We start from the raw sequence: 97,857 nt of genomic DNA on the forward strand, positions 1-97,857 counted from the left end.
TCGAAGTTCTCAGGAGAACCCCGCTGACCCGGCGGCTTATTTGCCGTTGTTCCGTGTCAGTGGTGGCGCATTATAGGGAGTTATTCCGGCCTGACAAGAGGAAATTTAAAATAATTTTCCGAATGCGTGTTTTTTATTCTTTATGCTTATTTCATCATCGGTTTGTTGGTTAAATGGGCGATTTCTCGGGCAAAATTCGCTACCTGTTCCCAATCGGTATAGACAACTTCTTTGCGCGTATCCGTTTCTCCGCCAGACATCTTCATAATCAGCTTGATCATAAAGCGGTCGTACCAACGGTAGCGTGGATAACGCAGCGCCCCAGCGATAACCGCGCAGCGATCGGGACGCCATTGTGAGTTCATCAAAAACTTCCGCGCGTAGCTGTTGGTCTGCACAGTACGCTTCTCCGGTTTGCGCGCCACCAGGTTCACCGAGTAAAAGGCGCTCGGCATGGAGTTCAGGCGTGTGGCATGCGTTTTGACAAACTCCTGGAACGCAGAATGGTAATGACCGTAGCGAATAGATGCACCAATTACCACGCAGTCGTAGTTTTCCCATTCTGGTTCTTCGGTGCGATGCAAGTTGACAACATCCGCCTGGCTCCCCAGTTCTTTCAATTCCGAAGCCAGATACGAGGCAATCTCGCGCGTTTGTCCATCCCTTGTTGAGAAAAGAATTAATGTTTTCACGTATTACTCCATCATTCACGCCAGAAAGTCGGGGTAAAGAGCACCAGCAATGTAAAGACCTCGAGACGACCAAATAGCATATTGGCAATCAGGATCCATTTAGCCACCGGATTCATGCTGGTAAAGTTATCAGCAACCACACCAAGCCCTGGCCCCAGGTTATTCAATGTCGCAACAACCGACGCAAAGGCAGAAAAGTCATCCACGCCAGTGGCGATAATCGCCAGCATACTGACAATAAAAACTAACGCATAAGCAGAGAAGAATCCCCACACGGCTTCAAGGATGCGTTCCGGCAATGCGCGGTTCCCTAGCTTAATGCTATAAACAGCATTCGGATGCACCAGACGTTTCAGCTCACGGTTCCCCTGTTTAAACAACAACAGGATACGGATCACTTTCAGGCCACCGCCCGTTGACCCGGCGCAACCACCGATAAATGCAGAGCACAACAGTAGTACCGGCAAAAAGAGCGGCCAGCGGGCAATGCTGTCGGTCGTAAACCCGGCGGTCGTCGCCATCGACACTACCTGGAAAAATGCCTGGTTAATCGTCATCAGCGCCGAACTGTAGACATTATGAAACCACAGTACGAGTGTACAAATAACCACCAGCGTAAACTGTACGCCGATAAACATGCGAAATTCCGGATCGCGCCAGTAAACCTTCAGACTACGCCCACTTAACAGCGAGAAGTGCAGACCGTAGTTACAGCCGGAGATCAGCAAGAAAATAGCAATAATAGTGTTAATGGTCGGGCTATCGAAATAGCCAACACTAGCATCATGTGTCGAGAAACCACCAATAGCGATTGTCGCAAAGCTATGACCGATGGCATCAAAGGCATCCATTCCAGCAAACCACAGCGCCAGCGCACAGGCGACGGTCAACAGAACATAAATCAACCACAAAGTTTTTGCCGTTTCCGCAATACGCGGGCGCATTTTGTTATCTTTCAGCGGGCCGGGCATTTCCGCGCGATAGAGCTGCATTCCACCTACACCGAGAATAGGCAGTATCGCGACTGCTAACACAATGATCCCCATCCCGCCAAACCATTGCAGCATCTGGCGATAAAAGAGGATGGCATGAGGGAGTGAGTCCAACCCCACCAGCGTCGTTGCGCCTGTGGTGGTCAGACCGGAGAAGGATTCAAAAAACGCATCTGTAATGGTGAGGTTCGGGCTTTCCGAGAAGATAAAAGGGAGCGCACCGACACTACCCAGCACGGTCCAGAACAGCACCACTATCAGAAACCCTTCGCGGGATTTCAGCTCGCCCTTCTCTTTACGGTTCGGCCACCACAGCATGGAGCCAATCGCGAGGGCGACAAAAAAGGTCTGGGTAAATGCGCGGCCCGCCCCATCCCGGTAGATGAGCGCTACCAGCCCAGGGATAATCATGGTCCCTGAAAATAAGATGACCAGTAGTCCAACGATTCGGGTTATGGCGCGAAAATGCATCTCTGCCGCTTCCTTAGTTCTGCAAAATGAAGTGGGGATTATTCTTCAATCGCTAACAATTGCAATGAACCACGGCTAAAATCCGCCAGCTTTGCGGAAAATTCAGCCACTTTCGCCGCCGGAAGCGCCCCCCGCAGCAGAACGAATGCCTGATAATCGCTGGTAATAACTTTGCCGTCACACTGCCCCAGCAACGCTTCAATACCGGTTAACTGACTATATTCACATTGCAAAGTATATTCGGTTAATGGCGTCTTGCGTTGGGTCGTTAGCTGGCGCAGTGCCTGATTCACGCCGCCGCCATAAGCTTTCACTAACCCACCGGTGCCCAGCAATATGCCGCCGTAGTAGCGCACCACCACGGCGGTAATTTCCCCAACGCCGCTGCCCATCAGTTGGGCGAGCATCGGTTTACCTGCCGTTCCCGCCGGTTCACCGTCATCGGAGAAGCCCAGTTGTTGTGAATCGTCAGGCGCCCCCGCCACCCACGCCACGCAATGGTGGCGAGCATCGGGGTGTTCTGCCCATACTGATTCAACAAACGCTTTCGCCGCCTCGACGCCATCGGTATGTGCCAACAGCGTAATGAAGCGGCTTTTTTTGATCTCTTCAACGACCGTGACCGGTGCCGCAGGAATTAACCAGCTTTCCATCACGCCAGCTTCAAATCCCGGGTCATGTTTTCCACGTTATTTTCGTGGATCACCACGTTGTCTTCGATACGAATGCCGCCGAACGGTTTCAGTGCTTCAATTTTCTGCCAGTTGAAGTGTTTGCTGAACTGCCCTTCACGCCACGGAGCCAGCAGCGATTCGATGAAGTAGATACCCGGTTCAATGGTTAACACCATCCCCGGCTGGAGAATACGAGTGCAGCGCAGGTACGGATATTTTGCCGGTGCCGCGAGATGCGTACCACTATCATCCTGCATAAAACCGGCTACGTCATGCACCTGCAGGCCAAGCGGATGCCCGATACCGTGCGGCATAAACGGCCCGGTAAGATCGTTTTCGACCATCGCTTCTTCACTCATATCAGTGATGATTTGGTGTTTACGCAACAGTTTAGCGATGCGCTGATGGAACTGGATGTGGTAATCCACATAGCTGACACCCGCCTTCATGGTGGCGATCAGCGCCAGTTGTTCATCATTAACGTCTTTCACCAGTTGCGCATAGTCATTGTCGCTTTTTGCCGACCAGGTACGAGTCAGGTCAGCCGCATAGCCGTTATATTCGGCCCCGGCGTCCAGCAGGAAGCTGCGCATCTCTTCCGGCGCCTGATGATCCAGTTTGGTGTAATGCAACACCGCAGCATGTTCGTTAAGCGCCACAATGTTGCTGTAAGGTACGTCGGTATCACGATGGCCGGTCGCGGTCAGGTAGGCGATGTTGATATCGAACTCGCTCATACCGGAACGGAAGGCTTCTTCTGCCGCGCGATGACCATTGACCGCCATTTTCTGCGCTTCACGCATACAGGTCAGTTCGTACTCGGTTTTGAAAGAACGGTAGTAATGCAGGTAGTCAATGACCCCTTTCGGGTTGATGTTGCTGGCCTCAATGCCCAGTTGCAGCGCACGTTCCGGCACCGGACCAATATAACCGATATTGCCGCGCGCGGCAGGCAGTTGGCTACCAATACCATCAGCTTTCGGGAGCGCGATCACTTCCACATCTTCAGTCCAGAAGGAGGTCGGCAGCGGTTCGACGTTGTGCCAGTAATCAACCGGCAGATAAAACCACAGTTTCGGTTTGTTCACGCCATCCACCAGCAACCAGCAGTTTGGCACCTGAGTTACCGGCACCCATGCTTTGAATTGCGGGTTCACTTTAAACGGATAGGGATGATCGTCGAGAAAAACGTTGAACAGCTCGCCAGAGTGAATAAGTAATGCATCCAGCTTGAAGCGCGCCAGCGCATCGCGAGTCCGTTCTTGCAAGGTAGCTATATGATTTTTATAAAGCGAGGCCAGTGATTCCATTTTTTACCCTTCTGTTTTTTGACCTTAAGTCTCCGCATCTTAGCACAACGTTCATACAGAGCGTGATTTCTGCCGAGCGTGATCAGAACGGCATTTCTTTAATCTTTTATTTGCATATTTTTAACATAAAACACACACTTCAAGCCATCTGGTACGACCAGATCACCTTGCGGATTCAGGAGACTGACATGCTTTACAAAGGCGACACCCTGTACCTTGACTGGCTGGAAGATGGCATTGCCGAACTGGTGTTCGATGCCCCAGGCTCAGTTAATAAACTCGACACTGCAACCGTCGCCAGCCTCGGTGAGGCCATCGGCGTGCTGGAACAACAATCAGATTTAAAAGGGCTGCTGCTGCGTTCGAACAAAGCAGCCTTTATTGTCGGTGCTGATATCACCGAATTTTTATCGCTGTTTCTCGTTCCGGAAGAACAATTAAGCCAGTGGCTGCATTTTGCCAATAGCGTGTTTAATCGCCTGGAAGATCTGCCGGTGCCGACCATTGCCGCGGTCAACGGCTACGCGCTGGGCGGTGGCTGCGAATGCGTGCTGGCGACCGATTATCGTCTGGCGACGCCGGATCTGCGTATCGGGTTGCCGGAAACCAAACTTGGCATCATGCCGGGCTTTGGCGGCTCCGTGCGTATGCCACGAATGCTGGGCGCTGACAGTGCGCTGGAAATCATTGCCGCCGGTAAAGATGTCGGGGCCGAACAGGCGCTGAAAATCGGTCTGGTTGATGGCGTAGTCAAAGCAGAAAAACTACTTGAAGGCGCGATGGCAATTTTACGCCAGGCCATTAACGGCGACCTCGACTGGAAAGCGAAACGTCAGCCGAAGCTGGAACCGCTGAAACTTAGCAAGATTGAAGCCACCATGAGCTTCACCATCGCTAAAGGGATGGTCGCACAAACAGCGGGGAAACATTACCCGGCCCCCATCACCGCAGTAAAAACCATTGAAGCCGCCGCCCGTTTTGGTCGTGAAGAAGCCTTAAACCTGGAAAACAAAAGCTTTGTTCCGCTGGCGCACACCAACGAAGCCCGCGCACTGGTCGGCATTTTCCTTAACGATCAATATGTAAAAGGCAAAGCGAAAAAGCTTACCCAAGACGTTGAAACACCGAAACAGGCCGCTGTACTGGGCGCGGGCATTATGGGGGGCGGCATTGCTTACCAGTCCGCGTGGAAAGGCGTGCCGGTTGTCATGAAAGATATCAACGACAAGTCGTTAACCCTCGGCATGACCGAAGCCGCGAAACTGCTGAACAAGCAGCTTGAGCGCGGCAAGATCGATGGTCTGAAACTGGCTGGCGTGATCTCCACGATTCACCCAACACTCGACTACGCCGGGTTTGACCGCGTGGATATTGTGGTAGAAGCGGTTGTTGAAAACCCGAAAGTGAAAAAAGCCGTGCTGGCAGAAACTGAGCAGAAAGTACGTCCGGATACCGTGCTGGCTTCTAACACTTCAACCATTCCTATCAGCGAACTGGCCAACGCGCTGGAACGCCCGGAAAATTTCTGCGGGATGCACTTCTTTAACCCGGTGCACCGGATGCCGTTGGTAGAAATTATTCGCGGTGAGAAAAGCTCCGACGAAACCATCGCAAAAGTTGTCGCCTGGGCAAGCAAGATGGGCAAGACGCCGATCGTAGTTAACGACTGCCCGGGCTTCTTCGTTAACCGCGTGCTGTTCCCGTACTTCGCTGGTTTCAGCCAGTTGCTACGTGACGGCGCGGATTTCCGCAAGATCGACAAGGTGATGGAAAAACAGTTTGGCTGGCCGATGGGTCCGGCATACCTGCTGGATGTCGTGGGGATTGATACCGCGCATCACGCCCAGGCAGTGATGGCAGCGGGCTTCCCGCAGCGGATGCAGAAAGATTATCGCGACGCCATCGATTCATTGTTTGATGCCAACCGCTTTGGTCAGAAGAATTGTCTCGGTTTCTGGCGCTATAAAGAAGACAGCAAAGGCAAGCCGAAGAAAGAAGAAGATTCCGCCGTTGACGGCCTGCTGGCAGAAGTCAGCCAGCCAAAGCGTGATTTCAGCGAGGAAGAGATTATCGCCCGCATGATGATCCCGATGGTCAACGAAGTGGTGCGCTGCCTGGAAGAAGGCATTATCGCCACTCCGGCAGAAGCGGATATGGCGCTGGTCTACGGCCTGGGCTTCCCTCCGTTCCACGGCGGCGCGTTCCGCTGGCTGGACACCCTCGGCAGCGCGAAATATCTCGATATGGCGCAGCAATATCAGCACCTCGGCCCACTGTATGAAGTGCCGGAAGGTCTGCGTAATAAAGCGCGCCATAACGAACCATACTATCCCCCGGTTGAGCCAGCCCGTCCGGTTGGCGACCTGAAAACGGCTTAAGGAGTCACAATGGAACAGGTTGTCATTGTCGATGCAATTCGCACCCCGATGGGCCGTTCGAAGGGCGGAGCTTTTCGTCACGTGCGCGCGGAAGACCTCTCCGCTCATTTAATGCGTAGTCTACTGGCGCGTAATCCGGCGCTGGAAGCAGCGGCTCTCGACGATATTTACTGGGGTTGTGTGCAGCAAACGCTGGAGCAGGGTTTCAACATCGCCCGTAACGCGGCGCTGTTGGCAGAAGTGCCGCATTCCGTCCCGGCGGTTACCGTCAATCGCTTGTGTGGTTCATCCATGCAGGCATTGCACGACGCGGCACGAATGATCATGACTGGCGATGCGCAGGCATGTCTGGTCGGCGGTGTGGAACATATGGGTCATGTACCAATGAGCCACGGTGTCGATTTTCACCCGGGTCTTAGCCGCAATGTTGCCAAAGCGGCGGGCCTGATGGGCTTAACGGCAGAAATGCTGGCGCGTATGCACGGTATCAGCCGTGAAATGCAGGATGCCTTTGCCGCACGGTCACACGCTCGTGCCTGGGCCGCCACGCAGTCGGGCGCATTTAAAAATGAAATCATCCCGACAGGTGGTCACGATGCCGACGGTGTACTGAAGCAGTTTAATTACGACGAAGTGATTCGCCCGGAAACCACCGTGGAAGCCCTCGCCACGCTACGTGCGGCGTTCGATCCAGTCAGCGGTACAGTAACGGCGGGCACGTCTTCTGCGCTTTCCGATGGTGCTGCAGCCATGCTGGTGATGAGTGAAAGCCGCGCCCGTGAATTAGGTCTTAAGCCACGCGCCCGCGTGCGTTCGATGGCGGTTGTCGGTTGTGACCCGTCGATTATGGGTTACGGCCCGGTTCCGGCCTCGAAGCTGGCGCTGAAAAAAGCGGGGCTTTCTGCCAGCGATATCGGCGTGTTTGAAATGAATGAAGCCTTTGCCGCGCAGATCCTGCCGTGTATTAAAGATCTGGGGCTGATGGAGCAGATTGACGAGAAGATCAACCTCAACGGTGGCGCGATCGCACTGGGTCATCCGCTGGGCTGTTCCGGTGCGCGTATCAGCACCACGCTGCTGAATCTGATGGAACGCAAAGATGCCCAGTTTGGTCTGGCGACGATGTGTATCGGTCTGGGTCAGGGCATTGCGACGGTGTTTGAGCGGGTTTAAACACTTGCCGGATGCGGCGTGAACGCCTTATCCGGCCTACGGTTCAGGACTCTTTGTAGGCCGGATAAGACGCGACATAGAGTAATGCCACTGAATAAAGCTTTAGTTGCCGTTTTTCCCGCCTGTCAGGGGCGGGTTTTTTTAACCCTTAGATAAACGCAAACGCATCGCCAAACAGGCGATCTTCCCGCGCATTACGCTCATTGCAGAACAGGTCTCGGGCGATTTTCGCCATCTCAAAACGTCCAGCGATATAGATATCATGCTCTGCTAACGTACCGTGATCCTGCAACACCGCCGTTAATACCGTACCGGTACGCCCTCGCCAACCCGCTTCCGGCTGTTCAACCACCGGCACCACTTGTAAACCAGGATGCTTAAGCGAAAGCGCCTCAAGCTCAGAAAGATCGTACAGATGTTGCTGCTCACGCCCGCCCCAGTAAATAGTGATATTACGATTGGGATTACGCGCCAGCGCCGTCAGCAAAATAGAACGGGCATAAGAGAAGCCCGTGCCGCCGGCAATAAGAATCATTGGACGCTCTTCATCATCGCGCAGCCAGGCTTCACCGTGGGGGATATCGACTACGATTTGATGATCTTTAAGGATGCGGTCCATGACAGCTTTCGCGTAAAGATTGATTTCAGAAGCACCGATATGCAACTCGATAAATCCTTTTTCATCAGGCGTTGAGGCCATTGAAAATGGGCGTTTATCGCGCTCGTCCATCACTACCATCAAATACTGACCTGCACGGAATGAAAAGGCCGCATCTGGCACGATTCGAACACGGTATACGGTATCCGTGATAGCTTCTACCGAGGTCACTTTACAGCTTAAGGTTGTCATGCGCTTTCTCTGTCGGATCAATAAATAGGGCAAAACAAACGCGCATCAGGCGCTTTTACCGTTGTTAAAGATGGCCAGTTCATCCCAGATTGCGTCAATATGCGCAACAACATCCGGATCTTTTTTGATAGGACGCCCCCACTCACGCTGGGTTTCCCCTGGCCATTTATTCGTGGCATCCAGCCCCATTTTTGAACCCAGCCCGGAAACAGGCGAGGCAAAGTCCAGATAATCAATAGGCGTATTTTCAACCAGCACCGTATCCCGCGCCGGGTCCATGCGGGTAGTAATCGCCCAAATCACATCGTTCCAGTCGCGTGCGTTGACATCATCATCGCAGACGATCACAAATTTAGTGTACATAAACTGATGTAAGAACGACCAGACGCCCATCATGACGCGCTTTGCGTGTCCAGCGTACTGTTTTTTGATCGTCACTACCGCCAGTCGATAAGAGCAGCCCTCCGGCGGCAGATAAAAATCAACAATTTCCGGGAACTGTTTTTGCAGAATCGGCACGAACACTTCGTTCAGCGCCACGCCCAACACCGCAGGTTCATCTGGCGGACGACCGGTATAGGTGGAGTGGTAAATCGCATCTTCACGCTGGGTAATGTGCGTTACGGTAAAGACAGGGAAGCTATCAACTTCATTATAGTAACCCGTGTGGTCACCATATGGGCCTTCTGCAGCCATCTCACCCGGGTCGATATACCCTTCCAGCACGATTTCTGCACTGGCAGGTACTTCGAGGTCATTAGAAATGCACTTCACCACTTCGGTTTTGGTGCCACGTAACAATCCGGCAAAGGCGTATTCCGACAACGTATCCGGCACTGGCGTCACCGCGCCGAGAATCGTCGCAGGATCAGCCCCCAGAGCAACAGAGATCGGAAAACGTTCACCCGGATGCGCCGCGCACCACTCCTGATAATCCAGCGCACCGCCGCGGTGCGACAGCCAGCGCATAATCAGCTTGTTTTTACCAATCAACTGCTGGCGATAAATGCCAAGATTTTGCCGCTCTTTGTGCGGCCCCCGCGTCACCGTCAACCCCCAGGTAATCAACGGAGCAGCATCTTCCGGCCAGCAGGTCATAATGGGAATGCGGTTGAGATCGACATCATCACCAGAAACAATTTTTTGCTGACAGGGCGCACCACGTAACCGTTTCGTCGGCATGTTCAACACCTGCTTAAACTGCGGCAGCTTATCAAACAGATCGCGAAAGCCTTTTGGCGGCTCCGGTTCTTTCAGAAACGCTAATAATTTACCGACTTCTCGCAACGCCGAAACATCCTCTTGCCCCATACCCATAGCGACACGTTTCGGCGTACCAAACAGGTTGCACAGCACCGGCATTGAATAACCTTTAGGATTTTCAAACAACAGCGCAGGTCCACCGGCACGCAATGTGCGGTCGGCTATTTCAGTCATTTCCAGATGCGGATCCACCGGGAGCGTGATACGTTTTAGCTCACCCTGCTGTTCAAGCAAGGTCAGGAAGTCGCGTAAATCGTTATATTTCATGGCGTCCATTGTAGCCTCTTAATCTGCGCACATTATACGGCGTTCATCTTTACGATGCTGTAAATTTGTTAAATTAGCGTGAACTCAGGCGGTATAACGCAAACCCGGGAATATAATTAACTTAACGCATCGCTTTTGCTATTCTTGCGCCCCGATTAAACGGATAAGAGTCATTATGCAATCCTGGTATTTACTGTACTGCAAGCGCGGGCAACTCCAACGTGCCCAGGAACACCTCGAAAGACAGGCGGTTAATTGCCTGGCGCCGATGATCACCCTGGAAAAAATCGTACGAGGCAAACGTACTGCAGTCAGTGAGCCATTGTTCCCCAACTACCTGTTTGTGGAATTTGATCCAGAAGTGATTCATACCACCACCATCAACGCCACTCGGGGTGTCAGCCACTTTGTCCGTTTTGGCGCATCGCCAGCGATAGTCCCATCGGCGGTGATTCATCAGTTATCGGTGTATAAACCGAAAGACATTGTCGATCCGGCAACGCCATATCCAGGTGATAAGGTGATTATTACCGAAGGTGCTTTCGAAGGTTTTCAGGCCATTTTCACCGAACCCGACGGTGAGGCACGCTCTATGCTCTTGCTTAATCTTATCAATAAAGAGATTAAGCACAGTGTGAAGAACACCGAGTTCCGCAAACTCTAGAACGCAATCCCAAATAACTTTTTGACATTGGCATCCGTGGTGGCAGCCAGCCATGCGGCATCTTCCCCACGCCAGTACGCAATACGTTGCAAAATATGGGGCAAACAGGCTGGCTCGTTGCGCCGGGAGGATGGCTTCGGCGTGAGATCGCGCGGGAGCAAATACGGTGCATCAGTTTCAATCAGTAGTTTATCTGCCGGAATCAACGGCAACAGTTCTCGCAGTTCCAGTCCGCGTCGTTCATCGCAAACCCAACCAGTAATGCCAATATAAATGCCTCGCGCCACACATGCCTGCATCTCTTCGCGTGTGCCAGTAAAACAGTGCAACACCGCGCCAGGTAGTTTATCCAGCCACGGCTCCAGCGATGTAATAAACCGCTCATGGGCATCGCGACAGTGCATAAACACCGGCATGTTTAATTCTGCGGCAATACGCAACTGGGCAACAAAGGCACGTTCCTGTTCTTCTGGCGTAGAAAAGTTGCGGTTAAAGTCGAGGCCACACTCACCCATCGCCACCACTTCTGGCTGCGAGGCCAGCTCCACAAGCACTTCTTCTGTTGCATCTTGCCACTGGCTGCTGTCGTGAGGATGCACGCCTGCCGTTGACCAACAGTGCAGATACTGACGCGCCAGTTTTTGCGCCTGTTGGCTTTCGTGCAGGTTAGTGCCGGTGATGAGTAGCCCATCAACACCCGCAGCAAAAGCGCGTGCCACAACATCATCGCGGTCTTTCGCAAATTGCGAACTGGTCAAATTAACGCCGATATCAAACATCCTGCTCTCCATATGACAACCGCCCTGACGGGCGGTTGAATTTATTCTTCAGTTTTTTCGCTTTCTGCTTCAGCGTCGTTTTCTTCTTCCCGGTTTCGACCTTTACCAACGTAAAAGCGTGAGAAGAAGACACCGATTTCAAACAGGCAGTACATCGGGATCGCCAGCAGCGTTTGCGAGAAGACATCCGGCGGCGTCAGTAGCATCCCGACAACAAATGCGCCAACCAGCACATACGGGCGTTTTTTGCGTAAGTCTTCTGGAGAGGTAATCCCCATCCAGCACAGCAGCACAATTGCCACCGGTACTTCGAAGGAGACGCCAAACGCCATAAACAACGCCATAACGAAGCTTAAGTAGCTGGCGATGTCGGTGGACACCTGTACCCCTTCTGGCGCGGTATTGGCAAGGAAGCCAAATGCCAGCGGGAAGACCACAAAATAGGCAAACGCCATACCGATATAAAACAGCAGAGAGCTGGAAACCAGCAACGGCACCACCAGACGACGTTCGTGCTTATACAGCGCGGGAGCGATAAACGCCCACACCTGATAGAGAATCACCGGCGCTGACAGAATCAGCGACACCATAAAGGTCAACTTGATCGGCGTAAAGAACGGCGAGGCCACGTCGGTGGCGATCATCGTTGAACCTTGCGGCAACTGCTTGATCAACGGCGCGGATACCAGGTGATAGATATCATTGGCGAAATAGACCAGGCACAGAAATATCACGATCACCGCGATAATGCAGTTCAGCAGACGCTTACGCAGCTCAATCAGATGCGTGATAAGCGGTTGAGTATCTTCTACAGACATGTTTACGGTTTATCACTCGATGAAGGGGAAGATGCAGCGGTTTTCGGTTCAGCGTCCGCAGCAGGTTTTACCACCGGCTCTGGCGTGGCTTCTGGCTTCTGTTCCGGCGAACTGGCCTGAGTTTCCGCAGCGGCAGGCGTGACGCCTTCATGCGCAGCCTCATTGTCTTTCACCACCGGGTTATGGATGGTGTGCGCTTCATCACTCACCTTTTCAGGATCGTTTGCGACGTAGGAACGTTTCATCGACTCCGCGGCCTGGCGCAGTTCATCCATCGACGCTTTCAGTTCGGGCGTCAGGTTAGTGAGACTCGCCTTTTCAACCTTTTTCAGGCTGTCCTGAAACTCCTGGAGTTTTAACTCCTGGGTCAGTTCGTTCTGCACCGTTGTCGCCAGTGAACGCAACGCACGAATCCAGCCCGCTACCGTTTTTACCGCCACAGGCAATCGTTGCGGCCCCAGAACGACGAGGCCGATGATGAATACCAATAGCAGTTCGCTAAAACCGATATCAAACACGGATTACACCTGCTCTTTATCGTGGCGCTTCGCGTCTTCTGTTTTAGCCTGTTCCTGGTTCGTATCCGCCTGCTTATCGACGATAGTTTTCGCAGTAAAATCAGCATCCTGACTGGTTTTATCCTGCTTTGGTTCATCATCGCTCATTGCTTTTTTAAAGCCTTTGATCGACGCACCAAGATCGGAACCGATGGAGCCGAGCTTTTTGGTGCCAAAAAGCAGTACAACGATGACGGCAATAATCAATAACTGCCAAATACTGATACCACCCATACATGTTCCTCTGTGGTAGATGATGATTAAACAAGGCCGCATTATACGTTACACGGCCCGCCTTGAGCGATGAAAAAATCAGCGTGTTTTGCGCCAACCGACAAACCAGGCGCTCAGCCCCCCCGCCATTAACCAGGCGGGCATCAACCCAAATTCAGGTCGGCTGACCAACAAGAATGTGCCACTTAATACTAATGTCGCACCAATTCCGAGAAAATAACGGGATTGTCCCTGACGCACATGATTCGACTGTAACTCGCGCGCAATCTTATCAACACTGTGCTGTAAATACTTGCCCTGGCGCAAACTGTCATAAACCAATTCAGGCAGTTCTGGCATTTTTTCGATCCAGAACGGCGCTTTTTCCTTAAAGGCTCTCACCAGCGCAGGAATACCAACCTGATCTTTAATCCACGATTCAAGGAAGGGTTTTGCAGTTTTCCATAAATCGAGCTGTGGATAAAGTTGCCGTCCAACGCCTTCGATATAGAGCAACGTTTTCTGAAGTAACACCAGTTGCGGCTGCACTTCCATGTTGAATCGACGCGCCGTATTAAACAGATTTAACAGCACATGTCCAAACGAAATTTCCGCCAGCGGTTTTTCAAAGATAGGCTCGCACACGGTACGAATGGCAAATTCAAAATCTTCCACGTTGGTATCTGGCGGCACCCAGCCTGAATCAACGTGCAACTCCGCCACTTTGCGATAGTCACGGTTAAAGAAGGCGATAAAGTTTTCCGCCAGATAGCGTTTATCTTCTTTGTTTAGCGAGCCAACAATCCCGCAATCAATACCGATATACTTCGGGTTTTCCGGGTGTTCGAAGCTTACGAAGATGTTGCCTGGGTGCATGTCGGCATGGAAAAAACTGTCACGGAAGACCTGAGTAAAAAACACCTGCACGCCGCGTTCCGCCAGCAATTTCATGTTGGTGCCGTTTTTCTCCAGCGCCGCGACATCAGAAACCGGAATGCCGTAGATGCGCTCCATCACCATCATCCCTTCGCTGCAATAGTCAGGGTAAACTTCCGGAATGTAGAGCATCGGGCTGTTTTCAAAATTGCGCCGCAACTGGATTGCGTTAGCGGATTCCCGCAACAAATTCAGTTCGTCGATCAACGTTTTCTCGTACTCGCGAACCACTTCAGTTGGGCGCAGACGACGTCCATCCGGCAGTAAGCGCGGCACCCAGCGGGCGAGACGATAAATAAGTTTCAGGTCCGCTTTAATAACCGGCAAAATATCCGGGCGGATAACTTTAATCACCACCTCTTTGCCATTCGATTTCAGCCGCGCAGTATGTACCTGCGCAACGGAAGCCGATGCCAGGGGCGTAATGTCAAAATCATCAAACCACGCTTCCACCGGCAAGCCGCCCATCGCCGCTTCAATTTGTGCTTTCGCCAGTTTGCCATCAAACGGTGCGACTTTGTCCTGCAATAACGCCAGTTGGTCGGCAATATTCGGCGGGAAAAGATCGCGGCGGGTCGATAACATCTGCCCAAACTTGATCCATACAGGACCCAGTTCTTGCAGCGCCAGTCGTAGCCGCTCGCCTAATGGTTTATCTTTATGCCGATTCGGCATCCAGAACAATGAGTATCGCCATAACCGCAGCGGCAAAGTGATACGCATTTTAGGAATCAGTTCATCAAGTCCGTAGCTTAAAAAAGTGCGAATGATGAAATACAGGCGCCGTACTTCACCTGGCGTCATTAAACTGCCTCCAGTTTTTCCAGCCGTTTGGTTAGCGCATCAACGGCACGTTCAACGGCGGCTGTCTCTTCCGCAAACCAGGCCACTTCAAGCGGACCTGGCGCCATACGCCACTCTTCGGTAATTGCTTCAGCCACATAACGTTGCTGGCGTTTAATACCGTGATGCAGGAACTTCGCGCCACCACGCAGGGCTTTGCTGATACCTTCGGCAGCGATATCACCAGTATAAGGAGCCAGCAGCTCCGCTGGGTCAAACTCCGCGAGATCTGCCAGTGCAACGAAGTTCTGTACTACCTGAATATCGCCCTGCACTTCCAGCTCGCCGCTGCGGATTAACGCGGCAAGCTGCTGGCGATCGCGGAGTTTCGGTAACACGCTGGCATAAGCAATGACGGTGCAATCAGCATCACCCGCCCATTCTCCCAGAACATCGACCTGACGTTCGCTAAATACCAAAATCAGCGAGGTCGAAAAGCCTTTTACCTCTATGCGCAATACTTTGCCCAACAGACGCGAGCGGGCAGTTTTCAGCGCGGGTGAGCGATACAGGAAGGTGTTGAGCAGACTTTCTATTCCTGCCGTCACTAAAGGTTTAAAAGGCATAGTCGTACTCCTGTCAGAACTTATAACCACGGTGCAGCGCCACAACGCCAGCCGTCAGGTTGTAATAATCGACACTTTCGAATCCGGCATCTTGCATCATGGCTTTCAGGGTATCCTGATCGGGATGCATACGGATGGATTCTGCCAGATAACGGTAGCTGTCGGCGTCATTCGCCACCAGCGAGCCAATACGCGGCAACACATGGAAGGAGTAAGCGTCATAAGCTTTGCTTAGCGGCTCGATAATCGGCTTCGAGAACTCAAGCACCAGCAGACGACCGCCGGGTTTCAGCACGCGATACATCGAACGCAGCGCTTTATCTTTGTCAGTGACGTTACGCAGACCAAACGAAATGGTGATGCAATCAAAGGTGTTATCCGGGAACGGTAGAGCCTCGGCATTTGCCTGAACATACTCAACGTTGCCAATCACGCCGATATTACGCAGCTTCTCGCGCCCCATTTTGAGCATGGATTCATTGATATCAGCGAGGACCACTTTGCCAGTTTCACCGACCAGGCGGGAGAATTTCGCCGTCAGATCGCCAGTGCCGCCAGCCAGATCCAGCACGGTCTGCCCACGGCGTACGCCGCTACAATCGATCGTGAATCGCTTCCACAAACGATGAATACCAAAGGACATCAAATCGTTCATGACATCGTATTTCGATGCCACGGAATGGAAAACGTGGGCGACCATGTCCGCTTTTTGTTCCTTCGCGACGGTCTGAAAACCAAAGTGCGTCGTTTCTTGTGACTTATCCACCATCTCAATGCCTGCTCATCAAAAAATTGTTCCAGAAGTGTAACAGATTGGGCGTCGTTGCCCTAGATTTCTACCCGGCTTAGCTACCCCTAATGGGCTAACGCGATTGCTGATTATATTCATCATCACGTTGATAAGCTTCACCATTCGGCTGCTCCGGAACCGACCGCAATCGGTACTCTTCGTCCTGGCTTACCGCCTGATCGGCCAAATCCGGATTAATCTCGCGTTTAATTTCTACCCCTAAACCACGAAACGCTTCTGCCTGCGCCAGCACATTTCCGCGACCTGAAGAAAGTTTTTTCATCGCCTGGCGATAGTTATCCTGCGCTTTATCCAGACTTTGACCAATCGCAGACATATCATCAACAAACAGGCGCATTTTGTCGTACAGCTTGCTGGCACGATCAGCGATTTGCTGAGCGTTACGGCTTTGATGCTCATAACGCCACAGGTTGGCGATAGTACGCAACGCCACCAGCAGCGTGGTGGGGCTAACCAGCATAATATTGTTTTTCAACGCTTCGGTGATTAGCTCCGGCTGCCTGTCCAGCGCCAGTAAGAATGCCGGTTCGACGGGGATAAACATCAGCACGTAATCCAGGGTTCTTAGCCCCGGAAGCTGCTGATAATCTTTACGCCCCAACAAGCGGATATGGTTACGCACCGACGCGATATGTTCCTGCAATGCGCTTTCGCGGGTGTAGTCGTCTTCCGCATTGAAGTAGCGTTCATACGCGACCAGCGTCATTTTGGCGTCGATAACCACATCTTTCCCCTGTGGTAAGCGCACGATGACATCTGGTTGCATCCGCGAGCGGGCGTCATTTTCGATGCTGACCTGGGTTTCATATTCATACCCCTCACGCAACCCGGAAGCCTCCAGTACTCGCGTTAATACCACTTCGCCCCAGTTACCCTGGGTTTTATTGTCGCCTTTTAGCGCCCGTGTCAGGTTGATTGCTTCCTGGGCCATTTGGGCGTTGAGTTGTTGGAGATTGCGAATTTCGTGGGTCAGGGTATGGCGTTCTTGTGCTTCTTTACCAAAACTGTCCTGAACCTGACGGCGAAAACCATCCAGTTGTTCACGCAGCGGCGACAAAAGGCTGTTCAGACTCTGGCGATTTTGTTCATCAACCCGGCGATTGCTGTGTTCAAAAATACGGTTAGCGAGGTTTTCAAACTGCTCGCTTAAACGCTGTTCGCTGTTGATCATCTGGCGAATTTTATCGTCAGCATGTTGCTGTGCGGCCTCCATCCGCGTGGTCACTTCACGCAGATCGGCCTCCAGCGAGGTGTTAATACTTTGCAGGCTGCGCACTTCGTTATTGAGTAGTTCACACTCTTCACGCCAGTGCTCACTTTGGGTAATTTGTTGTTTTGCCGCACTTAACTCCGCAACCATCTCTTCACGTTCGGCTAGTTGCTCGGCTTTTTGCTGTGCATGTTGATAACTGGCAAACAGCCAGCCGATGGCCACACTGACCAGTGCAATAATGGCATAAACAATGATTGAGAAATCCACAAAGCCTCCTGACGCAACAACTTACCAGCACAAAATAGAATTGTGCTGTACAAACGTCCAGTTGGAAAGGCATTTCCTGCAAGGCGCTACGCAAAAATACAAAAGGCCGAACGTATCGGCCTTCAGACAGGAGAAGAGAATTACAGCAGACGACGCGCCGCTTCCACCACGATTTTCACCGCATGGCTTTCGGTTTGTTTCATCGTCTCAGCATTCGGGATCTCTTGCTGGGTGCGGTTAACAATAACACCAGCTACCATACCGGCACGCAGGCCCTGGCTTGCACACATGGTCAGCAGAGTTGCAGATTCCATCTCATAGTTCATTACGCCCATCGCCTGCCACTCTTCCATAGAGCCTTTAAAGTGACGGACTACACGGCCAGAATAAGTGTCGTAACGTTCCTGGCCCGGGTAGAAAGTGTCAGAAGAGGCAGTCACACCCACGTGAGTGGTTGCACCAATAGACTTCGCTGCTTCAACCAGCGCGGTAGTACATTCGAAATCAGCCACTGCCGGGAATTCCAGCGGTGCGAAATGCAGGCTCGCGCCATCCAGACGAACAGACGCCGTAGTAACCAGTACATCACCAACATTAATATGCGGCTGAATAGCGCCAGTCGTACCGATACGCAGGAAAGTGCGAATGCCAAGCTGTGCCAGTTCTTCAACGGCAATAGAAGTCGACGGACCACCGATACCGGTAGAACAAACGATAACAGGTTTACCATCCAGCTCTGCACGCCAGGTGGTGAATTCGCGGTGAGATGCCAGTTTAACCGGCTTATCCATTAGCGCGGCGATCTTTTCCACACGATCCGGGTCGCCAGGAACGATGGCTAGCGTAGCCCCTTGTAAATCGTTTTTAGTGAGGCCGAGATGAAAAACATCAGACTTGGACATATACAACTCCTCTGTGAATCGGTTTAGTCAGAAGAAGCAAAAAGATACTTTACCGAAGGGATTAACATTTTTTCGTGATAATCATCACTATGATGCAAATGTGTTGCATACATTTACTCATCAAAAGTGACTTAAATCACATAATTTGCTCTTAAGTCAGTAAGGCTGCTTAAAAGATGAGCCATTTGAGGCAATGTGAATTGTTGCACGCTGACTATAGTTAACATTGCGCAAAATTTTCATAAGGGTACGGAGAATCCCATGACAACAACACAACAATCCGGATTTGCACCTGCTGCATCACCCCTCGCCTCAACAATTGTTCATACCCCGGACGATACGATTGTGGCAGGGTTCACCTCTATCCCTTCACAAGGGGATAACATGCCTGCTTATCATGCTCGTCCAAAGCAGAGCGATGGCCCACTACCTGTGGTCATTGTAGTGCAGGAAATTTTTGGTGTGCATGAACATATCCGCGACATTTGTCGCCGTCTGGCGCTGGAGGGGTATCTGGCTATCGCACCAGAACTTTACTTCCGCGAAGGCGATCCGAATGATTTCACCGACATCCCGACGCTGTTAAGTGGTCTGGTAGAAAAAGTACCTGACTCACAGGTGCTTGCCGATCTCGATCACGTCGCCAGTTGGGCGTCACGCAATGGCGGTGATGTGCATCGCTTAATGATCACTGGATTTTGCTGGGGTGGGCGAATCGCCTGGCTGTATGCCGCGCATAACCCGCAACTGAAAGCGGCAGTAGCGTGGTATGGCAAACTGACGGGCGACAAAACATTAAATTCACCGAAACAGCCTGTTGATATCGCGACTGACCTTAATGCCCCGGTTCTCGGGCTGTACGGCGGTCAGGATAACAGCATTCCGCAGGAGAGCGTTGAAACCATGCGCCAGGCGCTGCGGGCAGCGAACGCGAAAGCGGAGATTATCGTTTACCCGGATGCCGGACATGCATTCAACGCCGATTATCGCCCGAGCTATCATGCCGAGTCTGCGCAAGACGGCTGGCAGCGAATGCTGGAATGGTTTACGCAGTATGGTGTTAAAAAGTAACGCCATTGCCGCTAAATCTGATGATTAAGCTCACACAATTTCAACGATTTTTTTAATCTCAAAAACATACAGCATCAAAAAATTTGTTGCTGTATGCCACTATTTGACCCCCTTCACATTCGTCATCACACCACCTGCTGAATGCAAAAATTTCGTTGCTGTGCGGCAAACTTTTTTCCTGTTTTATACCGCTTTTCTCCTGAATACTCGCTCTCAGAACAACCGGATCGTTTAAACATCAGACAGGAGATTTACCATGACGCAATCCATTTTTCAGGCCCAACCCTTTGAATTACCTTTTGATCCGTGTACGACTGCACTGGTCATGATCGACATGCAGCGTGACTTTGTCGAGGCAGGAGGCTTCGGTGAGGCATTGGGTAATGATGTTTCACTGGTTCGCACGGCTATCGCGCCATGTACAGAGGTGCTGGCAGCCGCACGTCAGAAAGGAATTATGGTTATTCATACCCGTGAAGGCCATCGCGCTGACTTAAGCGACTGCCCACCAGCCAAACTGACACGCGGTGGTAAAACCTTTATTGGTGAACCAGGACCGATGGGACGCATTCTGGTCAGAGGTGAAGCAGGTCATGACATCATTCCTGAACTGTACCCGGTAGCAGGCGAACCGGTGATTGATAAACCTGGCAAAGGCGCTTTTTATCAAACCGACTTACATCTGATTTTGCAAAACCACGGTATCAAGACGCTGATTGTTTGTGGTGTGACTACCGAAGTTTGCGTAACCACCACCGTGCGCGAAGCAAATGACCGTGGCTATGAATGCATCATCCCGGAAGATTGTGTTGGCTCCTATTTCCCGGAATTCCAGAAATACGCCCTGGAAATGATCAAAGCACAAGGTGCCATTTTCGGTTGGGTAACTGATTCCAAAGCCATTATTGCAGGTCTGGAAGGCTAACACCGATGGTACAGGTTACGCTTTGCGCATCGTCGTTGGGGTATCTTTTTCCGCGGAATGAAACGCAAAATTTACGTCTGCATAGTGCTTTTAAGCATGCGGTAAATCTGTCTTCAGAAGCGGGAACATTCATCACCCTGCTGTGTGCGCAAACGTATCTGAATCTCCCTGATGCCGCCAGAGTCATCCTGCCTGAGCGTTGGGACTGGCGAAGAGAGATCGCCCGTTCAGATCCTGTTCAGTTAACCCCTGGCTTGCTACAAACACCTCGCTTTTACGTGGTGCTTCATAACACAACACTCTGGCAGCCGCCATTTGTGGGGGGAATGTTGACACTTGAGGCGTTCCCTTTGGTTTTACAGCACTACCCAACAATGGCATCGCAACGGCTTTTATTTTGTCTGGAGCATAACGTTCAAAGCACATTGCACCTGCCGGATAGCCTCATGCACGAGGGATTAGAGATTATGGAACATCCAGATGCGCTGGAACGCCAGGTGCCACAACTGATCGGCTTTGGCAAAGGCTTAACGCCCGATGGTGATGACTATTTGCTGGGCTATCTGGCGGCACTCTGGTTATGGCAACTACCTGCACCACTTGCCGATCATCAATACCGGTTGCGGCAGGCAATTAACCAACATGCACACAACACCACGGATATTAGTCGTCATTATCTGGAGCGTGCGCTTCAGGGACATTTTTCAGAACCGATTTGCCAGTTACTCGCACAACTGGTTGGGGGCGCATCGGCAATGACCATCGCATCTTGTGCTGAACGGGTCATGCAATTTGGCGCAACGTCAGGAGTGGACTGCCTTGCAGGAATGCTGCATGGCTTTCGAACCCTGAACACCATGAATTGATTTCAACCTTTTCTCCCGTAGCCCGTTTATGGCGCTACACGGGGATGCTTTGCCCGAATTTTGCTATCGGGCGGAATGAAACAGGCATAACAGCATGAAAGTTAAATATAAAGTTTTCAGCAATCTTTATCAGGACTCAGTGTCTCTGATGCAGATTTCCGCGCAAATCAGCAAGTTGCCCGGTATTCAACAGGCCTCGGTCGTCATGGGAACGCCCAATAATCTCGAACAATTGCGCGATGCGGGTCTGGGCGACGAAATCAACGCCAGCCCCAATGATTTAGTGATCGCGGTTATGGGTGAAGAAGAGATTTGCAATGAAGCACTGGTGCTGGCCCAACAACGTCTGACCAGCAAGCCTGATGATGAAACGGATAGTGGCATTAAAACACCGGAAAAGGTCAGTCTGGAAATGGCACTGGAAGCCGAACCCGAAGCCAACCTGGCACTCATTTCTGTACCGGGAGACTACGCCGCCGCCGAAGCGATTAAAGCGTTAAACCTCGGAATGAACGTGATGATGTTCAGCGATAACGTCAGTATCGAGCAGGAAAAATCCATCAAAACTCTAGCCCGGGAACGTCAGCGCATCGTAATGGGGCCGGACTGTGGAACCGCCATTGTTAACGGAATTCCGTTAGGCTTCGCCAATGTGGTGAAACGCGGAGCAATTGGTGTTATCGGTGCATCCGGCACCGGGTTACAGGAAGTGACTTGCCGAATCGACCGGCTCGGAGCAGGCATTTCTCAGGCTCTGGGAACAGGTGGGCATGATCTCCGTGAAGAGATTGGTGGAATATCGATGCTCTTTGCTTTAGATGCACTGGCGCAAGATGATGAAACGCGCGTGATTGTGCTGATTTCAAAACCGCCGTCACCCATCGTTGCCCAAAATATTCTGGAGCGTGCCGAGGCTTGTGGAAAACCCGTGGTAGTGAATTTCCTCGGTGCAAATCCGCACGATCTGGCACGCCCCAATATCACCGCTGCCACCACGCTGGCCAGCGCTGCGGATATCGCCGTGGCGTTGCTAAATGCTCAGCCTCTTCCGGCTGTTGAGACAGAGGTTTCCTCTGCCGACCTCGCAATGTTAGAACACGCCAGCCAACATCTGTCAGCCCATCGCCAGGCGATACGCGGAGTTTTCGCCGGAGGAACCTTCTGTTACGAAGCGCAACTTATCTGCCAACAAAAGGGATTCAGCGCAGCCTCCAATACGCCAGTTGCGGGTAATCGCACACTGGCAAATATCTGGCAAAGCGAAGATCACACGCTGATCGATATGGGCGACGATGATTTCACCCGTGGCAAACCGCATCCAATGATCGACCCGACTCTGCGCAATCAACGTCTGCTCAACGAACTCAACGACTCACACACTGCCGTCGTGTTATTCGACCTGGTACTTGGTTATGGCGCTTCCGCTATGCCTGCCAGCGAATTACTGGAGCAACTTTCACACATCAACATGAATAACGCACCGTTGCTGATTGCGCACGTTTGCGGAACAGAAGCTGATCCACAAGTACGCAGCCAACAGATAAGTGCGCTGCAAAACGCAGGCGTCATCATCGCCGGCAGTAATGCACAGGCGGCGCTATGGGCCAGCACCGTTGCGCAGACTCAGTTGCAGAAAAAGGGGCTAAACGCATGAACACCTTATTTAATCAGCCTTTGAAGGTCGTGAACGCGGGACTACACAGTTTTGCTGACAATATTCAACACGCCGGGGGAAGCGCAATTGCCCTCAACTGGCAGCCACCAGCACAAGGCGATATTGACGCTGGATTGGATCTGGCATCGTTGCTACGTCATCCACTGGTAGAAAATGCCAACCAAATCGCCATGACACGTTATCTCGAAGCACAACCCGTGCTGGTGGATGTCATGCTCGCTAAAGAGGCCATTCCAGCAATGGCTGAACAAAAACGTATTTTGCACTCTGGTCCGCCGATTGCCTGGGAAGAGATGTGTGGTCCGGTAAAAGGGGCGATTATTGGTGCCATGCTGTACGAAGGTTGGGCCACCAACCAGCAAGATGCAGAAAACCAGATAACCGCAGGCGATATCGACCTTGCCCCTTGTCATCATTATCACGCGGTTGGCCCAATGGCAGGCATCATCAGCCCGTCAATGCCGTTATGGGTGGTAGAAAACAAAACCAACGGCCACCGTACTTTTAGCAATTTCAATGAAGGTCTGGGTAAGGTTCTCCGTTTTAGTGCCAATAACGACGAAGTTCTCAATCGTCTGGCCTGGATGCGCTATGAGCTGGCTCCGGCAATGAAAGCAGCAATCGCACAACACGGCGAGCTGGAACTCAAGCCATTAATGGCGCAGGCGCTGCATATGGGGGATGAAGTTCATAATCGCAATGCCGCTGCTACCGGTTTGCTGATTAAGCGTCTTCTTCCGGCATTGCTGGCCAGCTCTCTTCCACAAGAACATATCCAGCGCGCCGTGGCATTTATCACCAGTAACGATCACTTCTTCCTTAATCTGTCGATGGCTGCCTGCAAAGCGATGATGGATGCCGCCGCCAATGTACCGTTCAGTTCAATAGTTACGGTAATGGCGCGTAACGGGGTGAATTTTGGTATTCGGCTTTCCGGTACTGGCGATCGCTGGTTCCAGGCTCCCGCCAATGCAGTTGAAGGTCTGTTCTTCCCCGGATTTGGCGTTGACGACGCCGCTGCTGACCTGGGCGATAGCGCAATTACCGAAACCGCAGGTGTGGGTGGCTTCGCGATGGCGTCATCTCCGGCGATCGTCAAATTTGTGGGAGGCACCCCTGCCGATGCCACCAATAACAGCCGCCGGATGCAGGCAATCACCCTCGGCGGCAATCCCGCATTTACACTTCCGGCTCTCAATTTTGCCCCCACCGCAGCAGGGATTGATGCGCGTAAAGTGACCGACCGCGGCATTTTACCGGTCATCAATACGGGTATCGCCCACAAACAAGCGGGGGTCGGGCAAATTGGTGCCGGGATCACCACTGCGCCAATGGCCTGTTTTGTCGCCGCTGTACGTGCACTGGCTGAGATCGTCGCAAAGGAGAATCATCATGGTTAAGCCTCTGGCTGTTGTCGCGGTTGGCGGCAATGCGCTCATCCAAGACGATCAGCACAATAGTATCCCCGATCAATATGTTGCAGTGATGGAAAGCGTGCAGCATATCGTTGATATGGTTGAAGCCGGATGGGATCTGGTGCTAACCCACGGTAATGGGCCGCAGGTGGGCTTTATTCTGCGCCGCTCAGAACTTGCCAGTAACGAAGTTTCTCCGGTTCCGCTTGATTACGCCGTGGGTGATACACAAGGTGCTATTGGCTACATGTTCCAGAAGGCACTGCATAACGAACTGGCTCGCCGTGGCATAAACAAACCGGTAATTGCGCTGGTGACACAAACGCGAGTCAACCCACATGACGATGCTTTCACCAGCCCCAGTAAACCGATTGGCGCATTTCTCGATGAAGTAACGGCTCAACAACGCCAACAACAACTCGGCTGGACTCTGATGGAGGATGCCGGGCGCGGATGGCGGCGTACGGTTCCCTCTCCTGCGCCACTGGAAATTATTGAACATGGCACCATCGCTCATCTGGTGCGCCAGGGATATCTGGTCATTGCCTGCGGCGGTGGTGGTATTCCGGTGGTGCGAGACGGGCAACAACTGAAAGGTGTGGAAGCTGTGATCGATAAAGATCTGGCCTCCGCGCTGCTCGCCAGTCAGTTGGCCGCGGATCTACTGGTGATCCCCACCGGTGTAGAAAAAGTGGCGATTAACTTTGGTACACCACAACAACAGTGGCTCGATGCTATCAGCGTTGCCGAAGCACAAACGCTGTTGCGGGAAGGTCAATTTGGTATCGGCAGTATGCAACCAAAAGTGGAAGCCATTGTTGATTTCATCAATACCAGCCTGCAACAAGGCAAACAGGCCAGCGGCCTGATTACTTCACCGCAAACCATAAAAGCAGCCCTTTCGCATCAGAGCGGCACATGGATAACCCTTTAATTCTCTGGAGAACTCAATGACTACAACACTTTTAGCCGTTAACGGAACGCTGATGCGCGGCCTGGAACTCAACCCAAATATGCAAAAAGCGGGCGGCATTTTTGTCCGTGAAGACCGAACTGACGCCCATTACCGGTTGTGGAGTATTAACGATCGCCATCCGGGAATGATTCGCGTGAATGAAGGGGGAACACACGTCGACGTAGAAATTTGGCAACTGCCACTGGCCAGTTTTGCCGCTCTATTAATGAGCGAACCTGCCGGACTGGCAATTGGCAAAATCAAACTTGCCGATGGTAGCGAAGTGCTGGGCGTACTGGCAGAAAACTGGCTGACGGAAGGCCAACGGGAAATTACAGAACTGGGTAGCTGGCGCAAATACACCGGGCATTTTCATACTGTGTAACGCGCATTTATAAAGGGAACATACTATGCGTAAAAAAGAAGAGAATCTGAATACGGCATCAGGATTGCGTATTGCCATGATTTTGCTGGGTATTGCCGTCACACCTGTGCTGTTGTCATCCTCAAGCCTCGGCAATCAACTTTCCAGCGGCAGTTTAATTAGCGTCGTATTGTTAGGCGGCGTCATTCTGACCTTACTTTCTACCATCACCATTAGCGTTGGAGAAAAAGCCCGCCTGCCAACGTATGGCATTGTGAAATATTCGTTTGGCGAAAAAGGGGCCATTGCCATTAACATGTTGATGGCGATAAGTCTGTTCGGCTGGATTGCCGTTACCGCCAATATGTTTGGTCATTCGGTACATGACTTACTGGCCCAGCATGGGCTGGAAGTTCCACTGGCACTGTTAGTGGCGCTTGGTTGTGTCATTTTTGTCGCCTCTACGGCATTTGGTTTTGCCGTTCTGGGAAAAATTGCCCAGATTGCCGTGCCAGTTATCGCGCTGGTGCTGTGTTACATCCTCTATGTGGCAACCCATACCGAAGTAGCAGCACCAGCAGCGATAGTGGAGATGAATACGGGTGTCGCCGTTTCCACCGTTGTTGGTACGATTATTGTACTGGTTGCCACACTGCCTGATTTCGGTAGCTTTGTGCATAACCGCAAACATGCGCTGATTGCCGCAGGCGTGACGTTTCTGGTTGCCTACCCTCTGCTCTACTGGGCGGGTGCAACGCCGAGCGCCATTAGCGGTCAGGGATCTTTACTGGGTGCAATGGCGGTATTCGGTGCGGTTCTGCCCGCGGCGCTGTTATTGATTTTCGCCTGCGTCACCGGTAACGCGGGCAATATGTTCCAGGGCACGCTGGTGGTTTCCACGCTGCTTACCCGCTTTCCAAAATGGCAGATTACCGTGGCGCTGGGTATCCTTTCCGCCATCGTAGGCAGTCTGGATATTATGGCGTGGTTTATTCCGTTTCTACTGTTCCTCGGTATCGCCACGCCACCCGTTGCCGGAATTTATATCGCTGACTTTTTCCTTTATCGCCGTAATGGCTATCAAGAGTCAGTATTAGCCCAGGAGTCACAGATTAAAGTGCTGACATTCGCAGCCTGGATCATAGGCGCTGCGGTTGGCTTTATGACGGTAAAAGGCTTATTCACCCTGACGACGATCCCTTCGGTGGACTCTATTCTGGTGGCATGCATCGCGTATGCGATTCTCAGTCGGGTAAGTCAACACCGCTAATTCCTGGGTATACTCAAGCAATGATTACGGCTGAATCTGGAGTGATTCAGCCACTTTACCACTGACCAGGGAGCCTTATGTTCATCTCAGACGAAACGCTTTGTGTTATTCATCTGGTCGCCAGACACCAGAGCATTACCACCGCAGCCGAGCAGTTAAATAAAGTTCCTTCCGCCATCAGCTACACCATTAAGAAAGCAGAAGAGAGTCTGAGCGTTGAACTGTTCATTCGTAAGGGACGCTATATTGAATTATCTCCGGCCGGGAGTTACTTCATCGAACATAGCAAAACTATTCTGGGCGACCTGGAAGCATTAAAGCGCAACACAGTGCTGATTCACGATGGTATTGAACGTGAACTGACAATTGCGGTGAACAATATTATTCCTGGTGATTTGCTGGTGGCATTCATTCGAGATTTTGAACGGCAATTCACATCAACAACACTGACAGTAGATCTTGAGGTATACAACGGCTGCTGGGATGCGCTGTACAGTAAGCGTGCCGATCTGGTCTACGGTGCTCCTCATGCAGTGCCAAGCAGTGAAGGCATCATTAGCGAACCGGTCGGACAAATGGAATGGGATTTTGTCGTCAGCCCACTCCACCCACTGGCAGCGAAGCGGCATCCATTAGAAAACAGTGAATTGCGTCATTATCCGGCGGTTTGTATCCGCGATACCTCCGTTAATTTCCCCCCGATGCAAGCCTGGCTACTGGAAGGACAAAAACCCATTTTTGTTCCTGACTTCACTACGGCAATCGCCTTAATAGAACAAAACGTCGGTATTGGTTATATTCCACATCATCTGGCATTGCCGTTATTAAATAGCGGTAAATTACTGAAAAAGCCGATGCGCGAACATAAACACGCCACCAAGTTATTTCTTGCCGCTCGTTCCGATGGTATGGGCAAAGCCTGTCAGTGGTGCATTGAGTATTTAAGAAATCCGCAATTAATTTTCTGCTCCTGAAGATCCACTTAATACCAGGCACACATAGCAAAATGGCTTCCAGTGCTGGAAGCCATCATCGTACTGCAATTTACAGTGACTCGTTAATACTCATCACCCCCGACGCAAGTTCTGCGCCGCCTGCACCATGTTCGCCAGTGCCGCGCGGGTTTCTGGCCAACCACGCGTTTTCAGGCCGCAGTCCGGGTTGACCCACAGGCGCTCTGCCGGAATACGTTGTGCCGCTTTCTTCAGCAGGGATTCAATCCATTCCACGCTCGGTACGTTTGGCGAGTGAATGTCATAGACGCCAGGACCGATTTCATTCGGATAATCAAACTCTTCAAACGACTCCAGCAACTCCATGTCGGAGCGCGAAGTTTCAATGGTAATGACGTCTGCGTCCAGCGCCGCAATCGAATCCATGATGTCGTTGAACTCGCAATAACACATGTGGGTGTGAATTTGCGTTTCATCCTTCGCCACGGCGGCGTTGATACGGAAGGCCTCTACGCCCCACTGGAGATAGGCATCCCAGTCGCTGCGACGTAGCGGTAAACCTTCGCGCAGTGCCGGTTCGTCAATCTGGATGATGCCAATTCCAGCGGCTTCCAGATCCGCCACTTCATCACGCAGCGCCAAAGCGATCTGTTTAGCGATGGTTTCACGGCTGACATCTTCACGCGGGAACGACCAGCAGAGAATCGTCACCGGCCCCGTCAGCATCCCTTTCACCGGTTTGTCAGTCAGCGATTGCGCATACTTTGCCCACTCAACGGTAATCGGCGCCGGACGGCTAACGTCACCAATGACAATCGGCGGCTTAACGCAGCGGGAACCGTAGCTCTGTACCCAACCGTTTTGTGTGAAGACAAAACCGTCGAGATGCTCGCCAAAGTATTCCACCATGTCGTTACGTTCAGCTTCGCCGTGCACCAGCACATCCAATCCCAAACGTTCCTGCTCAACAATGGCCTGCTTGATATGTTCCGCAATACCCGTGCGGTAGTTGTTGGCGTCAAGATTGCCCTTTTTGAAATCCAGACGCAGGGTACGAATTTCCGTGGTTTGCGGGAAGGACCCAATCGTGGTGGTCGGCCATGCGGGCAGTTTAAAACGCGCACGCTGGGCTTCAGCACGCACTTCATAGACATTCGCACGCTGACTGTCCTGGGCGGTAATGGCTGCCAAACGTTTTTCTACAGCCGGATTATGTACGCGGGTTGAGTGACGGCGCGCCTGAATCGGTGCGCTCCACTCTGCCAGAGCTGCCGTGTCACCACTGTTCAACGCATCGCGTAGCAGTGCCAGTTCATGACATTTTTGCAGGGCGAAGGCAAACCAGCTTTTCACTTCTGCATCAAGGCGCGTTTCCACGCTCAGGTCGATAGGGCTATGAAGCAGTGAGCAGGAAGATGCCACCCATAAATCACGTTTACCGACAATGTCCTTAATTTGCGCATATTTCTCGGTGAGATCGGCGCGCCAGACGTTACGACCATTGACCAGTCCGGCAGACAGCAGCCAGTCAGAAGGCAGGCGCTTGTGTAGTTCTGCTACATCATCTTTGCCATGTACGAGGTCGACATGCAGACCCTGAACAGGCAGCGCAGTAATCGTGTCGAGGTTCGGTGTTACGCCTTCAAAATAGGTGGTCAACAGCAGTTTCACCTGCCCCTGCAGTGCATCGTAAGCAGGTTTATACGCGTCCAGCCACGCCTGCGGCAGTTCCAGTACCAGCGCCGGTTCGTCGATCTGTACCCACTCAATGCCACGTTTTGCCAGTTCCGCCAGAACTTGCTGATAAACCGGCAGAATGTCATTCAGCAGACTCAGGCGATCAAACTGTTCACCTTTCACTTTGCCCAGCCACAGGTAGGTGACCGGCCCCAGTAGCACAGGCTTCACCTTGTGGCCCCGCGCCTGCGCCTCATCCACTTCATCCAGCAACTGCGTCCAGGTCAGTTTGAATTGCTGCCCTTTAACGAACTCCGGCACCATGTAGTGATAGTTGGTGTTAAACCATTTGGTCATTTCCGCCGCCGCCGCAGGTTCGCCAGTTGGCGCACGTCCACGACCAATACGGAAAAGGGTGTCGATATCTACAGAACCATCTTTGTTCTGATGACGCGCCGGAACGTTACCCAGCAACAGGCTGGTGGTCAGAACATGATCGTACCAGGCAAAGTCGCCCACCGGCAGCAAGTCGATACCGGCCTGCTTTTGTTGATCCCAGTGACGGGCACGCAATTCACGCCCCACCGTCAGTAATTCTTCACGCGTGGAGTTCCCCGCCCAATAACTTTCTTGTGCTTTTTTCAGCTCGCGACGCAGGCCAACGCGAGGAAAACCGAGGGTGTGATTAAGAATTGTCATTATATGCCCCTTATGGAATTTTTAGTATTTAGACGTCCAGATGTTTACACATCCATAATTGGCGGTTACTGTATATTCCTCAAGCGCAAATTATTCATGCCGAAGTGAAGGACTTTCATGATCGAAGTAAAACACCTGAAAACGCTACAAGCGTTGCGGAACTGCGGCTCGCTCGCAGCCGCTGCGGCGACGTTGCATCAGACGCAATCCGCCCTGTCTCACCAGTTTAGCGATCTGGAACAACGTCTTGGCTTCCGGCTATTTGTGCGTAAAAGCCAGCCGCTACGCTTTACGCCGCAGGGAGAAATTCTGTTACAACTGGCAAACCAGGTACTGCCGCAAATCAGTCAGGCACTGCAAGCCTGCAATGAACCGCAGCAGACTCGCCTGCGTATCGCCATCGAATGTCATAGCTGTATTCAGTGGCTGACGCCCGCGTTAGAAAACTTTCATAAGAACTGGCCGCAGGTCGAGACGGATTTTAAATCGGGCGTAACCTTTGACCCGCAGCCCGCGTTGCAACAGGGCGAGCTGGATCTGGTGATGACATCCGATATTCTGCCGCGCAGTGGCCTGCATTACTCGCCAATGTTCGATTATGAAGTGCGTCTGGTGTTAGCACCTGACCATCCACTGGCTGCGAAAACGCGGATCACGCCGGAAGATCTCGCCAGCGAGACGCTGTTAATTTATCCGGTGCAGCGTAGCCGACTGGATGTCTGGCGGCATTTTCTTCAGCCCGCAGGCGTCAGTCCGTCACTGAAAAGCGTCGATAACACCTTATTGTTGATTCAGATGGTTGCCGCGCGGATGGGTATTGCCGCCCTGCCGCATTGGGTGGTGGAGAGCTTTGAACGCCAGGGTTTGGTAGTGACTAAAACCCTTGGCGAAGGATTGTGGAGCCGACTGTACGCCGCCGTTCGCGATGGCGAGCAGCGTCAGCCGGTTACGGAAGCGTTTATTCGCTCAACGCGCAATCACGCCTGCGATCATCTGCCGTTTGTGAAGAGCGCGGAGCGACCCACTTACGATGCACCCACAGTGAGGCCAGGATCACCAGCGCGCCTGTAATAAACGTTGGCCAGTGCGGCTGTTGGTGCCAGATTGCCAGGTTAACCAGCAGCCCTGCCGGAACATGCATATTATTCATAATACCCAGCGTTCCGGCGTCCACCTGAGTCGCGCCGTAGTTCCACATAAAGTAACCAATCCCGGAGGCCACCACGCCAAGAAACACCAGAATGCTCCATTGCAGCGTAGTTTCCGGCATTTTCTGCGTATTGCCCAGCAAGAACCATGCAATCACCGCCACCAGGAACGCGCCGAGATAGAACCACGCAAAGGCGTTATGCTGCGGCATCGGGCGGGTTTCCATCAGGCGTTTATAGCCCACCATACCAATCGCGAAAGTGATATTGGAGAGTTGCACCAGCAGCAGGCCAGTCCAGAAATGGTCAGTGACCTGATCGTAACGAATAATCCCGGCACCAATAACTGCCAGCAAGGCGCTAAAAGCGTAGCCCCAGCGCAGACGGCGCTTACTCATGATGTCATAAATCAGCGTGATGTAGAGCGGCGTCAGGACGGTAAATAACAGCAGTTCAGAGACAGTCAGGTAAAGATAGGCACGGAAACTAAGCATATACATAATGCCAAGCTGCATCGCGCCCACCAGCATATACAGGCCAATGGTTTTCAGGCTATTGCCTCGGGTACGCAGAAACGGCAGAAAAACGAGCGCCGCCAGGCCAACGCGTACCAGCACCGAAAAATAGCTGTCGACGTGCCCCGCAAGGTACTCGCCGTAAAAGCTAAAGGAGAAGGCCCACAGAATAGTGGTGATGATTAGTAGCGCCACAATGGAAAACTCTTTGATTAACGAGTATCCATTGTAGCGAAGTATCAGGTTGACAACTGAACAAATAAAGAACGATTACGATAAATAGAGCTTACGCAGATAATGCGGCACCGCGTCTTCGGCATTAGTCCCAATGACTTCCAGTTCCGGATGCAGATCTTTCAGACGCTGGTGCGCGCTGCCCATAATGCAACCTTTCCCCGCCATCGACAGCATTTCGGCGTCGTTCATCCCGTCGCCAAAGGCAATGCAATCCTTCAGACTGTAACCCAGTTTCTTCGCCACCGCTTCCAGCGCATGGCCTTTAGAAACACCGCCAGCCATCACTTCCAGACAGGTTAAGGTAGAGAAGCTGACGTTGACGCGATCGCCCCAGCGAGCATTGATTGCTTGCTCAAGTGGTAACAATTTTTCATGAGAATCGCAGGTGAAGAATACTTTGCTGACGCCTTCCGGCTCCAGCAATCCCGGCTCATACAGAGCATATTTGAATACCGCTTCTTTAAAAAAGCGCATCTCTTCCGGGCGGTGGCGGTTCATAAACCATTCATCATCACGATAAACGTTAGTAATGATGTCCGGGTTGTCGTTGACCACGCCAAACAGATCGCTGGCAATGTCATGATCCAGGTTATGAGCAAAAATCAGATTGCCATCGAGGTCGTGAACGCGCGCGCCATTGGAGGTGATCATGTACGACTTAATCTCCAGATTATCGCGAATTTGCCCCACATCGACGTGGTGGCGACCGGTCGCAAACACAAAGTTGATACCGCGCGCAGTGAGCAATTTCAGCGTTTCTTTGGCGTAAGGGGACAACGTATGGTCGGGGGAAAGTAACGTACCATCTAAATCAGACGCAACAACCTGATACATAAGAAATTTAAACCTCTATAACGAGCGACTTCCGCTGGATGTGTTATGCCGGTCGAAAAATTCGACGATGGCGTGGAGCGCGACTGAGCGCATTGCGTCCTTTTCAAAAAGGATCTCGTGGTACGCACCTTTAATTACCAGCGGTCGCCCCCCTTCTACAGGATGACCCGCTGCGGCGCGGAGTTCACAAAAACGGTCGTGCATACGGTTATCTACCACACGTTCTTCTTCGGCCTGCAAGAGAAGCGTTGGTGTGGCGTCATCACCCGCACCGGCTAACACCTGTTCGCCAGCCAGAATACTTTCGCGTACCCAATGGTAGGTCGGCCCACCGACGCGAATCGTTGGATCATCAGCATAGAAGCGTAAATTACGTCGATATCGCTGTCTGCTGTGGGTCAGTACATTGATGGCAAACGGCAGCGCGCGCCAGCGACCGGTGCCTATTGCATAGCCATCACGAAAACGTGGGTGCGCTTCAGCCCAGTTAAGGATTTTCCGCGCCATAAATGACGGCATACGAATCACAATACCGAACATTGGTGCAGTTAGCGCAATGGCGTCACATACACCTGGATGGCGTTGCAGAAATAATGTGGAGATCGCGCCGCCCATCGAATGTGCCAGTATATAGCGTTTACGCCACGGGCCTGGCTGGATCTCTTGTTGCCAGAATGCCGCCAGGTCATCGACATAATCATTAAACTGGTTCACGTGTCCGAGATGCGGATCGGCTAACAGACGACCGGAGCGTCCCTGCCCTCGATGGTCGATGATTAACACATCAAACCCCAGATGGAACAGGTCATAGGCTAGTTCGGCATACTTTACATAGCTCTCAATGCGCCCCGGACAAACGACGACTACCCGGTCATGTTGCGGAGCGCAAAAACGGACAAAGCGCACCGGAATATCATCCACGCCAATAAACTCTGCCTCGTCCCGCTGACGCCAGAAGTCAGTCAGTGGCCCCATCGTAAAAGCAGCAAACGCTTTTTCTCTTGTTTCCCAGTCTTTTTGCTGCTGAAACATCGGGTAATCTGCCTCTTAAACCACGTAAAATCGTTTTTTTAAGCGTGTCTGACACAACGCCGCGACAGTAGCGTATTGTGGCACAAAAATAGACTATCCGGGAGATTCCCATGACCTTTGAATGGTGGTTCGCCTACTTGCTGACATCGATCATTTTAAGCCTCTCGCCAGGCTCTGGCGCAATCAACACCATGACGACCTCACTTAACCACGGTTATCGCGGTGCGTTAGCGTCTATCGCTGGACTGCAAACCGGACTGGCGATTCATATTGTATTGGTTGGTGTGGGTTTGGGTACGCTATTTTCACGCTCGGTTATTGCTTTTGAAATATTAAAATGGGCAGGTGCCGCCTACCTGATTTGGCTGGGAATTCAGCAATGGCGCGCCGCCGGAGCTATCGACCTCAAGTCGCTGTCCCCAACCCAATCTCGCCGTCATCTGTTTCAGCGAGCCGTGTTTGTGAATCTTACTAATCCCAAAAGTATTGTGTTTCTGGCGGCGCTATTTCCACAATTCATCATGCCCCAGCAGCCACAACTGATGCAGTATATCGTGCTCGGCGTCACCACCATTGTGGTCGATATTATTGTGATGATCGGTTACGCCACCCTCGCCCAACGGATTGCACTCTGGATTAAAGGGCCAAAACAAATGAAGGCGTTGAATAAGATTTTCGGCTCGTTGTTTATGCTGGTGGGAGCACTGTTGGCATCGGCCAGACATGCCTGAAAATCATGTCGGATACGGCGAAACGCCTTATCCGACTTACTCTGATGACGCGTCAGGTATCAACGCGAAATAATCAAATGTATGCCAAATCCGGCAAATAACGCTCCGGCAAAACCATCGATCCACTTCGACAGGCGCTGATAACCACGGCGCATCTTCGGCAAGGCAAACAGGCTGGCAACGACGGTAAACCACGCCAGCGTTTCGATAATGATCAGCGCGAAAATGCCCCAACGAGCGGTGGTGCCGACGTTATCACCGACAAACAGCGAGAACACCGAACCAAAGTAGATAATCGCTTTAGGATTGGCGAGATTCGTCAGCAAACCTTTCAGGAAACTGCGTCCACTTTTCGCCAGTTCCACCTGTGGTGCAGGCGCAGAAACCGTCTCTTTTTTCAGTGCGCCGCGCAGCATCTGGTAACCCATCCAGCAGAGATACAGCCCACCGCCAACCATAATCAGCGTATGCAGCCAGGCCATTTTTTCGATAATCAGATGCAAGCCAAGCAGCGCGATCCCTGCCCAAACCATTACACCACAGGTAATACCCAACACGCCCATCATCGCTTCTTTTCGGGAACGACTAACGGCAGTCTGAGAGACAAAAAAGAAATCGGGACCGGGACTCATAAGCGCCACAATATGCACCATGGCAACGGTGAGGAATAACATCAACATACATTTGACTCGTGGGGAAAACGTTTACGGAATATTCATCCTGGCACTTTTTTATGCCGATGACTACTCTTCGTCGTCGCCGTCGACATGCGCGCGGATCAGCGTCATAAACGGTTTGCCAAAGCGTTCCAGCTTACGCATCCCGACACCGTTAACGCTCAACATTTCGCTGGCGGTGATCGGCATCTGCTCTGCCATCTCAATCAGCGTTGCATCGTTAAACACGACATATGGCGGAACATTGCTTTCATCAGCAATAGACTTCCGCAGTTTGCGTAATTTAGCGAACAGCTTGCGGTCATAATTGCCGCCGAATGATTTCTGCATCACCTTCGGTTTAAGCGCCACAATACGCGGCACGGCGAGTTGCAGAGGGGATTCGCCACGCAGCACCGGGCGCGCGGCTTCTGTCAGTTGTAGGGCAGAATGCTGGGCGATGTTTTGTGTCACCAGACCGAGGTGAATCAGTTGGCGAATTACGCTCACCCAGTGCTCATGGCTTTTCTCACGCCCCATGCCATAGACTTTCAGTTTGTCGTGACCGTAGTCGCGGATACGCTGGTTATTGGCACCGCGAATCACTTCCACCACATAGCCCATACCAAAACGCTGATTCACCCGGCCAATGGTGGAAAGCGCAATCTGCGCATCGGTTGAACCGTCGTATTGTTTCGGCGGATCGAGGCAGATATCGCAGTTACCGCACGGCTCCTGACGACCTTCGCCAAAATAGTTCAGCAACACCAGACGGCGACAGGTTTGCGCTTCGGCAAATGCGCCCATCGCATTGAGTTTATGGCGCTCGATATCCTGCAACTGCCCTTGTGGCTTTTCTTCCAGACAACGACGCAGCCACGCCATATCGGCCGGATCGTAAAACAGCATCGCTTCCGCTGGCAGGCCATCACGCCCGGCGCGACCGGTTTCCTGATAATAGGATTCAATGTTGCGCGGAATATCAAAATGCACCACGAAGCGAACGTTAGGCTTGTTGATGCCCATGCCAAACGCCACGGTCGCCACGACAATTTGCAGATCATCGCGCTGGAATTTCTCCTGCACATCGGCGCGGACATCGTTTTCCAGTCCGGCGTGATACGCTGCTGCGCTAATCCCCTTGCTTTGCAGACGCGCGGCGGTGTCTTCCACTTTCGCCCGACTGTTACAGTAAATAATGCCGGACTTACCCCGCTGTTCCTGCACGTAACGCATCAGTTGATCGAGTGGTTTGAACTTCTCCATCAACATGTAGCGAATATTCGGGCGGTCAAAACTGCTGATTTGAATCAGCGGATCGTTCAACCCGAGCAGGCGCACAATATCTTGTCGCGTGGTGTCGTCGGCGGTGGCTGTCAGCGCCATAAATGGCAGCATCGGGAAACGCTGGCGCAGTTGACCAAGCGCGGCATATTCCGGGCGGAAATCGTGTCCCCATTGGGAAATACAGTGCGCTTCATCAACGGCTAATAAGACAGGATTCCAGTGCGCCAGATGCTCAAGGAAGTTATCCAGCATCAGGCGTTCTGGTGCGATATACAGCAGGCGAATTTGCCCGGTACGGCAGCCAGTCATCACTTCAAGCTGCTGCTCGCGGGTTTGCGTTGAGTTAAGGCACGCCGCCGCCACACCGTTGGCTTGCAGTTGATCCACCTGGTCTTTCATCAACGAAATCAGTGGTGAAACAACAACGGTCAGGCCGTTCAATAACAACGCAGGAATTTGATAACACAGAGATTTGCCGCCGCCGGTTGGCATAACGACGAGGCAATCGCGACCGGAAAGTACGGTGTCGATAATTTCTTCCTGGCCTGGGCGAAACTGTTGGTAGCCAAAGGTTTCTTGTAAAACCTGTTTAGCTCCGGACTCCAGATTCAACACTTCCGCCTGCGCCACATTCACCCCGATTGCCTGAAATAAAAACAGGCGCTATTTTCAGCGCCTGAGCGAGAAACTGCAATGCTTTTAGCGCCAGGATGGATAACGTTGGAAGTAAGATTCCAGTTCTGCCTGCCGCTCAACTCGCATTAGAACAGGTCGTTTAGCATAACCCCCACACCGACGCGGGTCTGGTTAAAGTTATAGTCGATAAGTGATTCGCCGTAACCGCTGTAGACCTGAGTATAAAGACGCACATGTTTGGTGATTGGGTAACTTAAGCCTAACTCTGCGCCGCCGTAACCGGTGTTCCAGTTATACTGCCCTTTCGCGCTCAATACCGCATCACCGAGGTGATAGCCGATTTTAAGCTGGTAGTAACCCATATATTTGGTGATATCCGGGTTATCGTCCGTATTACCCACCACATACCACGGCTTCACTTCTACCAGCCAGTTACCGTTTTCTGCCATCAGGCGGGTATAAAGGCGGTTCCAGCTACGGGACGTCGGGTCAGAACGCCCGTTCGAGTCATGGTTGTAGCCCATCTCCACATCGCGCAGTGTCCAGCCTGCAAAACGGTAATCGGTAGCAAAACCGAGGAACAATTGCGGTTCATAGTTGGTTTCACGAAACGGCGATGACTCTTCGCTATTAGAAAGCTGCCACCAGGATTTCTGGGTGTAGGAAGCGCCCAGTACAGAGTTTGGCCCCAAAATCCCCCGCCACAGCGGAAACGCCAGACTCAACTGGAATTTCACTTCATCCTTACGCGCGTTTTCTGCCCAGTCGTAGCTGGCAATCGCTTCTTTATTCAGATCGCTGGTCTGGGTATAGATGATGTAGTTGGTGTCATAAGGATAAAGGGTGAAAGGATTATCATGCTCCTGCAACATATTGGCGATAATGCTGCCACGTACTGCAGGCGCATCATGCACATCTTTCACCGTTGCCTCTTGCGCATTTGCCACTATCGGCAGCATACACACCGGCAACAAGCAGCCCAGTAGAGTCCGCATCGATCGTGTTCTCCGTAACGAATTATTGATTAGATGAATATTTTTTCTGCGGGCTATTTTACATACTTAACTCAATTGCCGTTAGTTATCCCTTCCTAAAGTAGAAACCAACAACAAAGAAGCATAAAATCAACATTTCATTAACCACTGAAGTGTAAGGATGATATGTCTGCCGTACTGACTGCCGAAAAAGCCCTGAAATTAGTGGGTGAGATGTTTGTTTATCACATGCCGTTTAATCGGGCATTGGGGATGGAACTGGAGCGTTACGAGAAAGAATTTGCGCAACTGGCCTTTAACAATCAGCCAATGATGGTTGGTAACTGGGCACAAAGCATTTTGCACGGCGGGGTGATTGCGTCGGCGCTGGATGTCGCCGCTGGCCTGGTATGTGTAGGTAGTACCTTAACCCGCCACGAAACCATCAGTGAAGATGAACTGCGCCAGCGGTTATCGCGGATGGGAACCATTGATCTTCGCGTCGATTATCTGCGCCCAGGCAGAGGCGAGCGTTTTACAGCCACCAGCAGCCTGTTACGTGCGGGTAATAAAGTCGCCGTCGCCCGCGTTGAACTGCACAATGAAGAACAACTTTATATTGCCAGTGCTACCGCCACCTATATGGTGGGTTGAAAATCTAAAAGCAGGTAAACTGCTGAGACTGATAACAAACGCAAATTGCCTGATGCGCTACGCTTATCAGGCCTACCAGAGAAATGCAATATATTGAGTTTGCATGATTTTGTAGGCCAGATAAGGCGTTAACACCGCATCCAGCATGGGCAAAGCGCACTTTGTCAGCAATCTGAGCAGGTAAGCTGCCGTTAACAATTAAAAATGAGTTTTTCCAATGGATACCAAACAAACGCGGCAGGGCGTATTACTCGCTCTTGCCGCTTATTTTATTTGGGGTATTGCTCCTGCGTACTTCAAGCTGATTTATTACGTACCTGCTGATGAGATCCTGACGCATCGTGTAATCTGGTCGTTTTTCTTTATGGTGGTGCTGATGAGCATCAGCCGCCAGTGGTCCTATTTAAAAACCCTGATTCAGACGCCACAGAAAATCTTTATGCTGGCAGTCTCTGCTGTGCTGATTGGTGGCAACTGGCTACTGTTTATCTGGGCAGTGAACAATCACCATATGCTGGAGGCGAGTCTCGGTTACTTTATTAACCCGTTGGTGAACATTGTGCTGGGAATGATTTTCCTCGGTGAGCGGTTCCGCCGGATGCAGTGGCTGGCGGTAATTCTGGCGGTGTGTGGTGTGCTGGTCCAGCTCTGGACTTTTGGTTCGCTGCCAATCATCGCGCTGGGTCTGGCATTTAGCTTTGCCTTCTATGGTCTGGTGCGTAAGAAGATAGCGGTAGAAGCACAAACTGGCATGTTAATCGAAACCATGTGGCTGCTGCCCGTGGCGGCGATTTATCTGTTTGCTATTGCTGACAGTTCTACCAGCCATATGGGGCAAAACCCAATGTCGCTGAATTTACTGCTGATCGCTGCTGGAGTTGTCACCACCGTTCCGCTGTTGTGCTTTACCGCCGCCGCCACGCGCCTGCGTCTCTCCACTCTGGGCTTTTTCCAGTATATTGGCCCGACGCTAATGTTCCTGCTGGCAGTAACGTTTTATGGTGAAAAACCGGGTGCCGATAAAATGGTGACATTTGCCTTTATTTGGGTGGCACTGGCGATTTTTGTAATGGATGCGATTTATACGCAGCGTAGAACGACCAAATAAAAAATAAATATATTCTGAAAAAATATGCCTGCTCTTGCACGAGAGTGGGCATATTGTCATGCTGGCAGGAGATTAAGACAAGGATGTAAAATTAATGTTACGTGTATTTATTCCAACATCTGATGGTAGGATTTCCAGACGCCATTATATATTGTCATTTACTTTGACAAACCTAATTTGCACCTTCCTTATTGTCTTCTTTGCAAATGTGGAAGCAAATTTTCTTGTTATAGCCTCTACTCTCTTACTCCATTATCTCGTCATCAACATGAGTTGCCAACGACTCCGTGATAGTGGGTTCACGTATATAAAAACTTATATTTTTGGTACATTAGCAGTCTATATCGTCTCTTTCATCACAATGATTGCCGAACATTTTGACTGTTCAGGCACTGGTTCTATGATTTTCTTAATTTGCTACTTTTCCACTTTCAGTATGCTAATGCTTGCACCTACTGATTCATCAAAACAATAGTTAAGGGAGTATTTATGAGTAAGGAATATATGAACGATGGTTCATTAACTGAAAAATGGAAATTTCGATTTAATTTTTATGAAAAACATGGTTTTCCTGGATTCTGGGGAGCAACACCTGAATATAAAACAGCATATAAAGAATTAAAAATAAGACAACGATTAACTATTCAAATGAATTTTATTGCTTTCTTCTTTTCCTGGATATATTTATTTGTTCTCGGGTTATGGAAAAAAGCGATTATAGTTCTATTACTTGGCATTTTATCTCTATTTGTCGGTGCATTAATTGGCGTTAACATTCTGGGAATTGTTGTAGTAGCCTATGTTGCTGTTAACACGAATAAATGGTTCTATGAGAAAGAGGTAAAAGGATTAAATACCTGGAGCCTTTGAATGACCGGTGGCTTAGCCTGGCTAAACCACCATTCTCGTTTTTTACAACCAGTTCTTCCGCTTAAAGTACAGATACGGCGCCAGGCCCGCGAGGATCATAAAGATAATTGCGCCCGGGTAGCCGAAAGTCCACTTCAGTTCCGGCATAAACTCGAAGTTCATCCCGTAGCTGGAAGCGACCAGCGTCGGCGGCAGGAACACAACGGATACCACCGAGAAGATCTTGATGATGCGGTTCTGCTCGATGTTGATAAAGCCCATCGCCGCCTGCATCAGGAAGTTCACCTTCTGGAACAGAGACTCGTTATGTGGCAACAGGGATTCGATATCTCGCAGGATCTCGCGCGCCTGCTCCAGTTGCCCACCCGGTAAGCGCGCTTTGCGCACCAGGAAGTTGAGCGCACGCTGGGTATCCATCAGACACAGGCGAACTTTCCAACCGATATCTTCCAGTTCTGCCAACGTGGAGAGCGCCTCGTCGTACTCATCGCCCTGACGCCCTTCCATAATCACCCGGCTCAGTTGCTCCAGATCGCTGTAGATGTTTTCAATTTCATCTGCCAACTGTTCAATTTTGGTTTCGAACAAATCCAGCAGTAACTCGTAGGCGTTACCGTCAACCATCGACTGGCTACGGGCGCGCATACGATACAGACGGAATGCAGGCAACTCACGCTCACGCAGGGTAAACAGGCGGCCATCACGGATGGTAAATGCCACGGTGGAGTTACCGGCGTGATCTTCCGCATCTTCAAAGAAGAAGAAGGAGTGAATATGCAGGCCGTCATCGTCTTCAAAGAAACGTGCCGATGCTTCGATGTCTTCCAGTTCCGGGCGAGTTGCCAGGCTCTGGCCAAGTTCAGATTGTACGCGCAGTCGCTCGTCGTCATCCGGTTCGACAAGATCAATCCATACTGCATTGACAAGGGGTTGTGACTCTTCGACTTCCAGCCGGGTCAGTCGGTTATTTTCCAGTTGAAATGCGCTCAGCATGACCGGGACTCCCAATGCTTAAAATATCGGACAGTTCGGTGGGCACACAGAAACATATTGGGTTTCAGACCATTAAACAGCCTGACTCAGCGCGACGGGAAAAATTGAGGTCGCTGACAACCGCTAAGGCTATCAGCAAAAGGGGATAGCCTTAGGAGTTGATCCTGGATGACAGGATAGTGAGCCAGTATCTACTGGGTGTGTCCAAGGCGAATGTCCTCTTAGAGTGATCGTGCGCGCATGTTACGCCAGCAAAATTTTGCCGTCAACACGCAACGGAACACCACAGAACAATAGTTGAACTTCGCGCTTTTCGGTACTCGTCAAGGTCATTAACAGGATAAAAAAATCCCACATCCAGAACCTATAATGGCGCATTGACTACTCATTGGTAAAGGAATGATCACCTTGAATCTCAAACGGATTTTTCTCACTCTCACCTTACTCCCCTTGTTTGCTGTTGCCGCTGATAACTGCACGCTCTCCGATCCGACGCTGACCGTACAAGCGTATACCGTCAATCCCCAGACAGAACGGGTGAAAATGTACTGGCAAAAAACTAATGGCGAAGCATGGGGAACATTTCATGCGCTGCTGGCTGATGTTGACAGCCTGGGGCAAGTGCAGATGGTGATGAACGGAGGTATTTATGATGAAGGTTATGCGCCTCTCGGTTTGTACATCGAAAACGGTCAACAGAAGGTAGCGTTAAATCTCACCTCGGGGGAAGGTAATTTCTTTATTCGTCCTGGCGGCGTGTTTTATGTTACGGGAGATAAAGCCGCTATCGTTCCGCTGCAGGCATTTAAAGCCAGTAAAGATATTCAGTTTGCGGTGCAGTCGGGGCCGATGTTGCTGGAGAATGGCGTGATAAATTCGCGTATTCACCCCAACGTCGCGTCGCGCAAAATCCGTAACGGTGTAGGGATTAATAAACAAGGTAACGCAGTATTTTTGCTCAGTCAGCAGGCGACAAACTTTTATGATTTTGCCTGCTATGCCAAAGCGAAACTGGATGTCGGGCAGTTGCTTTATCTTGATGGCACTATCTCACATATGTATGTGAAAGGCGGCGCGATCCCCTGGCAACGTTATCCCTTCGTCACCATGATTTCCGTCGAGCGGAAAAGTTAGAACGATAGTTTTATGTCAGATACTGAATATGGTGCAGATGCCGGATGCGGCGTAAACGCCTTATCCGGCCTACATGACGTTGCAATTTATTGAATCTGCATGATTTTGTAGGCCGGATAAGGTGCGCAGCACCGCATCCGGCAACGGAATCGTAAATTACACCGTCTCCAGCCGGGCGTAAGCCGCCACCAGCCATTTAATACCCTGGCCCTGGAACGCCACCTGCAGGCGGCTATGCTCGCCGCTGCCTTCCATATTGACGATAGTCCCTTCACCAAACTTGACATGGCGCACACGCTGGCCGAGTTTGTAGCCGCTGTCGTTCTCAGCCAGTGGCGTACCCATACGCTGATGACTGACCGGACGACTCACCGTAGCGCGTAATCGCACCTCTTCCACACATTCTTCCGGCAGCTCACCAATAAAGCGCGACGGGCGATGGTAAACCTCTTTGCCATACAGACGGCGAGTTTCCGCATAGGTCAGCGTCAGTTTCTGCATCGCACGGGTTACCCCAACGTAGGCCAGACGACGTTCTTCTTCCAGACGCCCACCTTCATCCAGCGACATCTGGCTGGGGAACATTCCCTCTTCCATACCGACGATAAATACCTGCGGGAACTCCAGCCCTTTCGCTGAGTGCAAAGTCATCAACTGCACCGCATCCTGCCAGGTATCCGCCTGCCCTTCACCCGCTTCCAGTGCCGCATGCGAGAGGAAAGCCTGCAGCGGCATTAAATCTTCATCTTCTTCGTTGTAGCTGAACTGGCGCGTTGCTGTCACCAGTTCCTCTAAGTTTTCAATACGCGTCTGGCCTTTTTCGCCTTTCTCCTGTTCATACATGGTACGCAGGCCAGAGTCTTTAATTACCCGGTCAGTCTGTACATGCAGCGGCATATCGGCAGTTTCTTGCGCTAAGGCGTCAATCAGTTCCATAAACCGTTGCAAGGCGCTGGCAGCGCGCCCAGCGAGGGCTTTTTCCTGTAACAGTTCACGACACGCCTGCCAGAGAGTTAGCTGGCGATCGCGCGATGTCTGGCGAACTACGTCCAGCGTCCGATCACCAATACCCCGCGTTGGCGTATTCACCACGCGCTCAAATGCCGCGTCATCGTTACGGTTGGCAATCAGGCGCAGATACGAGAGCGCATCTTTGATTTCCTGGCGTTCGAAGAAGCGCATACCGCCATAAATACGGTACGGCATACTGGCCTGCAATAAGGCTTCTTCCAGCACACGCGACTGGGCGTTGCTACGGTAGAGAATGGCGCACTCAGCGAGCGCCCCGCCATTGTCCTGCCAGGTTTTGATGCGGTTAACCACAAAACGCGCTTCGTCGAGTTCGTTAAAGGCACAATAAAGGGAAATCGGCTCACCGTCCGCGCCATCGGTCCACAATTTTTTACCTAAGCGTCCATTGTTGTTTTCAATCAGGGCGTTGGCGGCGCTCAGAATGTTACTGGTGGAGCGATAGTTCTGCTCCAGACGAATAGTTTCGGCACCTGGGAAATCATTGAGGAAACGCTGAATATTCTCGACCTGCGCACCGCGCCAGCCATAAATTGACTGGTCATCATCACCGACGATCATCACTTTGCCGGTATCCCCCGCCAGCAGGCGGATCCACGCGTACTGAATGTTGTTGGTATCCTGGAATTCGTCCACAAGGATATTGGTAAAACGTTCGCGGTAGTGCTGAAGGATATGCGGCTTGTTAAGCCACAGTTCGTGGGCGCGCAGCAGCAGTTCAGCGAAGTCCACCAGGCCCGCGCGGTCACACGCTTCCTGATACGCCTGATAAACCTTCTGCCAGGTTTGCTCTACCGGGTTACCGTAGCTCTGAATATGATGCGGCCGCAGGCCTTCGTCTTTCTGGCTGTTGATGTACCACATTGCCTGGCGCGGCGGCCACTGCTTCTCGTCGAGGTTCATCGCTTTGATCAAACGCTTGAGCAGGCGCAGTTGGTCTTCGCTATCGAGGATCTGGAAATCCTGCGGTAGGTTAGCGTCCATATGGTGCGCACGCAGCAGGCGGTGCGCCAGCCCGTGGAAGGTGCCAACCCACATGCCGCCCTGGCTGGTGCCCATCAATTGCCCGATGCGATGGCGCATTTCCGCCGCCGCTTTGTTGGTAAACGTCACCGCCATAATCGAGTACGGCGAGCAGTTTTCCACGCTCATCAGCCACGCAATACGATGCACCAGAACGCGCGTCTTACCACTGCCCGCGCCCGCCAGCACCAGAAGATTGCTGCGTGGCGCGGCCACCGCTTCGCGCTGTTTGTCATTAAGGCTTTCGAGCAGGTAAGAAACGTCCATTGGCACCGCCGCGTAAAAATGTTGGGGCGGAGAAGCGCAACGCCCTCCGCCAAAAAGCTGGGTATATATACAGAGTTGCTGATTATATCAGCGAGGTCAGAGATGCCAACCGGGAAATTTCCAGATGCGGCAGTAAACGGCTGTCCCAGGTTTGCATCAGATCGCCATTTTCCGGTTTGATCCAGCACGCCTGCATTCCGCTGCGAATTGCCCCACCAACGTCGGTGGTGAGATCATCGCCAACATGCAGGATCTCACCGATCGGCACATTGAGTTTTTCTGCCGCCAGAAAGTACATATCGCTGAACGGTTTCGAGCGCCCGTGCGGGCCAGCACGCAGCACGAACTCAAAGTAATCGCCCAGGCCAAACAATTCAGGCTGGGCGTTACCGTTGGTGATCGCCACCAGCGGCCATTTCTTCGCCAGTTGTTTTAAGGTGTCGTGAGTTTGCTGCGGCACATCAATACGGCTGCGCCATTTAGCAAAGTTGATCATCGCCGCGTGTGCGCCTGCACTGGCCTCTTCGGCACTCAGCCCGGCGTCGAGCATGGCTTGTTCGATAGAACGAAAACGCCAGCGCGTCACATCATGATAAATCTCTGGTTCCGCTTCCCGTACCGCCTGGCGCAGACGTTGCAGATCTTCATTCTGGAAGCTACGCAGCGCCGGATGATAATTTTGCACAAAGATAAGTGCTTCTTGCTCAGTACGTTGGATCACCGGACGGTTATCGTAAAGGGTATCATCCAGGTCAAAAGTGAGCGCCGAGATGCGCCCCAAAGGCCGGTAAAAACGCATTATTTCCCCCGTTTGGCGCGTGGATGCGCCGCATCGTACACCGAGGCAAGGTGTTGAAAATCAAGATGAGTATAGATTTGCGTGGTGGAGAGGTTGGCATGGCCCAGCAGCTCCTGCACACCACGAAGATCGCCGCTCGACTCCAGCATATGCGTGGCGAACGAGTGACGTAATTTATGCGGGTGAACGTGATTATTCAGCCCTTGTTTTATGCCCCATTCGGCAAAGCGTTTTTGCACATTACGCGCGGATATGCGTTTCCCCTGTTTCGACAGGAAAAGCGCATCGTCTTCGCAACCAAACAGGTCACGCAAATCAAGCCAGTGCTCAATCCACGCCACCGCGTTGCGACCAATCGGCAAACGACGTTCTTTGCTGCCTTTACCCATCACCCATACTTCACCGGACTCCAGGTCGAGGTGTTTGATGTCCAGCCCCACCAGTTCGGAAAGACGCAGACCTGCACCGTACATCACTTCCAGCATTGCCCGGTCGCGCACGGCGAGGGGATCATTGATATCGATATCCAGCAGCCGATTCATATCATCGACATCGATATTTTTTGGCAGATGGCGTGCCGCTTTCGGTGCCGAAACACCTTTCGCCGGGTTGGCTTTGAGTTCGTTCTGGCTGACCAGCCAGTCAAAAAAGCTACGTAGCGCAGAGAGGCGTAATGCGAGGCTTGCTGCTCCCAGCCCTTTACGACGACTGCGTACAGCAAAATTACGCACCATCGTCACATCACATTGTTGCCAGCTTTGCAGGTCGTTTTCACTGGCAAAATTGATGATCGCCTCAAGCTGGCGTCGGTAGTTAAGCAGAGTTATCGGGCTAAGTTGACGCTCCACGCTCAGATAGCGTAGATAGCGTTCCACATCGGTATGTAAATCGATCATACGCGTTCAATCCAACGCTCCAGAAGCTCCGGCATCATCAGCGCAATTTCATGGAGTAACTGCGTTCCTTGCCCTTGTTGATAGTGACTGGCATCCCGGCTGGTGAACAGTACGACACCTAAATCAGCATCACTTCCCAACATCAACATCGCTACTGATCCCACCGCTTTCGCTTCCGGCAGCACCACCAGCAGTTCAGGCCCGTTAAGCGGCCCCAGATAATGCTGTTCCTGCCCCAGACGCTGAATACGCAGTGGTTCAAAAGCCTGACGACTCAATGCCAGATAGGTATAGTTCGACGGCGCGCCTAAACGCCAGCGATCCGGGAACAGACGCAGACTCGCGCCCGCCAGACCGAGATCGCGTGCCCAACGGTGAAAGCGCATTAGCATATCGTCGAGACTGCTGGCAGCAGTGAGAGTGCGCTGCAGATAAAGTAAGCGATAAAACAGGCCTTCGTTGGCGGTAGCCTGTTCCATCAACAGCGCCATATTCTCTTCCAGAACATGAATATGGTTACGCGCGCGGGCCATATGCCATTCGACGAGTGAAACGGTGCCACGTACCGGATGCGGCACCCGAATTGCCTCTACTGCGTGCGCATTGCGGATAAAAAACTCAGGATTTTTAATCAGATAATCGACAACCGCTCGGTCATCAAGCTCCGTGAGTGTTTCCTGTAGTTCTTCCCCTGGTTGCTTCATAGATGAATAAATCCGTCGTAAACATGTACTGCCGGACCCGTCATATATAACGGATGACCCGGACCTTTCCAGGCGATATCAAGGCGACCGCCAGGGAGTTCCACACGTACTTCTTCGGCCAGCAAACCTTGCTGAATCCCTACCGCTACTGCCGCACACGCGCCGCTGCCACAGGCCTGAGTTTCTCCTGCCCCACGTTCATAGACTCGTAAACGAATATGCTCGCGCTTAACCACTTGCATAAAGCCGATATTGGCACGTTCCGGGAAGCGTTCGTGGTTTTCCAGAACAGGGCCTAGTGTTTCTACCGCCGCAGTATCGACATCATCGACCTGAATCACGCAGTGTGGATTACCCATTGACACCACGCCGCATAAGATTGTCTGCTCGGCGGCGCGCATAATATAGGTCTTTTCCGCTTTGTTGGCGCGAAACGGCACGGCGGAAGGTTCGAAATTTGGTTCGCCCATATTTACCCGCACCAGATCATCATCGGTGACGGTCAGCACCATCCGACCATTGGCGGTGCTAACGCGAATATCGCGCTTATTGGTCAGCCCTTTCAGGCGTACAAAGCGGGCAAAGCAGCGTGCGCCGTTGCCGCACTGCGCCACTTCACTACCGTCAGCATTAAAAATACGATAGTGGAAATCGAGTTCTGGATCGTAAGGCGGCTCGACCACCAATAGCTGATCAAAACCCACACCCAGGTGCCGATCCGCCAGACGACGAATCAGATCCGGTGAAAAAAAGACATTCTGCGTTACCGCGTCGACGACCATAAAATCGTTGCCAAGGCCATGCATTTTCGAGAACTGCATTATCTACTCCATTCACGCGGGTACAGAAACTGACTTTTAGTAATTCACCTGAGATGGGCCATCGCCAGTGGCGCGGTCGTTTTTATCCGGCAACGTGGATTGCGTTTGCGTATCTACCGGTTTGGTCGGCGGTGGCGCGTTTTTATCTGCGGGCGGGAAATAGAGCGGACCTTTCAGACCGCAGCCCGTCAGGCTGAAAAGAGTCAGTAATACAGTGAGTGCCTTAAACACGTTTTTCATTATGGATTGCCTGTAAAGTTCATCGCTTTCTGCTTTCTATCATCGCAGGAGAAGACGTAAAAGCAAGCGTTTAGCGACTCTTTATGAAGTCTGAAAAGTGAGGAATTGCTGCGAGTATAACGCTTACACGCAGGGATTTATGTTTTGCTGGTGGTTTCGTGATCGACACCTCGCGCCAGGATGGCTTTATGCACTATCGCAATGTGGTTTGTTTGTTGTCTTGTTCGCTGTTCTTATCGTCAGCATGGGGATGTCGGCTTGATGAGCCTGAACATAATATTTACCAGCAACAGGAAAAAGGCGTGGTGTACTTGCGCCCTTATGAAAAGACCAATCTTTCGCTACCGCAGATTAACTACAAGCGTCTGCATCTGTTACCGAATTTGTTAATTGACCCAACAAAACTGGAAGATTGGGAAACGGTGCCCCCGGCAACCGATCTCACGACAGACGTTGTCTACAGCGGCGTAAACGCAACATTTCCCCATTACTCTTACTATAGCGATGGTCGCGCTATTCTCTACGCTGGTGAGGTGGTGCAAAACCCTCCAGGCACGCCGCCAGTCGATATCTCGTCATTTCAGGCATGGGGGGATTTTGCCGCAGATAAGTACAGCCTCTATTACGAAGGCAAACGCACCGATAGCAACCAGCAACTAAACCGCCGAACGTTGCGTCAGGTAGAATTTAACCCGCAATGGAAACCAGACTGGCTAGGTTTGATTCTCCGTGACAAGCACTATCTTTACGCAAATGGTCAGCGCCTTGATGATCCCAACACCTTTACGGTACTGGCACAAAAGTCATGGGATCAGCGCGGTAAATTCTCTACAGCATTCAATCCCTGCCTTCCTGCCCCATTTGGCCCCTGGGATACCCTTGCCCGAACACGGACCAAAATCCTGATCAACGGCGAACAACTGGATGCCGACCCGGACACCTTTTCCGTCGTGCGCTGGATGCCCGGCTCACTCTTGACCTGGCGTGATAAAAACGGGCTGCAGCGTAAGGTCCTCGACAAGGAAAATCTGGCCTGGTATGAGGATTTAACAAAGCACTGTCTGGATTTTTCTCTGCTGGAAAAGAAAGTGTTCTGGCGTAAAGGGCCTGCTTGTAAACAGGAAGAATTACCCGGACTCGATCCTGAACAGTTCCACCCCATCAGTGATGCTGTCGCCCAGTATCAGGACTCGCTTTATACCATCATCGAAACAGAGTCTGGTGACCGCAAGCTGGAGATCGTGAAACTTGATGATCCCAATCTTATTATCAACAAACGTTTCAACGCCGGGAAGCGCCACGGCTATTTACTTACGCGTGCCGAAGGGTGGCCAAACCATTCCAGTTTACACGTGTTTGAATCTGACGGACCGCTGATCTTACTGGATAACCGCTCTCCGGATGAACGCGAAGCCCATCTTAATGACCATCCCTTTTTACGCAGATGGTATGCCCGCGATAACCGCTACGTTTACAGCTTTGATGGCGCGCAGCTCTGGCGATACCGCACCGCTGATCCGAAACAAGTTCGCTTAATCTGGAAGGAACAACATTCGGGATATGGCTATGGCGTAGATTACAAAACGGGATATCTGGACGGAAAAATTACCGATGACGGCGAATTTATTCCTGCCCCGCGCAATGAGGCGACAAAATGAATAGTCAAATAATCACACTTGCACTCATCCTGTTGGGGCACGTATTTCTGACACCTGCCGTACAGGCCATAGGGTTCGACTATTACAATGATCACGGTGTCATGTCTTACGGTAAAGGTAATTGGGAGGATAAGAAAATCATTGCCCAATTTCCGGAGATGAACAGGGCCGATTTGCGCCTTGTGAAAAATATATCCGGGGAGACGGGTTATATACCTTCCGATGAAATAAGCATAGAAAATGAGGAATACCACTGGGTGACAGATGGCCGCGTTATTCTCTGGCGTGGCAAAATTGTTAGCAACCCACCGGGAACACCTACTGTCGATATTGCCAGCTTTCAGGCTATGGGCCGCTTTGCGGTCGATAAATATAGCCTCTATTTTGACGGACAACGCACCGAAAGTAATAGCGGCGCGTCACGTGTTGATCTGGCGACGCTAAAATCTATCGAAGGTAACACTACCACGTTGGTGGATAGTAAAAATCTCTATTTGTCTGGTCGACGTCAGGGAAGCAGCAGTGATGTTACTGTATTAGAAAAAAGATGGTGGGGTATTAATCCACGTCTTATGGGTGTAAACAGAGAAATGTATTCCAATGATCTGCTTATCCGCAGTGGGCAGAACATTTATTTAAATGGTGTTCGCCTTGCAGCGAATGCAGACTCATTTGAGATAATTCGCTGGATACCTCATTCACTGCTGGTTTTTCGCGACAACAATGGTTTGCATCGTTATCCCTTTGGTCAATTATCAGGCAAGGCAATACCCGTAGATGATGACGTCTCTTTTGAAGTAGGGGAAAGTCGCGTTCGCTGGCGTAAACAGCTCACGCCCGACCGTCAGTGGAGCCAGTGGATAGACCTACCAGGTATTGAACCTGAACAATTTCATCTGATTACTGGCAATATTGCGCAGTATAAAGATCGGCTGTATGTAACAAAATTATCGACATTTGGTGAAGACCAGCTTGAGATAATCCCGCTGGATACGCCAGACCTGGTCATTGATCGCTCATTTAATAGCGGCAAACAACATGCTTATTTTATCCGCCAATTACGGTCAAAAAGCGTGCAAATTATTCCAGTTAACGGTCCGCTAACTAAAAACGATCGCTTTGCTTATGACGATCGCAATGTTTATACATGGACCGATACAGAGGTAAGGATTACACCCTCCCCCTGCCCGGCGAAAACACGCGTCAGAGAAGAGAATGTCCGTGAAATTCATAACAACGACATTATGATTATTACAGAGGAACCAGGATGCAAAAAATAGCCTTACGGATTGGCATAGCTCTAAGCATAATGGCCGCAAGCAGCTTCAATTACGCGGCCACAAGCAAGATACAAAAACTAAACGTCATCCTGGATGCAACGACATTAAGCACTGACAGCGATGAGATTAGCCGTCCCCTCGACATTAATGATGATGGCATTTCCGAAACGCTTAACTGCACGTATTCACCTTCCACGCCTCCCGCTGCCTGCGGGAAAGATGATTGTGGATATACCGCGAGTGACGCACCAACTATGGCTTGCAGTATTATGACCCCAGATAACTCCAGAATTAACATTGATTATTTTTGTAGCAAAATTAGCCTGATGAAAGAAAAGAATCATGGCCTACACGACCTGTTATGCGACGAGGATACAATCTTGCGTTGGAATGGGACGAGGTATGAAGGTTAAGTTTTATAGCCGAACCATGTTGATTTCACTGTTAGACGAAACAACTTATACTGCCGCCATCACTTAAAAACAGGATACAACAATGAACGACAGTGAATTTCATCGCCTGGCAGATCAACTGTGGCTGACCATTGAAGAACGCCTGGACGACTGGGATGGCGACAGCGATATCGACTGCGAAATCAACGGCGGCGTGCTGACCATTACCTTTGAAAACGGCAGCAAAATCATTATCAACCGCCAGGAACCGCTGCACCAGGTGTGGCTGGCAACCAAACAGGGCGGCTACCATTTTGACCTGAAAGGCGATGAGTGGATTTGCGACCGTAGCGGCGAAACCTTCTGGGATTTGCTGGAACAGGCCGCGACGCAGCAGGCAGGAGAAGCGGTGAGCTTCCGCTAAAATTCTTTGCCGGATGCGGCGTAAACGCCTTATCCGGCCTACAAATCCTGCAAAATTATAGAGTTGGGTGAAAAGCGCATTTAGCGGATCATATAGGGAGTTTGCCGCTATACATCAGCTTCGCCATCTGGAATAACCACTCGCCACCGCGAAAATCCCCCCCAACAAGAGCCACTATAAAAAAAAGAAAACCTGCTCCATATAACCACCAACTCAATTCATACAAAACGTGGTAGTTATCACAGGAAATCAGCACGTCGGGGCACTCAACACCGTACTTACCGCCATCACCCCATCGTTCATAATAAGACTCTCGCCATACCAGAATACTTACTCCACTCGCTACGAGCGATAACAAACAACCCGCCCATAACTTACGAAATATTGGGTAACTAAACATAAAGATGACGCTGAGCAGCGCCTCTATGACACCCCAAATAATAGACAGGCTCGTCATTCCCCAGTCACTGTGCATAATGTCCTCTCCCTGATGTAATTTCAGGGAGCAACTTTAGTGAGGGAAAATGAAATCAGCGTGAAGTCAGAGGCGGAAATTGAATTATCCGGCACGCTCATCACGAAAAATACTGCTGTAACAGCGGCGTATCGTTGTCCTGATTGGCTGGCGGCATGTTGCCAATAGATTTGGTACGGAACGGAATGACCTGTTCGCGACCATCGACCTTCACAATCTGGTAAAACTGCGGCAGGTTAAAGTTGATAAAACTGGAGCCGTAAGTGAAACGATCGTGCGATGACGAGTAGAAGCGACTGACATCACGCACCAACTCCTCTTTGCTACCCTCGCAGTGATGATACACCTCAACGCGGTTACTTTCGTCGAGAATGTAGATATTAAAGCCGTTCTCATCGTGTGTTTCTTCGAAGAAGAACTGGATGATCCCTTCGCTGGCGAAGCCGTCCACCACCGCCGGTAATTTAACGTGATTAGTCTCAACCTGCACTGACAAACCATGCAGTTTGTTATGCGAGATCGCGCCATAAAACTCGATGGCATTTTCCAGTTTCTGTACCGATACATTCAGGCGTTCGAAGAACAAACCCCAAGTCTGGCCAGAAACGCGCAACGCTTTAAAGCGCCCGGTTTCCTGGCGAGTGCTGGAAAGACGCAGTTCAATGCACTCAGAAACCAGTTGCTGCACGCGAGTACGGATTAATCCGCGCAAATGCTGGCTATAACAGAACACTTCCACGCTATCAGGGGGTGCAGCGTCCTGATGCATTTTGCCGAGGATGGTTTTCAGGGCTTCAATCATCGACTGCTCGCCGTTGAAATGCAGCGTGCGCACTTCATTCCATGAGTTGCGATACAGCAGGTCAACACTACCCACCAGACATTTTTGCTCTTCGCCAAAGCTGAAGACGTCCAGCTTACGGAAATCGAAATGTACTACCTGATTACGAAACGCTGTCGTCGGGTCATATTCCAGGTTGACGATAATCGCCAGATGGCGGATCTCACAAGGACTGTAGAGCGCTTTCGGTGTCGGCGCAGGTAAGCGCAACGGGAAATGGTGCGACACATCAGCCACCATCTCTTGCAGCTTAGGCAGATCGACAATGCCGTTGCCTTTAATGTACAAACGGGTGCGCGAGGTCAGCAGTCCGTTAAACCATGCCCACGCCACCAATTTGTTCAGGTAACGGTTATATTCCAGCGGTTGATGGCTGATGATCGACTCAATTGTCGGCGCACGGTTATACAAATACCAGCCAGAGCGATTAGCACGCCCCGGCGGTACATAAATAAAGGTCAGATTTGGCTCGGAAAGATCCGGTGAAATCTGCGGGTTTACCAGCGTCACTTTCCCCGGTAATGCTTCAAACGCAGCGTACAGTTTACGCGTCAGCACACCGATATCCTGCGGGCTGGCAGAAACGCTAAGGTTATTGCGACGCGCAAAGCGGATCAGATTACGGTAACTCTGCATCATCGCATCGAGCAGTTCGTTGTGCGCTTCACGCACCTGATCAATCTTCCAGTTAGCGCGGTTATCCAGCATCGTCAGGCGAGATTCGTCCCAACTCCACTCTTTCACCAGTTGGCTTAACACTTCACGACGCCAGCCCACGCAGGCGCGTTCGCGGCTTAATTTTTCGCACACTTTTAAATAAAAGCAGCGGCGCACCAAATCCAGACGGGTGAAATCTTCAATCGCCGTCAAATATTCGGTAACGCGCTCCAGCATCATGCAGTACGGATCGAGGCCAAATGACACTATCTCGCCGTCGTGCAAACGCTGTTTGATATCTTTCGCCAGCAGGCGTGGATTAGGGTATTCCCAGGAATAGGCTTCCAGCAGCAGTGTTTTCAGCACCGCTTTGTACGGGGAGTCGATACTTTTGTAGAGCTGCCAAAGGCTGGCACCGAAGTACTCTTCAGCAGAAAGCGAGCTTAAACCACCGAGATCCAGCCATTCATTTGGCGTCAGTACGCCCTGCGCGTAAAGCGTCATTACATAATCATCGTAATGCTCTTCTTCGTCGCACGGCACCATATTCCACAGAATACGCTTACCGGCGAGACGCACGGCGGTACGGTAAAATTCATCAAGTAGCAGTATATGCTGGGTGGAGCCACAATCTTCGCCCCCCAGACTGCCACTTTCGTTGTGGCGGAAACGGTTTTCATCAATCAGGAAGAAGCTAACTTCCACCCCCAATGAGGCGGCCCAGCTTTCCAGCAAGCTGCATTTACGTTGCAGTAACTGACGCTCTTCGCTATCCAGCCACGATTGATGGCAGACCCAGATATCCAGATCAGAGGAACAACTTTGCCCTATGGACGAGGTGCTGCCCATTGTGTATACGCCAGTAATTGGAAGCTCGCCTTTTGGCGGGTCCTGTACTGACATTCCACGATACAGTTCCAGTTCGTTCAGGTAGTGGCGTTGGGTTTCATCAGGCGTATAAAGGCAAATGCCCTTGGGAACGTTACCATCAAGGTAACCCGGCATTAGCGGATGGTGATAGTGCAACAATGTCGGCAGCAGACTGTAGACCTGTTGGAATGCAGGCCCCATAGCAGCAAGCGCGCGATCCACGCGCAATTGATTTATGGCATCCAGTCTCTGTTTCAGAGTCTCAATATAGAGGTACAAGACGTATCGCCTGATTTGCTACCCGTCATGTCTGTGATTCCGGCAACATCAACGGAAACACGCGGCATTCGGGATATTTCGTATGTCAAAGGTAACCGTACCACTTTCCGCGCCTGGTTTTTTTAGTTTCACGACGAAAAAATGGTCTAAAACGTGATCAATTTAACACCTTGCTGGTTGACCGTAAAGAAAGATGCGCTACATACAAGTGTAGCACTGTTTATTCTCTGTAAATTCCTTATTACGACGGCTTGAAGCGCCTGTCAGGATCCACCGCCTGGCTATATTTTACGTTTTGCTCAGGCATCTACGTTTCACCACAACACTGACATCGCTCCGGCAAGGATGTTAGGATGGACCATGGATGATAATGACGGTAACAAGCATGTTAGACAATGTTTTAAGAATTGCCACACGCCAAAGCCCACTTGCACTCTGGCAGGCACATTATGTCAAAGACAAGTTGATGGCGAGCCATCCAGGGCTGGTGGTTGAACTGGTGCCGATGGTGACGCGCGGCGATGTGATTCTTGATACGCCGCTGGCGAAGGTAGGCGGGAAAGGCTTATTTGTGAAAGAGCTGGAAGTCGCGCTCCTGGAAAACCGTGCCGATATCGCCGTACATTCAATGAAAGATGTGCCGGTTGAATTTCCGCAAGGTCTGGGGCTGGTCACCATTTGCGAGCGTGAAGATCCTCGCGATGCCTTTGTCTCCAATAACTATGACAGTCTGGATGCGTTACCTGCGGGCAGCATCGTCGGAACTTCCAGCTTACGCCGTCAGTGCCAACTGGCTGAACGCCGTCCGGATCTCATTATCCGTTCTCTGCGCGGCAATGTCGGTACTCGTCTGAGTAAACTGGATAATGGCGAATACGATGCCATTATTCTTGCCGTGGCTGGCTTAAAACGTTTAGGGCTGGAGTCACGCATTCGCGCCGCGCTGCCGCCAGAAGTTTCTCTTCCGGCTGTAGGACAAGGTGCGGTGGGCATTGAATGCCGCCTTGATGATACGCGCACCCGCGAGCTTCTTGCCGCGCTCAATCACCACGAAACTGCACTGCGCGTCACCGCCGAACGCGCCATGAATACCCGTCTTGAAGGCGGTTGCCAGGTGCCGATTGGTAGCTACGCCGAACTTATTGATGGCGAAATCTGGCTGCGTGCACTGGTCGGCGCACCGGACGGTTCGCAGATTATTCGCGGTGAACGCCGTGGTGCGCCGCAAGATGCCGGGCAAATGGGCATTTCGCTGGCAGAAGAGCTATTGAATAACGGCGCACGTGAAATCCTTGCTGAAGTCTATAACGGAGACGCTCCGGCATGAGTATCCTGGTCACCCGCCCGTCTCCCGCTGGAGAAGAGTTAGTGAGCCGTCTGCGCACACTGGGGCAGGTGGCCTGGCATTTTCCGCTGATTGAGTTTTCCCCTGGTCGGCAATTGCCACAACTTGCCGACCGGCTGGCGGAGCTGAGCGAAGGCGATCTGTTGTTTGCCCTTTCGCAACATGCCGTTGCTTTTGCCCAGTCACAGCTACATCAGCAAGGTCTTAAGTGGCCCACCCTACCCACTTATTTCGCTATTGGCCGTACCACGGCGCTGGCGCTGCATACCGTGAGCGGACATGAAGTTCGTTATCCGCATGATCGGGAAATCAGTGAAGTCTTGCTACAATTACCTGAATTACAAAATATTGCGGGAAAACGTGCGCTAATTTTACGTGGCAACGGCGGTCGTGAGCTGATTGGGGAAACCCTGACGGCACGCGAGGCTGAAGTTACTTTTTGCGAATGTTATCAACGATGCGCCATTCATTACGATGGTGCAGAAGAAGCGATGCGCTGGCAGTCCCGCGAAGTGACAACGGTCGTTGTTACCAGCGGTGAAATGTTGCAACAGCTCTGGTCGCTGATTCCACGATGGTATCGTGAGCACTGGTTACTACGCTGTCGACTACTGGTCGTCAGCGAGCGTCTGGCGAAACTCGCCCGGGAACTGGGTTGGCAAGACATTCGGGTCGCTGATAACGCTGACAACGATGCGCTTTTACGGGCATTACAATAACTCTCATAACAGGAAGCCATAATGACGGAACAAGAAAAAACCTCCGCCGTGGTTGAAGAGACCAGGGAGGCCGTGGACACCACGCCACAATCTGTCACAGTAGAAAAAAAGAGTAATAACAGTACTGCTCTGATTTTAAGTGCGGTGGCTATCGCTATTGCTCTGGCTGCAGGTGTCGGTTTGTATGGCTGGGGTAAACAACAGGCCGTCAATCAGACGGCCACCAGCGATATCCTCGCTAACCAGCTCACCGCACTACAAAAAGCCCAGGAGAGCCAAAAAGCAGAACTGGAAGGTATCATCAAACAACAGGCTACGCAGTTAGAGCAGGCAAACCGTCAGCAAGAAGCGTTAGCAAAACAACTGGATGAAGTTCAACAAAAGGTCGCCACCATTTCCGGAAGCGATGCTAAAACCTGGCTGCTGGCGCAGGCAGATTTTCTGGTGAAGCTCGCCGGACGTAAGCTGTGGAGCGATCAGGACGTCACCACCGCCGCTGCGCTACTGAAAAGCGCAGATGCCAGCCTGGCCGATATGAATGACCCAAGTCTTATTACCGTTCGCCGGGCAATTACCGATGACATCGCCAGCCTTTCTGCGGTATCACAGGTCGATTATGACGGTATCATCCTCAAGTTGAATCAACTTTCTAATCAGGTAGATAACCTGCGTCTGGCCGACAATGACAGTGACGGTTCACCAATGGATTCCAATGGTGAAGAGCTTTCCAGCTCCATCAGCGAATGGCGTATCAATCTGCAAAAGAGCTGGCAGAACTTTATGGATAACTTCATTACGATTCGGCGTCGTGATGACACCGCCGTACCCCTGTTAGCGCCGAATCAAGATATCTACCTGCGCGAAAATATTCGTTCCCGTCTGCTGGTCGCAGCACAAGCTGTACCGCGTCATCAGGAAGAAACCTACCGCCAGGCGCTGGAAAACGTCTCTACCTGGGTACGTGCTTATTACGACACTGACGATGCCACTACCAAAGCGTTTCTCGACGAAGTGGATCAGCTAAGTCAGCAGAATATTTCGATGGATCTCCCGGAAACCCTGCAAAGCCAGGCAATGCTGGAAAAGCTGATGCAAACCCGCGTGCGTAATCTGTTGGCACAGCCTGTAGCACCAGCAACGGAAGCTAAATCTGCACCTGCACCTGCACCTGCACCTGCACCGCAAGCTGATACTCCGGCAGCCGCGCCGCAAGGAGAATAACCATGCTAAAAGTGTTGTTACTCTTTGTTCTGCTTATTGCAGGGATCGTGGTTGGTCCGATGATTGCCGGGCATCAGGGTTACGTACTGATTCAAACCGACAACTACAATATCGAAACCAGCGTCACGGGTCTGGCGATCATTTTTATACTGGCAATGGTGGTGCTGTTTGCTATCGAGTGGCTACTGCGACGGATTTTCCGCACCGGCGCGCACACCCGCGGTTGGTTTGTCGGGCGTAAACGCCGCCGCGCACGTAAGCAGACCGAACAGGCGCTGCTGAAACTGGCGGAAGGTGATTACCAGCAGGTTGAAAAGCTGATGGCGAAAAATGCCGATCACGCTGAACAACCGGTAGTGAACTACCTGCTGGCTGCTGAAGCCGCACAACAACGCGGCGATGAAGCGCGCGCCAATCAGCATCTGGAACGCGCAGCAGAACTTGCAGGCAATGACACCATTCCGGTAGAAATTGCCCGCGTGCGCCTGCAACTGGCACGCAATGAAAATCATGCTGCACGCCACGGCGTAGATAAGTTGCTGGAAGTCACGCCACGCCATCCTGAAGTGCTGCGTCTGGCGGAACAAGCTTATATCCGCACCGGTGCGTGGAGTTCGCTGCTGGACATCATCCCGTCAATGGCAAAAGCTCACGTTGGTGATGAAGAACATCGCGCAATGCTGGAACAACAGGCATGGATTGGCCTGATGGATCAGGCTCGTGCTGATGACGGTAGTGAAGGTTTGCGAAACTGGTGGAAAAATCAAAGCCGGAAAACGCGTCATCAGGTGGCGTTGCAGGTGGCAATGGCAGAACATCTTATTGAGTGTGACGATCATGACACCGCCCAGCAAATTATCATCGACGGCCTGAAACGCCAGTATGACGATCGCCTGCTGCTGCCGATCCCACGCCTGAAAACCAATAATCCAGAACAACTGGAAAAAGTGCTGCGCCAACAGATCAAAAACGTGGGCGACCGCCCACTGTTGTGGAGCACATTGGGCCAGTCACTGATGAAGCACGGCGAATGGCAGGAAGCATCTCTCGCCTTCCGCGCGGCGCTGAAACAACGCCCGGATGCCTACGATTATGCATGGCTTGCTGACGTGCTGGACAGACTGCACAAGCCGGAAGAAGCCGCTGCAATGCGCCGCGACGGTTTGATGCTGACATTACAGAACAACCCACCGCAGTAATCCTTTCTCACCTGGAGGCGCAGAGCCTCCGGGCCTTTCCTGAATAGATAAAAAAACGCCTGCTCTTATTACGGAGCAGGCGTTAAAACAGGTCTGTATGACAACAAGTGGGTGCTTCACTCAACGTTGTGTCCATGGTGTCTGATGAGGCAAAAGCGACATCTGTCAGTGGACGATAAGCACCGTAAACGGCTCTGCGTCATTCCTGAGTTTATGAGGCACTAAGGCGAACATAAGAGATGGAATGAGCATCTACTCAGTTATTATGCCACAGAGGATGGGGTAATAACATCCCCTAATACTTGTTATGAGAAAAATCTGTAACCCTTTTTTCTTCATATTTAATAAATTACCGAGTAAATCCTTCCCTTAGCCTGATGCTTTTTTATATGTGATATGAATGATTAAATATAATCAATTAATGATACGCATATTAATTACAGACAAAACTAAAAACAGCATCAATAATCAACGCGATATAATAAACACGCCTTACATATCGCATGCACGGGGGGTAGGATTGAAAACGCTCTCCTGATATTTCAATTTATTCTTAAGATAAATAGATAATTTATTTTCATCATCATTATTTATGAAATAATCCTGTCAGGGAGAGGGACCTCAATTATCAATGCTTAACTACGCCATCATTTTGATGACATTAAATCGGAGCATTTTGCATGGAATTTTCGTTCTCACCCAAGCTTCTTGTTGTCGCTGTCGCCGCCGCTCTTCCATTAATGGCCAGCGCTGCAGATACCCCGTCAACCGCCACCGCACGCAAAGGATTTGCTGGTTACGATCACCCAAATCAATACCTGGTTAAACCGGCAACCACCATTGCCGATAATATGATGCCGGTAATGCAGCATCCGGCGCAGGATAAAGAAACTCAGCAGAAGCTGGCAGAATTAGAGAAAAAAACCGGTAAGAAACCGAATGTGGTTATTTTCTTGCTGGATGACGTGGGCTGGATGGATGTTGGCTTTAATGGTGGCGGTGTGGCGGTGGGTAACCCAACACCAGATATTGACGCCGTTGCCAGCCAGGGGCTGATTTTAACCTCCGCGTATTCTCAACCCAGTTCTTCACCAACCCGCGCGACGATTCTCACCGGACAGTATTCTATCCACCACGGCATTTTGATGCCGCCGATGTACGGACAACCAGGTGGTCTGCAAGGGTTAACTACCCTGCCGCAATTATTGCATGATCAAGGTTACGTCACTCAGGCCATCGGTAAATGGCATATGGGAGAAAACAAAGAGTCGCAGCCACAGAACGTCGGCTTTGATGATTTCCGCGGCTTTAACTCGGTGTCTGATATGTATACCGAATGGCGCGATGTTCACGTCAATCCGGAAGTCGCCCTGAGTCCGGACCGTTCTGAGTACATCAAGCAATTACCGTTCAGCAAAGATGACGTTCATGCGGTGCGCGGCGGTGAGCAGCAAGCCATTGCTGATATTACGCCGAAGTATATGGAAGATCTTGATCAACGCTGGATGGAATATGGCGTTAAGTTCCTCGACAGAATGGCGAAGAGCGATAAACCATTCTTCTTGTATTACGGTACGCGCGGCTGCCACTTCGATAACTACCCGAATGCCAAATATGCCGGTAGTTCTCCGGCACGCACCTCTTACGGCGACTGCATGGTAGAAATGAACGATGTGTTCGCTAATCTCTATAAAGCACTGGAGAAAAATGGTCAGCTTGATAACACGCTGATTGTCTTTACCTCCGATAACGGTCCGGAAGCCGAAGTGCCACCGCACGGTCGCACACCGTTCCGTGGCGCGAAAGGTTCTACCTGGGAAGGCGGCGTTCGCGTACCCACCTTCGTGTACTGGAAAGGCATGATCCAAGCGCGTAAATCCGACGGTATTGTCGATCTGGCCGATCTCTTCCCAACCTCGCTGGATCTGGCAGGGCATCCTGGAGCGAAAGTGGCGAATTTAGTGCCGAAAACGACCTTTATCGATGGCGTAGACCAGACCTCTTTCTTCCTCGGAACAAACGGTCAGTCTAACCGCAAGGCTGAACACTACTTCCTCAACGGCAAACTCGCCGCTGTACGTATGGATGAGTTCAAATATCATGTTCTCATTCAGCAACCATACGCGTATACACAGAGCGGATATCAGGGTGGATTCACCGGCACAGTAATGCAAACGGCGGGGTCGTCGGTGTTTAACCTGTACACCGATCCGCAGGAAAGCGACTCCATCGGCGTGCGGCATATTCCGATGGGAGTACCGCTACAGACCGAAATGCATGCGTATATGGAGATCCTGAAAAAATATCCGCCACGCGCGCAGATTAAATCTGACTAAGCCGGCGCTATCGCTAAATCGGGCTGCACTGCTCTTGCCGGATGCGGCGTGAACGCCTTATCCGGCCTACGAAATCGTGCAAATTCAATAAATTGCAGCGTCCTGTAGGCCGGATAAGATGCGTCAGCATCGCATCCGGCAATCAACCGCAGGCGGCCACAAAATGGCCGCCGATTTTTACTTATTCACCACCATCAAATGTGCCTGCATAATGTCGCTGGCCGGGCGGCCGTGCGCCAGCAAATCAGCCATTGCTTTAAGATACGGAGGCAAATGGCGGAAATAGCGTTGATATCCGGCGCACAAATAATTCAGCCCCGGTTTGCCGCTGGCATCGAGCATAAAGCGGTGTTTCGGGCAACCTCCCCAGCACGCTTTTAACACGTTGCAACTGCGACACTGCGCCGGTAACTGCTTAAATTTATCTTCACCAAACGCCTGCTGTTGCGGGGAATCTACCATTTCTGCAATCGTCTGCTGAAGCATATTCCCCAGTCGATATTGCGGATAGACAAAGTGATCACAGGTGTAAACATCGCCGTTGTGCTCAACAATCACCGAACGCCCGCAGGTTGGCTGATGATGGCAAACCGCGCCAGGCGCGCCGACAAAATTGGCAAATGCCCATTCGATATTCATCACGAAAATCTTACCGACGTCGCGTTTGATCCAGTGATCGAAAATCGTCACCAGAAATTCACCGAACTCTTGCGGGCGCACCGACCATTCCGTCAGTTCCCCCTGAATATCGCCAGGCGCTCGTAATTTCAGTCCGTCGTGGGCTGCTGTTTCATCTGCCAGACGTTCCACCACCGGAATAAACTGGATGAACTCAACGCCCGCATCACGCAAAAATTCATAGACCTGCAACGGTTGCAGCACGCTGGTGCGATTGACGCACGCCAGAACGTTATAATCAACGTGATATTTTTGCAGTAGTTTAAGCGCGCGCATTACCAGTTTATGCGTTGGTCTGCCGCCTTTGGTAACGCGGTATTGATTATGGATCTCTGCCGGGCCGTCCAGCGATAAGCCAACCAGAAAATGATTTTCTGCCAGAAACGCACACCATTCGTCATCCAGCAGCACGCCGTTAGTCTGGAAGCTGTTACTTACCCGCCTGCCTGCACCATATTTTGCCTGTAGTGCCACAGCGCGGCGGTAAAATTCCAACCCCGGCAGCGTTGGCTCTCCGCCTTGCCAGGTAAAAGCAACTTCGTTTTGTGGTTCACTGGCAGCGATATAGTGGCGGACATACGCTTCCAGCGTGTCATCGTCCATATGTGTGACAGGATGTTCGCGGTAGAGAGAGTGTTTTTCGAGATAAAAACAGTAGTCACAGTTCAGATTACAATCGGAACCGCTCGGTTTCGCCATCACATGAAAAGCACGCGTTGGAACCTGTTGCAGCATAGTCGCTCCTTGCCTGAAATCGTCCTTCAATAAGCTAAGGGCGAAATCATACCGTGTGGCAATGAGTTACTACGGGCGTTTATTGCGAAGGGAGAGTGATGGAATACACAGAAAACAAAAAACCCCGCCGAAGCGGGGTTCAAAATTGGTCGGCGAGAGAGGATTCGAACCTCCGACCCACTGGTCCCAAACCAGTTGCGCTACCAAGCTGCGCTACTCGCCGAAATACTGCTTTTTGAATTTTTAGTTCAATCCTTTAAAGTCGTGGTGCGAGGGGGGGGACTTGAACCCCCACGTCCGTAAGGACACTAACACCTGAAGCTAGCGCGTCTACCAATTCCGCCACCTTCGCATTTTCACAACTTCTAATAATGGGGTGGCTAATGGGATTCGAACCCACGACAACTGGAATCACAATCCAGGGCTCTACCAACTGAGCTATAGCCACCACTACAAATCTTGTTACGCGGTATTACTACCACCGCAGCTCAAGCGCCGGGACTAAATGGCGCGCCCGACAGGATTCGAACCTGAGACCTCTGCCTCCGGAGGGCAGCGCTCTATCCAGCTGAGCTACGGGCGCTTAGCGCCGTTGCGGGGGTGGATAATACGGACTTCCCACCCCTCTGTCTAGTCCCTTTTTAAATAAAATGCGCGTTTGGTTACGCTTTGCGCATTTTGCTGCTTATTCCTCCAGTTTATGCGCTTTACCGTGGCGATTAAGCCCAAAAACTTTGTAAATCGCCGTCACCGCCAGCATGAAGATGATGCCGACAAACAGCGACATACGAGTATCTTCATTAAAGTACATGCCGATCAAAACGCAAATAAGGAACGCCATTGTCACATAATTTGCCCACGGGAACAGAATGGAGCGGAACGGATGGCTGGCAATCGCCGCTTTGTGCGCACGACGAAAACGCAGTTGGCTTATCAGGATCACAAACCACGGCACCATCCCCGGCAGCACGCTGGCGCTGTAGACGTAAACAAACACACGCTGCGGATTGGGAATGATGTAGTTCAGGCACGAGCCAATTAACAGGATGGCAATGGATACCGCTACTCCCGCAACCGGCACGCCGTGACGAGAAACTTTTGCCATCGCCGCCGGTAACTGACGGTTTTTCGCCAGTGCATAAAGCATACGTCCGCAACTGTACATACCGCTGTTACAGCCAGAAAGCGCCGCCGTCAGTACCACAAAGTTGATAATACCCGCGGCTGCGGTAATGCCAATTTTGGCGAAAGTCAGTACAAACGGGCTGCCATTGCTGCCAATTTCATTCCACGGGAAGATGGTGACGATAACGAAGATCGCGCCTACGTAGAAAATAAGGATTCGCCACAGCACTTTGCCTACCGCACTGCGCAACGTCACCTGCGGATTTTTCGCTTCACCGGCAGTAATACCAATCAGCTCCACACCCTGGTAGGACGCCACCACGATACACAGCGCCGTCAGGAACCCTTTCCAGCCACCCGCAAAGAAACCGCCATGCTCAGTGAGATTGCCAAAACCAATCGACTGCCCGCCATTGCCAAAGCCAAAGAAAATCACGCCCAGGCCAATGACTATCATAACGATGATCGTGGTGACTTTGATCATCGCGAACCAAAACTCGATTTCACCATACAGTCTGACCGCCGCCAGATTCGCCAGCGCCACCAGCGCCACCGCGATCAATGCAGGTATCCACTGTGCCATCTCCGGGAACCAGAACTGGACGTAGACGCCAATGGCAGTGATTTCCGAGATCCCCACCGCCATCCACATGAACCAGTAAGACCAGGCAGTGAGATAGCCAAAAAACGGGCTCATATAACGATGTGCGTAAACGGCGAACGAACCGGTAACCGGCTCAAGGAATAACATTTCGCCCATTGAGCGCATGATGAAAAAGACGAACAGCCCGGCGATGATATAGGCCAACAATACAGATGGCCCAGCCCATTTTAGGGTGCTGGCGGCCCCCATAAACAGACCAACGCCAATGGTGCCCCCCAGGGCGATGAGTTCGATATGTCGAGCTTCCAGCCCACGCTGTAGCTCTGGTTTATTATCTGCCATAAATCCTCGTGTTGTGTTTGCATGTTTTTCCGGTGTTACCGGTTATCGTTATGGGTACATCGAGTGTTGCGAATGTTTTCGTAATTCAGGAGAAATGGCAAATGAAGCATTAAAAATTTGAATGCTTTGTGTAATAAAACAGCAGGAAGGTGAAGAACAGGCGACATTGTGAACACTTATGCCGCCAGCAAGAGAGGGAAAATCAGAGGTTGCCGGTGTAATGCCAGCGTAAATAGCGCAGTAAACGGAGCTGACGCTTAATGCGACTCGGCTGCGAAAGCAGGCGATAGAGCCACTCCAACCCCAGTTTTTGCCAGATTTTCGGCGCGCGTTTCACATGGCCAGTAAAAACATCGTACGTTCCGCCAATGCCCATATAAAGCGCATCAGGATGCACCTGACGGCAGTCGCGCATGAAGATTTCCTGTTTTGGCGATCCCATTGCGACAGTGACGATTTGCGCGCCACTGGCATGGATACGCTCAAACAGCGCCTGACGCTGCTCGGGTTTGAAATAACCATCCTGGCTGCCAACGATATTCACATTCCACTGGCCGCGCAGTTTAGTTTCGGTCTGCGCCAGTACTTCAGGTTTGCCGCCAACAAGAAAAACGGGCGTCCCTTCTTTTCCTGCGCGAGCCATCAGCTCTTCCCAGAGATCGGCTCCAGCTACGCGGGAAACCTGTGACTGAGGATATTTTTTACGTACCGAACGCACGACGCTAATGCCATCGGCATATTTAAATTCGGCAGCGTTAATTAACGCCCTGACCTCGGCGTTATCTTCAATGGTCAGCATTTTTTCGGCATTAATGGCAACCAGCGTTCCCTGCTTAAGCTGCCCATCAGCGAACAGATAATCGAGGGCATGCTGCATATCACGCCAACCGATCAACTGTAAGCCACGCAGCGTATAGGTCGGTGCTGTGGTGTTGTTATTCATTGTTATCCTTCAATCTGCGTCCGGAGCGATGATTTTATTCGTTTATGAATGAGTCCGGCGCTATCAAAAAGCCAGTACAGTAGTTTTGCAATCATCAGGCTTGCACCGAAGACCACGATAAAAAAGACCACCCGCGAGACAAATGAATCCAGTCCTTCTCGCGCCAGCACGATCATATTGAAGATCGCCCCAAAGCAGAAACTGTGCAAAATCGCTGCCTTATAGCGATTGGTTTCGCGGTTGCCCAGCTCATACAGCCAGTCGAACCATTTTATAATCAGGCCAACCACAATCGCCCCAAGCGGAATAAACAACACACCGCCCATCACCACCAGTGAGCCGATAAGCGTAGGTGAGATAGCCAGCCCGGAGTGATTATTCAGCACTTCCCAGGTGAAATAGTTGGCGGAGTTCAGCACCATACTGGGCCGACCCGGCCACAGCCAGGAAGGAATAAAGACATAGAAATCACGGACAATCGGTGCCAGCCCCTGGAAGTCGATGTTGTCGTAGTTCTGCAATAGCAACGCCAGATTCTCCCACGGCGAGAAAGTGTCGCGGGTGAGATAGAGAAACGTGTAGAAAGCTTCATCACCGCTCACGTTCATTCCGTAGCGTTTTAGCGCCAGCCAGAACATACCGACAATCCCCAGCACGCCTGCCGCTGCCAGCATCCACAGTGAAATCCAACCGCGAATAATGCCGATAAACAGGAAGATAGCGAACGCGATAATGATATTGGCGCGAGTGCCACCGACAATCATGTAGGTCAGCAATCCAAAGGCAACGGTACTGACGAGGAAAAACAGCCACGCTTTGCTGTCCTGGCGCAGAAAATAGACCACCAGCATCGCCGGGATAAAAAAGTAAAAGAAGCGCTTTAACGCCACGCCGGAGACTTCACTGGAAAAGATCTGACTGTAGGAGTTAAGTCGGAACAACAAAAAGCCGTTGTGCATGAAGAAGATGCCGACACTGACCAACGCGATGCCCATCAGGAGAAACCAGGTAAGATTGGTTTCCACGCGATTCATGGTAAACACTGGACGGCGCGGTGCATCGGCAACACTTTTGCGTAAGCGGGTTTTGTAGGTGACGTAATAAACCGCGTAAAAGCAGCCCGCAGAAAGCAACGCCTGCAACAAGATTTCTGGCGGCGCGACACCAACATCAAAGCGGAATACCAGTACGCTGGTCAGCGGAAATCCGAAGAAAAACGTCAGCAAAAAAAGCAATGAAAAGAAGATATTGAAGTTAAATCGCACGCGGCGAAACTCAAACCAGGTCAGCGTGGCGATAAACAGCGTACAGAGCAGCCAGACAACAAACAGGCCGCTGAATTGCAGCAGGCTCATGCGACCTCCCCAGCGGCAATTGCCAGCGCCCGATGCCAGCCTTGCAGATAGTTTGGACTAAAGAAGGCAATGTGGTTTTTATCTACCGACGCCAACTGGCGCTGCGCTTCACGCACAATATCCTCGTTGAGATCGTCAGTGGTAAATAGCACCGGCAAATGTTGCTCCGTCATATCCTGCCAGAACGGGTTTTCCCGATTAAGTACGCAGGGAATACCAGCCTGAATCAACAAGCACAGCGTACCGATACCTTGCTGACGGGCAAAAATAAAGTAGCCGAGATCGCACTGGCGAAGTAGTGCCAGATAAGCGTCAAAATCCATTTTTTCGCTCAGAATTTGCAGATTTTCTTCGCTGAATAATTCCAGCCCCGCCTGACGAACTTCGTTGATATACGCATCGTTGTTGGCCGGATATCCCATCGGCACCACCACTTTCACCGTATCGCCAAACTGCCGATGCACAGCGCGTAAGGCAGCGATGTGTTCATTACTGCGATCGCCGGAGTTCCCCACCAGAATAGTCATTTTCCCTTCACGTTGCCGATCGTTAGCCATCGTATTGAGAGAAGGATCCATCCGGGTTGGGAAGTAAATCAGTTCGCCTCGCACCTTTGGATGCGTTCTGGCAAAAAAGCTCAAGTCTCCCCGAGTGGCAAATACACAGCCCACCCGCTTTTGTGCCAGGCGGCGCAGCGGATAAAAGAGCTTATATCTCAAGCCACTGGAAAGTTCATACAAATCAGCGCCCCATATATGCCAGTAAAACTGGCTGGGCTTGATTCCGCCGCTAAGCAGCGCCAGCCATAGTTTTGGATTGAACTGGCCATGGAAGAAAAACCGCTGTTGACGGTTAGCTTTCGCTTTCGCGATAACCGCTTCAGCCAGTGATTTTTTGTCTGCAAAAAAGCGGATAGTGAGCGCCGGACAGCTATCACTTAAGCCGTCGTCCTTGCCTGCAACCATAAACTCGCGCGCGTGCTCGCTTGTCGCAGCCAGCGCGTCGTTGAAAAACCGCAAAACGGTTTGGTTATGGTGAGGGATATCCGATCCCAAAACGTGAATCAGTACAGTCATGCCCGCCTACGCCAGAGTAAAAACACGCCACAACAAAGAGAAAAATAGACGATATAGGTTGCCATATATGCCTGCGCCGCGCCCAGCGCGCCATGCGCGGGGATCAACCAGTGGGCAAATACCATCAACAACGTGAACTGACTGACTTCCGCCAGAATATAAAACCGGAGCGACGCTTTGGCGATCACCAGATAACCAAAGACATAAGCGCCCACTTTTAACACATCGCCAACCAACTGCCAGGCAAAGAGATCGCGCATGGCGGTAAATTTGTTCGATAAAAGTAGCCAGATGGCAAAGTCACGCAGCAACCAGACTGTAAAACTCGCCGCTGCCACCGCCGGTAGAACGAATTTCAGCGACTTCACCACTTCGCGGGTGATATCGCGCTTTTCCGTTAGCCGCGACAGAGTGGGCAGTAAATACACGCTAAAAGAGGCGGTAATGAATTGCAGGTAGGCGTCGGAAATACTACTTACGCCTTGCCAGATCCCCACCTCATCCCAGCTATACTGCGCCGCCAGTAACTTACGCATCATGATGTAAGCAACGGGCAAGGTCACCGAAGTAATCAGCGCCATTAACGTGAACTTACTCAACTGCCCCGCCAGACCGCTATCCCAACTGGGTTTCAGATAGCTTAACGGGATAGCGCCACGTTTGATCAACATGATGGCAGCCGGAATCACCACCAACGCAGGAATCAGCGCCAGCCCAAGCAACGCGCCTTCATAGCCACCAAAACGGTAACTGACGTAGTAAGCGATAACACCAATCAGGCTGCCAACAATCAGCGATAACGCATTACCCGCGGCATCGCGAAAGCCTTTCATCAGCGCCAGCAACAGGTTGCCCCAGGCGATACCCATTTGCACCAGCGCCACTAAACGTACCAGCCCCTGGTAGTCAGTATTCCCGAACAATCCCTGGCTGATCGGAGCGGCTGCCAGCACAAAAATCAGCGCCATCAGCGTGGAGAAACCAAGCACCATCGCTGATGATGTACCCACCACACGACGTAGCTGCTGCGGATTATCATGATACTGGGCAACGTATTTGGTTACGCCGTTAAAAATGCCCGCCCCGGCAAGCACGCCGAGTACGGTAATCAACTGACGGAAGTTAGCCGCCAGCCCCAGCCCTGCCGGACCAAATGATACCGCCAGCAGCTTACCGACCAGTAACCCGGCACCAATCTTGACCAGCGTACTGGCCGCCGTCCATAAGGACGCTTTCGCCAGCGACATATCAGGAGAAGTAGTTCAGCAAGGTCGCAATTACCGTGCGTTGATTGACGGGCGACAGATTGTAGAACAGCGGCAGACGCAGCAAGCGCTCGCTCTCTTTGGTGGTGTAGCGATCTTCACCGTGGAACTCACCAAACCGTTCACCCGCCGGGCTTGCGTGCAGCGGAATGTAATGGAACACCGCCATGATTTCTGCTTCTTTCAGGAAGTTAATCAACGCATTCCGGTCATCAATATCACGCAGCTTAATGTAGAACATATGCGCGTTCTGCACGCAGCTATCCGGAATCGACGGCAGTTCGATACGCCCGGCTTTCGCCAGTGGTGCCAGTGCATCGTAATAGTTTTGCCACAGCGCCAGACGCTGCAGGTTGATACGATCCGCTGCTTCCAGTTGCGCCCACAGATATGCGGCTTGCAGATCGGACATCAAATAGCTGGAGCCGATATCGCGCCAGGTGTATTTATCCACCTGACCACGGAAGAACTGGCTACGATTAGTGCCTTTTTCACGGATGATCTCGGCGCGCTCAATCAATTTTTTATCATTAATCAACGTAGCGCCGCCTTCACCACCCGCGGTGTAGTTTTTGGTTTCATGGAAGCTAAAGCAGCCAATATGACCAATGGTTCCCAGCGCACGCCCTTTGTAAGTGGACATCACACCCTGAGCGGCATCTTCCACCACAAACAGGTTATATTTTTTCGCCAACGCCATAATGGTGTCCATTTCACAGGCCACGCCCGCGTAATGCACCGGCACGATAACGCGCGTTTTGTCGGTGATCGCCGCTTCAATCAGCGTTTCGTCGATGTTCATAGTGTCCGGGCGAACATCCACAAAAACGATTTTCGCTCCACGCAGCACGAAGGCGTTGGCGGTGGAGACAAAGGTATAACTCGGCATGATCACTTCATCGCCAGGCTGGATATCCAACAACAGAGCCGCCATCTCCAGAGAAGCGGTGCAGGACGGCGTCAACAGCGCTTTGGCGCTGCCAAAACGTTGCTCCAGCCACTGCTGGCAGCGACGGGTAAAACCACCATCGCCACACAGTTTGCCGCTACCCATTGCCGACTGCATATAATCGAGTTCGGTTCCCACCACCGGCGGTGCGTTAAATGGAATCATGTGATCACCTGTATAACCAGTACGCGGTGCTTTCTACATTTGCACCACTTTTTATGTATCGTTTAAGCGCGGCGGTGTTGCCCATCTGGGTCGCCACCCGCAATGTTGTTTTACCGCGAGCATACGCCCAGTTTAGCGCCGTTTGCATCAGCTCTGCACCTGCACCGCGTCCTGCCAACAGGCCAATACGCACGTCTGTCGCATTGAGCTCACGTAAAGAGACATAGCCACGAATATCGCCGGATGGCGTGCGTAAGATCAGACATTGATGATCAAAGGTGCCGTGCACGGCGTTTTCAATCCACTGCGCATAAAAGCGCCCACTGGCTTCAGGCGCATACCACGGTGCACGAAAACGGCTTTGCGCAAATGCCTCACTCGCTAACTGGCGTAGTACTGGAATATCTGTCTCTTGTGCCACTTCTGCGCCGCTATCACTGGCTCTGGTCACGGGTAGCGCCAAATCAACTTCACCTTCTACCAGTGAGAATCCCAACTGTTGCAGGGCATCCAGTTCACCGATATTTGATGCGACTATTTTGGCCTGCACCCGTGACCACGGCGCTAAGGCATCTGGTGTCAGGAGTGGCGCGTCAGGGTTAATACGCACGATGGCGCTATTAACACCAAAGAAGGCATTTTCCCAGGTGAGTGGCTCAATACTGGCGCGGACGGGCATAGTGTGGCTCCCTCAAAACAGTCATTCACTGCAATCTGTATCAGCGCCAGACCCCTTTGGTATCGACTACATACTGCTGCTTAACATGATCGCCGCTGATGGCTTTGAACTGACTGTGATCGACCAACATCACCAGCACGTCTGCCGTCGCCAGCGCTTCGTCAAGCTGCGCCAGCGTGCAAAGCCCGGCCAGTTTTTTCGGCAACTGGTGAATGTTCGGTTCAACGACCAGCGTCTCGCCGCTATGCCACTGGGCGATCAGTTCAGCGATTTCCATCGCCGGGCTTTCGCGCAGGTCATCAATATTCGGTTTAAATGCCAGCCCAAAGCAGGCAATTTTCACTTCGCTGGCGCGTTTATCGGTAGCGGCCAGGCAATCGGCAACCGCCGCTTTCACCTGATCAATTACCCAAAAAGGTTTGTGATCGTTCACTTCCCTGGCTGTACGGATAAGCCGCGCCTGCTGCGGGTTCTGCGCTACGATAAACCACGGATCAACGGCAATACAGTGACCGCCCACGCCAGGGCCTGGCTGAAGAATATTGACGCGAGGGTGGCGATTCGCCAGACGAATCAGCTCCCAGACGTTAATTCCCTGCCCGGCGCAAATCAGCGACAGTTCGTTAGCAAACGCGATATTCACATCGCGGAAGCTATTTTCGGTGAGCTTACACATTTCCGCCGTCCGGGAGTTAGTGACAACACACTCACCTTCGAGGAAAATTTTGTACAGTTCACTGGCGCGCGCCGAGCAAACCGGTGTCATGCCACCTATTACACGGTCATTTTTAATCAGCTCGACCATCACCTGCCCCGGTAACACGCGTTCCGGGCAATAGGCAATATTCACGTCGGCCTGTTCGCCCACCTGCTGCGGGAAAGTCAGGTCCGGACGCATTTCTGCTAACCATTCTGCCATTTTCTCGGTTGAACCCACCGGAGAGGTGGACTCAAGGATCACCAGCGCACCTTTTTTCAGCACTGGCGCAATGGAGCGGGCAGCCGATTCGACGTAAGCCATATCCGGCTCATGATCGCCTTTAAACGGCGTTGGTACCGCAATCAGCCAGGCATCAGCCTCAACGGGCGTTGTGCTCGCTCGCAAAAAGCCACCTTCCACGGCAGTTTTTACTACACTCGCCAAATCAGGCTCGACGATATGGATTTCGCCACGATTGATAGTATCAACCGTTTGTTGGTTGATATCGACACCAATCACCTGTTTTTGCCGTGAGGCAAACGCAGCGGCTGTCGGCAGCCCAATGTAACCCAGTCCGATGACAGAAATGGTCGCAAAACTCATAGTGATATCCGATTATTTTTTAACGCTTCCAGAATGCGAGAGCATGCCTGACCATCACCATAGGGGTTATGGGCGCGGCTCATCATTTGATATTCGTTGTCGTCGTTGAGAAGACGTGTCACTTCCTCAACGATCCGTTGTTTATCCGTCCCCACCAGACGCACCGTTCCAGCGGTAACAGCTTCCGGGCGCTCGGTGGTGTCACGCATCACCAGCACCGGTTTACCCAGCGAAGGTGCTTCCTCCTGAATACCGCCAGAGTCGGTCAAAATCAACCATGCGTGATTCATCAGCCAGACAAACGGTAAATACTCCTGGGGATCGATCAGAATGACGTTTTTTACGTGCCCCAGAATGCGACTAACCGGTTCTCTGACATTCGGGTTGAGATGTACCGGATAAACAATCTGGATGTCCTGATGAGTGGTGGCTATTTCTGCCAGCGCATGGCAAATCTCCTCAAAGCCACGACCGAAGCTTTCACGCCTGTGACCGGTCACCAGAATCATCTTCTTATCAGGGTCGATAAACGGGTAATTTGCCGCCAGTTCTGAACGCAGCATCTCGCTGCTCATCACTTGATCACGCACCCACAACAAAGCGTCGATAACTGTATTGCCGGTAATGAAGATTCGGCTATCAGCGACGTTTTCACGTAGCAGGTTTTGCCGTGAGGTCTCAGTTGGGGAGAAATGGTACATTGCCAGATGACCGGTCAGCGTGCGGTTAGCTTCTTCCGGCCACGGCGAGTAAAGATCGCCCGTGCGTAGCCCGGCCTCAACGTGACCAACAGGAATGCGCTGATAAAACGCCGCCAGACTGGTGGCCAGCGTCGTGGTGGTATCGCCGTGTACCAGTACAACGTCTGGTTTGAACTCGGCAAGAATAGGTTTTAATCCCTCAAGAATTCGACAGGTTATCTCTGTCAGTCCCTGTCCTGGCTGCATTATGTTGAGATCGTAGTCAGGTACAATGGAAAAGAGTTTCAGCACCTGATCGAGCATCTCCCGATGCTGCGCAGTGACGCAAACTTTAGCCTCAAAAAAAGGATCTTTTGCCAACGCATGCACCAACGGCGCCATCTTGATGGCTTCCGGGCGCGTACCAAATACAGTCAGTACTTTCACATCGATTCTCTTTGAATAAGCGGCGAGCGCCTTTGTGCTCACCGCAACTGTGTTGCTATTTCGAGCAACGGCGGGTTAATGCGACACCAGCCCCGATCAGCCCCCCGACAATGCCCCACATAATCATCAGGAAGGCACGGCGTGGGCTATCGCGTTTTACCGGTTCTTCCGGTGTACGCAAATAGCGATAGGTCTGAAAACGCGGATCCAGGGTTGGACCAACATTAAGGGTGTTTAACATGGCCCGATTCTGATCATAGTCGAGATCAAAGGCCGGGCCGACGGCCTGTAAATTTTCTAATCGCGCCTGCAGCATCGGGCGACCCAACAAAAACATTTCTGAATCAGGCAATTCATCCGCCGGGACATCTGTCGCGCTGCGAGAGATATTATGTTGCTCAGCGATTTTGAGTGCCTGCTCAATGCTGTTTACCCGGCGGTCGTAGATCGCTTTCGCGACTTCTTCCTGACGCTTCACCTGGGCTTTCATTTGGATAGTGCGCGCTGCCCATGCACCTTTCAGCTCATCATTCAGATGGCTGGCCGCGCGCTGACTGGCGAATGCGACATATTGACGCAGCAGATTATTGGCATCGGGGGCAGTTTCAGCAATCAATTTAACGTTATCGTTGATCGCTCGGGTGAAATCACCGGGAATAAACTGGATGTTGTTGATCATTTCATCCAGCAGAGCCGCATCTGCTTTGCTGTTGCCAACCATCCGCTGTTTGTAATAGTCGGTCTGCAACCAGAAATCGCGGCGGGTGTCCCACGACGCCAGTTGCATAACAAACTCTTTATAGGCTTCGTCCATGACCGATGGTTGATCGGCAGAAGCCATGTTCGAACGAACATCCAGGTTACGTAGAAACTGCTGCTGCGAGTAGTATCCGCCCAGCATATTGACCGTTGGACGATCGGTAATCGCCGTCGCGCTCCACTCCTGACGGGCGAAAAATGTATACGCCAGCGCAATTAACGCAAACGCCAGCCCCATGCCAACAATCCACAGCTTCCCAGCCCACAAGGTACGAAACAACCCACGAATATCCAGTTCATTTTCAGCATTTTCGGCTGGTTTCCCAGGCATTGGTTGCGTCATTACATCCTCGTTTATTTGGTTAAGTTGGGGCTGCCACCACGATTTCTGCGCAGTCGGCGTTTCACACGCTTAATAAAGCGAGCAACCTTCCAGGCGCGCTTAATGCAATAGCCATAGAGGAAGAATGCTAGCAAAAAGAGCACCAGCATGACCCATTCAGGGACAAAATGAGAATATTCTGCCAGTACGCCAATGGAAGCAAGCAGTGCAGCAGCAAGGGTAATCAGCACAAATGCCTGACGAGAAGTAAAGCCGGCACGCATGATCAAATGATGAATATGCTGGCGATCAGGCGAGAATGGACTCATGCCTTTACGCAGGCGACGATACATAATCGCCACCATATCCATCAGCGGAATAGCGATAATCCATAATGCAGTCACCGGGCTAATCGGATGTGTTTTGCCCTGAGTAGTTTCAAGCAGGATCCAGATTACGGTAAAACCAATCAATGTACTGCCCGCATCGCCCATAAACACTTTGTAGCGACGCCCCAGAATACCGAGGTTGAGCATGATGTATGGCAGGATGGCGGCGATCATCGCAAAGCACCAGATAGCGAGGCTGGTTTGCCCATCGAACCACAAAATCATGCCAATTGCCGCAAACGAGACGCAGGACAACCCACCCAGCAGACCATCAATGCCATCAACCATGTTGAAAGCATTAATTGCCGCCCAGACGGCAAACAGCGTCAGGAAATAACCAAACGGCCCAAGCACCATCTCCCAGGAGCCAAAAATATAGCCCAGGCTACTGAGATAAAGTTTGCCAAACACCATCATAACGATGCCAACAGCAGCCTGTATGGTGGCACGGATTTTTACACTAATATCGAAACGGTCATCCAGTGCGCCGATGAACACCAGGACGCCCGCACAGGCGAGGTAGAGAGCTGCATGCGGAATGTAGTAATCAACAATTCCGAACGTAAAGCAAATCCCTGCGAAAACTGAAATACCCCCAACGAGCGGTATCAATCCCTGGTGACGTTTGCGGAAGTTAGGTTTATCCACTAAACCGACTTTTTTTGCCACCTTACGGGCAAAAAACAGAAACAGTGTCGTGAATAAAAAAATACTGATGAGATCAGTACTCACTGTCAGTAAATTCACAATGCATGCTCTCAGAGAAAATTATTAGCAGAAGTATACCCACGAAGACCTTTATTCAGAAGGGAAACTCCTTTCTGAACCTATCAGCCCTGTGCAAAAATTAATCATTCACCATAAAAATTGTATAAAATACCCGCAATAACCAGGAATTTTCCCACTATCACAGGCATGCCGCTAAGATTACAGATATAAAAGCAAAACGCCACGTAAACACGTGGCGTTTTTGGCATAAGACAAATTTATGAACGTTTCATCATATCGAAGAAATCGTCATTGGTCTTGGTCATTGCCAGTTTATTAATGAGGAATTCCATTGCATCGATTTCGCCCATCGGGTGAATGATTTTGCGCAGGATCCACATTTTCTGTAGCTCTTCCTGAGTGGTGAGCAACTCTTCTTTACGCGTACCGGAACGGTTGTAGTCGATAGCCGGGAAGACGCGTTTTTCTGCGATCTTACGAGAAAGGTGCAGTTCCATGTTACCTGTACCTTTAAACTCTTCGTAGATAACTTCGTCCATTTTGGAACCGGTGTCGATCAACGCCGTCGCGATGATGGTCAGGCTGCCGCCCTCTTCTACGTTACGCGCCGCACCGAAGAAGCGTTTCGGACGGTGCAGTGCGTTAGCATCCACACCACCGGTCAGCACTTTACCAGACGCAGGAACAACAGTGTTGTAGGCGCGCGCCAGACGGGTGATGGAGTCGAGCAGAATGATAACGTCTTTCTTGTGCTCAACCAGGCGTTTTGCCTTCTCGATCACCATTTCCGCAACCTGAACGTGGCGAGATGCCGGTTCGTCGAAGGTAGAAGCGACAACTTCACCTTTAACCAGACGCTGCATCTCGGTTACTTCTTCCGGACGTTCGTCGATCAGCAGAACCATCAGCACACAGTCTGGGTGGTTGTAAGCAATGCTCTGGGCGATGTTCTGCAGCAGCATGGTTTTACCCGCTTTCGGCGGTGCCACAATCAGACCACGTTGGCCACGCCCGATTGGTGAAGCCAGATCCAGCACGCGTGCGGTCAAATCTTCAGTAGAACCGTTACCACGTTCCATACGCAGACGAGAGTTTGCGTGCAGCGGGGTTAAGTTCTCAAAGAGGATTTTGTTGCGAGCGTTTTCAGGTTTGTCGAAGTTAACTTCATTAACTTTCAGCAGCGCAAAATAGCGTTCACCTTCTTTCGGCGGGCGAATCTTACCAGAGATGGTATCACCAGTGCGGAGGTTGAAACGGCGGATTTGGCTGGGAGAAACGTAGATGTCATCAGGACCGGCGAGGTAGGAGCTGTCTGCGGAACGGAGGAAACCAAATCCATCCTGCAATATCTCCAGTACGCCATCACCAAAGATATCTTCGCCACTCTTTGCGTGCTGCTTCAGGATGGCAAAAATAATGTCCTGCTTACGCATACGGGCCAGATTTTCCAGCCCCATATTTTCGCCGAGAGTGATCAGCTCAGAAACCGGCGTATTCTTTAATTCGGTAAGATTCATAGTGGTGTGAGTTCTTAAACTTGGGGTAAATCTCGAACTTAATGTTGTGAATGGTATGGCAGGATCATCCATGCCTGTTTACGGTCATCGACTCATGTCTTTTCGCTGTCTGGTCACAGGAGAGTACGCAGAACTGAAACGACAAGACGGATTGAGTGACAAACCAGAAATCTGTTCACTTCGCATTAGATAAAAACGGGAAGCGTTGGATATTACAAGATTCAAACTTAATAAGGTAAGTTTAATACGAAGTCAACATTAAGTTAGCATGGCTCACGCCGGGCGTCCAGTTTTTAGCGACGGGGCACCCGAACATGACGTTCCCTTATGCCAGGTTGGCGTCGAGGAACTCTTTCAACTGACCTTTGGACAGTGCACCCACTTTGGTTGCCGCGACTTCACCGTTTTTGAACAGCAACAGAGTCGGGATACCACGGATGCCATATTTCGGCGCAGTGCCAGGGTTTTGATCGATGTTCAGTTTTGCAACGGTCAGTTTACCCTGATATTCGTCAGCGATTTCATCCAGAATCGGGGCGATCATTTTGCACGGACCGCACCACTCTGCCCAGAAATCGACGAGGATCGCCCCGTCCGCTTTGAGTACATCCGTATCAAAACTGTCGTCAGTCAGGTGAATAATTTTATCGCTCATATATAACTCCACAGGAATAAGCCTGGCGTGTTGGTTTCGTTGTTGGTGTAACATTAACCAACTAAAGGTTGACTTTATTTCACCGGATACGCTTTCGTAAAGCAATAGTAAGCTGATATTCTATCACACTATGAGCAAAACACATTTAACAGAACAGAAGTTTTCCGACTTCGCCCTGCATCCGAAAGTTGTAGAAGCCCTTGAAAAAAAAGGGTTTCATAACTGTACGCCCATTCAGGCACTGGCCCTTCCGCTAACGCTGGAAGGTCGTGACGTAGCCGGGCAGGCGCAAACCGGTACTGGGAAAACGATGGCGTTCCTGACGTCAACGTTTCATTACCTTCTCTCTCATCCCACCATTGCCGATCGCAAGGTGAACCAGCCACGTGCCTTAATTATGGCACCGACGCGTGAACTTGCCGTGCAGATCCACGCCGACGCGGAGCCGCTGGCGCAAGCTACCGGTCTGAAGCTGGGCCTGGCTTATGGCGGCGACGGCTACGACAAACAGCTAAAAGTGCTGGAAAGCGGCGTTGACATCCTGATTGGCACCACGGGTCGTTTAATCGACTACGCCAAACAGAATCACATTAACCTTGGCGCTATTCAGGTCGTGGTGCTGGACGAAGCCGATCGTATGTACGATCTGGGCTTTATTAAAGATATTCGCTGGCTGTTTCGCCGTATGCCGCCAGCAAATCAGCGCCTCAACATGCTGTTCTCCGCCACGCTTTCGTACCGGGTACGTGAACTGGCGTTCGAGCAGATGAATAACGCCGAATACATCGAAGTGGAACCGGAACAGAAAACGGGCCACCGCATTAAAGAAGAGCTTTTCTACCCTTCTAACGAAGAAAAAATGCGTTTGCTGCAAACGCTGATCGAAGAAGAGTGGCCAGACAGAGCGATTATTTTCGCCAACACCAAACATCGTTGCGAAGAGATCTGGGGTCACCTGGCGGCAGATGGTCATCGTGTCGGGCTGTTGACGGGCGATGTGGCGCAGAAAAAACGTCTGCGTATTCTTGATGAATTTACCCGTGGCGATCTGGATATTCTGGTTGCTACCGACGTAGCCGCACGTGGTTTGCATATTCCGGCCGTAACCCACGTCTTTAACTACGATTTACCCGATGACTGTGAAGATTACGTTCACCGTATCGGCCGTACTGGCCGCGCTGGTGCAAGTGGTCATTCCATCAGCCTGGCGTGTGAAGAGTATGCATTGAATTTGCCTGCCATTGAGACCTATATTGGTCATTCTATTCCGGTAAGCAAATACAATCCGGATGCATTGATGACCGATCTGCCAAAACCGCTACGCTTGACGCGCCCGCGCACAGGCAACGGTCCGCGTCGTACAGGCGCTCCACGTAATCGTCGTCGTTCAGGTTAAATAAATAATGTCATACTCAAAATCATTCAAACTGCATCAAGATGGCAAGAGAATGAATCCCGATGAGCTTACTGTAGTAAGTGATTCGGGTGAAAGAACACAGCCAACGCAGAGACAGATTGAAGGATGAAGAGTATGAGTTCCACCTCGTCGCTTTATGCAGCCATTGATCTCGGTTCGAATAGTTTTCATATGCTGGTTGTGCGCGAGGTGGCTGGTAGTATCCAGACGCTGACGCGAATTAAACGCAAAGTACGTCTGGCTGCTGGTCTGAACAGCGAAAATGCCCTGTCTAATGAAGCAATGGAGCGCGGCTGGCAATGCCTGCGCCTGTTTGCTGAACGTCTGCAAGATATCCCTCCTTCGCAAATTCGCGTTGTTGCTACGGCGACGTTACGTCTTGCTGTCAACGCTGGTGATTTTATTGCCAAAGCGCAGGAAATTCTTGGTTGTCCGGTGCAGGTGATCAGCGGTGAAGAGGAAGCTCGTCTGATTTATCAGGGCGTTGCTCACACTACCGGTGGAGCCGATCAGCGCCTGGTGGTGGATATCGGGGGAGCCAGTACTGAACTGGTAACCGGCACGGGTGCACAAACCACCTCTCTGTTCAGTCTGTCGATGGGCTGCGTCACCTGGCTGGAACGCTATTTTGCCGATCGTAATCTGGGGCAGGAAAATTTTGATGCCGCAGAAAAAGCGGCACGCGAAGTGTTACGTCCGGTTGCCGATGAATTGCGTTATCACGGCTGGAAAGTGTGCGTTGGCGCTTCCGGAACCGTGCAGGCCTTGCAAGAAATCATGATGGCGCAGGGAATGGATGAACGCATTACCCTGGAAAAGTTGCAACAACTGAAACAGCGCGCCATTCATTGCGGTCGGCTGGAGGAGCTGGAGATCGACGGGCTGACGCTGGAACGCGCGTTAGTATTCCCGAGTGGTCTGGCGATCCTGATAGCCATTTTTACCGAACTGAATATTCAGTGTATGACGCTGGCTGGCGGCGCACTGCGTGAAGGCCTGGTTTACGGCATGTTACATCTGGCCGTCGAGCAGGATATTCGCAGCCGTACGCTGCGTAATATTCAGCGCCGCTTTATGATCGATATTGATCAGGCACAGCGCGTAGCCAGCGTTGCGGCTAACTTCTTCGATCAGGTGGAAAATGCATGGCATCTTGAAGCAATTAGCCGCGATTTGCTAATCAGTGCCTGTCAACTTCATGAAATTGGCCTGAGCGTTGATTTCAAACAAGCGCCGCAACATGCTGCTTATCTGGTGCGAAACCTGGATCTTCCCGGTTTTACTCCCGCGCAGAAAAAACTGCTGGCGACGCTGTTGCTCAACCAAACTAATCCGGTCGATCTCTCATCGCTGCATCAACAAAATGCCGTCCCGCCGCGCGTTGCGGAACAACTCTGTCGTTTACTGCGCCTGGCCATCATTTTTGCCAGCCGTCGCCGTGACGATTTAGTGCCGAAGATTCAATTACAGGCCAGCCATGAACAGTTGACCTTGACGCTGCCGCAAGGGTGGTTAGCCCAACATCCGCTGGGTAAAGAGATTATCGAGCAAGAAAGCCAATGGCAGAGTTATGTTCATTGGCCGCTGGAAGTATATTAACGAGTAATGTGCCGGATGCGATGCTAACGCATCCTGTCCGGCGATAATTCCGTGCCCCTTAACTATTTCCCTCGTTTTGCTGCCATCATCGCTTTCAGATTTGCCAGATGGCTTTGCCCTTTCTGCATCCGTTCTTCCGCGCTGACCACTTTGCGCTCCTGCTCCCAAATCAGATCATCCTGCGGTAACTCTAACAGGAAGCGACTCGGCTCCGGGCGCACCAGTTCACCGTACTGACGACGCTCTTTACACAGCGTAAAGGTCAATTCCTTCTGGGCGCGGGTGATCCCTACATAGGCCAGCCGCCGCTCCTCATCAATATTGTCTTCATCGATGCTGCTCTGGTGCGGTAAAAATCCTTCTTCCATACCGACCATGAAAACATAGGGAAACTCCAGCCCTTTCGATGCGTGGAGAGTCATCAGTTGCACCTGATCCAGTTCTTCCTCGCTTTCACCTCGCTCCATCATGTCGCGCAGAGTAAAGCGCGTCACCACCTGGGTTAACGTCATCGGCTCATCCAGTTCGCTGCCTTCCAGCATCTCCGTCATCCAGCTAAACAGTTGGTTGACGTTCTTCATGCGCATTTCGGCGGCTTTCGGGCTGGGCGATGTTTCGTACAGCCAGGATTCATAATCCATGCCGTGGATCAGATCGCGCACCGCAGCAATCGGCTCCCGCTCCGCCAGACGCTGGATTTCCGCCAGCCAATGAGTAAAGCGAGTCAACGCTTCATAACCACGCCCACTCAGTGTTTGACTCAATCCCATATCAAAACTGGCGGTAAACATACTTTTATTGCGGGTCATCGCCCACTCGCCCAGCTTTTTCAGCGTTGCCGGGCCAATCTCTCGTTTCGGCGTGTTGACGATACGCAGGAACGCACTGTCATCGTCCGGGTTAGTCAGCACACGCAGATAAGCCAGCAAATCCTTGATTTCCGGGCGGGAGAAGAATGAAGTACCGCCGGAAATTTTGTACGGGATGCGGTTTTGCATCAGGAATTTTTCAAACACTCGCGACTGATGATTACCGCGATAGAGAATGGCGTAATCTTTGTACTGTGTTTTATTGACGAAGTGATGCGCAATCAGCTCGCCAGTAACGCGCTCGGCTTCATGTTCTTCATTATTCGCGCTTAATACTTTTAGCTCCGCGCCGTAGCCCAGTTCGGAGAACAGGCGCTTTTCAAAGACGTGCGGGTTATTAGCGATAAGGATGTTGGCCGCTTTCAGAATACGTCCGGAAGAGCGGTAGTTCTGCTCCAGCTTAATCACCTTCAACGCCGGGAAATCCTGGCTCAACAGCACCAGATTTTGCGGACGGGCACCACGCCATGAGTAGATTGACTGATCGTCATCGCCCACCACGGTAAAGCGCGCGCGGCTACCCACCAGCAGTTTCACCAGTTCATACTGGCTGGTGTTGGTGTCCTGATACTCATCCACCAGCAGGTAGCGAATTTTGTTCTGCCAGCGTTCGCGTACTTCTTCATTGCGTTGCAACAACAACGTTGGCAGCAAAATCAGGTCATCGAAGTCGAGAACGTTGCACGCTTTCAGGTGCGCATCATACAGTCCATAACAATGGGCAAAAATACGATCCCGCTCGCCCTTTGCCTCTGCCGCCGCCTGCGCCGGAGTTTTCAGATCGTTCTTCCAGTTAGAGATGGTCGAAATCAACTGTTGCAGGAGAACTTTGTCATCTTCAATCAGACCCTCGGTCAGCTCTTTGAGCAACGCCATCTGATCGGTATCGTCAAACAGCGAAAAGTTCGCTTTCATTCCCAGCGCCGCATATTCGCGCTTGATGATATCCAGCCCTAATGTATGGAAGGTGGAGATCATCAACCCACGCGCCTCTTTGCGCCCCAGCGTCTGCCCAACACGCTCTTTCATCTCGCGTGCCGCCTTATTGGTAAAGGTCACCGCTGCAATATGTCGCGCCTGGTAACCGCAACCGCGGATCAGATGGGCGATTTTATTGGTGATAACACGAGTTTTACCGGAACCCGCGCCCGCCAGCACCAGGCAGGGGCCGGTAACGAATTCGACAGCTTGTTGTTGGCCGGGGTTTAGACGCATAGAAAAATCGCTCAATGAAAGTCGGGAGGGGAAAATAACAGCGTGGTAGTATAGCCAGCCTCATCCATACCACTCAAGGCACGATCATGGCAAAAACGGCAGCAGCACTGCATGTCCTTGTAAAAGAAGAGAAACTGGCTCTGGAACTTCTGGAACAGATTAAGAACGGCGCTGATTTCGGCAAGCTGGCGAAGAAGCACTCCATTTGCCCGTCAGGCAAACGCGGCGGTGATTTAGGTGAGTTCCGCCAGGGTCAGATGGTTCCGGCATTCGATAAAGTGGTTTTCTCTTGTCCGGTACTGGAGCCAACCGGCCCGCTGCACACCCAGTTCGGCTATCACATCATTAAGGTGCTGTACCGTAACTAACAAAAAAACCGGTGCATTTGAACACCGGGTTTTTGCCTGATGGCGCTGCGCTTATCAGGCCTACAGAACGTGCACTTTTTGTAGGCCGGATAAGGCGTTTACGCCGCCATCCGGCACCGTATGTAGCCGCTTAGCCTGCAACCGCAATACGTTTCATATCCGTCATATAGCCACGCAGTTTCTTACCTACCTGCTCGATAGCATGGCTGCGAATGGCTTCATTCACATCACGCAGTTGCGCGTTATCAACGGCACCTTCCGGAATAGCTTTACCCAGGTCGCCCGGTTGCAGCTCTGCCATAAACGGTTTCAGCAGCGGCACGCAGGCGTAAGAGAACAAGTAGTTACCATACTCGGCGGTATCAGAGATAACGACGTTCATTTCGTACAGACGCTTACGGGCGATGGTGTTGGCAATCAGCGGCAGTTCGTGCAGTGATTCGTAGTAAGCCGACTCTTCAATGATGCCGGAATCAACCATGGTTTCGAACGCCAGTTCAACGCCTGCTTTTACCATCGCGATCATCAGTACGCCTTTATCGAAGTACTCCTGCTCACCGATTTTGCCTTCAAACTGCGGCGCGGTTTCGAACGCGGTTTTGCCGGTCTCTTCACGCCAGGTCAGCAGTTTCTTATCATCATTGGCCCAGTCAGCCATCATGCCGGAGGAGAATTCGCCGGAGATGATGTCGTCCATATGTTTCTGGAACAGCGGTGCCATGATCTCTTTCAGTTGTTCAGAGAGCGCATAAGCACGCAGTTTTGCCGGGTTAGAGAGCCTGTCCATCATCAGGGTGATGCCACCCTGCTTCAGAGCTTCGGTGATGGTTTCCCAACCGAACTGAATCAGTTTTTCTGCATATGCCGGGTCGGTGCCTTCTTCCACCAGCTTGTCGAAGCACAGCAGAGAACCAGCCTGCAACATACCGCACAGTATGGTTTGTTCGCCCATCAGGTCAGATTTCACTTCCGCAACGAAGGAGGATTCCAGCACGCCCGCACGGTGACCACCGGTAGCCGCAGCCCAGGCTTTGGCAATCGCCATACCTTCGCCTTTCGGATCGTTTTCCGGGTGAACGGCAATCAGCGTCGGTACGCCAAACCCACGTTTGTACTCTTCACGCACTTCAGTGCCCGGGCATTTCGGTGCAACCATCACCACAGTGATGTCTTTACGGATCTGCTCACCCACTTCTACGATGTTGAAGCCGTGGGAGTAACCCAGCGCCGCACCGTCTTTCATCAGCGGCTGAACAGAACGCACTACGTCGGAGTGCTGCTTATCCGGCGTCAGGTTAACCACCAAATCCGCCTGCGGGATCAGCTCTTCGTAAGTGCCGACTTTAAAACCGTTTTCGGTCGCTTTACGCCAGGAAGCGCGTTTCTCAGCGATCGCCTCTTTACGCAGGGCATAAGAGATGTCCAGACCAGAATCACGCATGTTCAGGCCCTGGTTCAGGCCCTGTGCACCACAACCGACGATGACCACTTTTTTACCCTGAAGGTAGCTCGCGCCGTCAGCGAATTCTTCGCGGCCCATAAAGCGACATTTACCCAACTGCGCCAGTTGCTGGCGCAGATTCAGTGTATTGAAGTAGTTAGCCATGGTGATTCCTCATGATGTTGTGCTTCTTATTGTTCGGTTCGCGTTTGCGAGATTAAATTCACTATATGTCAGGAAACTTATTGCGGAAATTGATATATTCACAACGTCATATTGCAATTTCTGCAACGTCAAAATCGAGGGCTGTGCCTGTGGATTTACGCGATCTGAAAATGTTTCTACATCTGGCGGAAAGCCGTCATTTTGGGCGCAGCGCGCGGGCGATGCACGTCAGCCCATCGACACTTTCACGGCAGATTCAGCGCCTGGAAGAAGATCTCGGCCAACCGCTATTTATACGCGATAACCGGACGGTAACGCTGACCGAAGCGGGCGAAGAGCTGCGTGTTTTCGCCCAGCAAACGCTGTTGCAATATCAGCAACTGCGCCACACCATCGACCAGCAAGGGCCGTCGCTCTCTGGCGAGTTACATATTTTCTGCTCGGTGACCGCTGCTTACAGCCATCTTCCGCCGATTCTTGATCGCTTCCGCGCGGAACACCCGTCGGTGGAGATCAAGCTCACCACCGGTGATGCGGCGGATGCGATGGAAAAAGTTGTCACCGGCGAAGCGGATTTGGCGATTGCCGGTAAGCCAGAGACGTTACCCGGTGCAGTGGCATTTTCGATGCTGGAGAATCTGGCGGTAGTGCTGATCGCACCTGCGCTGCCCTGCCCGGTTCGTAATCAGGTATCGGTAGAGAAGCCGGACTGGTCGACGGTGCCGTTTATCATGGCCGATCAGGGACCAGTGCGCCGCCGCATTGAACTGTGGTTCCGACGCAATAAAATCAGCAACCCGATGATTTACGCCACGGTCGGCGGGCATGAAGCGATGGTATCGATGGTGGCGCTAGGCTGTGGCGTGGCATTGTTACCGGAAGTTGTGTTGGATAATAGTCCTGAACCTGTACGCAACCGTGTGATGATTCTTGATCGCAGCGATGAGAAAACACCGTTTGAACTGGGCGTTTGCGCACAAAAAAAGCGGCTACATGAGCCGCTGATTGAGGCGTTCTGGAAGATTTTACCCAACCACAAATAACGTTGACGCGTGGGTAGGCCTGATAAGCGAAGCGCCATCAGGCATTTTTCCCTAACCCGCCAAAAAGAACCTGAACGCCGGGTTATTGGTTTCGTCGTGACAATCGTAGCCCAGCTCATTCAGCCGGGTTTCGAAATCCGGTTCATGGTCGCCAAGTTCGAACGCCGCCAGTACGCGCCCGTAGTCGGTGCCATGACTGCGATAGTGGAACAAAGAGATATTCCAGTGCGTACCCAGCGTGTTAAGAAAGCGCAGCAGCGCGCCCGGTGATTCCGGGAATTCGAAGCTGTAGAGGCGTTCCTGCAACGGATGCGATGGACGCCCGCCGACCATATAGCGCACATGTAGCTTCGCCATTTCGTCATCGGAGAGATCAACCACGCTGTAGCCGCCTTCGTTGAGCATCTGCAAAATTTCTTTGCGCTCCTCAAGGCCGCGGCTTAAGCGCACGCCGACAAAAATGCAGGCATTTTTGGCATCTGCAAAGCGATAGTTGAACTCTGTGACCGAGCGCCCACCGAGTAGCTGGCAAAATTTAAGGAAACTGCCTTTTTCTTCCGGAATGGTCACCGCCAGCAATGCTTCGCGCTGTTCACCCAGTTCGCAACGTTCCGAGACGTAGCGCAGGCCGTGGAAATTGACGTTAGCTCCCGAGAGCACATGCGCCAGGCGCTCACCACGAATGTTGTGCTGGGCGATATATTTTTTCATTCCCGCCAGCGCCAACGCGCCAGACGGCTCCGCCACCGCGCGCACATCTTCGAACAGGTCTTTCATCGCCGCACAGATGGCATCGCTATCAACGGTGATGATGTCGTCGAGATACTCCTGACACAGACGGAACGTTTCGTCACCAATGCGCTTGACCGCGACCCCCTCAGCAAACAAACCTACGCGCGGCAGGTCAACAGGATGACCTGCATCCAGCGCCGCTTTCAGGCAGGCTGAATCTTCCGCTTCCACGGCTATCACTTTGATTTGCGGCATCAGTTGTTTGATCAGCACCGCCACACCCGCCGCCAGACCGCCGCCGCCGACCGGCACAAATACGCGATCAAGATGGGCGTCCTGCTGGAGCAATTCCAGCGCCAGCGTGCCCTGTCCGGCAATCACCATCGGATGATCAAATGGCGGAACCCAGGTGAAGCCCTGCTGCTGCGACAGTTCAATCGCTTTGGCTTTTGCTTCATCGAAGTTCGCACCGTGAAGCAACACTTCGCCGCCGAAGCCGCGTACCGCATCAACTTTGATATCAGCGGTGGCGGTTGGCATGACGATTAGCGCCTTCACGCCTAATCGTGCGGAGGAGAACGCAACGCCCTGCGCGTGGTTACCCGCAGAAGCAGTGATCACGCCGTGCGCTTTCTGTTCTTCCGTCAGGCCCGCCATCATGGCGTATGCGCCGCGCAGCTTAAAGCTGTGCACTGGCTGGCGGTCTTCGCGCTTTACCAGAATGACGTTATCAAGACGCGACGAGAGTTTTTCCATTTTCTGCAGCGGCGTGACCTGCGCCGCTTCATAGACCGGCGCGCGTAGCACCGCCCGTAAATACTCAGCGCCTTCCGGTGCGCCAGACAGGGGTAGTGAGTCTGCCATTATTAACCCCCCAGTTTCGATTTATCGCGTACCGCACCTTTGTCGGCACTGGTCGCCAGGCTGGCGTAAGCGCGCAGAGCAAAGGAGACCTGACGTTCACGGTTTTTCGGCGTCCAGGCTTTATCACCACGGGCTTCCTGCGCTTCACGACGTGCCGCCAGTTCTGCATCACTTACTTGTAACTGAATGCTGCGGTTCGGAATGTCGATGGCGATCAGGTCACCGTCTTCAATCAGGCCAATGCTGCCGCCACTTGCCGCTTCCGGTGAGACGTGACCGATGGAAAGGCCAGAGGTGCCGCCAGAGAAGCGACCGTCGGTGATCAGTGCACAGGCTTTACCGAGGCCCATCGATTTCAGGAAGCTGGTTGGGTAGAGCATTTCTTGCATCCCCGGACCGCCTTTCGGCCCTTCGTAGCGGATCACGACTACGTCGCCTGCCACAACTTTGCCACCGAGGATCGCTTCTACCGCGTCGTCCTGACTTTCATACACTTTCGCCGGACCGGTAAATTTCAGGATGCTGTCATCGACGCCCGCGGTTTTAACAATACAGCCGTTTTCCGCGAAGTTACCGTAAAGTACAGCCAGACCACCGTCCTGGCTGTAGGCGTGTTCCAGTGAGCGGATACAACCGTTAGCACGGTCGTCATCGAGGGAGTCCCAACGGCAATCCTGCGAGAACGCCTGGGTGGTACGGATACCCGCCGGGCCTGCACGAAACATATTTTTTACCGCATCATCCTGGGTCAACATGACGTCGTAGTGTTCCAGCGTTTGCGGCAACGTCAGACCGAGCACGTTTTTCACATTGCGATTCAGTAATCCCGCGCGATCCAGTTCCCCGAGGATACCGATAACGCCACCAGCACGGTGAACATCTTCCATATGGTATTTCTGAGTGCTCGGCGCAACTTTGCACAACTGCGGGACTTTGCGTGAAAGTTTATCGATATCACTCATCGTGAAATCGATTTCTGCTTCCTGCGCCGCTGCCAGCAGATGGAGAACGGTGTTAGTGGAACCGCCCATCGCGATATCCAGCGTCATGGCGTTTTCAAATGCCGCTTTGCTGGCAATATTACGCGGCAGGGCGCTTTCATCGTTTTGCTCGTAGTAACGTTTGGTCAGCTCGACAATGCGTTTACCGGCGTTAAGGAACAATTGCTTACGGTCAGCGTGGGTTGCCAGCAGTGAGCCGTTACCCGGCTGCGACAAGCCCAGCGCTTCGGTCAGGCAGTTCATCGAGTTGGCGGTGAACATCCCGGAGCAGGAGCCGCAAGTTGGGCAGGCTGAACGCTCAACCTGATCGCTCTGGGAGTCAGAGACTTTCGGATCTGCCCCCTGGATCATCGCATCAACCAGATCAAGTTTGATGATCTGATCGGACAGTTTGGTTTTTCCGGCCTCCATCGGACCACCGGAAACAAAGATCACCGGAATATTCAGGCGTAGGGAGGCCATCAGCATCCCTGGGGTGATTTTGTCGCAGTTGGAGATACAGACCATCGCGTCGGCGCAGTGGGCGTTCACCATATACTCAACGGAATCAGCGATCAGTTCGCGAGATGGCAGTGAATAAAGCATGCCCCCGTGGCCCATGGCGATCCCATCATCCACCGCAATGGTGTTGAACTCTTTGGCAACACCGCCAGCCGCTTCAATTTGTTCAGCGACCAGTTTACCGAGATCGCGCAGATGGACGTGGCCCGGTACAAATTGGGTGAACGAGTTCACAACCGCGATAATCGGTTTGCCAAAATCGGCGTCGGTCATTCCGGTGGCGCGCCACAGCGCACGAGCCCCCGCCATATTACGGCCATGAGTGGTGGTGGCGGAACGGTACTTAGGCATACTTTATTTACTCCCAGTGTCTGTCTCATAAATGGGACGGTGCGTGCCATCCCATTTTTGTATTTATTGATTAACTTGATCCAACCAGCCCCATTTATCTTCGGTTTCGCCGGTGAAGAGGCCAAAGAAGGCTTGCTGAATACGTTTGGTAACCGGGCCACAACGACCTTCGCCTACCTGAATACCGTCTACACTGCGCACTGGCGTGATTTCAGCCGCAGTACCGGACATAAAGACTTCATCTGCCAGATAGAGTGATTCGCGCGACAGAACTTGCTCACGCACTTCAATTCCCAGCTCTTTCGCCAGTTTGATGATGGCGTCACGGGTAATGCCCGGTAATGCGGATGAGGTAAACGGCGGGGTGAACAGCACGCCCTCTTTCACTTCAAACAGGTTTTCGCCTGCACCTTCAGAGATGTAACCATTCACATCCAGCGCGATACCTTCCTGATAGCCATGGCGGCGCGCTTCGCTACCCACCAGCAGGGAAGAGAGGTAATTACCACCCGCTTTCGCCGCAGTTGGGATGGTGTTTGGTGCTGCGCGGTTCCAGGAGGAAACCATCGCATCAATCCCCTGCTCCAGCGCTTCTGCGCCCAGATACGCTCCCCACGGGAAAGCGGCGATAATCACGTCGGTGGAGTATCCCGCTGGCGGGTTTACGCCCATGCCAACGTCACCGACAAAAATCAGCGGACGGATATAGGCACTGGTGAGATTATTTTTGCGGATTACGTCGCGGCAGGCTTCCATCAGCTCATCAATACTCTGTGAAACCGGGAAGCGATAGATTTTTGCGGAGTCATGCAGACGCTGCATATGCTCACGATGACGGAATACAACCGGTCCTTTATGTGAGTCGTAGCAACGGATACCTTCAAAAACCGAGGTGCCATAGTGCAGCGCGTGCGACATTACATGCACCTTCGCGTCTTCCCAGCGAACCATCTCCCCATTGAACCAAATGTAATCAGCTTTCTTCGTGGTCATTTTTATATTCCTTTTGCGCTCAGGCGCGGATTTGTTGTGATGTTGTTGTGCTCTGGCAGATGGCAACGTGTGCGACGTCCACCAGTTTATTTAACTGACTAAACAGTAAGTCGACCGACCGTGGGCTGGCAACGGTCAATTCGATATTTATATTTTGTGCATCACTGGCGGCGGCCATATTCATTGAGCAAACATGGAAACCACGATGGCGCACCACGCGTAAAACACGTTCTAAGGTTTCCGGATTGAAGCGAGCCGATACATTAACCTGATGTTGCATCATGATAATTTCTCCAACATTTCTGAATTACTGGCACCAGGCGGCACCAGTGGCCAGACGTTCTCAAGTTCGTCGATTGAGACATGAAGCAGGTATGGCCCATCACTGTTCAGCATGGTGTCGAGTGCCGCTTCAACCTGGTCTTTACGGGTGATGTGTTGGCCAGGGATACCGAAGGCTCTGGCTAACATGAGGAAATCGGGGTTATCGGTAAGGGTGGTTTCGCTGTATCTTTCCTGGAAAAACAGTTGCTGCCATTGTCGAACCATCCCTAACCGTTGGTTATCGAGTAAGACGATTTTCAACGGTAATTGCTTGCGTTTTACGGTGCCCAACTCTTGCACATTCATCATGAAAGAACCGTCACCGGAGATACAAACAACGGTATCGTTCGGTCGCGCGACTTGCGCGCCAACCGCCGCTGGTAAACCGAAACCCATGGTGCCTAACCCACTGGATGTGATGAAATTTTCCGGACGAGTATGGGCAATGTGCTGCGCGGCCCACATCTGATGCTGTCCCACATCCGTGGTCACAACACAATCCGCAGCCTTACGATCCGACAGTTGTTTTAACAACAACGGCGCGTAGATAGCCTCTCCGGGGTGATCGTAGCGCCAGGCATGTTCATCACGCAGTTGTGCGCAATATTGCTGCCAGCCATTGATATTTAACGACTGCTGTAATGCCGGTAACAAAGCATTCAAATCGCCCTGTAATGCCACATGCGCCTGACGCAGTTTGTTCATTTCTGCTGGGTCGATATCCATATGGATCACGCAGGCATGTGGTGCGAAGGTATTCAGTTTGCCGGTAACCCGGTCATCAAAACGTGCACCCACGGCGATCAGCAGATCACACTCCTGTACCGCGAAGTTCGCCGCTTTGGTGCCGTGCATCCCCAACATTCCCAGATAGTACGGATAATCCGTCTCGACTGCGCCCAGCCCTTTCAACGTACAGGTGACAGGCATTTTTGTGGTCGTGAGAAACTCACGCAGAGCAGGAACAGCCTGCGCCATACCGACACCGCCGCCGACATACAACATCGGCTTTTGCGCTTTAGTCAGCATCTGTCGCGCTTGCTCAACTTCTGCATGTGGAAAAGTCACTCCGTTTTCAACGGTGGTGAACCACGGTTCCAGATCGCCACTGGCTAACTGAATATCTTTTGGGATATCAACCAGAACCGGGCCGGGACGACCTGAGCTGGCGACATCAAACGCTTCCGCCATGATGCGTGGTAATTCTTCCAGCGACTGCACCAGGAAGCTGTGTTTGGTACAGGCTAACGACAATCCCAGTACATCCACTTCCTGAAATGCGTCGGTGCCGATAAACGGTGCGGACACCTGACCGGTGATGGCAACAACCGGAACAGAATCTAACAGCGCATCCGCCAGTCCGGTGATCAGATTGGTTGCACCAGGGCCAGACGTGGCAATGCATACACCGGTTTTGCCGGTAGCACGAGCATAGCCGATAGCTGCCATTGCCGCCCCTTGCTCATGTCGGCACAACAAGTGCTCCACGCCGCCGTCATACAATGCATCATAAACCGGCATAATTGCGCCACCCGGATAACCAAAAACGGTATTCACCCCCTGTGCCCGCAACGCATGTACCACCCACTGTGCGCCATTCATAGTTAGTTCCCCGTCCTGAATCTTGAGAAACAGAATTTTGTGCTGTTATTCATTGTCTGCTTCTCGGTTATGTTTTTAAGGTCAAAAAAAACCCCCGGACCTTTCGGTGCGGGGGTCTTAGTTCGTTAAGGCTTGATCTCTAAGCCTTTCCTCGTCCAAGTGCAGCCCCGCACGGTGGGATAATAATCACCACCACGCTAATCACGACCAGGCTAATCACTCGTAGAAGGGCTGTCATTTTGTCTTTTCTTGCATCTTGTTCGAAGGAATACCTAAAGAGTTACCATAGATTTTGCGAATGGCACAAGATATTTTTTGGTCGCTTTTTATGACAAATATAATAATTTCTATAAAAACCATTGTTTTTTTATATAAAAAATAGTGAATGAAAAAAATTCAATTTCCGTATAATTCTTGCCCTTTCTTAAAGACTAATTCTTGCACGCCTCATTTTTGCGAGCGTTAATCCATCGCTAATACAACTCAAATCACTTTGCATAAATAAACAGGAATCTACCGCCAAATAACACAATTTAGCAGGCTACAGCAGCGATCTCTTATGTTCATAATGGTGACTTAAGGAGGACTTATGTCACTGTCAATTGTTCATACCCGTGCCGCGCTGGGAGTAAACGCTCCGCCGATCACTGTTGAGGTACATATCAGTAAAGGTCTACCCGGATTAACGATGGTGGGCTTACCAGAAACAACGGTAAAAGAAGCACGCGATCGCGTGCGTAGCGCCATTATCAATAGCGGATATGAATATCCGTCGAAAAAAATCACCATAAATCTTGCGCCTGCCGATCTACCGAAAGAAGGTGGAAGATATGATTTACCTATCGCCATTGCGTTGCTGGCTGCCTCTGAACAGCTTACAGCCAATAAGTTGGATGAATATGAATTAGTTGGGGAACTGGCGCTTACAGGCGCTTTGCGTGGCGTTCCCGGCGCAATCTCCAGTGCAACTGAAGCTATTAAGTCGGGCAGAAAGATTATCGTCGCGAAAGACAATGAAGCGGAAGTAGGGCTAATTAACGGTGAAGGATGCCTGATAGCCGATCATCTACAAGCGGTCTGTGCATTTCTGGAAGGTAAACATGCTCTCGAACGCCCAAAACCAACAGATGCGGAATCCTGGGTATTACAACATGATCTCAGTGATGTTGTCGGTCAGGAGCAAGGAAAGCGAGGGCTGGAAATTACCGCCGCTGGCGGGCACAACCTTTTACTGATTGGGCCGCCGGGAACGGGTAAAACAATGCTCGCCAGCCGTATTAATGGTCTGTTGCCAGATTTAAGTAATGAAGAGGCACTGGAGAGTGCTGCGATATTAAGTCTGGTAAATGCCGAATCGGTACAAAAACAGTGGCGGCAACGCCCGTTCCGTTCACCACATCACAGTGCGTCGTTAACTGCGATGGTTGGCGGTGGTGCAATTCCCGGGCCTGGTGAAATCTCGCTGGCGCATAACGGCGTGCTTTTTCTTGATGAGCTACCTGAATTTGAACGGCGTACATTGGATGCCTTGCGGGAGCCCATAGAGTCAGGCCAGATCCATCTTTCACGCACGCGAGCGAAAATAACCTATCCGGCACGTTTCCAGCTTGTCGCGGCGATGAATCCCAGCCCTACCGGACATTATCAGGGGAACCATAACCGCTGTACGCCAGAACAAACATTACGTTATCTCAACCGACTCTCAGGTCCCTTTCTCGACCGCTTTGATCTCTCACTGGAGATCCCTCTCCCACCGCCCGGTATTCTGAGTAAAGCGGTAGTTCTGGGGGAAAACAGCGCCACCGTTAAACAACGCGTAATAGCTGCCAGAGAGCGCCAATTTAAGCGGCAGAATAAACTGAATGCCTGGCTGGATAGCCCAGAAATACGACAATTCTGCAAGCTTGAGAGTGAAGACGCACAGTGGCTGGAAGAAACGCTGATCCATCTGGGATTATCTATTCGTGCCTGGCAGCGGTTACTGAAAGTATCAAGAACCATTGCGGATATTGATCAGTCTGAGACCATCACACGCCCGCATCTGCAGGAGGCGGTTAGCTATCGAGCTATCGACCGCTTGTTAATCCATTTGCAAAAACTACTGGCATAAAAAAAGGGCATTTCGCCCTTTTTTATTAATCGTCGGAATCGGTGTAGTCTTCAGCACCTTCGACCTGCGGTTTACCGCCGGAAAGAGTGTGAAAACGTTTTGGACGCTTGATACGCGTCATATATTTAGACCACACGCGTTCTGCTTCTGTCACTGGCTCACGTTCGCCACGGCATACTGCTACGAAGAGTTTCTCTTCTTCGGTCACCGGCTCGCGTTTACCGAGATCCAGCTCATTGAAGGCATAACCATGACGTTCAAGCAGTTGTGCCTCTTTGATGGTGAAATCACCATGACGAGAGAACCCACGTGGATAATGTTTATTGTCGAAATATCGATTAGTCGTCGTAAAGCTTTCCGCCATCCTGCACGCTCCTAATTCTTTGACCGAGCTAGTTATGGCGCGGAGTATTAGTTACGCTTGACAGAGTGTAAAACAAAACATTTAAATCATAACGACAAATAATTTTGCGGAGAGCACTGTGGATACGGAATTGTTAAAAACTTTCCTGGAAGTTAGCCGAACACGTCACTTTGGTCGAGCGGCTGAATCGCTCTATCTGACCCAATCAGCTGTGAGTTTTCGGATCAGGCAACTGGAAAATCAACTGGGTGTGAACCTTTTCACCCGCCACAGGAATAATATCCGTCTGACCGCTGCAGGAGAAAAGCTCCTGCCTTATGCAGAAACGCTCATGAGTACCTGGCAGGCCGCACGTAAGGAAGTGGCACATACCTCACGACATAATGAGTTCTCCATCGGTGCCAGCGCCTCGTTGTGGGAATGTATGCTTAATCAGTGGCTGGGACGTTTGTATCAAAATCAGGATGCCCACACAGGGTTGCAGTTCGAAGCGCGGATCGCCCAACGGCAGTCACTGGTAAAACAACTGCATGAACGTCAGCTTGATCTTCTTATTACCACTGAAGCACCCAAAATGGACGAGTTTAGTAGCCAGTTGCTGGGGCATTTTACTTTGGCACTTTATGCCAGCACCCCTTCTAAATTAAAAGGAGATCTTAACTATCTGCGACTGGAATGGGGGCCAGATTTTCAACAACATGAGGCCGGTTTAATCGGTGCTGATGAAGTTCCAATCCTGACAACCAGTTCTGCCGAACTGGCACAGCAACAGATTGCAATGCTTAATTGTTGTACCTGGCTACCAGTAAGTTGGGCTCGCAAAAAAGGCGGATTGCATACTGTTGTCGACAGCACAACGCTTTCACGTCCTCTCTATGCTATATGGCTGCAAAATAGTGATAAACACGCGTTGATTCGCGATCTATTGAAAATTAACGTTCTGGATGATGTGTATTAATTAAAATAGCTGGCAAGGATGCCGGAAGAAGGTTTTACTTTGGATGAGTTTATTACAGATAAAAAAAATCCTTAGCTTTCGCTAAGGATGATTTCTGGCAGGGGCGGAGAGACTCGAACTCCCAACACCCGGTTTTGGAGACCGGTGCTCTACCAATTGAACTACGCCCCTAATTAGGGTGGCGGAACGGACGGGACTCGAACCCGCGACCCCCTGCGTGACAGGCAGGTATTCTAACCGACTGAACTACCGCTCCACCGAATTCTTTTACAACCACCAGTTTTATGACCGGCTTACTGCTAAATTTGATGCCTGGCAGTTCCCTACTCTCGCATGGGGAGGCCCCACACTACCATCGGCGCTACGGCGTTTCACTTCTGAGTTCGGCATGGGGTCAGGTGGGACCACCGCGCTATCTCCGCCAGGCAAA

General features: G+C 51.6%; 91 protein-coding genes, 6 tRNA genes and 1 rRNA gene. 34 read left to right on the forward strand and 64 right to left on the reverse strand.

The genetic code is table 11. From position 1 onward, the window contains the following. Positions 1-146: 146 nt before the first annotated feature. Genes hemG through pepQ form a run of 4 tightly spaced genes read right to left on the reverse strand, consistent with a single transcriptional unit; the run spans position 147 to position 4,139 of the window. Positions 147-692, reverse strand: coding sequence for a menaquinone-dependent protoporphyrinogen IX dehydrogenase (hemG, locus tag C0K55_RS18115; protein WP_000853977.1), 546 nt, complete (start codon positions 690-692; stop codon positions 147-149). A gap of 11 nt (positions 693-703) precedes the next feature. Further along, positions 704-2,155 carry a Trk system potassium transporter TrkH gene (gene trkH, locus C0K55_RS18120; RefSeq protein WP_000545680.1) on the reverse strand — a complete coding sequence of 484 codons (1,452 nt, stop codon included), beginning with the start codon at positions 2,153-2,155 and terminating at the stop codon, positions 704-706. Between the two features lie 38 nt (positions 2,156-2,193). Next, the gene (locus C0K55_RS18125; RefSeq protein WP_105266471.1) at positions 2,194-2,808 is read right to left on the reverse strand and encodes an IMPACT family protein; all 615 of its coding nucleotides are present in this window, start codon (positions 2,806-2,808) and stop codon (positions 2,194-2,196) included. Next, positions 2,808-4,139: a Xaa-Pro dipeptidase gene (gene pepQ, locus C0K55_RS18130; RefSeq protein WP_001517361.1), complete on the reverse strand. Its 1,332-nt coding sequence runs from the start codon at positions 4,137-4,139 to the stop codon at positions 2,808-2,810. The genes C0K55_RS18125 and pepQ overlap by 1 nt, the downstream gene beginning before the upstream one ends. Before the next feature lie 188 nt (positions 4,140-4,327). Here pepQ and fadB point away from each other — a divergent pair, with 188 nt between their 5' ends. Both fadB and fadA read left to right on the forward strand, forming a co-directional pair. Further along, positions 4,328-6,517 carry a fatty acid oxidation complex subunit alpha FadB gene (gene fadB, locus C0K55_RS18135; RefSeq protein ID WP_000965974.1) on the forward strand — a complete coding sequence of 730 codons (2,190 nt, stop codon included), beginning with the start codon at positions 4,328-4,330 and terminating at the stop codon, positions 6,515-6,517. Between the two features lie 9 nt (positions 6,518-6,526). After that, a complete protein-coding gene (gene fadA, locus C0K55_RS18140) occupies positions 6,527-7,690 on the forward strand; it encodes an acetyl-CoA C-acyltransferase FadA (protein WP_001517363.1) in 1,164 nt (387 codons plus the stop codon). A 148-nt stretch (positions 7,691-7,838) separates the two neighbouring features. Here the strand turns inward: fadA and fre are convergent, their stop codons facing one another. Then, on the reverse strand, positions 7,839-8,540 hold the full coding sequence (fre, locus tag C0K55_RS18145) for an NAD(P)H-flavin reductase (protein WP_001517365.1): 702 nt from the start codon (positions 8,538-8,540) through the stop codon (positions 7,839-7,841). 45 nt (positions 8,541-8,585) lie between these two features. Beyond that, the gene (gene ubiD / locus C0K55_RS18150) at positions 8,586-10,079 is read right to left on the reverse strand and encodes a 4-hydroxy-3-polyprenylbenzoate decarboxylase (RefSeq protein WP_105266472.1); all 1,494 of its coding nucleotides are present in this window, start codon (positions 10,077-10,079) and stop codon (positions 8,586-8,588) included. 166 nt (positions 10,080-10,245) lie between these two features. On the opposite strand from ubiD, the gene rfaH reads away from it, so the two are divergent. Next, entirely contained in the window at positions 10,246-10,734 is a 489-nt protein-coding gene (rfaH, locus tag C0K55_RS18155; RefSeq protein WP_001192396.1) for a transcription/translation regulatory transformer protein RfaH, read from the forward strand. On the opposite strand, the gene tatD is transcribed toward rfaH, so the two are convergent. From tatD to udp, 9 genes are all read right to left on the reverse strand, one after another. After that, complete coding sequence (gene tatD, locus C0K55_RS18160) at positions 10,731-11,513, reverse strand: 3'-5' ssDNA/RNA exonuclease TatD (protein WP_105266473.1); 783 nt, start codon at positions 11,511-11,513, stop codon at positions 10,731-10,733. The genes rfaH and tatD overlap by 4 nt on opposite strands. Before the next feature lie 41 nt (positions 11,514-11,554). Next, positions 11,555-12,331, reverse strand: a complete 777-nt coding sequence (tatC, locus tag C0K55_RS18165) for a Sec-independent protein translocase subunit TatC (protein WP_000109943.1) — start codon at positions 12,329-12,331, stop codon at positions 11,555-11,557. Positions 12,332-12,333: 2 nt separating this feature from the next. After that, positions 12,334-12,849: a Sec-independent protein translocase protein TatB gene (tatB, locus tag C0K55_RS18170; protein WP_000459603.1), complete on the reverse strand. Its 516-nt coding sequence runs from the start codon at positions 12,847-12,849 to the stop codon at positions 12,334-12,336. 3 nt (positions 12,850-12,852) lie between these two features. Next, positions 12,853-13,122, reverse strand: a complete 270-nt coding sequence (gene tatA / locus C0K55_RS18175) for a Sec-independent protein translocase subunit TatA (protein ID WP_001517367.1) — start codon at positions 13,120-13,122, stop codon at positions 12,853-12,855. Between the two features lie 78 nt (positions 13,123-13,200). Further along, complete coding sequence (gene ubiB / locus C0K55_RS18180; RefSeq protein ID WP_000187550.1) at positions 13,201-14,841, reverse strand: ubiquinone biosynthesis regulatory protein kinase UbiB; 1,641 nt, start codon at positions 14,839-14,841, stop codon at positions 13,201-13,203. Next, a complete protein-coding gene (gene ubiJ, locus C0K55_RS18185; RefSeq protein ID WP_001116105.1) occupies positions 14,841-15,446 on the reverse strand; it encodes a ubiquinone biosynthesis protein UbiJ in 606 nt (201 codons plus the stop codon). Before ubiJ ends, ubiB begins: the two co-directional genes overlap by 1 nt. Positions 15,447-15,459: 13 nt before the next feature. Further along, on the reverse strand, positions 15,460-16,215 hold the full coding sequence (gene ubiE / locus C0K55_RS18190) for a bifunctional demethylmenaquinone methyltransferase/2-methoxy-6-polyprenyl-1,4-benzoquinol methylase UbiE (protein ID WP_000227958.1): 756 nt from the start codon (positions 16,213-16,215) through the stop codon (positions 15,460-15,462). Positions 16,216-16,309: 94 nt separating this feature from the next. Beyond that, complete coding sequence (gene rmuC, locus C0K55_RS18195) at positions 16,310-17,737, reverse strand: DNA recombination protein RmuC (RefSeq protein WP_000347690.1); 1,428 nt, start codon at positions 17,735-17,737, stop codon at positions 16,310-16,312. A 140-nt stretch (positions 17,738-17,877) separates the two neighbouring features. Further along, on the reverse strand, positions 17,878-18,639 hold the full coding sequence (gene udp / locus C0K55_RS18200) for a uridine phosphorylase (RefSeq protein ID WP_000045177.1): 762 nt from the start codon (positions 18,637-18,639) through the stop codon (positions 17,878-17,880). A 261-nt stretch (positions 18,640-18,900) separates the two neighbouring features. Between udp and C0K55_RS18205 the strand changes: the two genes are divergently transcribed. From C0K55_RS18205 to C0K55_RS18245, 9 genes are all read left to right on the forward strand, one after another. Next, positions 18,901-19,710, forward strand: coding sequence for a dienelactone hydrolase family protein (locus C0K55_RS18205; RefSeq protein ID WP_010377425.1), 810 nt, complete (start codon positions 18,901-18,903; stop codon positions 19,708-19,710). 256 nt (positions 19,711-19,966) lie between these two features. Then, positions 19,967-20,635, forward strand: a complete 669-nt coding sequence (locus C0K55_RS18210; protein ID WP_001517370.1) for a cysteine hydrolase family protein — start codon at positions 19,967-19,969, stop codon at positions 20,633-20,635. Positions 20,636-20,640: 5 nt separating this feature from the next. Next, on the forward strand, positions 20,641-21,501 hold the full coding sequence (locus C0K55_RS18215; RefSeq protein WP_105266474.1) for a DUF2877 domain-containing protein: 861 nt from the start codon (positions 20,641-20,643) through the stop codon (positions 21,499-21,501). A gap of 94 nt (positions 21,502-21,595) precedes the next feature. Then, entirely contained in the window at positions 21,596-23,155 is a 1,560-nt protein-coding gene (gene fdrA / locus C0K55_RS18220) for an acyl-CoA synthetase FdrA (RefSeq protein WP_105266475.1), read from the forward strand. Next, entirely contained in the window at positions 23,152-24,576 is a 1,425-nt protein-coding gene (locus C0K55_RS18225) for a DUF1116 domain-containing protein (RefSeq protein WP_105266476.1), read from the forward strand. The genes fdrA and C0K55_RS18225 overlap by 4 nt, the downstream gene beginning before the upstream one ends. After that, positions 24,569-25,525, forward strand: coding sequence for a carbamate kinase (arcC, locus tag C0K55_RS18230; RefSeq protein WP_000240541.1), 957 nt, complete (start codon positions 24,569-24,571; stop codon positions 25,523-25,525). Before C0K55_RS18225 ends, arcC begins: the two co-directional genes overlap by 8 nt. A gap of 16 nt (positions 25,526-25,541) precedes the next feature. Beyond that, positions 25,542-25,931: an allophanate hydrolase-related protein gene (locus tag C0K55_RS18235; protein ID WP_000214035.1), complete on the forward strand. Its 390-nt coding sequence runs from the start codon at positions 25,542-25,544 to the stop codon at positions 25,929-25,931. Between the two features lie 25 nt (positions 25,932-25,956). Then, entirely contained in the window at positions 25,957-27,180 is a 1,224-nt protein-coding gene (locus C0K55_RS18240; protein WP_016249449.1) for a cytosine permease, read from the forward strand. Positions 27,181-27,257: 77 nt separating this feature from the next. Then, complete coding sequence (locus C0K55_RS18245; RefSeq protein WP_105266477.1) at positions 27,258-28,154, forward strand: LysR substrate-binding domain-containing protein; 897 nt, start codon at positions 27,258-27,260, stop codon at positions 28,152-28,154. Positions 28,155-28,247: 93 nt separating this feature from the next. Here C0K55_RS18245 and metE read toward each other — a convergent pair whose 3' ends face one another. After that, positions 28,248-30,509, reverse strand: a complete 2,262-nt coding sequence (metE, locus tag C0K55_RS18250) for a 5-methyltetrahydropteroyltriglutamate--homocysteine S-methyltransferase (protein WP_105266478.1) — start codon at positions 30,507-30,509, stop codon at positions 28,248-28,250. A gap of 117 nt (positions 30,510-30,626) precedes the next feature. Here metE and metR point away from each other — a divergent pair, with 117 nt between their 5' ends. Then, a complete protein-coding gene (metR, locus tag C0K55_RS18255; RefSeq protein WP_000573631.1) occupies positions 30,627-31,580 on the forward strand; it encodes an HTH-type transcriptional regulator MetR in 954 nt (317 codons plus the stop codon). On the opposite strand, the gene bioP is transcribed toward metR, so the two are convergent. From bioP to pldB, 3 genes are all read right to left on the reverse strand, one after another. Further along, positions 31,468-32,367 carry a biotin transporter gene (gene bioP / locus C0K55_RS18260; RefSeq protein ID WP_001196250.1) on the reverse strand — a complete coding sequence of 300 codons (900 nt, stop codon included), beginning with the start codon at positions 32,365-32,367 and terminating at the stop codon, positions 31,468-31,470. The two genes, metR and bioP, sit on opposite strands and share 113 nt — an antisense overlap. A 75-nt stretch (positions 32,368-32,442) precedes the next feature. Further along, the gene (gene yigL, locus C0K55_RS18265; RefSeq protein ID WP_000285344.1) at positions 32,443-33,243 is read right to left on the reverse strand and encodes a sugar/pyridoxal phosphate phosphatase YigL; all 801 of its coding nucleotides are present in this window, start codon (positions 33,241-33,243) and stop codon (positions 32,443-32,445) included. 15 nt (positions 33,244-33,258) lie between these two features. After that, the gene (gene pldB, locus C0K55_RS18270; RefSeq protein WP_016262690.1) at positions 33,259-34,275 is read right to left on the reverse strand and encodes a lysophospholipase L2; all 1,017 of its coding nucleotides are present in this window, start codon (positions 34,273-34,275) and stop codon (positions 33,259-33,261) included. 110 nt (positions 34,276-34,385) lie between these two features. On the opposite strand from pldB, the gene rhtB reads away from it, so the two are divergent. Beyond that, on the forward strand, positions 34,386-35,006 hold the full coding sequence (rhtB, locus tag C0K55_RS18275) for a homoserine/homoserine lactone efflux protein (protein ID WP_000142511.1): 621 nt from the start codon (positions 34,386-34,388) through the stop codon (positions 35,004-35,006). A 59-nt stretch (positions 35,007-35,065) separates the two neighbouring features. On the opposite strand, the gene rhtC is transcribed toward rhtB, so the two are convergent. From rhtC to pldA, 3 genes are all read right to left on the reverse strand, one after another. Continuing rightward, a complete protein-coding gene (rhtC, locus tag C0K55_RS18280) occupies positions 35,066-35,686 on the reverse strand; it encodes a threonine export protein RhtC (protein WP_000928833.1) in 621 nt (206 codons plus the stop codon). A 63-nt stretch (positions 35,687-35,749) separates the two neighbouring features. Further along, positions 35,750-37,579, reverse strand: a complete 1,830-nt coding sequence (gene recQ / locus C0K55_RS18285; RefSeq protein ID WP_024191924.1) for an ATP-dependent DNA helicase RecQ — start codon at positions 37,577-37,579, stop codon at positions 35,750-35,752. A gap of 131 nt (positions 37,580-37,710) precedes the next feature. After that, a complete protein-coding gene (gene pldA / locus C0K55_RS18290; protein WP_001259597.1) occupies positions 37,711-38,580 on the reverse strand; it encodes a phospholipase A in 870 nt (289 codons plus the stop codon). Positions 38,581-38,745: 165 nt separating this feature from the next. On the opposite strand from pldA, the gene yigI reads away from it, so the two are divergent. The 4 genes from yigI to C0K55_RS18310 all read left to right on the forward strand — a co-directional run bounded on the left by yigI (position 38,746) and on the right by C0K55_RS18310 (position 41,191). Then, positions 38,746-39,213, forward strand: a complete 468-nt coding sequence (gene yigI, locus C0K55_RS18295; protein ID WP_001277134.1) for an acyl-CoA thioesterase YigI — start codon at positions 38,746-38,748, stop codon at positions 39,211-39,213. A 217-nt stretch (positions 39,214-39,430) separates the two neighbouring features. Further along, a complete protein-coding gene (rarD, locus tag C0K55_RS18300) occupies positions 39,431-40,321 on the forward strand; it encodes an EamA family transporter RarD (RefSeq protein ID WP_000380004.1) in 891 nt (296 codons plus the stop codon). A 94-nt stretch (positions 40,322-40,415) separates the two neighbouring features. Further along, the gene (locus tag C0K55_RS18305; RefSeq protein WP_001517380.1) at positions 40,416-40,796 is read left to right on the forward strand and encodes a hypothetical protein; all 381 of its coding nucleotides are present in this window, start codon (positions 40,416-40,418) and stop codon (positions 40,794-40,796) included. 14 nt (positions 40,797-40,810) lie between these two features. Then, on the forward strand, positions 40,811-41,191 hold the full coding sequence (locus tag C0K55_RS18310) for a DUF2628 domain-containing protein (RefSeq protein ID WP_000032592.1): 381 nt from the start codon (positions 40,811-40,813) through the stop codon (positions 41,189-41,191). A gap of 42 nt (positions 41,192-41,233) precedes the next feature. On the opposite strand, the gene corA is transcribed toward C0K55_RS18310, so the two are convergent. Both corA and ysgD read right to left on the reverse strand, forming a co-directional pair. Further along, on the reverse strand, positions 41,234-42,184 hold the full coding sequence (gene corA / locus C0K55_RS18315; RefSeq protein ID WP_000947160.1) for a magnesium/cobalt transporter CorA: 951 nt from the start codon (positions 42,182-42,184) through the stop codon (positions 41,234-41,236). 151 nt (positions 42,185-42,335) lie between these two features. Continuing rightward, complete coding sequence (gene ysgD / locus C0K55_RS26670) at positions 42,336-42,392, reverse strand: protein YsgD (RefSeq protein WP_211180520.1); 57 nt, start codon at positions 42,390-42,392, stop codon at positions 42,336-42,338. A gap of 191 nt (positions 42,393-42,583) precedes the next feature. Between ysgD and C0K55_RS18320 the strand changes: the two genes are divergently transcribed. Then, complete coding sequence (locus C0K55_RS18320; protein WP_236942608.1) at positions 42,584-43,318, forward strand: phosphodiester glycosidase family protein; 735 nt, start codon at positions 42,584-42,586, stop codon at positions 43,316-43,318. A gap of 156 nt (positions 43,319-43,474) precedes the next feature. Here the strand turns inward: C0K55_RS18320 and uvrD are convergent, their stop codons facing one another. From uvrD to lptM, 6 genes are all read right to left on the reverse strand, one after another. Further along, positions 43,475-45,637, reverse strand: coding sequence for a DNA helicase II (uvrD, locus tag C0K55_RS18325; protein WP_105266479.1), 2,163 nt, complete (start codon positions 45,635-45,637; stop codon positions 43,475-43,477). Positions 45,638-45,719: 82 nt separating this feature from the next. Continuing rightward, entirely contained in the window at positions 45,720-46,436 is a 717-nt protein-coding gene (yigB, locus tag C0K55_RS18330) for a 5-amino-6-(5-phospho-D-ribitylamino)uracil phosphatase YigB (protein ID WP_001213593.1), read from the reverse strand. Beyond that, positions 46,436-47,332 (reverse strand): tyrosine recombinase XerC, encoded by an 897-nt coding sequence (xerC, locus tag C0K55_RS18335; RefSeq protein ID WP_000566225.1) that lies wholly within the window; start codon positions 47,330-47,332, stop codon positions 46,436-46,438. The genes yigB and xerC overlap by 1 nt, the downstream gene beginning before the upstream one ends. Continuing rightward, on the reverse strand, positions 47,329-48,036 hold the full coding sequence (locus C0K55_RS18340; protein WP_105266480.1) for a DUF484 domain-containing protein: 708 nt from the start codon (positions 48,034-48,036) through the stop codon (positions 47,329-47,331). Before C0K55_RS18340 ends, xerC begins: the two co-directional genes overlap by 4 nt. Beyond that, positions 48,033-48,857, reverse strand: coding sequence for a diaminopimelate epimerase (gene dapF / locus C0K55_RS18345; RefSeq protein WP_001160644.1), 825 nt, complete (start codon positions 48,855-48,857; stop codon positions 48,033-48,035). Before dapF ends, C0K55_RS18340 begins: the two co-directional genes overlap by 4 nt. Before the next feature lie 36 nt (positions 48,858-48,893). Next, positions 48,894-49,097, reverse strand: coding sequence for an LPS translocon maturation chaperone LptM (lptM, locus tag C0K55_RS18350; protein WP_000799886.1), 204 nt, complete (start codon positions 49,095-49,097; stop codon positions 48,894-48,896). 188 nt (positions 49,098-49,285) lie between these two features. Here lptM and C0K55_RS18355 point away from each other — a divergent pair, with 188 nt between their 5' ends. The 4 genes from C0K55_RS18355 to cyaY all read left to right on the forward strand — a co-directional run bounded on the left by C0K55_RS18355 (position 49,286) and on the right by cyaY (position 52,851). Further along, positions 49,286-50,755: a hypothetical protein gene (locus C0K55_RS18355; RefSeq protein ID WP_016249444.1), complete on the forward strand. Its 1,470-nt coding sequence runs from the start codon at positions 49,286-49,288 to the stop codon at positions 50,753-50,755. After that, complete coding sequence (locus tag C0K55_RS18360) at positions 50,752-52,035, forward strand: hypothetical protein (protein WP_016262694.1); 1,284 nt, start codon at positions 50,752-50,754, stop codon at positions 52,033-52,035. Before C0K55_RS18355 ends, C0K55_RS18360 begins: the two co-directional genes overlap by 4 nt. Beyond that, positions 52,023-52,448 carry a hypothetical protein gene (locus C0K55_RS18365; RefSeq protein WP_001517387.1) on the forward strand — a complete coding sequence of 142 codons (426 nt, stop codon included), beginning with the start codon at positions 52,023-52,025 and terminating at the stop codon, positions 52,446-52,448. Before C0K55_RS18360 ends, C0K55_RS18365 begins: the two co-directional genes overlap by 13 nt. A gap of 82 nt (positions 52,449-52,530) precedes the next feature. Further along, positions 52,531-52,851: an iron donor protein CyaY gene (cyaY, locus tag C0K55_RS18370; RefSeq protein WP_001517388.1), complete on the forward strand. Its 321-nt coding sequence runs from the start codon at positions 52,531-52,533 to the stop codon at positions 52,849-52,851. An 88-nt stretch (positions 52,852-52,939) separates the two neighbouring features. Here the strand turns inward: cyaY and C0K55_RS18375 are convergent, their stop codons facing one another. Next, positions 52,940-53,326 carry a hypothetical protein gene (locus tag C0K55_RS18375; RefSeq protein WP_236942248.1) on the reverse strand — a complete coding sequence of 129 codons (387 nt, stop codon included), beginning with the start codon at positions 53,324-53,326 and terminating at the stop codon, positions 52,940-52,942. A gap of 100 nt (positions 53,327-53,426) precedes the next feature. Next, positions 53,427-55,973 (reverse strand): class I adenylate cyclase, encoded by a 2,547-nt coding sequence (cyaA, locus tag C0K55_RS18380; RefSeq protein WP_001517390.1) that lies wholly within the window; start codon positions 55,971-55,973, stop codon positions 53,427-53,429. 385 nt (positions 55,974-56,358) lie between these two features. Between cyaA and hemC the strand changes: the two genes are divergently transcribed. The 5 genes from hemC (at position 56,359) to aslA (ending at position 62,793) form a co-directional block, all read left to right on the forward strand. After that, positions 56,359-57,300 (forward strand): hydroxymethylbilane synthase, encoded by a 942-nt coding sequence (hemC, locus tag C0K55_RS18390; protein WP_010377386.1) that lies wholly within the window; start codon positions 56,359-56,361, stop codon positions 57,298-57,300. Then, entirely contained in the window at positions 57,297-58,037 is a 741-nt protein-coding gene (hemD, locus tag C0K55_RS18395; protein WP_105266481.1) for a uroporphyrinogen-III synthase, read from the forward strand. The genes hemC and hemD overlap by 4 nt, the downstream gene beginning before the upstream one ends. A gap of 21 nt (positions 58,038-58,058) precedes the next feature. Next, positions 58,059-59,258 (forward strand): uroporphyrinogen-III C-methyltransferase, encoded by a 1,200-nt coding sequence (gene hemX, locus C0K55_RS18400; protein ID WP_105266482.1) that lies wholly within the window; start codon positions 58,059-58,061, stop codon positions 59,256-59,258. A 2-nt stretch (positions 59,259-59,260) separates the two neighbouring features. Beyond that, entirely contained in the window at positions 59,261-60,457 is a 1,197-nt protein-coding gene (gene hemY / locus C0K55_RS18405; protein WP_000921776.1) for a protoheme IX biogenesis protein HemY, read from the forward strand. Positions 60,458-61,137: 680 nt separating this feature from the next. Further along, entirely contained in the window at positions 61,138-62,793 is a 1,656-nt protein-coding gene (gene aslA, locus C0K55_RS18410; protein WP_105266698.1) for an arylsulfatase AslA, read from the forward strand. 177 nt (positions 62,794-62,970) lie between these two features. On the opposite strand, the gene C0K55_RS18415 is transcribed toward aslA, so the two are convergent. The 19 genes from C0K55_RS18415 to trxA all read right to left on the reverse strand — a co-directional run bounded on the left by C0K55_RS18415 (position 62,971) and on the right by trxA (position 79,510). Further along, positions 62,971-64,206, reverse strand: coding sequence for an anaerobic sulfatase maturase (locus tag C0K55_RS18415; RefSeq protein WP_105266697.1), 1,236 nt, complete (start codon positions 64,204-64,206; stop codon positions 62,971-62,973). A 146-nt stretch (positions 64,207-64,352) separates the two neighbouring features. Further along, positions 64,353-64,429, reverse strand: a tRNA-Pro gene (locus tag C0K55_RS18420). Between the two features lie 42 nt (positions 64,430-64,471). Beyond that, positions 64,472-64,558 (reverse strand) — tRNA-Leu (locus C0K55_RS18425). A gap of 20 nt (positions 64,559-64,578) precedes the next feature. Beyond that, positions 64,579-64,654, reverse strand: a tRNA-His gene (locus C0K55_RS18430). A 58-nt stretch (positions 64,655-64,712) separates the two neighbouring features. Continuing rightward, positions 64,713-64,789 (reverse strand) — tRNA-Arg (locus C0K55_RS18435). A gap of 102 nt (positions 64,790-64,891) precedes the next feature. Then, complete coding sequence (gene thrP, locus C0K55_RS18440) at positions 64,892-66,277, reverse strand: bifunctional threonine/serine APC transporter ThrP (protein ID WP_000774725.1); 1,386 nt, start codon at positions 66,275-66,277, stop codon at positions 64,892-64,894. 202 nt (positions 66,278-66,479) lie between these two features. Then, complete coding sequence (wecG, locus tag C0K55_RS18445; RefSeq protein WP_001064030.1) at positions 66,480-67,220, reverse strand: lipopolysaccharide N-acetylmannosaminouronosyltransferase; 741 nt, start codon at positions 67,218-67,220, stop codon at positions 66,480-66,482. A 2-nt stretch (positions 67,221-67,222) separates the two neighbouring features. Next, complete coding sequence (wzyE, locus tag C0K55_RS18450) at positions 67,223-68,575, reverse strand: ECA oligosaccharide polymerase (RefSeq protein WP_000055110.1); 1,353 nt, start codon at positions 68,573-68,575, stop codon at positions 67,223-67,225. Further along, on the reverse strand, positions 68,572-69,651 hold the full coding sequence (gene rffT, locus C0K55_RS18455) for a TDP-N-acetylfucosamine:lipid II N-acetylfucosaminyltransferase (protein ID WP_001517399.1): 1,080 nt from the start codon (positions 69,649-69,651) through the stop codon (positions 68,572-68,574). The genes wzyE and rffT overlap by 4 nt, the downstream gene beginning before the upstream one ends. Then, positions 69,648-70,898, reverse strand: a complete 1,251-nt coding sequence (wzxE, locus tag C0K55_RS18460) for a lipid III flippase WzxE (protein ID WP_016262699.1) — start codon at positions 70,896-70,898, stop codon at positions 69,648-69,650. Before wzxE ends, rffT begins: the two co-directional genes overlap by 4 nt. 1 nt (position 70,899) lies before the next feature. Further along, positions 70,900-72,030, reverse strand: coding sequence for a dTDP-4-amino-4,6-dideoxygalactose transaminase (rffA, locus tag C0K55_RS18465; protein ID WP_105266696.1), 1,131 nt, complete (start codon positions 72,028-72,030; stop codon positions 70,900-70,902). 4 nt (positions 72,031-72,034) lie between these two features. After that, the gene (rffC, locus tag C0K55_RS18470; protein WP_001517401.1) at positions 72,035-72,709 is read right to left on the reverse strand and encodes a dTDP-4-amino-4,6-dideoxy-D-galactose acyltransferase; all 675 of its coding nucleotides are present in this window, start codon (positions 72,707-72,709) and stop codon (positions 72,035-72,037) included. Between the two features lie 40 nt (positions 72,710-72,749). Further along, entirely contained in the window at positions 72,750-74,012 is a 1,263-nt protein-coding gene (gene wecC / locus C0K55_RS18475) for a UDP-N-acetyl-D-mannosamine dehydrogenase (RefSeq protein ID WP_000006637.1), read from the reverse strand. Further along, positions 74,009-75,139, reverse strand: coding sequence for a non-hydrolyzing UDP-N-acetylglucosamine 2-epimerase (wecB, locus tag C0K55_RS18480; protein ID WP_001517404.1), 1,131 nt, complete (start codon positions 75,137-75,139; stop codon positions 74,009-74,011). The genes wecC and wecB overlap by 4 nt, the downstream gene beginning before the upstream one ends. Before the next feature lie 55 nt (positions 75,140-75,194). Then, positions 75,195-76,241 (reverse strand): ECA polysaccharide chain length modulation protein, encoded by a 1,047-nt coding sequence (gene wzzE / locus C0K55_RS18485; protein ID WP_000193465.1) that lies wholly within the window; start codon positions 76,239-76,241, stop codon positions 75,195-75,197. 11 nt (positions 76,242-76,252) lie between these two features. After that, a complete protein-coding gene (wecA, locus tag C0K55_RS18490) occupies positions 76,253-77,356 on the reverse strand; it encodes a UDP-N-acetylglucosamine--undecaprenyl-phosphate N-acetylglucosaminephosphotransferase (RefSeq protein ID WP_001050950.1) in 1,104 nt (367 codons plus the stop codon). Positions 77,357-77,595: 239 nt separating this feature from the next. Continuing rightward, a complete protein-coding gene (gene rho / locus C0K55_RS18500) occupies positions 77,596-78,855 on the reverse strand; it encodes a transcription termination factor Rho (RefSeq protein ID WP_001517407.1) in 1,260 nt (419 codons plus the stop codon). A gap of 84 nt (positions 78,856-78,939) precedes the next feature. Then, positions 78,940-79,041 carry a rho operon leader peptide RhoL gene (gene rhoL / locus C0K55_RS18505; RefSeq protein ID WP_001445787.1) on the reverse strand — a complete coding sequence of 34 codons (102 nt, stop codon included), beginning with the start codon at positions 79,039-79,041 and terminating at the stop codon, positions 78,940-78,942. Between the two features lie 139 nt (positions 79,042-79,180). Then, the gene (gene trxA, locus C0K55_RS18510; RefSeq protein ID WP_001280776.1) at positions 79,181-79,510 is read right to left on the reverse strand and encodes a thioredoxin TrxA; all 330 of its coding nucleotides are present in this window, start codon (positions 79,508-79,510) and stop codon (positions 79,181-79,183) included. Positions 79,511-79,640: 130 nt separating this feature from the next. On the opposite strand from trxA, the gene rhlB reads away from it, so the two are divergent. Continuing rightward, the gene (gene rhlB, locus C0K55_RS18515) at positions 79,641-80,906 is read left to right on the forward strand and encodes an ATP-dependent RNA helicase RhlB (RefSeq protein ID WP_000047512.1); all 1,266 of its coding nucleotides are present in this window, start codon (positions 79,641-79,643) and stop codon (positions 80,904-80,906) included. A gap of 135 nt (positions 80,907-81,041) precedes the next feature. Beyond that, the gene (gppA, locus tag C0K55_RS18525; protein ID WP_001517408.1) at positions 81,042-82,526 is read left to right on the forward strand and encodes a guanosine-5'-triphosphate,3'-diphosphate diphosphatase; all 1,485 of its coding nucleotides are present in this window, start codon (positions 81,042-81,044) and stop codon (positions 82,524-82,526) included. A 62-nt stretch (positions 82,527-82,588) separates the two neighbouring features. Here gppA and rep read toward each other — a convergent pair whose 3' ends face one another. Further along, positions 82,589-84,610: a DNA helicase Rep gene (gene rep / locus C0K55_RS18530; protein ID WP_001238901.1), complete on the reverse strand. Its 2,022-nt coding sequence runs from the start codon at positions 84,608-84,610 to the stop codon at positions 82,589-82,591. 86 nt (positions 84,611-84,696) lie between these two features. Between rep and ppiC the strand changes: the two genes are divergently transcribed. Continuing rightward, the gene (gene ppiC, locus C0K55_RS18535) at positions 84,697-84,978 is read left to right on the forward strand and encodes a peptidylprolyl isomerase PpiC (RefSeq protein WP_105266695.1); all 282 of its coding nucleotides are present in this window, start codon (positions 84,697-84,699) and stop codon (positions 84,976-84,978) included. Between the two features lie 130 nt (positions 84,979-85,108). On the opposite strand, the gene ilvC is transcribed toward ppiC, so the two are convergent. Continuing rightward, positions 85,109-86,584 carry a ketol-acid reductoisomerase gene (gene ilvC, locus C0K55_RS18540; protein WP_001517409.1) on the reverse strand — a complete coding sequence of 492 codons (1,476 nt, stop codon included), beginning with the start codon at positions 86,582-86,584 and terminating at the stop codon, positions 85,109-85,111. A gap of 149 nt (positions 86,585-86,733) precedes the next feature. Here ilvC and ilvY point away from each other — a divergent pair, with 149 nt between their 5' ends. Beyond that, positions 86,734-87,627 (forward strand): HTH-type transcriptional activator IlvY, encoded by an 894-nt coding sequence (gene ilvY / locus C0K55_RS18545; protein WP_000365754.1) that lies wholly within the window; start codon positions 86,734-86,736, stop codon positions 87,625-87,627. Between the two features lie 51 nt (positions 87,628-87,678). Here the strand turns inward: ilvY and ilvA are convergent, their stop codons facing one another. The 7 genes from ilvA to ilvL form a co-directional block, all read right to left on the reverse strand. Continuing rightward, on the reverse strand, positions 87,679-89,223 hold the full coding sequence (gene ilvA / locus C0K55_RS18550) for a threonine ammonia-lyase, biosynthetic (RefSeq protein WP_000785507.1): 1,545 nt from the start codon (positions 89,221-89,223) through the stop codon (positions 87,679-87,681). 2 nt (positions 89,224-89,225) lie between these two features. Further along, entirely contained in the window at positions 89,226-91,076 is a 1,851-nt protein-coding gene (ilvD, locus tag C0K55_RS18555; RefSeq protein WP_001127407.1) for a dihydroxy-acid dehydratase, read from the reverse strand. Positions 91,077-91,139: 63 nt separating this feature from the next. Then, the gene (ilvE, locus tag C0K55_RS18560) at positions 91,140-92,069 is read right to left on the reverse strand and encodes a branched-chain-amino-acid transaminase (protein WP_001517411.1); all 930 of its coding nucleotides are present in this window, start codon (positions 92,067-92,069) and stop codon (positions 91,140-91,142) included. Between the two features lie 19 nt (positions 92,070-92,088). Then, positions 92,089-92,352 (reverse strand): acetolactate synthase 2 small subunit, encoded by a 264-nt coding sequence (ilvM, locus tag C0K55_RS18565; RefSeq protein ID WP_000983255.1) that lies wholly within the window; start codon positions 92,350-92,352, stop codon positions 92,089-92,091. After that, positions 92,349-93,995: an acetolactate synthase 2 catalytic subunit gene (gene ilvG, locus C0K55_RS18570; RefSeq protein ID WP_105266694.1), complete on the reverse strand. Its 1,647-nt coding sequence runs from the start codon at positions 93,993-93,995 to the stop codon at positions 92,349-92,351. The genes ilvM and ilvG overlap by 4 nt, the downstream gene beginning before the upstream one ends. A 2-nt stretch (positions 93,996-93,997) precedes the next feature. After that, on the reverse strand, positions 93,998-94,048 hold the full coding sequence (gene ilvX / locus C0K55_RS18575) for a peptide IlvX (protein WP_001387183.1): 51 nt from the start codon (positions 94,046-94,048) through the stop codon (positions 93,998-94,000). A gap of 86 nt (positions 94,049-94,134) precedes the next feature. Next, complete coding sequence (gene ilvL / locus C0K55_RS18580) at positions 94,135-94,233, reverse strand: ilv operon leader peptide (protein ID WP_001311244.1); 99 nt, start codon at positions 94,231-94,233, stop codon at positions 94,135-94,137. Positions 94,234-94,584: 351 nt separating this feature from the next. Between ilvL and C0K55_RS18585 the strand changes: the two genes are divergently transcribed. Then, positions 94,585-96,105, forward strand: a complete 1,521-nt coding sequence (locus tag C0K55_RS18585) for a YifB family Mg chelatase-like AAA ATPase (RefSeq protein WP_000059010.1) — start codon at positions 94,585-94,587, stop codon at positions 96,103-96,105. Positions 96,106-96,130: 25 nt separating this feature from the next. On the opposite strand, the gene maoP is transcribed toward C0K55_RS18585, so the two are convergent. Beyond that, the gene (maoP, locus tag C0K55_RS18590) at positions 96,131-96,469 is read right to left on the reverse strand and encodes a macrodomain Ori organization protein MaoP (RefSeq protein ID WP_000841001.1); all 339 of its coding nucleotides are present in this window, start codon (positions 96,467-96,469) and stop codon (positions 96,131-96,133) included. 118 nt (positions 96,470-96,587) lie between these two features. Here maoP and hdfR point away from each other — a divergent pair, with 118 nt between their 5' ends. Beyond that, complete coding sequence (gene hdfR / locus C0K55_RS26370; protein ID WP_000379233.1) at positions 96,588-97,427, forward strand: HTH-type transcriptional regulator HdfR; 840 nt, start codon at positions 96,588-96,590, stop codon at positions 97,425-97,427. Positions 97,428-97,522: 95 nt separating this feature from the next. On the opposite strand, the gene C0K55_RS18600 is transcribed toward hdfR, so the two are convergent. From C0K55_RS18600 to rrf, 3 genes are all read right to left on the reverse strand, one after another. Continuing rightward, positions 97,523-97,598, reverse strand: a tRNA-Trp gene (locus C0K55_RS18600). A gap of 8 nt (positions 97,599-97,606) precedes the next feature. Then, a tRNA-Asp gene (locus tag C0K55_RS18605) sits at positions 97,607-97,683 on the reverse strand. 54 nt (positions 97,684-97,737) lie between these two features. After that, positions 97,738-97,853: ribosomal RNA gene (gene rrf / locus C0K55_RS18610) — 5S ribosomal RNA — on the reverse strand. Positions 97,854-97,857: the final 4 nt, after the last annotated feature.

Origin of the sequence: Escherichia sp. MOD1-EC6098, from assembly GCF_002965865.1 — a bacterium.
GTDB lineage: Bacteria > Pseudomonadota > Gammaproteobacteria > Enterobacterales > Enterobacteriaceae > Escherichia > Escherichia marmotae.

Coding starts and splice junctions, on each gene's coding strand:
- trkH (WP_000545680.1), bottom strand. CDS start 2,155: ATGCATTTTCGCGCCATAACCCGAATCGTTGGACTACTGGTCATCTTA.
- C0K55_RS18125 (WP_105266471.1), bottom strand. CDS start 2,808: ATGGAAAGCTGGTTAATTCCTGCGGCACCGGTCACGGTCGTTGAAGAG.
- pepQ (WP_001517361.1), bottom strand. CDS start 4,139: ATGGAATCACTGGCCTCGCTTTATAAAAATCATATAGCTACCTTGCAA.
- fadB (WP_000965974.1), top strand. CDS start 4,328: ATGCTTTACAAAGGCGACACCCTGTACCTTGACTGGCTGGAAGATGGC.
- fadA (WP_001517363.1), top strand. CDS start 6,527: ATGGAACAGGTTGTCATTGTCGATGCAATTCGCACCCCGATGGGCCGT.
- fre (WP_001517365.1), bottom strand. CDS start 8,540: ATGACAACCTTAAGCTGTAAAGTGACCTCGGTAGAAGCTATCACGGAT.
- ubiD (WP_105266472.1), bottom strand. CDS start 10,079: ATGGACGCCATGAAATATAACGATTTACGCGACTTCCTGACCTTGCTT.
- rfaH (WP_001192396.1), top strand. CDS start 10,246: ATGCAATCCTGGTATTTACTGTACTGCAAGCGCGGGCAACTCCAACGT.
- tatD (WP_105266473.1), bottom strand. CDS start 11,513: ATGTTTGATATCGGCGTTAATTTGACCAGTTCGCAATTTGCGAAAGAC.
- tatC (WP_000109943.1), bottom strand. CDS start 12,331: ATGTCTGTAGAAGATACTCAACCGCTTATCACGCATCTGATTGAGCTG.
- tatA (WP_001517367.1), bottom strand. CDS start 13,122: ATGGGTGGTATCAGTATTTGGCAGTTATTGATTATTGCCGTCATCGTT.
- ubiB (WP_000187550.1), bottom strand. CDS start 14,841: ATGACGCCAGGTGAAGTACGGCGCCTGTATTTCATCATTCGCACTTTT.
- ubiJ (WP_001116105.1), bottom strand. CDS start 15,446: ATGCCTTTTAAACCTTTAGTGACGGCAGGAATAGAAAGTCTGCTCAAC.
- ubiE (WP_000227958.1), bottom strand. CDS start 16,215: ATGGTGGATAAGTCACAAGAAACGACGCACTTTGGTTTTCAGACCGTC.
- udp (WP_000045177.1), bottom strand. CDS start 18,639: ATGTCCAAGTCTGATGTTTTTCATCTCGGCCTCACTAAAAACGATTTA.
- C0K55_RS18205 (WP_010377425.1), top strand. CDS start 18,901: ATGACAACAACACAACAATCCGGATTTGCACCTGCTGCATCACCCCTC.
- C0K55_RS18210 (WP_001517370.1), top strand. CDS start 19,967: ATGACGCAATCCATTTTTCAGGCCCAACCCTTTGAATTACCTTTTGAT.
- C0K55_RS18215 (WP_105266474.1), top strand. CDS start 20,641: ATGGTACAGGTTACGCTTTGCGCATCGTCGTTGGGGTATCTTTTTCCG.
- fdrA (WP_105266475.1), top strand. CDS start 21,596: ATGAAAGTTAAATATAAAGTTTTCAGCAATCTTTATCAGGACTCAGTG.
- C0K55_RS18225 (WP_105266476.1), top strand. CDS start 23,152: ATGAACACCTTATTTAATCAGCCTTTGAAGGTCGTGAACGCGGGACTA.
- arcC (WP_000240541.1), top strand. CDS start 24,569: ATGGTTAAGCCTCTGGCTGTTGTCGCGGTTGGCGGCAATGCGCTCATC.
- C0K55_RS18235 (WP_000214035.1), top strand. CDS start 25,542: ATGACTACAACACTTTTAGCCGTTAACGGAACGCTGATGCGCGGCCTG.
- C0K55_RS18240 (WP_016249449.1), top strand. CDS start 25,957: ATGCGTAAAAAAGAAGAGAATCTGAATACGGCATCAGGATTGCGTATT.
- C0K55_RS18245 (WP_105266477.1), top strand. CDS start 27,258: ATGTTCATCTCAGACGAAACGCTTTGTGTTATTCATCTGGTCGCCAGA.
- metE (WP_105266478.1), bottom strand. CDS start 30,509: ATGACAATTCTTAATCACACCCTCGGTTTTCCTCGCGTTGGCCTGCGT.
- metR (WP_000573631.1), top strand. CDS start 30,627: ATGATCGAAGTAAAACACCTGAAAACGCTACAAGCGTTGCGGAACTGC.
- yigL (WP_000285344.1), bottom strand. CDS start 33,243: ATGTATCAGGTTGTTGCGTCTGATTTAGATGGTACGTTACTTTCCCCC.
- pldB (WP_016262690.1), bottom strand. CDS start 34,275: ATGTTTCAGCAGCAAAAAGACTGGGAAACAAGAGAAAAAGCGTTTGCT.
- rhtB (WP_000142511.1), top strand. CDS start 34,386: ATGACCTTTGAATGGTGGTTCGCCTACTTGCTGACATCGATCATTTTA.
- rhtC (WP_000928833.1), bottom strand. CDS start 35,686: ATGTTGATGTTATTCCTCACCGTTGCCATGGTGCATATTGTGGCGCTT.
- pldA (WP_001259597.1), bottom strand. CDS start 38,580: ATGCGGACTCTACTGGGCTGCTTGTTGCCGGTGTGTATGCTGCCGATA.
- yigI (WP_001277134.1), top strand. CDS start 38,746: ATGTCTGCCGTACTGACTGCCGAAAAAGCCCTGAAATTAGTGGGTGAG.
- rarD (WP_000380004.1), top strand. CDS start 39,431: ATGGATACCAAACAAACGCGGCAGGGCGTATTACTCGCTCTTGCCGCT.
- C0K55_RS18305 (WP_001517380.1), top strand. CDS start 40,416: ATGTTACGTGTATTTATTCCAACATCTGATGGTAGGATTTCCAGACGC.
- C0K55_RS18310 (WP_000032592.1), top strand. CDS start 40,811: ATGAGTAAGGAATATATGAACGATGGTTCATTAACTGAAAAATGGAAA.
- corA (WP_000947160.1), bottom strand. CDS start 42,184: ATGCTGAGCGCATTTCAACTGGAAAATAACCGACTGACCCGGCTGGAA.
- C0K55_RS18320 (WP_236942608.1), top strand. CDS start 42,584: ATGATCACCTTGAATCTCAAACGGATTTTTCTCACTCTCACCTTACTC.
- uvrD (WP_105266479.1), bottom strand. CDS start 45,637: ATGGACGTTTCTTACCTGCTCGAAAGCCTTAATGACAAACAGCGCGAA.
- yigB (WP_001213593.1), bottom strand. CDS start 46,436: ATGCGTTTTTACCGGCCTTTGGGGCGCATCTCGGCGCTCACTTTTGAC.
- xerC (WP_000566225.1), bottom strand. CDS start 47,332: ATGATCGATTTACATACCGATGTGGAACGCTATCTACGCTATCTGAGC.
- C0K55_RS18340 (WP_105266480.1), bottom strand. CDS start 48,036: ATGAAGCAACCAGGGGAAGAACTACAGGAAACACTCACGGAGCTTGAT.
- dapF (WP_001160644.1), bottom strand. CDS start 48,857: ATGCAGTTCTCGAAAATGCATGGCCTTGGCAACGATTTTATGGTCGTC.
- lptM (WP_000799886.1), bottom strand. CDS start 49,097: ATGAAAAACGTGTTTAAGGCACTCACTGTATTACTGACTCTTTTCAGC.
- C0K55_RS18355 (WP_016249444.1), top strand. CDS start 49,286: ATGCACTATCGCAATGTGGTTTGTTTGTTGTCTTGTTCGCTGTTCTTA.
- C0K55_RS18360 (WP_016262694.1), top strand. CDS start 50,752: ATGAATAGTCAAATAATCACACTTGCACTCATCCTGTTGGGGCACGTA.
- C0K55_RS18365 (WP_001517387.1), top strand. CDS start 52,023: ATGCAAAAAATAGCCTTACGGATTGGCATAGCTCTAAGCATAATGGCC.
- cyaY (WP_001517388.1), top strand. CDS start 52,531: ATGAACGACAGTGAATTTCATCGCCTGGCAGATCAACTGTGGCTGACC.
- C0K55_RS18375 (WP_236942248.1), bottom strand. CDS start 53,326: ATGCACAGTGACTGGGGAATGACGAGCCTGTCTATTATTTGGGGTGTC.
- hemC (WP_010377386.1), top strand. CDS start 56,359: ATGTTAGACAATGTTTTAAGAATTGCCACACGCCAAAGCCCACTTGCA.
- hemD (WP_105266481.1), top strand. CDS start 57,297: ATGAGTATCCTGGTCACCCGCCCGTCTCCCGCTGGAGAAGAGTTAGTG.
- hemX (WP_105266482.1), top strand. CDS start 58,059: ATGACGGAACAAGAAAAAACCTCCGCCGTGGTTGAAGAGACCAGGGAG.
- hemY (WP_000921776.1), top strand. CDS start 59,261: ATGCTAAAAGTGTTGTTACTCTTTGTTCTGCTTATTGCAGGGATCGTG.
- aslA (WP_105266698.1), top strand. CDS start 61,138: ATGGAATTTTCGTTCTCACCCAAGCTTCTTGTTGTCGCTGTCGCCGCC.
- C0K55_RS18415 (WP_105266697.1), bottom strand. CDS start 64,206: ATGCTGCAACAGGTTCCAACGCGTGCTTTTCATGTGATGGCGAAACCG.
- thrP (WP_000774725.1), bottom strand. CDS start 66,277: ATGGCAGATAATAAACCAGAGCTACAGCGTGGGCTGGAAGCTCGACAT.
- wecG (WP_001064030.1), bottom strand. CDS start 67,220: ATGAATAACAACACCACAGCACCGACCTATACGCTGCGTGGCTTACAG.
- wzyE (WP_000055110.1), bottom strand. CDS start 68,575: ATGAGCCTGCTGCAATTCAGCGGCCTGTTTGTTGTCTGGCTGCTCTGT.
- rffT (WP_001517399.1), bottom strand. CDS start 69,651: ATGACTGTACTGATTCACGTTTTGGGATCGGATATCCCTCACCATAAC.
- wzxE (WP_016262699.1), bottom strand. CDS start 70,898: ATGTCGCTGGCGAAAGCGTCCTTATGGACGGCGGCCAGTACGCTGGTC.
- rffA (WP_105266696.1), bottom strand. CDS start 72,030: ATGATTCCATTTAACGCACCGCCGGTGGTGGGAACCGAACTCGATTAT.
- rffC (WP_001517401.1), bottom strand. CDS start 72,709: ATGCCCGTCCGCGCCAGTATTGAGCCACTCACCTGGGAAAATGCCTTC.
- wecC (WP_000006637.1), bottom strand. CDS start 74,012: ATGAGTTTTGCGACCATTTCTGTCATCGGACTGGGTTACATTGGGCTG.
- wzzE (WP_000193465.1), bottom strand. CDS start 76,241: ATGACGCAACCAATGCCTGGGAAACCAGCCGAAAATGCTGAAAATGAA.
- rho (WP_001517407.1), bottom strand. CDS start 78,855: ATGAATCTTACCGAATTAAAGAATACGCCGGTTTCTGAGCTGATCACT.
- rhoL (WP_001445787.1), bottom strand. CDS start 79,041: ATGCGAAGTGAACAGATTTCTGGTTTGTCACTCAATCCGTCTTGTCGT.
- trxA (WP_001280776.1), bottom strand. CDS start 79,510: ATGAGCGATAAAATTATTCACCTGACTGACGACAGTTTTGATACGGAT.
- rhlB (WP_000047512.1), top strand. CDS start 79,641: ATGAGCAAAACACATTTAACAGAACAGAAGTTTTCCGACTTCGCCCTG.
- gppA (WP_001517408.1), top strand. CDS start 81,042: ATGAGTTCCACCTCGTCGCTTTATGCAGCCATTGATCTCGGTTCGAAT.
- rep (WP_001238901.1), bottom strand. CDS start 84,610: ATGCGTCTAAACCCCGGCCAACAACAAGCTGTCGAATTCGTTACCGGC.
- ppiC (WP_105266695.1), top strand. CDS start 84,697: ATGGCAAAAACGGCAGCAGCACTGCATGTCCTTGTAAAAGAAGAGAAA.
- ilvC (WP_001517409.1), bottom strand. CDS start 86,584: ATGGCTAACTACTTCAATACACTGAATCTGCGCCAGCAACTGGCGCAG.
- ilvA (WP_000785507.1), bottom strand. CDS start 89,223: ATGGCAGACTCACTACCCCTGTCTGGCGCACCGGAAGGCGCTGAGTAT.
- ilvD (WP_001127407.1), bottom strand. CDS start 91,076: ATGCCTAAGTACCGTTCCGCCACCACCACTCATGGCCGTAATATGGCG.
- ilvE (WP_001517411.1), bottom strand. CDS start 92,069: ATGACCACGAAGAAAGCTGATTACATTTGGTTCAATGGGGAGATGGTT.
- ilvM (WP_000983255.1), bottom strand. CDS start 92,352: ATGATGCAACATCAGGTTAATGTATCGGCTCGCTTCAATCCGGAAACC.
- ilvG (WP_105266694.1), bottom strand. CDS start 93,995: ATGAATGGCGCACAGTGGGTGGTACATGCGTTGCGGGCACAGGGGGTG.
- ilvL (WP_001311244.1), bottom strand. CDS start 94,233: ATGACAGCCCTTCTACGAGTGATTAGCCTGGTCGTGATTAGCGTGGTG.
- C0K55_RS18585 (WP_000059010.1), top strand. CDS start 94,585: ATGTCACTGTCAATTGTTCATACCCGTGCCGCGCTGGGAGTAAACGCT.
- maoP (WP_000841001.1), bottom strand. CDS start 96,469: ATGGCGGAAAGCTTTACGACGACTAATCGATATTTCGACAATAAACAT.